This window comes from Pseudomonas sp. NY8896, assembly GCF_039634505.1.
In genome coordinates this window covers 3,442,078-3,557,420 of sequence record NZ_CP132350.1, presented here as the reverse complement: position 1 = coordinate 3,557,420, position 115,343 = coordinate 3,442,078, and the positions used below count along the sequence as shown (strand labels likewise).

Here is a 115,343-nt window from a genome sequence, read left to right as displayed (position 1 = left end):
TCGGCATCCTCGACCTGATCGGGGTGTGGTGGCTGATCCGCCGAACCCGCCTGGACAGCCACCCGCAGGAGCTTGAAGGATGACCCGCGAAACCCTGTGGCTGATCGTCGGGTTTGCCGGCCAGGCCGTTTTCACCGGGCGTTTCGTGCTGCAGTGGCTGTACAGCGAGTTCAAGCGCCGCAGCGTGATCCCGGTGGGTTTCTGGTACCTGAGCATGCTCGGCAGCGCACTTCTGCTGACGTACGCCATCTACCGCCAGGACCCGGTATTCATCATCGGCCAAAGCTTCGGCTTTCTGGTTTACCTGCGCAACCTGCAGCTGATTGCCCGCCATCAGGAACAGAAGGAATAGGCCTTTGCCAAAGTTCAAGACGCTTGCGGCCGAACGCCTGGCCCTGATCGCCCTCGCCGTGTTGTTGGTGGGCGCCGGTATCGGCTGGCGCCAGCCAATGAATGTCGATGAAGAACGCTTTCTCGGCGTGGCCCTGGAAATGCTGCAGAGCGGCACCTGGTTCATCCCGCACCGGGCCGCGGAGATCTACGGCGACAAGCCACCGTTGTTCATGTGGACCGTGGCACTGTTCAGCTACCTGACCGGCTCACCCAAGGTTGCCCTCTATCTGCCAGGGCTGCTGTCGGCGGCGACCATCACCTGGGTGCTGCATGACCTCGGGCGGCGCCTGTGGAACCGGCGCATCGGCGTAATCGCAGCTTTGCTGTTCCTGGCCACCTACCAGAGCTACAGCATCCTGCGCACCGGGCAGATCGACAGTTTTCTGTGCCTGTGGGTGGCGCTCGGCTTCTACGGCATGCTGCGCCACCTGCTGCTGGGGCCCGCCTGGGCCTGGTTCTACCTGGCCTGCGCGGCGATGGGCCTGGGCATCATCAGTAAGGGTGTGGGTTTTGTCCCGGCGCTGATGCTGCTGCCTTACGCCTGGGCAGTACGCCAGCGCTGGCACGGCGTGGTCGCGATGCCGGGCCAGGGATGGCGCTGGAGCCTGGGGCTGCTGTGGTTGCTGGCCGGTTGCGCGGTGTGGCTGCTGCCACTGTTGGTGTCGATCGCCCAGGGCGGTGGCGCGGCAGAGCTGGCCTACCTGAAAGAAATCCTGTTGCGCCAGACCGCCAGCCGCTACGCCAATGCCTGGGACCATCGCGAGCCGTTCTGGTACTTCTTCGTCAAGGTCATCCCCAAGTACTGGCTGCCCCTGATACTGGCCCTGCCCTGGCTGATACCGGCCTGGCGCCGGCAACTGCAAAAACGCGATGGCCGCTTCCTGCTGTTACTCGGCTGGGTGGCGTTGGTGCTGCTGTTTTTCAGCCTCAGCAGCGGCAAGCGCAAGCTCTACATCTTCCCGGCCCTGCCTGGCCTGGTACTGGCCATGGCGCCGCTGGTGCCTTGGCTGCTCAAGCGCTGGTGGCAGCGCCGGCCGGGTTGGCGCAGGGCCTTCACTACCGTAGCCCTGACATGGTTCGCCCTGTGGTTCGCCCGAGGCTTCGTCGAGCCGATCAAGGAAGGCCGCAACCCGCATGACACGCTGATGAGCGACGCCGCTCAAGCCACCGACGGTGCTGAACTGGTGCTGGTCAACTGGCGCGAGGGCCATTGGCTGTTTGCCCGGCAACCCATCGTGCATTTCGGCTTCACGGGCCAACCCAAAGCCGATGCGGCGGCCTACTGGCTGCGCCAGCACCCCTCTGCCTTCGCACTGGTTCCGGCCACCGAGCTGGGCGGCTGTTTCAACGCCGACAAGGCCCGCAAGCTGGGCGAGACCTCGCGGGCCGAGTGGTATGTGGTCGGTGCCGATGCCGACAACGGCCAGTGCCGCGCCACTGCCCCCGACCACGTCTACCACTTCACCTGGGCTAAGGCGCAGGAGGGCTAAGCTGCAGCACCTCGTTGGTATACGCCCACTCCTTTTGCACCTGGTCCGGGTGGTCGTTCAGGCGAATGCCATAGGACGGGATGATTTGCTTGATTTTCGCCTGCCACTCGGGCGAGGCCACCTTGTCCTTGAACACCTTGTTCAGCACATCGAGCATGATGGGCGGTGCGGTCGAAGCACCAGGCGAGGCCCCCAGCAAGCCGGCGATGCTGCCGTCCTTGGACGTCACCACCTCGGTACCGAGCTTGAGCACGCCACCGAGAGCTTCGTCTTTCTTGATGATCTGCACCCGCTGGCCCGCCTGCCACAGCCGCCAATCCTCCTTCTTCGCCTCGGGGAAGTAGGTGCGCAGTGCTTCGAAGCGATCATTGTCGGACTGCAACACCTGGCCGATCAGGTACTGCACCAGGTCGAACTCGCGGACCCCTACCCGCACCATCGGCCAAGCGTTGTGCACGCTGGTACTGGCAAGCAGGTCGAACAGCGAGCCTTGCTTGAGGAACTTGGTCGAGAATGTGGCGAACGGCCCGAACAGGATCATGCGCTTGCCATCGAGCACCCGGGTGTCCAGGTGTGGCACCGACATGGGCGGCGCACCGGTGGCGGCAATGCCGTAGGCCTTGGCCATGTGCCGCTGGGCGATGGCCGGGTTGTCGGTGACCAGGAACGAGCCGCCGACCGGGAAACCGGCATAGTCCTTGGCTTCGTCGATACCCGACTTCTGCAGCAGCGGTAACGCGGCACCGCCGGCACCAATGAACAGGAACTTGGCATCGGTGGCCGCCTTGCTGCCATCCTTGAGGTTCTTGTACTCGACGTGCCAGGAACCGTCACCGTTGCGGGTAATGTCCTGCACCTCGCTCGACAGCTTGAGGTCGAAGTTCGGTCGGGTCTGCAGATAACCCACGTACTGCCGGGTGATCTCGCCAAAGTTGACGTCGGTGCCAATCGGCGTCCAGGTCACCGCCAGCTTCTGGTTAGGGTCGCGGCCCTCCATCATCAGCGGTACCCACTTGCGAATCTGCTCATGGTCTTCGGAGTACTGCATGGGCTTGAACAGCGGGCTGGCCTGCAGGGCCTCGTAGCGCTTCTTCAAAAAGCGGATATTGTCATCGCCCCAGACAAAGCTCATGTGCGGGGTGGTGTTGATGAACGAATGCGGGTTCTTCAGCACCCCCTGCTTCACCTGCCAAGCAAGGAACTGCCGGGTGATCTGAAACGACTCGTTGATCTCCACCGCTTTGCTGATGTCGATCTTGCCGTCCTTTTCCGGGGTGTAGTTCAACTCAGCCAGGGCCGAATGGCCGGTACCCGCATTGTTCCAGCCGTTGGAGCTTTCTTCAGCCACTTTGTCCAGGCGCTCGACCATCTCCATCGACCAGCCTGGCTCCAATTCGTTGAGCCACACGGCCAAGGTAGAACTCATGATGCCGCCGCCCACCAGCAGCACATCGACCTTTCTGGTTTCCGCAGCCTGGGCATTGAGCATGCCGATTGCCAAGGCCAGCCCGGCCAGCGCCAGTTTCGGCTTGATGGTGATCTTCATAACCTCTCCCGTGCCTCGTGCCTATCCATAAGTTCAGCCACAAGCTTAGCTGACGGATTTGCTCAGGTATGGCCGGCGCACAAGCACTTGCAATCCATCACATCTCAAAATACTGTATGAATATTCAGTATTGCGAGACAGTACCATGCAACTCATTGCCAAACTCGGCATCCTCGCCGACGCCGCCAAGTACGACGCTTCCTGCGCCAGCAGCGGTGCGCCCAAGCGTAACTCGCGCGGTGCCGACAGCCTGGGGGCCACCAATGGCATGGGCATCTGTCACAGCTACACCCCCGACGGCCGCTGCGTATCGCTGCTCAAGGTGTTGCTCACCAACTTCTGCCTGTACGACTGCCAGTACTGTGTCAACCGCCGCTCCAGCAACGTGCCACGCGCGCGCTTCAGCCCCGAGGAAGTGGTACGCCTGACCCTGGACTTCTACCGGCGCAACTGCATCAGCGGCTTGTTCCTCAGCTCTGGCATCATCCGCTCGGCGGACTACACCATGGAGCAGCTGATCCGCGTGGCCCGGCTGTTGCGCGAAGAACACAACTTCCGCGGCTACATTCATCTCAAGACAATTCCCGACGCCGACCCGCTGCTGATCGAACAGGCCGGGCGCCTGGCCGACCGCCTCAGCGTCAACATCGAGCTGCCGACCGACGCCAGCCTCAAACGCCTGGCGCCGGAAAAACAGGCGCACACCATTCGCCAGGCCATGGGCGTGATTCACCAAGGCCAGCAAGCCGTGGCCAACGAGCCCAAGGCGCCACGCTTTACCCCGGCGGGGCAAAGCACCCAGGTCATCGTCGGCGCCGACAGCACCGACGACAGCACCTTGCTGCGCAATGCCGAGTCGCTTTACCAGGGCTACGGCCTCAAGCGCGTGTACTACTCCGCCTTCAGCCCGATCCCCGACAGCCCAGGCAGCGTGCCCCTCGCCGCACCTCCGCTGCTGCGCGAACACCGCCTGTATCAGGCCGACTTCCTGCTGCGTGGCTATGGCTACAAGGCTGGCGAGCTGCTGGGCCAGAGCGGTAACCTGGCCCTGGACATCGACCCCAAGCTGGCCTGGGCGCTGGCCAACCGCGAGGTCTTCCCGCTGGATGTGAACCGCGCCGAGCCAGCGTTACTGGCACGCATCCCCGGCATCGGCCTGCGCAGTGTGCAACGCCTGGTCGCCCTGCGCCGGGAACGGCGTATCCGCTATGACGACCTGATCCAGCTGCGTTGCGTGCTGGACAAGGCTCGGCCGTTCATCGTCACCAGCGACTACCGCCCGGCCCAAGCCGAACTGCGCAGCGGCCTGCTAAGGGCGCGTTTGCGTGAGCCGCAAGCACCGGTGCAGATGGGGTTATGGGGGTGATCGCGCTCGACTGCGACGACCTGTTCGCGACTTGGCGCGATCAGGCCCGGGTGTTGTTGGGGCATGGCATCGACCCGTCCGAAGTCACCTGGTCGCAAGGTCCGATGGCGGACCTGCTGGCCATGCCGACTGCGCCCCCGGAAGGCCCCGGCCCTTTTCGCGCCAAAGTCCCGGCAGCCTTGCTGAGCCAACTGGAGCAGGCCTCCCGCTACCGTGGCGAGCAACGTTGGAACCTGCTGTACGAAGTGCTTTGGCGCGTCGCCCATGGCGATCGCACAGCCATGCTGGCAGGTGATCGGTTGGGCAGTGAGCTGCAACGGCGCATCAAACAGGTGACCCGCGAAGCACATCACCTGCATGCGTTCGTGCGCTTCGTGCCGTTGCCTGATGAACTGGTCGAGCATTTGCAGTTGGACCTGGTGGCCTATCACGAGCCGGCGCATGACATTCTGCAAAGTGCCAGCCCGCATTTTGCCGACCGCCTGGGGCGTTTGCGCTGGCTTATCGCTACACCACAGGATGGCATTCGCTTTGACGGTCAAGTGTTCGATTACCAGCGCCAGTGCCCCGAAGCCTGGCGCCAGTGGGCGCGCAACGCCGACGACCCTGGCGCCGAGCTTTGGCGCACGTACTACCGCCATACCTTCAACCCGGCCCGCCTCAACCCGGACGCCTTGCGCCTGCACATGCCCGGGCGGTTCTGGCGGCATTTGCCGGAAGGCATGCTGATACCGCAGCTGGAAGGCTTGGCGCGCCAGGGCAAGCAGCGGGACGGCCAGGCCCTTGAAGTGGCCGCTCAATCCGGCAAGCAAATCAGCATGCACACGCGGTCGGTGTAGGAGCGGCCTTGTGTCGCGATGGGCCGCAAAGCGGCCCCAAGGCTTCAGCGGCACAACCAATATTGCAGTAACCCCTGAACAGCCCACTCATCAATCCAGCAACCACCCAGCGTCGCCCTCCACCAGCACACCACCGTGATCCGTCCGGTCGCCTTTTCGCGCCACAGCAGCGCCTTCGATCAGGTAATGTTCAGCCCCACTTTCGATCACTGCACCACAGGTTGTCCGGTCCCCCACCCTGGCAACCGCCCTGCCATTGAATGTATAAGCAGCACTGCCGCTCTCTACCTGGTTAACGCCATGCAGCGGGCATTTGTGTTGGTGGCCTACAAGTACAACCGGGCTCATTGGGCTTCTCCTTCAGACGGTGCGGTACGGGATTCGCGGTCAATGTCCGCTGGCCATTTAACCTTCGGCGCCAGGCAGTGCATGTGGCTCAGGCCATCGTCGTCGTTCCAGTCACGGGGCGGGTGGACGAACTTTGGCAGGGCTTCGGGGCCTTGTTGCATGAACAACCGGGCGATGGCCCAGTAGGCCTCGCCTCGGTAAAGGTTGGAAGTGAACAATACGCGATCGATGACTTCATTGGTTTCCGGGTTGCGGACAGAGAGCATGACGTTCTCTATCAGACCACCGTGGCCGGGAGCATAGACTCGGTAGACCTCGGCGGTTACGTCGTCCCAGTTGTAAGCGACAGGCTTTACACCCCAGTGTTTACGGCTAAACAGGTAGAAATAGTTGAATCGAAATTGATAGAGATAGATCTTTCGTCGCAGGCGATTGAAGCGGATAGGTTCATCTCTTGGAAGCAATAAGTCCAATTTAACAAATGGAATAATAGCCCAGAGTGAAACAACTGGAACCAAAACCGCAAGAACGATCACCGACCAATCATCCACCAAGCCATAACTGAAGAAACCCCAATACATCCACACCATTAAACCAAACAGAAACATCAGCATCGGAGCACTAATCAAAGCTATAACACCGCGCAAAATGATGGTTGACCGCGGCAACTCCAGGAACACATCATCAATATGGTTTGGCGACGGCTTTATGTCCTCCACACTAAAACGGGGGGCTGGCACTTCATCAACGTGCGGAAGATCGTAGCTCCAGCCTATCGCACGCTTCCATAACGCTTTTGTCTCATGCTCAATCATTTAGCCCCCGACTACACACCTCGACATACGCACTATCTATATTTCGATCTGGCCAATACATCAGTAACAGTGTTGCTGCAAGTATGGAATGGCTCCCGATCGTAGGCATAAGATCCACTCTTCCAGATATCTCCAAGCTAATGGCCTCAGCCTCGCCTATCGCAGCCACATGATTTCTTTTATCAACAACAAAACTGCTCTTATAGTCAGGAACCCGAGGCGGAGAAAAATTTGAAAAATTAACAGCTTCAGTAATGGGACCTACAGATAAAGCATGATACTCATCAATAAATAGGCGTTCCCCACCAGTATACTTAGGGAACTCTCCATCACCATTGCGATGCACCACCAAAATCCAACGATAAGCGGAGACCTCTTCTTTGTACCCAGGTAACAATATTTTAAACTTCAGCATCTGCTCTCTTTCCAGTCCGACCAACCCTCCTATCCGTGGCACTGCAGGATCGGTTATGAGGCTCGACTCGAAATGCAGCATTGCTTTTACGCCCAATGTAACTGCATTGAGCTCTGCAAACGCAATATCTGCATATTCGGGAGTTTTCCAGTGAACAACTGGCACCTCATCTGCCTTCCCAAAGCAGGATCGTCTTGCCCAACGCTCTAATAGGGACGACTCGTTCCATTCGGCATGCTTGCTTAGTGCATATGCTACTAATACCAATATTACAGCAACCCCTAAAGGCCCCAGCAAAGAGGTTTTAAAAACCGCCACCGCAAATACTAAAGACCCAGAGCCATAAAGCGCGGCAGCCAATATATGCTGATTTTTTGCCACACTATCTCCAGCTGCCTTAGCCCGCCTACTTGCAGCGACTGCCTGAGCCATGTCAAAGACACCAGCAACAGAACTTACAATTGCACCAAGTTTTATGAAGACCTCCCCAGAAGCTGCGACTCCCCTAGTCCACGGCATTTTTTCATGAGTAGCACCCGATCTCATGACTAATCCAACCAACTCGATTTGCCCCCCAAGCACCCCCAGTGTTGAGCCTTGCAACGCCAACTTGGCCTCATGAGCCTTCGGCCCAACCTCCGCTTCCGCTTTTTCCTGGTTCCTGACCAGGCTGTCGTATTGAAAGTACAGCCCTCCAATTGCCAGCAATACTTCCCAACTTCCCGCCACACCGCGCAACCCTCTGAAGCCAGTGCTCACCAACTGCGCCGTCTGCTGCGAAGTGATCTTCATCCCCTGCAACACCTTGCGCGCATTCGCCTCTAGCGTCCCCGCCGCCACCGAGACATCCACCAAGGCAATCTGTGCCGCGCTGCTGACTTGGGTCACCTTCATATTGGCTTCCTCAAACAACCGGCCACGCACCTCTTCAGCCGTGCCCTCGACCCACACCGTTACGCTGATCATGGTGTTGGTAAACCGCGGGTCGAGCACGGCCAGGCTCATCAACCCATGCTGGATGATCGGCCGCACCTTGCGGAACGGCTTCATCGAGCCAAATTCGAAGTCATCGATGCTGCGATGCATCCGGTCCCGTGCCTCGGCGATGGAGGCATTGGCCTTGTGCTGCAATTCGCGCAAGTGGGCACTCTGCAAGGCGTAGTACTCGCCCAGCTTCATCTTCACTTCCAGTTCGATCAGGTGCACGCCGTTGTAGAGGAACTGCGTCGCGCTGTTCAGGTGCCGCACGGCGTTTTGAATGCCAGGGAGCAAGTTGGGCGCCAGGCGCTGGCTGGCCGCATTGAGCGCACTCTGCGTTTCGGCGATGGCCTGCTTGAGCGTGTTGCGCATGCGCAGGCCTGCGTCGTCACTGGCGATGATCTTGCTCAGGATGCCGTAGAGCTTGTCGCTGTCGTTCCAGTTGATGGCTTCGGCAGCGGTAAAACTGGGCAGCAGCCCAGCCAGCAATGCACGGTCACGCATCAACAATGCGCGGTAAGGTGGGCTGTTGGGGTCTTGCAGCCATTTATGCCAGAGCGTTTCGCTGGTGCCGGCCGCAGGCAGCGTACCGGGTGCCACGGCCTCGGTGATACCGCCGCCCAGGCACAATGCCATGGTCTTGGCATACGCCACGCCAGACTCACGATGATCACTGTCGTAATCGTACTGCTCTGCCACCTTGAACATGGGCGTGTCGAACAGCGCGGCATACGCACGGGCGCCCTTGTCGATGTAGCGCTGGAACTCGGCTTCCTGCTGGTCGTACTCGGCCTGGAACGCCGCCCGTTGCGGTTCGTGATAGCGCTGCTCGAGCTTATCCTCACTGTCCTTCTGTGCTTGCTCGACCATTCGTGGTCGCTCTACCGTCGGGTCAATCGGTACAAACGGCCCTCTGTTCGCCATCGACTCAAGTGACGGCACGTTCTGTGCTGCCCTCTCCCTCTGCGTGGCGCGAATAATCTGCAAAATCTGCGAAGTCTGTAGCTGATAAGCCCGCATGGGCTCTTCGCGCCAGACCTGGCGTTTCACCACCCAGTTCAGCCGTTGATGGTTGTACTCCTGAATCAAGCCAACCGTATCGTCGAGCACCACCGCCAGCACGCCGTTTTCCAGCGTGTGCCGGTTCATCGCGTTGACCAGATACCCCTTCAGGGCGAACCGGCGTAGCCAACGGCTGTGAAAGCCATGCGCACTGTCGAACGGCGAACACCCGTGCTGCGCGTACTCAAGTACCTCCTTGTCGATTTGCAGGTTGTCAGGCGTCATGGCGATGCCCAGCAATTCAGGGTTGTTGCGCGCCTGGGTCAGGTCCAAACCCTCAAAGCGATGTGCAGGTGCCGTGCCGCGTTTGTAGGCATTCAGCACGCTCACCGGCCAAGGGTCGCTCGAAAAGGCCAGCCAGGCACTGCCATAGCGGTCGGTATCAATGTTCAGGAAAGATGAGGGAATGTCGTGATTTTCATTAACGCACTTTTCGGGGAGTGACGCGGGCAGGCCGTCGGACGGTTCATAGGGGTTGAAACGGCGCAGGTGGCCCTGTTCGCTGACTTCGTAGGCATGCCAGACCTGTTGGTCCAGCAGCACATACAGGTAGCCCATGCGCAAGGTACGCAGGCCCATCTTCGTCGAGACATGCAGGCTGCCGGCAACGGTGGTGATGCAACCTGGGCGCGCATCCGGCACCAGGGCGCGGCGCAGTGGCAGAATCGGCAGGCCTTGCCGCTCGCAGGACATGCACTGGTCGTGCGGCAGCCCAGCTTCGGCTACCGCAATGGCGATACGTTGGCTAAGGGTCATAAGCGCCTCTCGGTATTGGGCAGGGCTTCGATCAAGCGACACCACTGATCGTCGGAGTAGCGCGCGAGCATTGGGGAAAGTGGTCGGTGATCGCTGACGGCCGCGTCAACCATGCTGTGCAATGCGGCAACGCTATTTAGCCTGGGGTGAATGCACAGGTGATGCAGGGCAAACACCATGATGTCTTCCTGTGTGCTCAAGCCCAGCCTGCGTGCGTCATCGATATGGTTGGATACGCGCACAGCGGCAAACGGTGGTATCTGGCACTGGCTCGCGTCGTGTGAGCCCGCGCGCAACACTCTCCAGATATCCAGTACGCGCTCGATCAACCTCACATCCTCCTGATTACGCCGGGCCGAATCTGGCAAAGGGTGTCGCTGCCCACTCTGTCCTTTGAGGCTCAACAACCCGCCGCCACTACTCAGAAACAGCCAGTTGCTGATCGGCCACCAGGGCCCTTGCTCGACTCGTTCGAACGTTGCAGCGAGCAACTCCAGGCGAACAGGTTCGTATACCGGGTAGAAACCGAACGCCCGCTCAGCATTGGGTATTCGACACATGGCCGTGATATGGGCAGCCACAGTGGCCGATGTTGCCTCGCTGAATAGCCAACCACTCAGGTAGCGCCGACGCTGATGCAGCCCTCTGCGCGCGGCACGAGCGGTCAGCTCCAGCAACTGGCGGCTGGGCATCGCGCCAGGTGCGGCCAAACAGGCCAGTACCGGGTGCAGGTGCGGCGCATGGGCCAGATCGGCCCTGTGCACTTGGGTCAATGCAGGCTCGCCCAACGCTTCGCGCAGTTGTGCAAGCAAGGCATGGTCGCTTTTACCCGCGATCGCGAGTGGATCTATCAGTACATGGCAATGCAGGTGCGCCGCATGGTGCCCTTCGATGCTGCTGGCCAGGTGTTCGCTATTGATCACGACTTGGCCTCACAGGTGGTGCCGGCTTCCGGCCTAAGCGCTAGTGACTGGGTATTTCCATCACCTTTCGCAACCGCCTTGGTTTGTCCCAGCAGGTCGAGTGTCAGCCCATTGAGGGTGATGCCCTGCTCATCCAACACCAGGCTGCCACCTGGCGTTCTAAGCTCGATGCGCTCACTGGCCCACAGCTGGTAGACCGTGGTGCGTTGTTCCATGCCCTGCCCGACCTTGACCTTCTGGGCACCTTTGACGACAAGCTCGCTGTCCTTGCCTATGAAAGCGTGGTAATTGGCACCGGTAGATTCGCGATGATCGTTGCCCACCGTCTCGATCAGGTTGTGTTTGATGTCCACAAGGCAGTTTTGACCGATGACCTGGGTGTGGTCACGCGCTGTGTCCTGGCGGTAGTCGTTACCAATGTTCAACTGCTGATCTTGACCGACCTGCTCGATCCGATTGCGCCCGACACGCGTGGTCTCATCATTGCCGACCACATTGTTCTGGTCCCGCTGGGCATGAATGAACACTTCCTCTTTGCCCAACTCGTCTTCGAAACGCAGCTCGTTGTAGCCATCACCCTTGTGGGTCTGGCTCTTGATGGTCATGCGTGTCTTGTGTTCGGGCAGGTCATAGGGCGGCAGCTGGTTGCCGCAGTAGGTGCGCCCGGTGATCATCGGCTGGTCCGGGTCGCCGTTGACGTACTGGATGATCACGTCCTGGCCGATGCGCGGGATGGCCATCGAACCCCAGCTACCACCGGCCCAGCCCTGCGACACGCGTACCCAGCAGGAGCTGAACTCGTTGTTTTCGCTCTCCCGGTCCCAAGGAAAGCTGACCTTCACCCGGCCCCATTGGTCGCAGTAGATTTCCTCGCCCTTCGGCCCCACCACCGTGGCCATGTGCGGGCCGTCGATGCGCGGTTTGGGCAAGGGGGCCGGGCGCCATTCGGTTCTGCCGGGGACCAGCACGGCGTCCTGCTTGTAGCGGGTGCCTAGCTGCGCACCTGCTGCCTCTTCCTGCAGGCTGGTGAACTGGGTGCCCTCGTGGTGCACGCGGGTGACCCGCCAATGCAGGTTCAGGTCTTCGCGCGGGTGCTCGATCAGGGTGAAACTCAGCCCCGGTTGCAGGCGCACATCGTCGCCTTCCACCTCGGCCATGCGGGCATCATGGCGCAGGGCCGTGATGCGGGTGGCGGTGAAAGGCACGCCGACCGCCTCGCGCTTGTAGCGGCCGGGGTAGTCGAAGCGTTCGTAGGCGGTGGACTGGTGCGCCAGGTCGCCGCCCTCGGCGCGTAGCTCCAGGCGATAAGCCGGGTGGGTGAAGGTGTGGTCGCGCTGAACCTGGCGCGCGGTACGTACCTGCTCGCTGTAGCGCAGGTGGCGCAGGCAGGGTATTGCCTGATCGCCAGCACTGTTGGCGTGGTACAGCACCTGGTTGGGGTCGATGTCAGCCTGTTCGAAGAAACCTTCATCCTCGTCGTCGGCCTTGATGACGCCCTGACTGATCTGCCCCAGCGCCAGCAGCCGGTCGGTGATGATCAGCGTGTGGCCTTTCGGCGTGTGCTCGAAGCGGTAGACGAGGCCCTCTTCGGCGGCCAGGCGAGCAATGAAATCGAGGTCGGTTTCACCGGCCTGCACGCAGAATTCGCGCACCTGGTGCTGATCGATGCACTTGAGCTGGTACGCATTCACGCCCTGGCGCTTGAGCATGATTTCGAGGATTTGCGATACGGTTTTCTGCTGGAAGATGCGCCAGTTCGAGCGCAACCCCGCACGGGCCAGCACGGGCTCGACCAAGGCGTGGTAGCGGGTGCGATGGAAGCCCGTTTCACCTTGGCTAAACGTGCTGACCAGGCCGTGCACATAGCGCAGCGGGCGCTCACCGCGCCAAAGGGTGAACAACACCGGTTTGTCGAGCAGTTGGCCAAAGTCGACAGCGTCTTCGAAACTGATCAGTTCCAGCTGCAACTGGAATGGTGTGCTGATGGCTTCATCCAGCTCGAACGACACCACTTCGAACTCGCTACGGCCCACCAGCGGCTGGAAGGTGAAGCGCAAATCGGATTGGCTAGACATGTGGTGCCCCCCGCTACTGCTGCAAAATGACGTTGAGCGATTCCACGACTTCGGCGGTGAGCCGGTCGAGACGGTAGCGGTAGTAGCTGTAAGCACAGACCATGGCGATGGCGGAGATCAGCAGCGGGCTCCACCAGGGCCACTCCCAGCGTCGCGAGCGGTAGGGACAATGAACGACGTTGCTGTAGGGGTCGCACACCTCTTCCGGCGTGGGGCCACGCAGTTCGCGAATGACCTTGTGCATGCGACTGATGAGGGCGTTGATGATCTCGTCGCACTTCGGATCGAGGGCGTGCTTGCCCCTGAGCCCCAGGCAGAAGCAGTAATACAGAAACTCCAGCACATCCTGGAACTCCTTGGGCGCCTGCATGACCCGTTCGAGCAGCACGAAGACCTTCTCGCCGCCCTGGGTTTCGTCGTGGAAGATGCTCAGCAGCGGTTCATGGCTCCAGCACGAATTGTTGCCCCACGGGCGGCTCATCACGGCTTCGTCCAGGTGCAGGCACAAGGCGTAGGAGTAGACCTCCAGATGCGCGGTGGCATAGCCGTGCTGCCGCATTTCTTCGCGGATGTTGCTGACCTGGTTTTGCACGGTCTTGTGCACGTAGGCGATGTTGGTCAGCTCATCCAGCGTGCGCAGGCGAATGACCAGGCCGAACAGCGGGCTTGCTGCGTCGAGCATCAGGTTTTTGAAGCCGCCGCGCAGTTGGAAGTCCGGGTCGGCGGGGTAGCCTGCCAGGTCTGTTTGCACACCCTGCTCGGCCGGATAAGGCGAATCGCCCTCCTCCGGGACCTCGAGCATGGCGTGCAGGCTGTTTTCCGTGACGTCATGGGCATCTTTGGCCCCCCCGGTTTTCTCGGGGGGAACGGAGGGTGGGCGGGGCATGCGGCGGTCCTTGTCTTCCTGCAAACTGAAGACATGAACGCTATAGGGGAATCAATTCTGCGAGGAGTCTGGCGCGTCCTAATATGTTGTAGGAATCTTCGTCTCACCTATTTTTTTGAAACGTGGAAACACATCCCCCGACAAAATCGGCGCCACAGAAAAACGATGCAACATCGCCCGAAGATCAGTTGAAAAGCCTATCCAGGCAACCAAGCTTCTTCTTGTACGACCGCCGCGCCTCCAGCGCCTGCTCCAGGCTAACCGCCAGGAACCGTGCCTGCTGGTTAGGCTGCATCTGCCCGATCAAATCAAGGTCGGCACTGATCACCGTGCCGATCATGGCGTAACCGCCACCGGACACAGCATCGCGGTGCAGGATGATCGGTTCCAACCCCGCCGGCACCTGGATCGAGCCGATTGGGTAGCAGCTGTCGACGATGTTCGACGGGTCCGACCCAGCACCGAACGGCTGCTCCCGTGGCTGGAAGCTCAAGGCACTGCCGCCTTTGTAGCGATAGCCAATACGGTCCGCCTCGGAGCCGACTGTCCAGGCTTCGGTGAAAAAGCTTTGTGCCGCAGGTGCGGTCAGGCGGTGGAAGTACAGCCCAGGCACCACCCGCAACACCACCTCGCCACCCAGGGCCTGACGCAAGGCCATCGGCAGGCTTGCACCGGCACGGGTCTTGCCGCTGGGCACGCCGACCGGTAGCAGGTCGCCCGCCATCAACTTGCGCCCATGGAAGCCGCCCAAGGCCCCCAGCGCGTAGGTGGAACGGCTACCCAGTACTTCGGGCACGTCGATGCCGCCTGCCACAGCCAGGTAGGCCCGAGCACCTGCGGTAGGAAAACCGAAACGCAACACTTGCCCGGCGCGCACGGCAAACGCCGTATCCGGCCGCTGCTCGCGGCCATCGAGCAACGCGGGCATCTGCGCACCGCAAACGGCCACCAGTGCGTCCTGCTGAAACTCCAGCTCCGGCCCCACCAACGCACATTCCAGGCCCGCAGCGCCGGCCGGGTTGCCCACCAGGTGGTTGGCCGCGCTCAAGGCGTATTGGTCGAGTGCGCCGGACGGTGGGATGCCCAGGTGGTAGTAACCTTCGCGGCCCAGGTCCTGCACGGAAGTCGCGAGGCCGGGTTTGAGCACCTTGATCATACCAGCACCTCCTGCAACGATTTGGGGTAACCGACCGGGTCGGCGAGGAAGGCATCCAGAGAAAACGCCACCGGGCGAATGCGCAGGTCGAAGCGGCCTTCCTCCACATCCGCCACCGCCTGGTCGTAGGCCCGGCGGTCAATGGGCTTGAACTGCACGATGTCGCCCGGGCGGAAGAACACCATGTGGTCCTTCAGGTAGTTCAAGGTTTGCTGCGGGTCGTAGATCGGTGCTGGGGTAACACCGAACATCTGGTAGCCGCCTGCCCCGCGCACCGAGTAGATACAGCCAAAGCAGCCGCCATGGCCCAAGGTGAGCTTCGGCGTGTCGGTACGCGGGCGCAAATACTTGGGCACCTGCAACTGCCGCTCGCGCTCGACCATCTGGAACATGAACGGCAGGCCGGCGACGAAACCGACCATCGACACGAACCACGGCGCGCCGCTGTGCGCGGCGATGAAGGCCTCGACATCGGCCAGGCCGTTGATGCGTGCGGCGTACTCCAGGTCGGTGCTGGCCGGGTCCTGGTGGCGGTCGCGAAATCGCATCAGCGTTTCATGGGTCCAGGGGTCGTTGTACAACACCGGGATCTCGATGATCCGCGTCTGCAACGAACGCTCCGCCACCGCCTGCGCTTCGGCGCCGCGCACGGCCTCAAGCAACGCCTCGGGGGCGATGCGGTCCGGGTCGAAGCGAATCTGGAACGACGCGTTGGCCAGGCACACATCCAGCACGCCATCCAGGGCCAGCCGCTCCACCGCGCGGGTGACGGCCATACCCTTGAAAAAGGCCTCCAGTGACATGCTTTCGCTGACTTCGGCAAACAGGTGCTCGTCGGCGCCGAAGCTGTAGCGGATCGGGGTTGTAGCAAGCGGTTCGGCCATGACTGTTCCTTTTCTTGGAATCTTTATAGAAAGGCAGGCAAAAACAAAATGCACGGGCTGCGGCTTGTCTGTTTGCCGGATGCCCAACGGTTTCAGCGTGGCGCACGCACCACGATGCCGGCCGTATCCAGCGCCTTGCGCGTGGCCTCGACCAGGTCGAGCGCACCTGGGGTGTCACTGTGCAGGCAGATGGAATCGAATTCGATGGCCAGGTCCTGGCCTTCGACGGTGCGTACCACGCCTTGTTGGCAAGCGCGCAAGACGCGCTCGGCGACAGCCTTGGGCTCATACCCCCGCACATTGCGGGTGAACACGATCGACCCGCTCAGGTCGTACTCGCGGTCTGCGTAAAACTCGCGAACCACCGGCTGTCCCAGTTCCTGGGCAATACGGCAGATCACCGAACCCGGCATGCAGTACAACATCAGCTCGGGCTCGATCACTCGCAGGTTTTCCACCAGCAAGCGCGCTGCCTCCTGGTCACGCGCCAAGTGCATGTACAGCGCCCCGTGCGGCTTGATGTGCTGCAGGCGCACGCCTTGGGCGCGGGCAATTTCACGCAGCGCGCCCAGTTGATAGAGCATGTCGTCGACCAACTCCTGCGCCGGAGCATTGATGTGCCGGCGACCGAAACCGACCAGGTCACGAAAGCCTGGGTGCGCCCCTACCGCAACACCCAGGGCCTTGGCGCGCTCGACTGTGCGGCGCATCGTGCCAGGGTCACCGGCATGGAAGCCGGTGGCGATGTTGGCGCTACTGATGTAGCCCATCAGCTCGTTATCGACGCCATCACCGATCGTCCAGGGGCCAAAGCCCTCACCCATGTCCGAATTGAAATCCACTGCTTGCATGACGGCATCTCCTGGCACTTGTGACTGCATGCATGCCACGTTAGATTCTCTGTACCCCCTTGGGAAGATCTATAAACAGATAGGGTGTCTTCTGAAAAACAGATACACCGGGAGCCTACCGTGTCACTGACCCTGCGCCAGGTCCGCTACTTCGTCGCCACCGCCGAAATCGGCCAGATTTCCCAAGCGGCGATTCACTTGAACATCTCCCAATCGGCTGTGACCACGGCCATCAAGGAGCTTGAAGCGATGCTCGGCGTGCTGTTGTTCCAGCGCTCGGCCCAAGGCATGAGCCTGACCGAGGCCGGCCGGCACTTTCTGAACCGCGCCTACGTCATCCTGCGCAGTGTCGACGACGCGCTGAACAGCCCGCTACCGGACGTGCGCGCCAGCGGCCTGTTGCGCCTGGCGGCCAGTTACACAGTGATCGGCTACTTCCTGCCGCACCACCTGCAACGCCTGGAACACTGGCACCCGGACGTAACCCTGGAGCTGTACGAGCAGGAGCGCAGCGCTATCGAGCAAGGCCTGCTGGAGGGGCGTTTCGACATGGCGGTGGTACTCACCGCCAACCTCACCCACCCCGACATCGTCTCGGAAACCCTGTTCAACTCCGAACGCCGGCTGTGGCTGCCCGGGCATCACCCGTTGTGCGAACGCTCGGCAGTGAGCCTGGCCGATGTGGCCTGTGAGCCGTTCATTCTGCTGACTGTCGATGAGGCCGAGCAAAGTGCCATGCGCTACTGGGAACAGGCCGGGCAACGGCCCAGTGTACGGGTACGCACCAGCTCGGTGGAGGCCGTGCGCAGCATGGTCGCCAACGGCAGCGGCGTGGCGATCCTGTCGGACCTGGTGCACCGGCCTTGGTCGCTTGAGGGCAAGCGTATCGAGACGGTCACCATCAGTGACCCGGTCACACCAATGAGCGTGGGGCTGGCCTGGCACCGGGAGCGCGCGTTCAGCCCGGCGATGCAGGCCGTGCGCAACTACTTCCACGATGCGTTTCTGGCGCCGCAACAATTGTCGGCTCGGCGCTGATGAAGGCAAAACCGATCGCAAGCCGAACGATCAGCCGCCACAACCGTCCTAAGCTGAGCCGGTGCCGACACGCAAAGAGGACGCGCAATGACCCAGCCCGACCCGTCATACGTCAAATGGCTCGAAGACCGCGCCATGCTCAAGGCCTCTCAGGCGCGCGCCAGCCTGTATTCAGGCCAGTCACGCCTGTGGCAACAACCCTATGCCGAGGCCCAGCCCCGGCGCGCCACCGAAATCGCCTCGGTGTGGCTGACCGTCTACCCTGACGCCATCATCGCCCCCGAGGGTTGCTCGGTGCTGGGTGCCCTGGCCCACGAAGCGCTGTGGAAGCGCCTGTCGGAAATCGGCGTACAGGGCCTGCACACCGGCCCGATCAAGCGCTCCGGGGGTATCCGCGGCCGCGAACTCACCCCCAGCGTGGATGGCAACTTCGACCGCATCAGTTTCGACATCGACCCGCTGTACGGCAGCGAGCAGGAGTTGATCCAGATGAGCCGCATGGCCGCCGCGCACAATGCCGTGACCATTGACGACCTGATCCCCTCGCACACCGGCAAGGGGGCCGACTTCCGCCTCGCCGAGCTTGCCCACGGCCCCTACCCTGGGCTGTACCACATGGTCGAGGTGCGCGAAGAAGACTGGCCGCTGCTGCCCGAGGTGCCCGTCGGCCGCGACGCGGTCAACCTGCTGCCAGCTCAGTGCGACGAGCTCAAGGCCCGCCACTACATCGTCGGCCAGTTGCAACGGGTCATTTTCTTCGAGCCGGGCGTCAAGGAAACCGACTGGAGCGCCACGCCACCGGTCACAGGCGTCGACGGCAAGACCCGGCGCTGGGTGTACCTGCACTACTTCAAGGAAGGCCAACCGTCGCTGAACTGGCTGGACCCGACCTTCGCCGCCCAGCAGATGATCATTGGCGACGCGCTGCACGCCCTGGATTGCCTGGGTGCGCGCGGCTTGCGCCTGGACGCCAACGGCTTTCTCGGCGTGGAAACGCGCGCCAGCGGCACCGCCTGGTCGGAAAGCCATCCGCTGTCGATCGTCGGCAATCAGTTGATCGGCGGCATGATCCGCAAGGCCGGTGGTTTCAGCTTCCAGGAGCTCAACCTGACCCTTGATGACATTGCGCAGATGTCCAAGGGCGGTGCCGACCTGTCCTACGATTTCATTACCCGGCCGGCCTATCAGCATGCGCTGTTGACCGGCGACACCGCGTTCCTGCGCCTGATGCTCAAAGAAATGCATGCCTTCGGCATCGACCCGGCCTCGCTGATCCATGCCCTGCAGAACCACGACGAGCTGACGGTGGAACTGGTGCACTTCTGGACCCTGCATGCCCACGACATGTACCTGTACAAAGGCCAGACCCTGCCTGGCAGCATCCTGCGCGAACACATCCGCGAAGAGATCTACGAACGGCTGTCGGGCGAACATGCGCCCTACAACCTGCGCTTCGTCACCAATGGCATCGCCTGCACCACCGCCAGCCTGATCGCTGCCGCACTGGGCATTCGCGACCTCGAGCAGATTGGCACGGCTGACATCGAACTGATCCAGAAGGTGCACCTGCTGCTGGTCATGTACAACGCCATGCAGCCCGGGGTGGTCGCATTGTCTGGCTGGGACTTGGTCGGCGCCCTGCCCTTGCCCGCCGAAGCCGTGGCCGAGCGCATGCTCGATGGCGATACCCGCTGGATTCACCGGGGCGGCTATGACCTTGCCGGGCTTGACCCGCAAGCCGAGGCGTCAGTGCGTGGCATGCCGCGTGCACGGGCACTGTACGGCAGCCTCGACAGCCAGCTGGAAGCGGTTGATTCGTTTGCCTGCAAAGTGAAGAAACTGCTAGCGGTACGCCAGGCCTATGGCATTGCCACCAGCCGTCAGGTGCTGGTACCCGAGGTCATCAGCCCGGGGCTGCTGGTGATGGTGCATGAGCTGCCAGCCGGGCGCGGCATCCAGATCAGTGCGTTGAACTTTGGCCATGAAACGATTGCCGAGGAGCTGCTGTTGGACGGGTTCACGCCTGGGCCGGTGGTGGACATGATCAACGAAACGGTCGAAGGCGACTTGAGCGAAGATGGGCGGTTGATGGTGAACCTGGACCCGTACGAGGCGCTGTGCCTGCGCATCGTCAACAGTAGCGGACATGTGTAATTGGCGATGAAAACAGCCACCCGATCAATCAAATCGTAATATCGAATGGCCATATTGGGCGCCCCTGAACACTCACCCATGGTCGCCCAATGCATTTCACGCCCAACCGCCTGGCCCTGTGCATCGCCCTGGCCTGTGCTGCCTTCGCCCCCAGCGCCTTTGCCAAGGATTACCTGATCGACCGCGCCAGCACCGACACCCTGGAGCTGAAAAAGTCCGACACCTTGATAGTGACGGCCAGTGGCAGCATCGTGGCCAGTGACGACGACGGCGTGATTTTGCCCAAGCACACCAGTGGTGCAACGGTGAGCGTCGATAACGCCGGCATCATCCGCTCAACCGATGGCCGTGGCATTGACAGCAAGGGCGACGGCGAAGACCTCAGCCACTTCGTCATCACCAACCACGCCGGGGGGCTGATCCAAGGCAGCAACGACGGCTTGCGCTTGCAGACCAACCCTGCCGCCGGCGGTAGCCTGAGCATCATCAACGCGGGCACCATCGCGTCCACCGTCGACGGCCAGGCCATCGACCTCGAAACGCTGAACAATCCAGCGTTCACCACCACCCTGGAGAACCAGGCCACAGGCGTGATCCACGCCGTAGGCAACGACGCGATCAAGACCGGCTCCAACGCCACGATCACCAACTACGGGCTGATCTACACCGACACCGCGCCACAGGACAAGAACGGCCTGGACCAGAAGTGGGACGGCATCAAGATCGGCACTTCTACCGGGGTCACCGTGTACAACCACGGCACCATCAGCGCCGACCGCCACGGCGTCGACCTGAAGACCGATGCCACGCTGTACAACTACGAGGGCGCCAGCGTTACCGGGCGCAACGGTTCGGGTTTCGGCTCCGACGGCAGCGGCACGGTGTACAACTGGGGCACCATCACCGGTGCCATCGCCGACGGCAAGATCAATGGCGACGGCGATGGCGTCGATATCGACAACATCGGCCATGTATACAACGCCGGCACCATCCAGGGTTTGGGCGCCAAGGGCGTCGACAGTGGTGGCCGGCCAAATGGCAGCGAAGGCATTGCCATGGGCGGTGGCAGCATCGTCAATACCACCAGTGGGGTCATTCGCAGTGTCGACAACGGCATCCTGGTCGATGACGGCGCCGAAGGTGCCGGTGTGGCCGCGACCACTATCAGCAACGCCGGACGCATCGAGGGCGAAGGCGGCTTTGGCATCAAGCTGATCGGCGAGTACGACGACAGCGTGATCAACAGCGGGACTATCAGCGGTGGCAACGGCCTTGCGCTGAGCATGGGTGCCGGCAACGACAGCCTCACCGTGCTGACTGGTGGCACGTTCAACGGCCTGGTCGATGGCGGTGCTGGCATCGACAGCCTGACCCTGAACGGCACTGGCAACTTCGGCAACAGCGCCAACTTCGAAACCTTGAAGGTCAGCGGCGGCAGTTGGACCCTGACCAGCCTCGAAGACTTCAGCCAAGGTGGCGTGGTGAACTCGGGCGCCACGCTGATCAATCAGGGCAGCATCCTCGGCTCGATGTTGATTGAAAAAGGCGCCACGTATGCCGGTGGCGGGTCGGTCGGCGGGCTGCAAGTGAACGGCACCCTGCTCACCAACACCGGCCTGGGCGTCGCCGCCGTTGCGGGCGACCTGAGCTTTGGCCAGGGTTCAAGCCTGGTGTATGGCGTCAACGCTGACGGCAGCAGTGCACCGATCCATGTCAGCGGTACTGCCAACCTCGATGGCGCCACGTTGCATGTGCAGCCAAGCGCCGGCGAATACCCGTGGCAGAGCCACTACACCGTGCTGACCGCCGGTGCCGTGAACGGCACCTTCACCCAAGTCAGCAGCGACTATGCCTTCCTCACCCCTACCCTGCGCTACAACAACACCTCGGTAGGTCTGGACTACACCCGCAACGACGTAGCCTTCGAGCACTATGCACCGTCCGCCAACGCGGCTGGCGCTGCGCGTAGCCTGGCCAGCCTCGGGCAGAACAGCAACCTGTACAACGCCGTGCTTGGTACCACCGCAGCCGGTGCCGGCAATGCCATCGAGCAGCTGTCCGGCAGCAATACCGCCAACCTCGCGGCCGCCACCCTGGCTGGCGCGTCGCAGGTCGGCAGCAGCATGCTCGGCGCGATGCAGGCAATGGGCAGCGCTGGCGGCCTGCTGGTTGGCCTGAGCGACAGCGACGGCCCGGCGCTGGCCGCAACCGGCGTGCCGCGTGAAGCGCGCAACCTCAACGACCCGACTGCCCAGGGGCGCGTCTGGGCACAGGCGCTGGGCAGCTACGGCAAGGTCGATGGCAGCCATGGCGCCAGCACACTGGAGCAGCGTACCGGCGGTGGTGTGCTGGGCGTCGACTGGGCGTTGGCTGGTGACTGGCGCGTGGGCCTGCTGGGTGGCTACTCGCACACCCGCCTGGACGCCACTGGCCTGGATGGCACGGTGCGCAGCTGGCACGCTGGCGTCTACGCCCAGCATCAGAGCGGCCCACTGGCCGTGCGCCTGGGTGCGGCGTACAGCAGCCACGACGGCGACAGCAAGCGCGACGTGGCGTTTGCCGGTTTCAAAGAGCGCCTCGAGGGTGACTACGACGCCGACAGTCAGCAGGCCTTCATCGAGCTGGGTTACGCCATGGGCAGCGGTCGCCTGAGCGCCGAGCCGTTCACCAACCTCGGCTACCAGCGCTACCACCGCGACAATTACCGGGAACAAGGCGGCGATGCGGCGCTGGCCGTGGACGCCGATACCCAGGACAACGTCAGCAGCACCTTCGGTGTGCGCCTGGCGCACCTGGGGCAGCTGGACAACGGCATGAGCCTGACGCCACGGGCGACCCTGGGCTGGCGGCACACTTACGGCAGCATCGATACCCGCACGCGGCAGGCGTTTATCGCAGGGGGTGATGCGTTCAGTGTCGAAGGCAGTGCGATCGACCGCGACAGCTTGCTGGTCGAGGCCGGGCTGGACCTGGGGCTGAGTGCGCGGCAAAGCGTAGGCATCGGGTATAGCGGTGAACTGGGCAGCAACAGCCGTAACCATGCGGTGGTTGGGCAGTGGCAGTTGAAATTCTGATTTCAGAGTACGGTCACTGCGTACGGCAGTGGCCTTGCCCACTATTCGTACAGTCAACATTGCGCTTGAGAATTTCTGGTTTTGGTTTGTCTGCACAGTGTCCGTGACCTAATGTGATGGCAGTCGCCAGGCCATCTACCCCCTCAAAAGTCGGCATTGCTGAGCGCCCCAGTGAGAGAAAATCGGTACGCGAAGATTTTCCCCTGGCAACAAGCGCTCGATAAACCAGTAATTCGATGGAGCTGAATACAGGCACATGTACACACTGACTGCAATGTACAGCGTACCAAGCGTGACTTGGCAACAATTGCCATGCGAGCAACCCGCTTCGTGCATGAGCGGTTGCCGTACTGCGAACAACGATAATTGTGTCTGCCAGCAAATGCGCGAGGCACTCGACCGCTATGCGGGCTTGTTCGCCAAGCTGCTCACGCCGCAGGTGTCACTATGGGGCATGCGCTGGGGTGAGCCCTACCATGTGGACTTTGTTACACGGAGCAGAACGGCAAGCTATTTCACCCTGTTGCCCATCAGCAATAGATTGATAAGCGGCACGGCAGTGGTACCAAATTATGAAACCTGCACATTGGAACCGACTTACAACACGCTCACATTCAGGGACTTAGACCTCGACATCTGGGCGCAATCCTTCATGTCCGCATTCGACGATTTCCTCGCCTTGATGACCAACGGCGCACCCACCTCGTTCGACGATACCGTCTATCAGCGGCTTGTAACGTTGAAGGAAACCCTTGCCAAAGTGCTTGCCACAGGTGTCGCTCCGGTTTTCGCCATGCAGTCAGACGGCGACCTGAGCGCCGCACGGGATCAGTTTGAGCAGCATGTGCAAACGTCGTTCTCAAATGCGTATCTGCATGCCTCGATTGTACAAATACCAGCCGCTGTCAGCACGCCGGTTCCATTGCGAGCTGAATCGAGCGTCCCGCGTTTCATAGGTACACTCATGGAGTTTGGCTATACGCACTCGCATGGAAATCGTTGTGTACTGGGTCACCAGGCTGGTCCCCAGTTCACAACGATGTCCATGCTTGAAGTACCAATGCCTAGGCGGGAATTCCCTCATCAACCGTCGCTGTTGAGTCAACGAGCAAAACTGTCCCACGAGGCGCGTGTCCAGGCCTCTGCCTGCACAGCGCTGCAGTGGAGTTATGAGGCGCAAGTGGAGTTGCCCGCACACGGTGCTCAAGACCAGCTTTGGGTAAGACTGGCCTACAACAAGCCAATCGATGAGCCGCTACAGGATTGCGACTCAACTGACATAGGTGATCACCAGGAAATGTTTGCCGCGCTTGCGTCATTCAATGTTGCCTGGCCGGTCTTGTGGCCACAGATGCAGGCATTGCAACAAGAGGCATCAGAACGGCATGCCGATGGTCCCGCAAAGCAACGGGTAACTACTGCATTGCTGAATCAGTTTGAACACGTCATCCAAGCATGGGCTAACTGGCGTTGGCCCACATGCGCAACTGTGCCGAGAGCGTCAACGGCTCCTCCTCCCGCTGATCAGGCAAGCGCTCTGTATGTTTTGGATTTCGCGTGCGCCTCCAATGGGCGCAAGACGCTGCGCCTGTTCGCTCAAAGCTCACAAGTGGAGGCAGGGTGTGGCCTTTCGAAGATGGGCTGGCCAACCATCAATGGCCAACACCCCTGCGGCGTAGCGTTTGCAGGTGAAGTAGCGGCACTCAATAACGACTCATGCTGGTATGTGGCACAGTACGATGATCAAGCGCTTTCAACGATGGACGAGCCTACTTTCAAATTCGTCTGGGCGAATATCGATATCGGAACATACCAGAGTGCTTGCTCGACCTGGTGGATTGTGCGAAACGCGAATCTTGAAGGTTCTGCGGGGGCGCGGACCAACTCAGCCTTGGTCTATCAGTCGCCGGCATCTGCTTTCAGCGCTCCCGTTGTGCCAAATATCATCCTACCAAGCCGCCAGTTCGCCTGCGATGGCAACTTATTCACTGCTATCGAGCTTGCCTTGACGCCGTTCGCCAATGCAAGCCGTGCACGGCCCCGGGAATGTTGCCTCAGTATAGCCATGGGTTTGCGCTCTCAGATTACCGCCCCCAGTGCTGCTGCATTGGACGCTTGGTGCGAGGTTCCGATTCTGCTGGTAGACAATGTGAGTATTGCGAACGGTGACTCTGAAACTATCGCCGACAACGCCCACTCTTTCGCCACGCTGGTCGAGCAATTGGCGGATGGATTCATGCAGTGGTTCAATCACACGACCCCATCCTCACAAAGCGCAATGTTAAAACTAGACGTCACGCTGTATTTCAACCTGAACGAAGTGTGGTTGCCAATTGCATCCGCGCCTGAACTACTTATCAGCATTCCTGCGGATGGAACGTTGTCCCGCCGAGGGGCTGGTTCTTACGCATGACTGCACGGAGGGAAGCCAGGCGGGTGTTTTTTACGAATTGGCAGGAGCAAAGCAAGGTCGTGCAAAGCCTTGCATTTACAGCGCTACGGGCATAGCGTTCGGGTGTTTTCTTTTCCGCGCCCAGGAGCAACTCCATGTACACCGGCATCGTCCAGGCCGTCCGCCCTCTGCTTGATGTGACCACCTACCCGGGCCACAACCAGTTCACCATCGACCTCACCCCAGAACTGCTCGAAGCGCTGAAGATCGGCGCCAGCGTCAGCGTCGAAGGCACTTGCCTGTCGGTCACCGAAATCGACGGCAGCCAGGTCAGGTTCGACGCCATGACCGCTACCCTCGAACGCACCAACCTGCGTAACTTCAAGGCCGGCCAAGGGGTGAACATCGAACGTTCAGCGAAGATGAACGCCGAAGTTGGCGGCCACCTGATGGCTGGCCACATCGCCACCACTGCCGAAATCGTCGAGCTGTCGATCAAGGAAACCGGCGCCTTCATCAAGTTCCGCATGCCGCCGGAATGGGGCAAGTACGTGTTTGCGCGTGGTTTCATCGGGGTCAATGGCTGCAGCCTGACCGTCGCTGATGTGGAGGACAACATCATCACCATCAACCTGATCCCGGAAACCCTGCGTCAGACCACCTTCGCCAGCTACAAGGCCGGCGAACAGCTAAACATCGAGGTCGACCACCAGACCATGGTGCTGGTCGATGTGGTGGAGCGCACCATCAAAGGCACCCTGGCCCGCGAAAAACAGCTGCCTTGAGGCCTGCACATGCTGCCTAACGCCCTCACCGCGCGCACGGCCAAGCGTTTACGCCTGCAAGTACTGCGTGGCCGCGTCGGCCTCGGCCTGGTCGCCGCGCTGTCGGTGCTGGCCGGCATGACCGATGCCATTGGCCTGTTGGCACTGGGCGACTTTGTGTCGTTCATGAGTGGCAACACCACACGCCTGGCAGTGGCCATCAGTGAGGCAGATCTGGCCCTGGTGCTGCGCCTGAGTGGCGCAGTGCTGGGTTTTGTCGCGGGCAATGCATTGGGCGTGCTGATGGCGCGTGGCTTGGGCCGTCGGGCCTGGCCGGTGCTGCTGGTGGTTGCCGCACTGCTGGCGTTCGCGGCAGCGTGGCCATTGCCAGCCACCTTTCCGGCGCTGTTGGCCGCAACGCTGGCCATGGGCATGATCAATGCTGTGGTCGAACAGGTGAATGGCCTGCCCATCGGCCTGACCTACGTGACCGGCGCCCTGTCGCGTTTCGGCCGTGGCCTGGGGCGCTGGCTGCTGGGTGAGCGGCGCAACGGCTGGCGGGTGCAGCTGGTGCCTTGGGCCGGCATGCTGCTGGGGGCTGCGCTCGGCGCCTGGTTGCAACAACACCTGGGCCTGCAGGCCTTGGCCGGCAGTTGCGCGCTGGCCTGCATGCTGGCCCTGGTGTCGCGGTTCATCCCGCGCGCCTGGCAGCGTGGCTACATGCCGCGCTGATCATTCGATGCGCGGGTGCTGCTGGGCCAGCGTCTCGCGCTTGGCTTCCAGTTCGGCGATTTGCGCATCGATGTCCTCGATCTTCTGCTCGATGTTGTCGTGGTGCTCCTGCAGCAGCTCACGCGCTTCCTCGATGTCCGATGCCGCCGGTGCCGCGCCTCGCAGCGGCTTGTTGGCGGTTTCCTTCATGGTCAGGCCGGTCAGCAGGCCAATGGCGGCGATTACCATCAGGTAGTAGGCCGGCATGTAGAGGTCGCCGGTACTCTCCACCAGCCAGGCAGCGAGGGTCGGAGTAAGCCCGGCTATCAGCACCGAAATGTTGAATGCAGCGGCCAGGGCGCTGTAGCGGATGTGCGTAGGGAACATCGCTGGCAACGTGGAGGCCATCACGCCGATGAAAAAGTTCAGCAGCACAGCAATGATCAGCAGCCCGGCGAAAATCACCCCCAGCACGCCGCTGTTGATCAACATGAATGCCGGAATGGCCAGGGCGAACAGGCCAACACTGCCAACGATGATGAATGGCCGACGGCCAAACTTGTCGCTGAGCAGGCCGATCATCGGCTGCACGAACAGCATGCCGACCATGATCGCGATGATGATCAGCACACCATGGTCTTCGCTGTAGTGCAGGTTGTGCGACAGGTAGCTGGGCATGTAGGTGAGCAGCATGTAGTAGGTGACGTTGGTGGCGATTACCACACCAATGCAGGTCACCAGGCTGCGCCAGTGCTGGGTAGCCACCTCCTTGAACGACACCTTGGGCCCAGAAGCCAGGCCTTCACGGTCGCCCTGCTCCAGCTTGTCGACATGCTGCTGAAACGCGGGTGTCTCTTCCAGCGCATGGCGCAGGTAAAGGCCGATGATGCCCAGCGGCAGGGCCAGGAAGAACGGCAGCCGCCAGCCCCATTCAAGGAACTTCTCTTCACCGAGAATGGTGGATATCAGCACCACCACTCCAGCACCTAGCACAAACCCGGCAATCGAGCCGAAGTCCAGCCAGCTACCGAGAAAACCGCGCTTGCGGTCAGGGGCGTATTCGGCAACGAAGATCGAGGCACCGGTGTACTCGCCCCCCACTGAAAAACCCTGGGCCATCTTGGCCAGCAACAACAGTATCGGCGCCCAGATGCCGATGCTGGCGTAGGACGGTATAAGGCCGATGGCGAAGGTGCTGAGCGACATGATCACGATGGTCGCAGCGAGGATTTTCTGCCGCCCGAACTTGTCGCCCAAGGCGCCGAAGAACAACCCGCCCAATGGCCGGATCAGGAACGGCACCGAGAAGGTGGCCAGGGCCGCGATCATCTGCACGCTGGGGTCGGCATTGGGGAAGAACACCTTGCCCAGGGCGTAGGCGACGAAGCCGTACACGCCAAAGTCGAACCACTCCATGGCATTACCCAGCGCAGCGGCGGTGATCGCCTTCTTCATCTTGGCGTCGTCGACGATGGTAATGTCCTTCAGGCCGATTGGCTGGACGCTTTTCTTGCGAGGTTTCATACCCGTATCCCTGTCGATGAATGCTCTAAGGGATCAGATACAACGGGACACTAAATAATTCAGCGCTTACTGATTTTTTGTGCATTGGCATAAAAAAGCCGCTGCAATAGCAGCGGCATTTGTTTGCTGAAGGCTGGGCTTCAGATACCTTCGCGGGCCAGGTCCATGGCGAAGTAAGTCAGGATCAAGTCGGCACCGGCACGCTTGATCGCGCCGATGCTTTCACGCACCACCCGGCCTTCATCGATGGCGCCGGCCAGGCCGCCAAACTTGATCATCGCGTACTCGCCACTCACCTGGTACGCCGCCAGCGGCAGGCGCGAGGCTGCGCGAATGTCGGCAATCACGTCAAGGTAGGCACCGGCCGGCTTGACCATCAGCACATCCGCACCTTCCTGCTCGTCGAGCAGCGACTCGCGCACCGCTTCGCGGCGGTTCATCGGGTTCATCTGGTAGCTCTTGCGGTCACCTTTCAGCGCAGTGCCGCCGGCCTCGCGGAACGGGCCATACAGCGACGAGGCGAACTTGGTCGAGTAGGCCATGATCGCAGTGTCGTGGAAACCGGCACCATCCAGCGCGCTGCGGATAGCCTGTACCTGGCCGTCCATCGCCGCCGACGGGGCGATAAAGTCGGCACCCGCCGCCGCGGCGATGACCGCCTGCTTGCCCAGGTTGGCCAGGGTGGCGTCGTTGTCCACACCGTGGTCATGCAGCACACCGCAGTGGCCGTGGCTGGTGTATTCGCAAAAGCAGGTGTCGGACATCACCACCATTTCCGGCACGGTGTCCTTGCAGATGCGCGACATGCGCGCGACCAGGCCGTTTTCGTTCCAGGTGTCGCTACCAGTGGCGTCCAGGTGGTGCGAGACGCCAAAGGTCATCACCGACTTGATACCGGCACGGGCATAGCGCTCGATTTCCTGGGCCAGCAGCTTCTCGGGGATGCGGTTGACACCGGGCATGCTGGTGATCGGCACGAAATCATCGATACCCTCCTCGACGAAGATCGGCAGGATCAGGTCTTCCAGGCGGAACTCGGTTTCCTGGAAGATCGTGCGCAGGGACTCGTTCTGGCGCAGGCGGCGGGGACGAACGGACGGGAATTGGTTGGACATGACAGCTCCAGGGCATTTTGAACGGCGTATACCTTATGCCTGTCGCGCGCCAGTGAAAAGGCCAAATGACGAGATTATGTCTTGCGTCAATGGCAAGGGCTGCTTCGGTCGCGTGCGCTCATGCGCCGGCCTCTTCGCGGGCGAGCCCGCGAAGAGGCCGGTGAGTCAAGCGGTTACTGCAGCCAGGGCGGCGTCGGCTCCTCTGCCTTGGCCGGCCCATGCTCCGCCTCGGCGCGCGCCGCACGACGGCGGGCGTCATCCATCCGGGCGGCGTCGATCTCCCGCATTACCCCGGTCACGTCAGCCTCGTGCTCGTCATCCTCGAACACCCCAGTCAGCGGGCTGTCAGGGAGCAATTTGCCGGCCTCGTACAACGCCCACATTTCCTGCGCATAGCGGGTGCTTTTCAGCTCCGGGGCAAAGCGCCCGAAATAATGGGCCATGTTGTCCACGTCGCGCTGCAGCATGCTGAAGGCATGGTTGTTGGCCGCCGCATCCACTGCCTGCGGCAAGTCGATGATCACCGGCCCGTCCGGGCCAAGCAGCACGTTGAACTCGGACAGGTCGCCATGCACCAGCCCGGCACACAGCATCAGCACGATCTGACGAATAACAAAGGCATGGAATACGCGGGCATCTTCGGCTTCAAGGTGCACATCGTTCAGGCGCGGGGCCGCATCGCCATCGGCATCGGTCACCAGCTCCATCAACAGCACGCCGTCCTGGAAGTCGTAGGGCTTGGGTACCCTTACACCAGCGCCGGCCAAACGGAACAGCGCCGCCACTTCAGCGTTCTGCCAGGCATCTTCGGCTTCTTTACGGCCGAACTTGCTGCCCTTGGCCATCGCGCGTGCCTGGCGGCTGTTACGCACCTTGCGGCCTTCCTGGTACTCGGCGGCCTGGCGGAAACTGCGCTTGTTGGCTTCTTTGTAAACCTTGGCGCAGCGCACCTGGCTGCCGCAGCGCACCACATACACAGCGGCTTCCTTGCCACTCATCAACGGCCGTAGTACTTCGTCGACCAGGCCGTCTTCGATCAGGGGTTCGATTCTTTTAGGTGTCTTCATCAGGCTGCGTTCAGGGTCCTGGCTTTGTTGGCGGACATCCTCTCACAGCCTGATGCGACTTGCTCGTCTGTCTTCAGGCCGGACGCATCAGGCGCCCTGCCCTACGCCCCCCACCACCACCGCGCGCGCCCGACGCCGGGTCACCAGCAGCCCCGAACACACCACCAGCACCGCCAGCACCATGGTCGACACCACTTCCAGGCGGTGATCCGGCCGGAACAGCATCAGTACCAGTACGCCGCTGATGAACAGGATCACGCCCCAGGTCAGCCACGGGAACAACCACATGCGGTAGCCCAACGTCTTACCCTGTGCAGTCAGGCGCTGGCGCAGACGCAGCTGGGAAATGGCGATGACCAGGTACACCAGCAGGGCAATGGCGCCGGAACTTGCCATGAGGAAGCCGAACACCTTGGCCGGTACCAGGTAGTTGGCGATCACCGCCAGAAATGCAGCACCCGTGGACAACAGCACCGCCACCACCGGCGTACCACTGCGGCTGGTTACCTGGGCACAGGCCGGGGCGTCACCGCGCCGGCTCAGGGAATAAACCATGCGTGAGGCGGTGTACAGCGACGAGTTGAGGCAGCTGGTCACCGACGTCAGCACCACGAAATCGATGATGGCCTTGGCATTAGCCACGCCAAGTGTATCCAGCACCGTGACATAAGAACCTTCGGTAGCCAAGCGAGGGTCGGTCCACGGTACCAGTGCGATCACGATGAAGATCGACAGGATGTAGAACAGGGTAATCCGCCAGATCACCGAATTGGTGGCCTTGGAAATATGCTTGCCCGCCTCGTCGGATTCGGCGGCGGCAATGGTCACCACCTCGGCCCCGAGGAACGAGAACATGGTGATCAGCATCGCGCTCAGCACCGCACCAAAGCCGTTGGGCATGAAGCCGCCGGTATCCCAAAGGCGCGAAACGCCGCTGACGCCGGCCCCCGGCAACAGGCCGAAAATAGCGCAAACGCCAAGGGCAATGAAGCTGACGATGGCCACCACCTTGACCAGTGCCAGCCAGAATTCGAACTCGCCGTAGTTCTTCACGCTGAACAGGTTGGTGGCGGTCAGCAGCAAGGTGATCACCAACGACAAGACCCAGATCTCCATCTGCGGGACCCAGGAGTTGATGATGGTAGCGGCGATATTGGCCTCGATCGGGATGATCAGCACCCAGAACCACCAATACAGCCAACCGATGGTGTAGCCGGCCCATTTGCCGATGGCGAGGTCGGCGTAAGTCGAGAACGAGCCGGTATCCGGCGAGGCAACCGCCATTTCGGCCAGCATCCGCATTACCAATACCACCAGCCCGCCTGCCAGGATATAGGCCAGGATGGTGGCCGGGCCTGCTTCGGCGATGGCGCGGCCAGAACCGACAAACAGGCCGGCGCCGATCACGCCGGCAATGGACAGCATGGTCACATGCCGTGATTTCAATCCATGACTCAAATTGTTCTTGTGGGTTTGCATGGCGCTACCTTGTTGTTTTTGTCATGCCCACGCTGGGGCCGCCGGCTGCACGTCACCGACGCAGGCGCGAAAAAGCCCGCCCTGCCCTAAATGGTGAGTAGGGCAGTTCGGGTTGAGTAAAACGAAACCGCAAGAGGTGCTACGGCGGTGTCAGCTAGCCGCCCGCTGGTTGGCAGCCAGGTCTGCTTTGGGGAAGCTGCCGCCCTGGAGGCTGACCTGCTCGCAAACTTTCTCGACGATATAGGCGCCGATCGGGATAGCCGAGGTGGCAGCTGGCGACGGTGCGTTGCACACGTTGACGCTGCGCGCGGTGTTGACGAACAGGAAGTCGTCGATCAGCTTGCCATCACGCGATACTGCCTGGGCACGCACACCAGCCGGGTAAGGCGTGAGGTCGGCCTTGGTGATGCTCGGGCAGTATTTCTGTACTTGCTTGAGGTACCCACCCTTGAACAGCGAGTTCTTCATCTCGATCAGGCCCGGGCGGAAGTTCTTCGCCAGCACCTTGAGGATGCCAGGGGTGGTCAGGGTCTGGAACAAGTCACTGGGGCTGACGTCGGTCTTGCGGTAGCCCTCGCGTTTCATCGCCAGTACAGCATTGGGGCCAACGGTGACGGTGCCGTCGATCATGCGGGTCAAGTGCACACCCAGGAAAGGCATCGACGGGTCGGGGATCGGGTAGATCAGGTGGTTGACGATCTGGTTGTGCTGTTTGGGCAGCAGGTAGTACTCGCCACGGAACGGGCAGATTACGAACTCGGTGCGCAGGCCCAGCATGCTCACCACTCGGTCGGCCATCAGGCCCGAGCAAGTCACCAGGAAACGGCTGCGGAACTCGTCGCGCTGAGTGCGCACGATCACTTCACTGGCCTGCTCCTGCAGGCCGACCACCTCGGCGCCATAGCGGATTTCACCGCCGGCACGTTGGAATTCGGCGCCCATGGCAGCAGTGACTTCAGCGTAATTGACGATGCCACTGGACGGCACGAAGATGCCACCCATGCCAACGATGTTGGGCTCGCGCTCGCGCAATTCGTCAGCCGACAGCCAGTAGCGTTCCAGGCCATTGGCCGCAGTACGCTCCCACAGCGCCTTCATGCGCTGCATTTCCAGGTCGTTCGTGGCTACCAGCAGCTTGCCGCACTCATCGAAGCGGATGCCGTGCTGGGTGCAGAAGGCTTTGGTGGCCTTGTTGCCTTCCAGGCAGAAGCGCGCCTTGAGGCTGCCGGGGGTGTAATACACACCGGCGTGGATCACGCCGCTGTTGTGGCCGGTCTGGTGGCGGGCCGGGCCAGACTCTTTCTCCAGCAGGAGAATCTTTGCGTCCGGGTAGACCTTGATCAGGTGCATGGCCGTGGACATGCCCACAATGCCACCGCCAATAATGATGAAATCGTACACAGCCTTACCTCACACGCAGGCATTGCCTGGCTTGCTCACCGAGGCCCGCGCGGGCCCAGGTGGCATCGTTTTGTGCAAAGACGCGTGGGCGGGCGCCCGCCCCGCGCCCTGTCATTATTGCCCGCGCTGGTACAGCGGTTTAGGGAAAGCGACGTAACCACGCTGGCGCATCAGTTCGCGGCGCAGCCCCTCGTGCGGGGTGAAGCGGTCGCGGCCATGCAGCCAGAACAGGTTGTTGATCAGCAGGAAGCTGCCCACCCCCACCGGTACCGAAACCTTCTTCTCGCTGCCTTCCAACGAATCGGACAAGGCGTTCAGCCAGATGCCTTCCTCGTAGTTTTCCGGCTGCACGAACTGGTCAATGTAGCGCATGGTCGGGCGGCCTTCGGCATCGGTGTCGAATACCGAGTGGAACACATCTTCGGCCACCTTCTTGCTCGGCGGTGCGGTCCAACGCATTTCGCGGCGTGCCATCGGGTGACGGAAGAATTCGTCGCACTGCTCCCAGTCGTCCAGGTGCAGCAGCAGCGAGTTGCCGCCTTCCATGTTCTTTTCGTCGATTTTCAGCATCAGCACGTAGTCGGTGATCTGGTTCACGAACGTGCCGTCGTTGTGCAGTTCCATGACCCGGTGCGGCTGGCGCAGGTAGCTGTCGGAGTTATCGCTGTTGACCACCACGAAGCGCGCGTAGAACTGGCCACTCATGGCGTCGTAGTTGGAACGGCCGATCAGGTGTGCACAGGCGGTGGTGAACTTGACCATGTCCTCGGCCTGGCTCACGTCGTCCAGGCCGACTGGGGTAATCAGCATGCCGCCGCTGGCGCGGTCGAGGATGGTGTTGAGCAACACCGGGCGCAAGGTGCCCTGGCACAACTCGTCAAGGATTTCGCCTACACGAAAACGCAGGAACGACTTGTACTCCAGTGCCTGTACCGGCCATTGGGCAACCGCCTGCACGAACGCTTCGACGGTTTCCCGGGCAAAGGTCAGTTCCAGCAGGCGCGGCGACTGTTTCGAGGGGGCAATGGTGTAGCCCTGCGGTTCGAGCGGCAGCGGCATGACAAGTTCGTCGATCTGCGTAAAGGCGTTCATGGCAGTGTCCTGGCAAAAAAAGTTGTGTGGCGCCGTCCGGTAGTGACCTGGAGCAGTGCGGGCGAGGTAAAAATATCGCTACAAACTCAAAATGTCTACATTTTTATCATTCAGCGACATTAGACTTTTTTGTCCATTGTTTTTCGTCGGCAGAGGGTTTCGGTATGATCGGCAAAACGTTTTGAGGAACAGGATCTTGGAAGCGCTCGCCCCCCGACAAAACTCAGCATTCAGCGGGTATGAGAGGCTCAAGAAGGACATCATCCGCGGCGTGTTCAAACCCGGTGAAAAACTGTTGATGAGCGCCCTCAAGGAACGCTACGACCTGGGCGTGGGCCCGCTGCGCGAAGCACTGTCACAACTGGTGGCAGAGCACCTGGTCAACGCGATAAGCCAGAAAGGCTACCGGGTGGCGCCCATGTCGCTGGACGAGATGAACGACATCTATGATGCCCGCGCCAACCTGGAAGCGATGATCATCGCCCTGGCCATCGAACGCGGCGACGACGCCTGGGAGGCCTCGGTGCTGGCCCACTCGCACACCCTGGCCAAAGTGGTGGAGGTGAAAACCCGTGAACAGCGCCTGGACGTGTGGGACGAACGGCACAAGGCGTTCCATACCGCCATCGCCTCGGGCTGCGGCTCCAAGCACCTGCTGCAAGCGCGCACCTACCTGTTCGACCAGGCCGAACGCTACCGCCATCTGTGGCTGACGCAGACGGTGTTTTCCGAGCAGGCGCTGGAGCTCAAGCGCCAGGAGCATGCAGCGCTGGTCGAGGTGATTCTCGCCCGTGATGCCAAGCGCGCCAGCGCCATGATGCGCTCGCACCTGATGACCCCGGTGCCGATCATTGCGCAGATCATGCATGCTGAAGGTATCGGCGCACGCTAGATGAATTTTTCTTAAATCGCCGGTTGTCTATTCTTTGGCACAATCAAATCTCTATTAGATGCCCAGGAACCAGCATGCCTCGCGTACTGACCATCGAAGACGACGCCGTCACCGGCCAGGAAATCGTCGCCGAACTTACCAGCCACGGCCTGGAGGTGGATTGGGCCGACAACGGCCGTGAGGGCCTGGCCAAGGCCATTGCCGGCGGCTACGACCTGATCACCCTGGACCGCATGCTGCCCGAGGTCGATGGCCTGACCATCGTCACCACCCTGCGCAGCCTCAAGATCGCCACGCCGATCCTGATGATCAGCGCCCTCTCCGACGTCGATGAGCGGGTGCGCGGCCTGCGTGCCGGCGGTGACGACTACCTGACCAAACCGTTCGCCTCCGACGAGATGGCCGCGCGGGTCGAGGTGTTGCTGCGCCGCAACAGCGTGCCCATGACCCAGACCCGCCTGCAGGTCGCCGACCTGCAACTGGACCTGATCAGCCACGAAGCGCGTCGCGGTGACAACACGCTGAACCTGCTGCCCACCGAGTACAAGCTACTGGAATACCTGATGCGCCACAGCGGCCAGGTAATCACGCGGATGATGATTTTCGAGGAAGTCTGGGGCTACCACTTCGACCCGGGCACCAACCTGATCGACGTGCACATCGGCCGCCTTCGCAAGAAAATCGACTCCCCCGGCCAATCGCCGCTGATCCGTACGGTACGGGGCTCCGGCTATGCCATTGCTGAACCCGTCTAAAGGCTGGAGTTCCTCGACCAGCCGCCTGCTGGCGCTGTACAGCTTTCTGTTCGTGGCCTGGAGCAGCATCCTCATGGGGGTGCTGTACTTCGAGGTGTCCAGCTACCTGAACAAACTCACCCGCCACTCCATGCTGCAGCGTCAGCACCTGTTCGCGCACATGAGCGGCAAACAACTGGACGACGCCCTGATCGCCAGCCAGGCCTTCGAGGAGCGCAGCTTCGATGCCTATGGCTTGTTCGACACCCAGCTCAACCCGATTGGCGGCAGTGTGCGAGCCTTGCCCCCGGAGCTCAGGCTGGACGGCAAGATCCATGAATTGAAACGCTGCCTGGATGCCGACGACCCACACCTGCCCCGCGACAGCTGCGATGCGGTAGCGATCAAGGTACAGGATGGCCGCTGGTTGGTACTGTTCCGCGACAACGGCTCACTGTTCGTGGTTACCCGGATCATTCTCGATGCCCTGCTCTGGGGTATCTCCTTGACGCTGATCCCAGGCTTTGCCGGCTGGTATTTGTTGCGCCGCCGCCCGCTCAAGCGTATCCGTGCGATCCAGGCCCAGGCCGAGCTTATCGTCGCGGGAGACCTGACTCACCGCCTGCCCTTGTCGGCCAGGCGCGACGAACTGGACATGCTGGCCGCCATCGTCAATGCCATGCTCGACCGCATCGAGCGGTTGATGCACGAGGTCAAAGGCGTGTGCGACAACATTGCCCATGACCTGCGCACCCCGCTGACCCGCCTGCGCGCCCAGCTTTACCGGATTCGCCAGCAAAGCGACGTGGATTCCGCGCAAGCCGAGGCGCTGGACCAGGCCATTGGCGAAACCGACACCTTGATGGCGCGCTTTCGTGGGTTACTGCGCATCAGCGAGCTGGAAGACCGCCAGCGCCGGGCTGGTTTCGTCCAGCTGGACCCTCATGAACTGCTGGTCGAACTGCACGACTTTTACCTGCCATTGGCCGAGGATGGCGGCATTCATCTGGAATTGCACCAGCCCGCACAGCTGCCGGCTCTGCACGGTGACCGCGAACTGCTGTTCGAGGCGCTGGCCAATCTGGTAGGCAATGCGATCAAGTTTACGCCCGAGGGTGGGCAGGTGCGGATTTTCGCGACACAGGACGATACCGGCGTGCACCTGGCCATCGAGGACAGCGGGCCGGGCATTCCCGAAGAAGAGCGTACTGCGGTGCTGAAGCGGTTCTACCGCAGTGATGAAGGCCACCGCCATGCCGGGTTCGGGCTGGGGTTGTCGATCGTTGCGGCGATCGTCGACCTGCATGGGTTCGGGCTGGAGATTGGAGAGAGCGAGCTGGGTGGAGCCAGGTTAGTGCTGCACTGCCCGCTCGCGGGGCTGGCCAAGTAAAAGCGGGGCCGCTTTGCGGCCCCTATACGCCGATCAGTCAGCCAGACGCCAGGTAGTCGCGCCCTTGCTGTCTTCCAGCACTACGCCCATGGCGGTGAGCTGGTCGCGAATACGGTCCGACTCTGCCCAGTTCTTGTCCGTACGCGCCTGCAGACGCGCCTGGATCAGGCCTTCCACCTCGGCAGCATCGACCTTGCCTTCGGCACCCGCACGCAGGAAGTCATCGGCTTCCAGCTGCAGCACACCCAGCACATCACCGAGCTCGCGCAGGCGACCAGCCAGGCCGGCAGCCGCTTCCAGGTCGCTGTCGCGCAGGCGGTTGATCTCGCGCACCAGGTCGAACAGCACAGCGCAGGCTTCAGGGGTGCCGAAGTCGTCGTTCATCGCCATGCTGAAGCGCTCGACGAACGCTTCGCCACCCTTGGCCGCCACCCGTGGCAGGCCGCGCAGGGCGTGGTAGAAGCGCTCCAGCGCGCCCTTGGCATCACGCAAGCTGTCTTCCGAGTAGTTGATCGCGCTGCGGTAGTGGCTGGCCACCAGCAGGTAGCGCACCACTTCCGGGTGATACTTTTCGAGCACGTCACGGATGGTGAAGAAGTTGTTCAACGACTTGGACATCTTCTCGCCATTGATACGGATCATGCCGCAGTGCATCCAGGCGTTGGCGTACTGCTTGCCAGTGGCCGCCTCGCTCTGGGCAATCTCGTTCTCGTGGTGCGGGAACTCCAAGTCGCTGCCGCCACCGTGAATGTCGAAGCTCTCACCCAGGCAGCAGGTGGACATCACCGAGCACTCGATGTGCCAGCCCGGACGACCTGGGCCCCATGGCGACTCCCAGCTCGGCTCGCCCGGCTTGACGCCTTTCCACAGCACGAAGTCCAGCGGGTCCTGCTTGGCTTCGTCGACCTCGATGCGTGCGCCGATGCGCAGGTCTTCGATTTTCTTGCGCGACAGCTTGCCATAGCCGACGAACTTGCCGACGCGGTAGTACACGTCGCCATTGCCCGGGGCGTAGGCGTAACCCTTGTCGATCAGGGTCTGGATCATCGCGTGCATGCCGGCGATATGGTCGGTGGCACGCGGCTCCTGGTCCGGCGGCAGGATGTTCAGGCGACGCTCGTCTTCGTGCATCGCGTCGATCATGCGGGCGGTGAGCGCGTCGAAGGTTTCGCCGTTCTCGTTGGCCCGATTGATGATCTTGTCATCGATGTCGGTGATGTTGCGCACGTAGGTCAGGTCATAGCCGCTCTTGCGCAGCCAGCGGGTGACCAGGTCGAAGGCCACCATGCTGCGACCATGGCCCAGGTGGCAGTAGTCGTACACGGTCATGCCGCACACGTACATGCGCACCTTGTTGCCATCCAGCGGCTTGAAGGTTTCCTTCGCTTTGCTCAGGGTGTTGTAAATGGTAAGCACGGTGGTTCCTCAGCTGCCCCAGGAGTCACGCAGGGTGACAGTGCGGTTGAACACCGGGCGGCCCGGCTGGCTGTCTTTCAGGTCGGCGCAGAAGTAGCCTTCGCGCTCGAACTGGAAGCGGTCCTCGGGCTGCGCCTGCGCCAGCGACGGCTCGGCACGGCAACCGCTGAGCACTTGCAGCGAACCAGGGTTGATGTTGTCCAGGAAGCTGCCGCCCTCCTCGGTCTTTTCCGGGTTCGGCGAGCGGAACAGGCGGTCGTACAGGCGCACTTCGCACTCGACGCTGCCCTCGGCCGGCACCCAGTGGATCACGCCTTTGACCTTGCGGCCTTCAGGGTTCTTGCCCAGGGTGTCCGGGTCGTACGAGCAACGCAGCTCGACGATGTTGCCGTCGGCATCCTTGATGGCTTCGTCGGCGCGGATCACGTAGCTGCCACGCAGGCGCACTTCACCAGCCGGTTCCAGGCGCTTGTAGCCCTTCGGCGGCTCTTCCATGAAGTCGTCGCGGTCAATGTACAGCTCGCGGGAGAACGGCAGCACGCGCGCACCCATGTCTTCCTTCGGGTGACGTGGCAGCTCAAGCTGCTCGACCTGGCCTTCGGGGTAGTTGGTGATGACCACTTTCAGCGGGCGCAGCACGCACATGGCGCGCGGTGCGGTGCGGTCCAGGTCGTCACGAATGCTGAACTCCAGCATCGACATGTCGACCACGCCGTCGGAACGGTTGGTGCCGATCATTTCGCAGAAGTTGCGGATCGAGGCCGGGGTGTAGCCACGGCGACGGAAGCCCGACAGGGTCGACATGCGTGGGTCGTCCCAGGCGTCGACGTGTTTCTCGTCCACCAACTGCTTGAGCTTGCGCTTGGAGGTGATGGTGTAGTTCAGGTTCAGGCGGCTGAACTCGTACTGGCGCGGATGTGCCGGCACCGGCAGGTTGTCGAGGAACCAGTCGTACAGCGGACGATGCCCTTCGAATTCCAGGGTGCAGATCGAGTGGGTAATGCCCTCGATGGCGTCCGACTGGCCGTGGGTAAAGTCGTAGTTGGGGTAGATGCACCATTTGTCACCGGTCTGGTGATGGTGGGCATGGCGGATGCGGTACAGGATCGGGTCACGCAGGTTCATGTTCGGCGAGGCCATGTCGATCTTGGCCCGCAGCACGCGCTCGCCGTCCTTGAACTCGCCGGCCTTCATGCGGGCGAACAGGTCGAGGTTTTCTTCCACGCTGCGCTCGCGGAACGGGCTGTTCTTGCCCGGCTCCTTGAGGGTGCCGCGGTATTCCTTGGCTTGCTCAGGGGTCAGGTCGCAGACGTAGGCCTTGCCCTGCTTGATCAGCTCGACCGCCCAGTCGTGCAACTGGTCGAAGTAGTCGGAGGCATAACGCACGTCGCCGGCCCAGTCGAAACCCAGCCACTTGACATCATTCTGGATGGCGTCGATGTACTCCTGGTCTTCCTTGGCCGGGTTGGTATCGTCGAAACGCAGGTGGCAGACGCCGCCGAATTCCTTTGCCAGGCCAAAGTTGACGCAGATCGACTTGGCGTGGCCGATGTGCAGATAACCATTGGGCTCCGGCGGGAAACGGGTGACGATGCTGCTGTGCTTGCCCGAGTCCAGGTCGGCCTGGATGATCGGCCGCAGGAAGTTCGCAGGGACAGCGGGGGCGCCTTTGGCAGCGGCGTTGGGCGCGTTGTCGGCAGTGGGCTTGCTCATAGGATCCTTGAATGCGTGTGTCCAGCCTGGGTAGGCCGATTGAATCAAAGGGCCTATCATAGCCGAAGCAGTCAAGCTGCTGACAGTCGGGCCCAAACAAACTGATGTGATTTATCACGGCTTTTTGCCGCAGCCTGGCAAAATGGCCAGTGCGCGCCATGTGTCGAGTTCGCCTGATCCTGCGTCAGGTGATAACCCGCGCACTGCGCACCCTAATTTCTGATTGCCTTGAAAGAGCGAGTTTCAGCATGTCCAAAGTCAAACTGAGCACCAACCACGGCGACATCGTCCTGCAGCTGGACGCCGAGAAAGCGCCTCTGACTACCGAAAACTTCGTTCAGTACGTCAAGGAAGGCCACTACGATGGCACCGTATTCCACCGTGTCATCAAGGGCTTCATGATCCAGGGCGGCGGCTTCGAGGCCGGCATGAGCCAGAAGAAAACCCGCGCCAGCATCCAGAACGAAGCCGACAACGGCCTGAAGAACAAGAAGTACAGCATCGCCATGGCCCGCACCATGGAGCCGCACTCCGCCTCGGCGCAGTTCTTCATCAACGCCTCCGACAACGACTTCCTCAACCACAGCGGCAAGAACGTGCAGGGCTGGGGCTACGCCGTGTTCGGCGAAGTGATCGAAGGCCGTGAAATTGTCGACGCTATCGAAAAAGTCGCCACCGGCTCCAAAGCGGGTCACCAGGACGTACCGAAAGACGACGTGATCATCGAGAAAGCCGAGATCATTGAGTGATACTGCTGATCTCCGATCTGCATCTGCAAGAAGAACGCCCGGATATTTCCCGGGCGTTTCTTGATCTGCTCGATGGCCGTGCCCGCCACGCCAAGGCGCTGTACATTCTTGGCGACTTTTTCGAAGCGTGGATCGGTGACGATGCCATGACGCCCTTCCAGCAGTCGATCTGCCAGGCGATGCGCCGGCTGAGCGACAGCGGCACGGCCATCTACCTGATGCACGGCAACCGTGATTTCCTGATTGGCCAGGCCTTCTGCGACGCCGCAGGCTGCACGCTACTGAGCGACCCCAGCGTGATCGAGCTGGGCGGTGAACAGGTGCTGCTGATGCATGGCGACACTTTGTGCACCCGCGACCTGGGTTACATGAAAATGCGCCGTTTGCTGCGCAACCCGCTGAGCTTGTGGATTTTGCGCCACCTGCCGTTGTCGTCCCGCTACAAACTGGCGCGCAAGCTGCGCAGCGAAAGCCGCACGCAAACGCGGATGAAATCCACCGAAATTGTCGACGTCACGCCGGAGGAAGTACCGAAGGTGATGGCGGCGCATGGCGTGCGCACGCTGGTGCATGGCCATACCCACCGCCCGGCGATCCACAAGCTGATGGTCGATGGGCAGCCAGCACGGCGCATCGTGCTGGGCGACTGGGACCGCCGGGGTTGGGCCCTGCAGGTTGACGAGCAAGGGTTCCAGCTGGCGCCGTTCGAGTTTTCCTGACCCCGACACCAGCGGGTTGCCAGCACTGGCCACTTCGGGGGTGACCCGCGAAGTGGCCAGCATGCCTTACTGCTGCGCCATTGCCCCCTTGTCCCGCTCACTGATCACCGATTCCCGGTACTCAGGGTCCGCCTTGATCTGTGCCTCGGTAAACGGTATCAGCGCCAGTTGCTTGGCCGCGAAGGCCTTGGTCTGGTCACTGGCGTGCGCCGAAGCGGCCTCGCTGGACTGCGAGAACGCCAGCAGCCCACGCGCCTCTGGCCCTTTGTCGGTGAAGCTGACCAGTTGCAGGTAGCTGGTACCACTGACCACCAGCCGCTTGCCGTGCCCGTGCGGCACGCTGTAAATCGCGTTGTACACCCCCAGCGCCTGCGGGCCACCCGGTACCGGCGTGCCATCAAGCGCCTGCTGCACCTGCCCCCAACGCGCCTCCCCGGCCACGCCACTCTCACTTACCTGCTTGATCGACGCCAGTGCTGCATCGTGTACCAGCTTACGCACCGCGGCTTGCTCGACCGCAAGGCCGCGCGGGGTGTGCTGCGGGTCGGCCGGGTCGAACGCCACCCGCCAGCTTTCCGGGTGCTCGGCCAAGGCAGTGAACAGATTCTGGAAATGCACCAGGCCAATGCCACTGTCCAGGTCGGCCTTGCCGTTCCAGGCAGCCAGGCTGCTGCACACGGCCTGCACATCCGCGCTGGCACCTTTGCACCATTGCAGCAGGTCCGGCAGCACCAGGCTGGCCAGGTAGACCTCGTCATCGGTGACCATGCGCTGCAGCTCATCCACACCCAACCGGGCGGTGCCTTGCAAACGCTGCAGGGCAAAACGGCCACGCATGCCCAGCGGCTGGTCATTGCGGCTGACCAAGGGCGAGTAGCCGGTCAGCGGCTGTGCAGGGTTCACCATCCAGGCCGGGTCGTTGGAGTTTTGCACGAAGTCTTCACGCTCGAGGCTCGGCAGCAAGCGGGCCGGGAAAATGCCCGGTTGCGCCGCCTGCGCGTCCACCTTCCACTGGCAGGCGCTACGCGAACCATCCAGCACCACCACGCGCCCTTGCGCCTGCGGGTTGCTGCAGGTATCCAGCAGTTGCTGGTCGACATAGGGCACGACCGACTGGTTCAGGTACAAAGCCCGCCCACCCTGGTCCACGGCCAGCGTGTTGACCCAAGGGATGCCTTGCAACTGCTCGACCGAACCCTTCAATGCCGCGAGGCTGTCGGCACGGTTGATCTGGTACCACTGCTGCAATACACGTGTGTTCTCAAGGTTGGCGTCACGCAAGCTGTAGGCCGCATGCACATCCCAGTCCAGGCGACCTGGCCATTGCACCACCGGGCCGAACTGAGAGCTGTAGACCTGCCGCGCTACCTGGCTCAGGCTGCCATCCTCGGCCTTGACCGCCACACGGATGGTTTGCCGGGCCAGCGGTAGCGACCTGCCATCGAGCAAGTAGCGCGTCGGGTCCTTGGGGTCGAGCTGCAGGCGGTAGAGGGTGAAGTGCTTAGAGGTGTCGACGGTGTGCGTCCACGCCAGGTGCTGGTTGAAACCGATGTTGATCATCGGCAGGCCCGGTAATGCTGCGCCCATCACGTCGAGCTGGCCTGGAATGGTCAGTTGCATCTGGTAAAAGCGCATGCCGCCCATCCACGGGAAGTGGGGGTTGGCCAGCAACAGGCCGCGGCCATTGGCCGAACGCTGCGCACCTACTGCCACAGCATTGCTGCCACGCTCCGAGGCGAACCGCTCCTGCCGGGCCAGCGCAGCGGCAAAACCCGCTGAGGATGCCTGGCGGGTCAGTGCTGGAGGGTGTGCCCCCGCCAGCGCCTCGACGAACTGCCCGACACCGCCCTCGGCCAGCAACCGGCGGGTCAGTTTGACCAGGTCCTGGCTGCTGATAGGCCGCACCCACTCACCCTCGCCGCATTCGGCGGGCAGCCCTTGGCCACGGCGCTCGGCCAATGCCCGGTTGTAGCCGCTGGCATAACCCGCCAGCAGTGCCTGTACCGGCGCTGGCTGTGCCTGCAGGAACGCATCGACCGCCGCAGGGCTGTTGAGCCAGGTGAAAAACAGGTCGCTGGCCAGGTTGTCACGCTGCTCCAGGGTCTTGCCCTTGGCGCCGAAAAAGCGCGATCGCTCACCGCTCACGGTCAGCACTTCATTGGCCAGCAGGCACAGGTTGTCCTGGGCATAGGCATAGCCAACGCCATAACCCAGGCCGCGCTCATCCTTGGCCACGATATGCGGCACGCCAAAACTGGTGCGGCGGATCTGGGCACTGCTATCGGCTACGGCGGGCTGCGCCTGTACGCCGATACTGAAGGCCACCAGGGCAGCGGCCAGGCCGGCGCACGTCATGGGACGGGAAAGTGGAAACACGGGCACTCCTCGGATTCGGGGGTCATCCCGATCAGACGAATGGCCAGATGAAAATTTTACGTATTACAAGGCGATGGAACGTCTTGATGAGGAGCAGGCATTTTTTTACGAGTGGGTTGCAGTTTTTGCGTTCTCATTCGTCCTAGTAAGTGAGGCAACCACATTTCGGGTTCGTCCACGAAAAGGAGCATTCACATGTACAACCCGCAACCCTCGATCCAGGCCGGGCGCGTCCCAGGCAAAGCGCCCAATGGACAGGACGCTTTTTCTGAAGAACGCATCGGCAATGAACAGATCCGCGAGCTGCTGCGCACCTTCGGCCTGCGCACCAGCCTGATCCGCCTCAAGGTGATCGACGCTTTGCACGCCGCCGACCGCAATGGCCGCAGTATTGGCGTGCGCGGTGTGCATGCACAACTGGAACAACTGGATATCCCGTTGTCGTTCCTCAGTGTGCGCGAAGTACTCAAGCGCCTGTGCACCGAAGGCGTCATCCAGCTGGGTAGCGACAAATGTTACAGCCTCAACCCCCAGGCGCGTGCCGTACTGGAGCAAACACTCTCGCGCTGAGCGCATGGCCGGCCATGCCTGGCCGGCCCGCGCAGATCAGGGCTTGACCTTGCGCCGCAGAATGCCGTTGATCACCACGACCACCACGGCAATGGCGATGGCCAGCATCTGGAAGGTCTGTTCACTGATTGTGCCCTGTTTCTGCAGATGGGACAGGCCCAGCATCAGGCCCAGTACCACCAGGATGATCAAAAGTGAATATTTGAGGCGCTGCACGTGTGTCATCGAAGGTTCCTTGCAACATCAGGGGCAAATGGCTCGCAACGAGCGGCGGCAATGATACAACGGTCACTGCCCACAGCGCTGTATTTCCTGCTGGGTGGGGCAGCGCGGGCCTGAAAGCATGGGAGTTCCAAGCACCCATGCCGGAGGCACCATGTACAAAACGTTGCTGTTCGCATCGCTGTTTCTGTCCCCCCTCTCCCTTCATGCGCTGGACACCCAGCAGACGCCTGACGAACACCTGCTCGAACTGGGCCACCAGCTGGCTACCCATGCCGGTGCCAGCCAATGGCAACAATTGTGGCAACGTGTCCGCCAGGCCGGCTACCTGCAGGCTGGTGCTGCGCCGGTACATTTCAGCGTGCCTGCGGCCCGGTTACCCGACCTGGCTCGGCAAACCCTGGCCCAGGCCGACCAGGTACAGGCACTGCGCCAGACACAGGCACTGTACCGCCGCAGCTTTGCCGGCCCGGCCATTGGCCAGCGCAACGGGCAGCCGTTGCATGCGCTTTGCCTGTTGGTCGATTGGCGCACATTGCCCCAAGGCATGCGCGCCACCCCTCACGCCTACCTGGCTAGCGCCAGCTTGCTGAGCAGCTATCCGTGCGACTGATGGTTGCCTGACCCATTCGCATCAATGGGAGTAACCAGATGGGTCGCCTTACGGTACAGCCGGAAGTCAACGCGATTTCCTACACCGCCAGATATCGTTGCCTGCAAAACCTACTCACCGAAGCTACAACCCCCAGCCCCTATGTCGCCTAGCGACGCGCCTTGGCTGTCGCACAGAATTTGCTCACACCTTCGACATAACGCCGTGGGTGATCGGGTCGCACATCCACCCATCCCGAAGGAGCGCCATATGCAACTGCCAGATTTGAGCCAGATCGATATCAGCCAACTGCCCCACTCGTTGCAGGCCTTGATCGAGTGTATCGGTATCGAAAACGCCTACCAGCTCACCTGCGCCTACGGCGGCAGGCCCAAATACATTCCCAAGCACCGCGAGCGCACCAAGCTCGCCGACGTGCTGCCAGCCGAAGCGTTAGACGCACTGATCAAGCGCTTTGCCGGGGTCGCACTGGAAATTCCCAAGGCTGACCACTTTCTGCGCCAACTGCGCAACCAGCAGATCCAGAAGGAAAGCGCCAACGGCTTGTCACGCAGCCTGCTGGCGAACAAGTACGGCCTGAGCCTGCGCCAGATCGGCAACATCCGGCGCCAGGAGCCTTGCACGCGCTGATACCCAAGCACCGTAGCAGCCCTTATGCGGTTGCCTCAACCCACCAGAAGATGAGTTTCCTTATATGTCGATAGATAACAGCCTGATTGGCTCCGTCATCAACGCCCTGCCGATGGACCGCCTGATTGCTGGCCCCTTGCAGGCCATGGTCCAGGCGCAGGTGACTGCCAGTAAATCGTACGCCGACTTCCTGATGCAGGTGTGCGTCCAGGATGGCAAGGCCGTCGCCATCCAGTTCGACTACGACGAAACCATCGTCGACGAACAAGGCGAATACAAGGGTGTGGTCAGCAAGACCATGAAAGTGCCGCTGCTGGCGGCCATTACCCACCCGAACATTTCCATTGAAGAGGGTAATGTCGAGTTCGAGCTGGTCATCAGCCAGATGTCCGAAGATGTATCCAGCAAGGACATGAATGCAGAAACGACCGCCTCCCTGGGCTGGGGGCCGTTCAAGCTGAACGTGAAAGGCAGCGTGAGCCACAAGTCCACGCAAACCCGCAAGACAGATACCCGCGCCCGCTATGCCTTCAACACGACCTTGAAACGCCAGGAACCGCCCGAAGCGATGATGAGGGTAATCGAGTTTCTGACTGACGCCGCGACCAAGCCAACCGTTGTCAGAACGGCCGCGCTGGAAAGCCCGGACGAAATTTCCCAGGCCGATACCTTGAAAGGGCCTGAGCCTGAAAAACTACCGACCCCTTAAGACCCTTGCACTTCACCCTCGAGCCCCTCTTCCCGCAATGAGAGGGGCATAACCTGGCTTGAGGAGTCGGATCGTTGCAAAAGCCCCCTGCCCCCATGACCTCCATCGACCTGCGCGAGATCACCCGTGGCCTGCAAGAGGCCGCCAGCGCCACCAACAGTTTGATCGCCCAGCAGTACATCAACCTCTTCGACCAGTTCTTCGAATGCGACACCGAGGCGTTGGGCGCCCCTATGAAGGCCAAGATGGTCGAGGTGGCGATGGACGGCCAGCACATCATGCGCGTTCCATTGTTCGCCCTGGTATCACCCAAGGGCCTGGCCCTGGAGCGCATGCAGGTCGATTTGTCTGTAAGGGTCAAAGGTACTGAAGCGCAACAGGCGCTGCTGACGGCAGCCGAGAGCAAGGCCGCCAGCTTCAAGGTGACCATCGGCGGCCAGGGCCGTCAGGGTGAAAGCCGGGACCCAGACGAAGTGCAGATCCGCATGCAGTTCCAGGCGAGTGAGCCGCCGGAGGCGCTGAACCGGTTGATCGAGGAATACACCAGCCTGATCGTCCCGGTACGCGCTACCCAATCGCCGCCCCCAACCGACACCAATGAGTTCATCGAGGCGGCCATCGTCCGTTGACGACCGCCCCGGCGCAGGCCTAGAAGTCGCGTTTGTAGAAGATATCCAGTGAACTCGCCAGCCCGCTGGCGGCTTCAAGGTAGACCTTCTTGCTCAACTTGTAACGCAAGGCGATGGTGTTGGCGGGTTCGAACACCCCTACCCCGTAACGCAGGCTCAGCTTTTCAGTCAGGTTGCCGCTGGCGACCACGCTGGTGCTGTTGCCCGACCCTTCGGTATCCAACTGGAAGTCGTCGATACCCAGGCTCGACGCCAGGCTGCCGGTAATGCCGGCACTGCCGGCCAGCCCCAAGCCCAAGGCCGCCTCGGCGAGCATGTTGTTGTCTTCGCCGGAGGTGCCCAATGGCCGCCCCAGTACCAGGTACGACAGCGCCTGCTCCTGGCTCATGGCCGGCTCCGAGAACACCTTCGTGGTGGGCTGTTCGGCGCTGCCGCTCAGGCGGATACCAGCAATCACATCGTCAACCTTGCGGATTGCTTCGATGTCCAGGTACGGCTGGTCGATTGGGCCGGCGAACAGCAGCCGCGCTCGGCGGATGGTCAAGCGTTGACCGTAGGCACGGTAGCGGCCGTCTGCCAGGCTCAGCTCGCCACGGGTGTCGAGGTTATCACCAATGTGCACATGGCCAAGCAGGTTGGCGGTAAGGCCAAAGCCGCTGAACGACAGCTTGTCCTGGCCCACTTCGACGTCGATGTCCATGGCCATCGCCATGGGCGGTTTGCCCTCTTCGGTCTGGTGACCGACGATTACCGTGTCATCCGACACCTTGACGGTGGACGGCGGCAGCTCGCGGACGGTGATCTTGCCCTTGGGCACCTGAACCTTGCCGGTCACCGCCAGCTTGTCGTCGATCAGGCGCAAGGTAAGGTCTGGGGCCACCTCCAGTGCGGCATAGGGCTCGACCGTGACCGGCAGTTGCTGGCCTTGCAAACGCACGTCCATGCCCAACGCCTGGCCCCAGGTGAGGTTGCCGCTCAACTGCCCACGCCCAGCCTCGCCACTGCGCCAATTGCCGTTGAGCTGCACCTGCTCACCGCTGATCAGTGCCTGCAGTGACAGGTCCTGCAGGCTGGCCGGCAGCTCTGCACCACTGACTTCACCACCGCTGAGCATCAGGTTACCGTTGACCTGCGGCGCCAGCAAAGTACCTGAAAGCCGGCCACTGCCATTGAGCTGCCCAGCCAGGCGTTCGACCATCGGCACAAACGGACGGGCCACCGACAGGTCTAGCCCGGCCAGGCGGAAATCACCCGACAATGGCTTGTTCTTGCCTAGCGGATCGAGCCGGGCGTTGACGCTCAGTTCCCCCAGACGCTCACCGCGAAACGCCAGGCGCGTATCGATGCGTCGCGGTGCCAGCGTGCTGTCCAGGCGCAGGGCCTGATACGGGAAGTCGATCCAGCGGCCCTTGTCGCGTACCCGCAGGGTGCCGCCACTGGCATCGACAACGACAGTACCCTTGGGGCCGCTGGCCGGGATGTCCAAGTTGATATCGGCATTGAGCAGGCCTTGCCAGGCAAAGTCCTTCGGCAGCCACTGGGCCAGGCTGTCCAGCGGGAACTGCTTGAGGTGGTAGCGCAGGCGGGGCTCGGGGGCCAGGCGCTGGTCCTCGCCACACAGGCTGGCCTGCCCGGAGCGCCAGCAGTGGGCCCCGAAATCCAGCTGACCGCTGGCCAGCCGCTGCAGGCGTGCCGGGGCCTGCAACTGCCAATCCTGGCCGCCGGCCTGAATCCGCCCGCTGGCCAGACGACCACGCCAGTCACCCTTGTTCAACTGGCCATCCAGGCCAAGGTCGAGCTTGAGTTGCGGGCCGTCCAACGCCAGAGTCACGGCCTGTTGGCGAATGTCGCCTTTGCCGTTGGCCTGCAGCGTGCCCAAGGCCGTGTCACCCAGGTGAATACCTGTGGCCTTGAGCTCGACAACGCCGCGTTGAGCGTTGTCCAGGCGCGCCTCCAGGTCCAGCTGCTGCAGGCGGTTTTCGGCCTGGGCCAAGCGCTGACCTTGCAAGGTCAGGGTACCTTGCGGAGCCTGCAGCGTCCCGGCGACATCCAGCCGCCCCTTGACCTGCCCTTGCAGCCTCGGCCACAACTGGCCCAGGCGCGGCAAGTCGATGTCGATTCGCCCGGCCAGCCGTTGTTGCAGGCTGCCACTGCCGTTGATGCGGTTGTCACCCAGCTGGATAGCCAGTGCGCCCAGGGTCCAGTTTTGCCCTGCCCCCTGGGCTTCGGCCTTGAGTACGGCTGGCTGGCCACGCAGGCGGCCTTTAAGGTCGAGCTGGGCATCGAGGGTAAGCGCCTCGCCTTTGAGCTCGCCTTTGCTGCGCAGTGGCCCCGCCAGGGTGCCCGGTAGCTCGGCCAGCCAATAGGCCGGATCGAGCGCGGAAAGCTGCAAGTCGACATCCCAGGCCAGCGTGTTGGCAAAACGCACGGCGACACTGCCGGCGGCCTTGCCCTGGCCGGCAGTCAGCGCCAACTGTGGCAGTTTCACCTGGCTCAGGTCGCCTTCGAACGGGCTGGCCAGGCTGAACGCCCCCGCCGGGCCGTCCAGCTCACCCTTGAAGGTGCCCTGGTAATTGCCATCGCGATAATGCACCTGGGTATTGAAGCGCTTGAGGGTGACCTCAGGCGGAGTCTCCAAGGGGTACAGGCGCAACCACGGGAAATCCTGCCAGTCCAGCTGCGCATCGGCGCTCAGGCCTTGCTGCCAGTCAGCCGTCGCTTGCAACTTGACCCGTTGGTTGTCGTTGGCGGTCAGGTCCAAGGCATCGAGCCTGGCGCCTTTACTGTCCACCAACCCGGACAAGGCCAGGGCGATCGGCGATTGTTCGGCGGGCAGGCTGGCCGTGCCCGACAGGTGATAGCCCTTGAGCAAATCGCCCTGGGCGTCGAGCTTCAGCTGGTTCAGCTGCAAAGTGTCGGGCAACGTGCCAGCCGGCTTGAATGCCTCGGAGCGGATCTGCAAGGTAGCTGGCAGGTGTTCGGCCAATGCCTGCAATTGGCCGCTCAGCGTGGCATCGAGGTAACCACTGCTGCTGCCAGCCAGTTTCAGGGTTTTTTGCAATTCACCGCTGGCAGTCAGTGCCAGCTGCCAAGGCTTGCCCTCTACCGCAGGCAACTGCAGTTGCGCCTGCAGTTGCAGCGGCCAGTCACCTTCGGGCTGCAGGTCGCCTTGCAGGTTCAAATTCAGGTCGTCGCGCTGCAGCCGCAGGCTGTCGATGCGCATCCCGCTGTTGGTCCAGTGCGCCGCGAGCTGCAAGTCGCCAAGCAGTTCGCTGCCATCCAGGCGCAGCTGACCAACCTTGACCTCGCCCAGCTCGATAGCCAGTGGCAAGCGCAGGGTCGGCAATTGCAGCGGTGCGTTGTCGGTGGGTTCGGGGCTTGGCGCAAAGCCCATGTCGATGCGTTCGGCCTGCAACCGGTCGATGCACAACGTGGCGCGTAGCAAGCAAGCAGGCGACCAAGCCAGCATCGGCGCCTGCACCTCTACCTTGCTGCCGGCGTCGGCCCAGATCAGCTGGCTAGCTTGCCAACTGCCCGCAAGGCGCCCTTGGAAATCGGCCACTTCGAGCCCGGGCACCTTGCCCAGTGCCCAGCGGCTACCAGCCTCGGTACCCAGCAGCAGGCCCAGTGCCAGGCCCAAGCTCGCGACTACCCCAAGCAGGCCCAGCAGAATGTATTTGATCACGCGTTTCACAGCTCGGGCCCCATGGAAAAGTGCAGGCGAATGCCCCCTTCGTCATCCAGCGCTTTGGCCAGGTCCAGGCGCAACGGCCCCACCGGCGACACCCAGCGCACACCAAAACCAACACCGGTCTTGAGGCTGGGCAGCTCCAGGTTGTTGAACGAGTTGCCTTGGTCGACGAACGTCGCAACCCGCCACTTTTCTGTCAGCGAATATTGGTACTCGACGCTGCCAGCCACCAGGTAGCGCCCGCCAATGCGGTCGCCGTCGCTGTTCTTCGGCGACAGGGTCTGGTAGTCGTAGCCGCGCACGCTCTGGTCGCCACCGGCGAAGAAGCGCAGCGAAGGCGGAATGCTGTTCTTGAAGCCATTGGTCGCGCTGCCGCCAAACTGCACGCGACCGAGAAAGCGGTGGTTTTGGCCCAGCGTGGTCAGGCCTTTGAGCAATACGTTGCCGTGCAGAAGGTTGGTATCGGAAACCAGCCCTTCCTTGGCGCCCTGCACATCGAATTGCAGGCGATAGCCGTTGTGTGGGTCGATGCGGTTGTCGCTGCGCAGGAAGGAATAGCTCACGCCAGGCATCAGCAAGTTGCTCAGCCCGGAGTCGTCGCCCAGGCGATACTCCTCGCGCTGGTACTTGAGCGATATCACCCGCTGCCAGCCACTGGGCAGCTTGCTGTGCCACTCGGGGCCGACCGTCAACAGCTTGCTGAGCGTGTCGGTACCGGCAAGCTCTTCATTCTGGTAGCCACCGGCAAAGCGCAGCTTGTCGGTCAGCGGCGGGTCGAGGGGAATGTCGTACCACAGGCCAACGTTCTGCCGTGGTGCGGACAGCTCGGTTTCCCAACCGTAGCTGTGGCCCTGCGGGTTGACCCAGTGGCGGGTCCAGTTGGCCTTGCCGCGCGGCCCGACGTCAGTCGAAAAACCCAGGCCCAGGCCCAGGGTGCGTGGTTTACGGGTTTCCAGACGGACATCCACCGGGACTTCTTCACCTACGGCGGCAGTAGGCGCCGCGTCTACGCGCACACCTTCGAAATAGCCGCTCGATTGCAGGTCATTGTTCAGCTCGGCGACCAGTTCCGAGTCGTAGGGGGTGCCCGGTTTGAATGACACCATACGCTGCAAGAGATCGTCATCCAACGGCGTGTCGCCCCCGAAGGTGACAGCGCCCAGGCGATAGCGCGGGCCACTCTGGTAGACCAGTTCGATATCGGCCACGCCGGCCTGCGGGTCCACAGCCAGGCGCTGGCTGCTGAAGCGTCCACTGAAGAAACCGTAGCGCGACGCCTGGTTCTGGATCAGCCGTTTGGCATCCTCATAAAGGCCGTGATTGAGTTGCTCACCCGCGCGCAGCGCCTTGCTGTCAGGCACGCGGAAGGCCTTCATTTCGCTGGCCGGGCCCTCGATGCGCACAGTCACGTTGCGCAGGCGAATGGGCTCGCCAGGGTTGATGCTGATGATCAGTTGCGGGGAATGGTCAGCGTCGCTGGCGGGTTTTACCTCGGTATCGATCTGTGCCTGATAGTAGCCAAGTGCCTGCGCCGCTTTGCGCGCCTGCTCCTCGGCCCCGCGACTGAAGCGTAAAAGTGCTTCTTCATCGCGGTCACCCAAGGTGCCGATATAGCCTTCGACATTGGCCTTGAGCGCCTTGTTGGCCGGTTTTACCTTCACCAGCAACTCGCTCTGGCCCCACGCTGCGAAACTGGCGGCCCAGAAAACCAGGCCCCAGGTGAATCTTCCTGAATACGTCATGCGGCGAATGCTACCAGAGCCAGGCGCTCAAGGGAGCCGCCTGGCGGCCTGTTCAGGCAAAAGCGGAATTTGAAGAGATTGGATTAGGATGAAAGAACACCCTTTCTCGGATTGGTCCTACAGCTACCTCGCCTATCTCTTCATAACCCTGGCGCTGATAAAAAGCCAGGTAGTGCTCGTTACCGGTATCCAGCACGACCCCTTGGGTGCCTGGGTCCTCCGCGCACCAGTCGTGCACAGCTTGTAACAATTGCTCGCCGTAGTGTTTGCCCTGGAATTGCGGGTGCACCCCCAGCAATGGCAGCACATGCACCCGGTCAGTGGGCAGGCAGGTGGCCAGCGCGGCCTGGTAGTCCATGTAGCGCCGCGTGCAGCGCAGGCCTGTACCAAGCATCATGCGCAGGCGCCAGGCCCAGCTGTCGGCCACGCCCAGGCGGCGCAGTGGCGGCACGATCAGGGCCAGGGCAATCAGGCGATCCTCTACCAGCAAGCCGATGGCGGGTAGTTGCAGATAGAAGTGCTGGCGCACCCATTCGCGCACCATCACCCGCAAGCGCCGCTCATAACCGGGGCGCTGGGCCTCGAAGATGTAGGCGAAGGTAGGCTCATGGCGGTAAGCGTTGTACAGCAATGAACGCGCTTCGCGGCTGTAACCATCATCGAGCAAGCAGACACGGGCCGGAGCGGCTGTGGTTTCGGGCATTGCGGGCAGACCTCCTGGAATGGGCGTACAGTGCCTTGGAGGTGCCCCTGCGCGCTTCGTTCACCCCCTGGAGCACGTTAGCAGCAGGATGACCATGCCGCCATGCTGGTGATGATGGACGATGTCGGCTAGCATCGCGGCTTTTACCGGGATTGTCTTTCCATGAAGATCGTCTGTTTCAACATCAACGGCCTGCGGGCCCGCCCGCACCAGCTGGCGGCGCTGATCGAAAAGCACCAGCCGGACGTGATCGGCCTGCAGGAAACCAAGGTCAGCGACGATCAGTTCCCGCTGGCCGACGTGCAGGCACTGGGCTACCACGTGCACTACCATGGCCAGAAAGGCCACTACGGCGTGGCGCTGCTGTCGCGCCAGGCGCCGCTGAGCCTGCACAAAGGCTTTGCCACCGATGAAGACGACGCCCAGCGCCGCTTTATCTGGGGCACCTTCCCTGATGCCGACGGCAACCCGATCACCATCATGAACGGCTATTTCCCCCAGGGTGAAAGCCGCGACCACCCCACCAAGTTCCCGGCCAAGCAGCGCTTCTACAGCGACCTGCAGGCCCTGCTCGAAGGCCAGTTCCGCAACGACCAGCCACTGCTGGTGATGGGCGACATGAACATCTCGCCGCAGGACTGCGATATCGGCATCGGTGCGGACAACGCCAAGCGCTGGCTGAAGACCGGCAAGTGCAGCTTCCTGCCGGAAGAGCGCGAGTGGATGGAACGCTTGAAAGGCTGGGGCCTTGTCGATAGTTTCCGTCACCTGTACCCGGAGGTGACGGACCGCTTCAGCTGGTTCGACTACCGCAGCCGCGGCTTCGAGGACGACCCCAAGCGCGGGCTGCGCATCGACCTGATCATGGCCTCGCAGCATCTGGTGCCACGCATCAAGGCAGCAGGTGTGGACTATGAACTGCGCGCAATGGAAAAGCCGTCGGACCATGCGCCGATCTGGCTGGAATTGAGCTGAGTCGGAGGGTGGGCGCCAAGGTGCATGCCTTGGCCTCACTCACAACCCCAACCGCAACGCCTCCCCCACCCCCGCTCCGCGCACATCGTCCGCCGCGCTGACCAAAGCAAAGTTGTACGCCCCATGCGACCAATACCGCGCCTCCAGCTGACCGTCGACCCGCTGACCGTCCGGCATGCGCCGATATTGCTCGCCGGGTGAGCGCAGGAACAGGCTGATGCGCTGGCCCTTGCCATCTTCAAACACCAGCAACGCCGCCGGCCCTTGCTCGTTGCTGAGCAAGCGCGCACCCACCGGTTTGAAGCCATAGCCCGCCAGGTCCGGCAGCTGGCCCACGCGGCTGAAATGGCGCCCAAGCCAGTCGCGCAACTGCCCTGGGTCACTGGCCTGGATATCCAAGGCTTCACTGCCAGCAAACAAGCGATGCGCCTGCACAGCGTCGGCCATGGGCAAGTCAACGCGCGCCAAGCTTGCATCGCGCACTTGCCAACCGCCTAAACCACCCACACCCAGCGCTAACATCACCACCGCCGCAGCGGCCCAACGCCGCTGCCGGCGCTGGCGCAATTGCCGACGCAACGGGCCCAATTCCAGCTGCGCGGCACCAGGCAGGTCATCAAACCCGGCCAACGCCGCGCGTAGCCGGCGGGCATCGGCACGCCAACCTTCCACCCGTGCCGCCGCCTGCGGGTTGGCCTCCAGCCAGGCCTGCACCTGGGCCCGGCGCACAGGCTCCAGGCGCTCATCGACATAAGCATGCAGTTCGTCTTCGCTGGGGATCAGACGGGTCATTTCAGTCTCCGCAAGGCCGGTGGCTGGGGGTTGCCCTCGGTCAATTCGCGCAAGGCATTGCGCGCGCGCGACAGGCGCGACATCACAGTGCCGATTGGGATGCCCAAAGCCTGGGCGGCCTCCTTGTAACTCAGGCCTTCGATGCTGACCAGCAGCAACAAGGCACGCTGCTCCGCCGTCAGCCGGGCAAACGCCTGCAGGTCGGCCTGGGCCAGGACGATGGCTTCGAGGTTGTCACCGACAGGCTCCTCGTCGTGCCCGCTGCCGCCAAACCAGGACAACCACCGCGCATGCAGACGCTCGCGGCGTTTACCGTCGAGAAACTGTCGATAAAGAATGGTGAACAACCAAGCGCGCAGGGCATCGGCGTCACGTTGCTGGTCGCGCCGGCTCAGGGCCCGCTCGACCGTTGCCTGCACCAGGTCGTCGGCGCTGCCCGGCTCGCGGGTCAGCCACACGGCAAAGCGTCGCAGACGGGCAAGCAGTTCGCGCCACTGGTGGTCGTCCAGGTCATGCATCGCTAGGTACCGGCCTTTGGGATTGTCAGTGTAAAGGGCAGACGCCTGTGAACAAATTCTATTCCCGGCGATGGAATAAGTTTTTCCCTGCTCCGTCGTACTGGCACCTTCCCTGAACCGGACGATGACCATGAACTCACCCTTGCACGGCCCGGCCAAAGCGCTGCGCCTGGCAGCCATTGGCGCCGTGATGCTGGCCGCAGGTGCCGGCTTTGCCTATGCCGCCGGCTGGCTCGGCGAACCCCGGCTGACGCCACAGCGCATCATCGACACCTTCGAGGCCCAGGCCGGTCACTACCCGGGCTACCGCAAGAACCACGCCAAGGGCCTGTGCGTGAGCGGCTACTTCCAGCCCAGCGGGCAGGCCGCCAACCTGTCCATTGCACGCGCCTTCAGCCAGCAACGGGTGCCGGTTATCGGCCGTTTCGCCATCGGCGGTGCCAACCCGTTCGCCCCGGATACAGGCATCCCGGTGCGCAGCCTGGCAGTTCAACTCAGCACCGACGACGGCCAGGTCTGGCGTACCGGCATGAACAACCCGCCGGTGCTGGCGGTCAGTACCCCGCAAGGGTTCTATTAGCAAGTGCTCGCGGGCGCGCCCGACCCGGCCACCGGCAAACCTAACCCGGCCAAGATGCAAGCGTTCTTCGCCGCCCACCCCGAAAGCGTGGCATTTCGCCAGTGGGCGGCGAGCTACAAGCCAAGTGACAGCTTCGCCAGCACGCAGTATCACAGCATCAATGCCTTCCGCCTGATCGACTCAGCTGGCACGGCCCACCCGGTGCGTTGGCAGCTCGAGCCACAAACCGCGTTTGCCGCACTACCTGGCCAGGTTGATGACAAACAGTTCCTGCAACACGACCTGCAGCAACGCCTGGCCCAGGCCCCGTTGCGCTGGACGTTGCGTTTGGTGCTGGCCGAACCGGGCGATGCCGTGGATGACCCTGCCCGCCTCTGGCCCGCCGAGCGTCGTAGCGTGGACGCCGGCACCTTGGTGCTGGAGCACGTCGACGCTCCAGAGCAAGGGGCCTGCCGCGACCTGAACTTCGACCCGCTGATTCTGCCACGGGGTATCGAAGCGTCCGGCGACCCGATCCTCGCCGCCCGGTCCGCCGCCTATTCGGAATCCTTCAACCGCCGCAGCCGTGAATCGCTCAGCACTGGAGCCCGTCCATGAAACCCGAAGCCTTCCACCCCTTCGCCCGTCTGTTGCACTGGCTGATGGCCGTGCTGATCCTGGCCATGCTGTTCATCGGCGTGAGCATGGTCGCCGACCTGTCGCCACGCCACCCGCTGCTGATCAGCCTGCACAAGGCCACCGGCCTGGCCCTGCTGGTGCTGGTGCTGTTGCGCATCGCCGTGCGCCTGAGCGTGCCGCACCCACCGCTGCCACACGACCTGCCAGTGCTGCAGCGCTGGGCCGCCGGGGCCTCGCACCTGCTGCTCTATGGGCTGATGCTGGCCATGCCGCTGCTGGGATGGGCCATGCTATCGGCGGGCGACTACCCGCGCCCGCTCGGTTTACCCGCCATCGCCCCGCACAACCTGCAGCTGTATGCCGTGCTGCGTCAGGCCCATGGCTGGGCCGGCTACCTGCTGTTCGCCACGGTGCTGGTGCACGTGGGTGCAGCCTTGATGCATGCATGGGTGCGCCGCGACGGTGTGTTGCGTAGCATGTGGCCTGGCCCCTTGCGCCGCAGCGAATGACCTGCTGCATGCCGGGGGGTTCGACAATCAATAATCATTCTTAATAAGATCGGCTTTCTATTTGCCGTACTGCCCTGGACTGCCCTATGAACGTCGCAAAGGATCCTGCAACCCTGCTACCTGCCAGCACCCTGGACTTGCGCCCGCTGCTGCTGGCCAACATGGCCTGTACCATGTCGATGATGGCCTTCGTCGCCTTGATCGGCCCGATTGCCCGCCAACTCGGCATGGCCACCTGGCAAGCTGGCGCCGCCGTAACCGTGGCTGGCGTGGTTTGGGTGCTGCTGGCCCGGCCTTGGGGGCGACTATCGGATCGCCTCGGCCGCCGGCGCATCCTGCTGCTGGGCAGCGCCGGCTTCACCCTGGCTTACTGGCTGCTATGCCTGTTCGTTGAAGGCGCGCTGCGCTGGTTGCCGGGCGCGACCCTGGCGTTCATCGGCCTGATCGTCGCCCGCGGCTGCATCGGCGCCTTCTACGCCGCCATCCCAGTGGGCTGCAATGCGCTGATAGCCGACCATGTCGAGCCGCAACGCCGGGCCCGGGCCATGGCCTCGCTGGGCGCGGCCAACGCCGTCGGCCTGGTGGTCGGGCCAGCGCTGGCGGCGCTACTGGCACGGCACAGCCTGAGCCTGCCGTTCCACATCATGTCGCTGCTACCGGCCACGGCCTTCCTCGTGCTGCTCTTTACCCTAAAACCACAGGCGCTGCCGCACGCCCACGCCCCCAGCCCGGTGCGGCTGAACGACCCGCGCCTGCGCAGGCCGTTGCTGGTGGCATTCAGCGCCATGCTCAGCGTGACCGTGTCGCAGATCATCGTCGGTTTCTTTGCCCTCGACCGCTTGCATCTGGGCCCCGCCGAAGCGGCCCAGGCTGCCGGCATCGCGCTGACCACGGTGGGCGTAGCGCTGATGCTGGCGCAGGTATTGCTGCGCCAGCTGGAGTGGCCACCGCTGAAGATGATCCGGGTAGGTGCCACGGTATCGGCACTGGGCTTTGCCTGCGGGTCGCTGGCCACCACGGCCCCTTGGCTATGGGCTTGCTACTTTGTTGCGGCAGCCGGCATGGGCTTTGTGTTCCCAGCGTTTTCGGCACTGGCAGCCAATGCCATGCACGCCTCCGAGCAGGGCGCCACAGCCGGCTCCGTGGGAGCTGCCCAGGGCATGGGTGCGGTGATCGGGCCGCTGGCCGGCACCTTGGTATATGCCCTTGATCCGCGCCTGCCATTCTTGGCCGTAGCCGTGCTGTTGCTGCTCGTCGGACTGTGGCCGATGCCACGTGAACAGCGGGTTTGACAAGCACAGCGCGCAAGCGCGCAGAGTGTGTTTTAATGCGCATCGCTCATTATTATTGACACCTCTGATTACAAGGCGGCTATGGACACGGGGACGCGACTCAAACTGGTGCGTGAACGCAACAACCTCTCCCAACGGGAACTGGCCCGCCGCAGCGGGTTGACCAATTCGACGATCTCGCAGATCGAGCAGAATCGCGTCAGCCCTTCGGTCAGCTCCCTGAAAAAGCTGCTCGAAGGCATACCCATGAGCCTGGCGGAGTTTTTCAGCTTCGACGAGCCGGTGCGTGAAGAGCGCTACGTGTTCCGGGGTGGCGAACAACCGGATCTGGGCCGCAACGGCCTGCGCATGCTGCTGGTCGGCGCCAGCGTCGAAGGCCGGCAGATGCGCATGCTGCGCGAGCTGTATGCACCCGGCGCCGATTCGGGCGAGCCGATCGTGCATGCCGAGGGCGAAGAATGTGGCCTGGTCACCCGCGGCACCGTAGAGCTGTGGGTCGATGGGCAGGTCAGCGTGCTCAACTCGGGCGACGGCTACTACATCCCCACTACCCTGCCGCACAGTTTCAAGAACATCGGCCCGGACGAGGCCGAGATCATCAGCGCCAACACGCCGGCCAATTTCTGATCTTGGCGCGCAGCGGTGCACTGAACACTCGGGATATTTACCAGCGCCTGCGCAACGCGGCCCTTGGTGTGCAGCACCTGGAGGTGAGTGCACGCCACGATGGCGGTCTGGTCGATGTCGACATCCAGGGCTGGCGATTGACGCTGGCCCTGGATGCCGAAGGCTTGGCACATTGCATTCATTGCCAGGCCCCCGACGGTGAACAGGCCGGGCTCGAGGACTGGCAGCGCTACGGCACCAACCCCACCGACCTGCTTAGCCTGTGGGAGCGCACTCAGCTGGAGAAGCTGCTGGCGCCCTGACGCAGCGCTTCTTCGACAAAGTCCAGGCGGTCCTGGCCAAAGAACATCGCATCGCCCACAAAGCAGGTGGGCGCACCAAACACCCCGCGCGCCACAGCCGCCTCGGTTGCCTGCTTCAGCGCAGCTTTTACCTCACCGTCAGCCGTCAACCCGTGAAATACCTGCGGGTCGAAGCCTGCCTGGGTCAGCGTCTCATCCAGAACTGCGTTATCGCCCAGGTTGCGGCGTTGTGCCCATAGCCCATTGAACAGCGCCGACAACAGGGCCTCGAACCGCTCCGGTGAACGCAACTGGGTACCCAGCACGCCGCGCATCAAGGCCAGGGTATTGATCGGGAACCCTGATGGCATCCCGAACGGTACCTCGTAGCGTGCGGCAAAGCGTGCAAGGTCGGTAAACATGTAGCGCCCCTTGGCCGGGATCGTCGCCGGCGAGGCGTTGCCGGTGGCCTGGAACACCCCTCCAAGCAGAATTGGCTGGTAGCGCAGTGTGGCACCTTGGCGGGCACACAGGCTCGGCAGTTGGGTCCAGGCCAGATAGCTGGCCGGGCTGCCCAGGTCAAAATAGAAATCGACAGTCTTGTTCATGCTTAGGGTCCTTGCGGGGTGATAGGGGCTTACCAGCGTTCCATCCAGGGGCGCAGGTCCAGCTCGAACGTCCACGCATCGCGAGGCTGGGCGTGCAGGAACCAGTAGCTGTCGGCAATGTGCGCCGGATCAAGGATGCCATCCTGGTCCTTGAGGGCATAGCGCTCGGGAAAGCTGTCGCGGATGAAGGCCGTGTCGATGGCACCGTCCACCACCACATGGGCGACATGGATGTTGCGTGGCCCCAACTCGCGCGCCATGCTCTGCGCCAGGGCACGCAGGCCATGCTTGGCCCCGGCGAAGGCAGCAAAACCAGCCGCGCCGCGGGTACCGGCAGTGGCGCCGGTGAACAGAATCGTGCCGCGCTCACGCTGGACCATGCGCCTGGCCACCGCCTGGGCCGTCAGAAAGCCGGCAAAGCAGGCCATTTCCCAGATCTTGAAGTACTTGCGTGGGGTTTCTTCCAAAATGCTGCACGGCACATTGGCGCCGATATTGAAGACAAAAGCTTCGATTGGGCCAATATCGCGCTCGATGGTCTCGATCAGTGCAGCTACCTCATCTTCTTTTCGCGCATCAGAGCAAAACCCGTGGGCCTGGCCGCCAGTGGCGCGTATCTCCTCCAGCAGCGGCTGCAATTTCTCAGCCTGGCGCCGGGTTACGCAGGCGATGTAGCCCTCACGGGCAAAGCGCTTGGCAATCTCGCCCCCGGTGGCGTCCCCTGCCCCGATCACCAGCACCACTTTTTGTTGTTCTGTCATGCCCGCCTCCATTGGTGAATGATCGTTTAGTAAACGAACGCTATGTTATGATCGCGGTCTTCGTCAAGCTCGCCTGCAGAGGCATGTGAATGCGCTACTCCAACGAACACAAACAGCAAACCCGCGACCGGTTGCTGGCCAGCAGCGGCGCGCTGGCCAAACGCGGGGGGTTCGCCAGTACCGGCGTGGCAGGGCTGATGAAGGCGATTGGCCTGACCGGCGGTGCCTTCTACAACCACTTCCCGTCAAAGGACGACCTGTTCACCGAGGTAGTACGCCAGGAGCTGTGCAACAGCCCGCTGACACGCCTGACCAGCCAAGGTGCCAACCGCGAGCGCCTGGGCCGCTGCCTGCAGCAGTACCTGAGCCTGGCCCATCTGCACAATGCCGAGGGTGGCTGCCCACTGCCGCCACTGGGAGTGGAAATTGCCCGCGCCGAAGCACCAGTGCGTGAAGTGGCTGAGCACTGGCTGCTGGAACTGCACCGTGCCTGGAGCACAACCCTGGAGGATGAACAATTGGCCTGGGTGCTGATCAGCCAGTGCGTCGGCGCACTGCTGGTCGGGCGCATGTTGGCCAGTGAAAGCGTACAAGCGCAGGTACTGGACGCCAGCCGCCAATTTGTCGAACAGGCCTTGCATGAGGCGGATTAGTGCCCTGCTGGGGTTGCTGCTGGCCCTGCCAGCGTTCGCCGAACAGGCCTGCCCGCCAGGCCAGTACCAGGTGTGCCTGATGGGCTGCTTCTGCGCCCCGATCGACCCTGGCCAGGCCGGGCAGATCCTCAAGGATGTTGAGGTGATGGCCTCGTCCAGCCTGACCTACGCCTTGCGCCAGGCTCGCGACGAGGCCACGGCCAGCGGAGTGCAGCCGATTCCGTTGCATATTCGGGCGCAACTTGAACCTTGGTACGACTTTGCCGTGCTCGATGCGGCGCGCTTTCGGGTGGGGGATGAGCAACAGATGAGCGCAGCCAATGCGCTATTGCAGAACCCCGATGTGAACGCCGTGACATTGATCGACACGATTATCTTCCGCCGTGCCAACGATGCCGAGGACAACGTGGCCTTGTGGGCGCACGAACTCAAGCATGTGCAGCAGTACCAGGAACTGGGCGTGGAGGAGTTTGCCCGACGCTATACGCGCAACTATGACGACCTGGAAGGCCCCGCTTACAAGATCGAGGCCGAGGTGAGCAAGGCGCTGCGCGAGCGTACTTCCGGGCAGGCCAGATAGCAGCAGTTGCCGCTGCGCGGGTGCGGCATCTGCTGCTACGTGACAGTCAGGGCGCCGCCGAAGCCTCTTGCGCCACCTGCTCACGGCTGGCGTAACGCTGCGCCAGCACAGCACACACCATCAGCTGAATCTGGTGGAACAGCATCAGCGGCAAGATCATCGCGCCAATACCACTGCCCACGAACAACACCTGGGCCATGGGTACGCCGGTAGCCAGGCTTTTCTTGGAACCGGCGAACAGGATGGTGATGCGGTCCTCGAGGTCGAAGCCCAATGCCTTGCCAAGCAGGCGAGTACCAAACAGCACCACCGCCAGCAAAATACCGCACACCACGAACAAGCCGGCCAGGTGCTGCGGCGATACGGTGTGCCACAGGCCGGTCACCACAGCCTCGCTGAAGGCCGTGTACACCACCAGCAAGATCGACCCCTGGTCCACCACCTTGAGCCACCGCGCATTGCGCTTGACCCAGGCGCCAATCCAGCGCCGCGCAATCTGGCCAGCAACGAACGGCACCAGCAGTTGCAGGGTGATCTTCAACACCGCATCCAGCCCAGAGCCCGTATCACCACTGGCGCCCAGCAACATCATCACCAGCAACGGCGTCAGGAAGATACCCAGCAGGCTGGAAGCCGCCGCACTGCAGATCGCCGCCGGCACATTGCCACGGGCCAACGAGGTGAAGGCGATGGCCGACTGCACGGTAGCCGGCAAGGCGCACAGGTAGAGCACGCCCAGGTAAAGCTCGTTACCCACCAGTGGCACGAACAGCGGCTTGAATGCCAGGCCCAGCAGCGGGAACAGCACGAACGTACAGGCAAACACCAGCAGGTGCAGGCGCCAGTGCCCGGCACCGGCAATGATCGCTTCACGCGACAGCTTGGCGCCATGCAGGAAGAACAGCAGGCCGATGGCCAGGTTGGTCAGCCAGCCGAAATACACCGCGCCATCGCCCGAGCAAGGCAGCACGGTGGCGATAAGCACCACCCCGAGCAAGGCCAGGGTGAAATTGTCGAATAACATGCGTAGATACTTCATCACTGTGTCCATCTTGTCATTGTGCAAGGGCAGACGATAAGGTCTGCGGCTTTTCGCTGCTAACGCCGGAACCCCCAGCGGTATCGCTCAACGGACACGCGCCATAAAAGGACCCGCCATGCCCCGCCCTCGCCTGGCTGCACTTGCAGCCGCCATTACCCTCACTTTGGGTCACGCCTGCGCACAGGCCGACGACCAGTTGCAGGCCAAGGTCGACCAGATCATCCGCCCGCTGATGCAGGAACAAGGCATCAGCGGCATGGCCGTGGCCATCTATGCCCGCGACCATGCGCACTACTTCAGCTACGGCGTGGCCAGCAAGGCCGACAACGTGCCGGTAAGCCGCGACACGCTGTTCGAGATCGGCTCGCTAAGCAAGACCTACACCGCCACCCTCGCCGCACTGGCCAGTGCCGAAGGCAAGTTGGACCTCGATGCCCCGGCAAAGCGCTATCATCCAGCACTGGCCGGCGTACCCATTGGCGACGCGACCGTGCTGGAACTGGGCGCCTACAGCGCCGACTGCCTGCCGCTGCAGTTCCCGGATACGGTGCAAACACCACAGCAGGTGGTCGATTTCTTCCGCCACTGGCAACCTCGCGCCAAACCCGGCACCCAACGCTGCTATTCCAACCCCAGCCTGGGCTTGTTCGGTGACCTGGCCGCCCGCGCACAGCACCAACCGTTCGCCACGCTGATGCGCGAAGGCCTGTTGGCGAAAATGGGCCTGGAGAACACCTACTTGCAGGTTCCAGCCAGTGCCCACGGCCTTTATGCCCAAGGCTACGACGCCACCGACAAGCCAGTGCGCGTCGGCCCCGGCCCTTATGCCGACGAGGCCTACGGTATCAAGACCAGCGCCAGCGACTTGCTACGCTATGTGCGCCTGCAGATGCAGCCACAGGGCCTGCCAGCGGCGCTGGTGAAAGCCACGGCCATTACCCAGCAGGGCTACTTCCAGGTCGGCGCCATGACCCAAGGCCTGGGCTGGGAACGCTACCCCTACCCGGTTACGTTGAGCACCCTGGTCGATGGCAACAGCCCACGGCTGATCCGTGAACCGCAGGCAACCACACGCTTGCAACCGGCCCTGCCCGCGCTGTCGGCAGCCTGGTACAACAAGACAGGTTCAACCAATGGCTTCGGCGCCTATGCCGCGTTTGTCCCCTCCGAACAGCTGGCAGTAGTGCTGCTGGCCAACCGGAATTATCCGAACGAAGCGCGGGTTCGCGCGGCCTTCGAAATACTGTCCGGGCTGTAGCCGAAGCCACGATTGTCGAACAAAACGACAGGAATGTAGTGCTCGAAAATATTCACTACAAAATAGTTGACGCCGTTCATCGCGCTTGTGCATGATGAAGCCGTCTCCCCGATCGGGAGCGGTGGCAAGGGTGTTCCAGACGGCCTGCGCGGTAACGCAGGCCGTCCGTGGAGAGGGAAACTGTCCAAAAGGCAGCGTGAGAAAGCCCCTGTTGCGATGCTGCTGTAGCAGCCTTGGTAGTGCGCTACACCGTGGTAGCGCCAACTGTGAAAATCACCTACGAATGGGTAATGGGGGCTTTATGATGAACTTGAACAACAATCCGACTATCGACCAATTGGCTCAGCTGTTCGCCATCCGCAAGGACAGCCTCGACGACCACCTGCTGTGGGTTAGCCAAACCGGTGAAGTGCGCCTCGACCGCCTGCCACCGAATACCGTCGAAGATGAATTTGAAGAGCACCTGCCCAGCATGCGTGCCCGCTTCAAGGTCTACCGCCGTGGCCAAGGCTACGTCGGCAAGAAGGCCGCCGCCGACACCGAGTTCGTTGGCCGCGTGCTGCAGACCCTGCAACAAGAATGGCCCGCTGCCCGTGAGCAGCAGGCAGTCAAGGTGATCGAACCGCTTAACTGAGGGTTCGCACCCTTACCAGAGCCCGGCCAGCATAGGCCGGGCTTTTTCATGCCTGGCGCCGCTGCAGGCGGGTTTCCGGCAAGGGCAAGGCGCCCGTTGCCATCGCTCGGGCGCGGTCGACACCCCATACCAGCGCGCGGGTCATGGTCTCGCCTGGCCGGGCGGGGTAATACTCTTCCAGCAACGCCCGCCCATCCCCGGCGTACAAACCCAGAAACAGCTGCGTCGCCCCAAGGCGCGACAAGCGCACCTGTACGTCCAGTGTGGTGCCGTCGCTGAGTGCTTCGTCGTGGCAGCGGCTGTGCAGCTGGGCGTCGGCCCACTGCCAATAGGTCTGTTCCCTGACTCGCATGAGCATTCAATCCTCCGTTACTGGAATGCCGCATCAGAAAACCACAGCCTTGGCCATCCGGCGAGCGTTACCCGGCAATACCATGAGGCGTATCAACGAATGGCAAAAAAAACCCCGCCATTGGGCGGGGCTTTGCTGGAGCGGGCTTACTTCTTCAGTGGTACCCGCGGCATGAAGCGGCCTTTTTTGCTGCGCTGCAGATGTGCAGGCTGGAGCTGTTCGGAATCATCCAGCGTCATGTGGGCGAACCCCAGGCGGAATGCCGCCTGGCCGCAACGCACCTGGCTGTTGATCGGGAACGCATCGTTCAGGTCTTCGAAAAAGGATTCGCTCATGCCCTGTCTCCCTCCAGTGGCGGTCGCGCCGGCAACCAGAAAAGTTGCCCAGGAAACGCGGCCTGTGAAAGTGAGACTAGCTGGTCATTTGCAGACCGCTCGGACAAGCACCTTGCCGCCGACCAGTGGCAGACGGCTCTACTTCAGGCGCACTGCCGTACCGGTTGCAAATACCACGACCATGCCGCCCTGTACCGACGGCATGCTGATCTCGAAATCCACCCCCACTATCGCATCGGCTTGCAACTGGCGTGCCCGTGCCATGAGTTCTTCGGTGGCCTGCTCGCGGGCCTCGCGCAGCGCGCTCTCCAAGGTTTGCGAACGGCCGCCGAAGAAATCGCGAAAGCGTGTAAAGAAATCGCGCACGAAGTTGATGCCTTGCACCGATTCGGAGCTGACCACGCCCAGGTACTCGGCAATCGGGCGGCCTTCGAGTTGGCTGGTGGTGGAAATGATCATGAATGCGCTCCGCAGGTCTGGCCAAAAGAGACCGATTCTAACAGAGCGCAGCTCAATGAATTTAAGCCCTTTATGCCATGGCAGCCCGCAAACGCTGGCCGATCCGCGCACCAAACACGTTTACCAGCAAACCAGCCATCACCAGCAATGCGCCCCAGCCCTGGGTAGTGGTCAGGCGTTCGCCCAGCAGCAACGCCGACGAGCTCAAGCCGATCACCGGTACCAGTAACGAGAACGGTGCCACCTTGCCTGCCGGGTGACGCGACAGCAGTGTGCTCCACAGGCTGTAGCCAAGCATGGTGGCGACAAACGCCAGGTACGCCAGGGCCAGTACCGAACTCCAGCTGATGTTGGCCAGGGCATGGCCGATCCGTTCAGGGCCTTCCAGCCACCAGGACAGCGCCAGGAATGGCAGCGGCGGGATCAACCCACCCCAGATCACCAATGCCACCAGGTCAACCGAGCCAAAACGCCGGGTAATGATATTGCCCAGCCCCCACATGGCACCGCCACACAGGGTCAGCACCAGCGCCAGCATTGGCACGTGGCCGCCGTCCTCGCTGCCGATCAACGCCAGGCCGCTGGCCGCTACCAACAGCCCAAGCACGCTGGCCAGGCGCAGCCGCTCACCGAGGAACAGCGCAGCGAAACCAAGGGTAAAGAAGGCTTGCGACTGCAGGATCAACGAAGCCAACCCTGGCGGCATGCCGCTGTACATGGCCTGGAACAGGAACGCGAACTGGCCCAGCGAAATGGTCGCGCCGTAGGCGATCAACCAGCGCCACGGCAGTTTCGGCCGCCTGACCAGCAATACCGCCGGGAACGCCACCAACAAGAAGCGCAATGCCCCCAGCAACATCGGCGGCAAGCCATCGAGGCCAACTTTGATGACCACGAAGTTGACTCCCCAGGCGACAATCACCACCAGGGCGATGAGCAGGTCCTTGAGCGGCATTGCGACTTCCTTCTGCAATCTTTCTAGACATATTTCGTTACAGCATAAGGCTATTCCTTGAGTTGGGACCAGCACAGTTGTGGCCAAGGGTTGCGCAACAGTGACTGTTCCTACTCACCAGTATCGGCACGTTCATGCTTGATAATCGGGCGAGACCTTGCTCAGCATCCGTAGCCAGGCCGCCAGCGCCTGCCGCTGGCTTTTTTGTTGCAGTCATCATGGTTGTGCCTGTGCTGAGCGCTATTTACTGGCCCAGGCATTGAAGCGCTGCTCCAGTTCTTCGCCATGATCGACCCAGAATTCCACATTCATCGCCAGCGCCCCCTGCAGGTTTTGCGGCGACGTAGGCACCCAGCTGGCCAAGGCCGGGTCAAGCTTGGCGGCTGCCTGGGTGTTGGTCGGCCCATAGGGGATCTGTTGCACATACCGCACCTGCGTATCTGGCTGGTTGGCGTAGGCGATCAGCCGTTTCGCCTGGTCGACATGCCGCGAGCCTTTGATGATTGCCCAATAGTCCATGCCGTACAGGCTGCCAGGCCAGACCACGGCCAGCGGGCTGCCCTGCTGCGCGGCCACAGCGATACGCCCGCTGTAGGTCGACGTCATCACCACATCCCCCGCCGCCAGCCATTGCGCTGGCTGGGCGCCGGCGTCCCACCACTGGATGTAGGGTTTGAGTTCACTGAGTTTGGCGAACGCCCGCTCGACACCCGCCGGCGTGGACAGTACCTGGTAAACGTCCTCGACCTTGACCCCGTCAGCCAACAGAGCGAACTCCAGGTTGTACACCGCGCGCTTGCGCAGGCCCCGCTTGCCCGGGTACTTGTTCACGTCCCAGAAATCGGCCCACGAGGCCGGCGCCTGGGCTAGTTTGCTACGGTCATAGGCGATGGCCACGCTCCACACCAGCGCAGCCGAACCACAGTCCTGCGCCGCGTCAGGGACCAGCTCGGCGGCATGGCCCAGGCGCTGCCAGTCCAAGTGCTCGTAGACGCCCTCATCGCAGCCGCGCATCAAGTCCGGCCCCTCGATCTGCACTACGTCCCAGTCGACATTACCGGTGTCGGCCATTACCTGAATGCGCGCCATCTCGCCGTTGTACTCACTCTGGATCAGCTTGCTGCCATCCTGGGCGCTGAAGGGCTTGAAGATCGCCTCGTCCTGGGCTTTCTGGCCTGCGCCGCCGTAACCGACCACGACCATCTGCGGCGCGGCATGCGCATTGCCCAGACCAAGGGCCAGCAAGGCTGCACAAAGGCTGGTCACACGTGGAAATAGCTGCATCGTAGTTTCCCTCTGCTGGTGCCCTACGGGCCCGTTTTCTTGTTGTTGTGAGGTCACACCCTCGCTGAGAGGGTGACGAAAACCTAGTCGTGCACCAGTAAAAAAACAAGTTGATTTTTTACTGAAGCTACACTTTCATAATCAAAACAAGAACAACACCGCACCGGAGCCGCCAGAATGCAAACCGCCTTCCCTCACCTGTTCGAAGCCTTGCAGATCCGCGGCAAACGCTTGAAGAACCGCATCATGTCAACCGGGCACGACACCTGCCTGCCCACCGACAACCTGGTCAACGACAAGCTGATCGCCTACCAGCGGGACCGTGCTGCCGGTGGCGTCGGCCTGATCGTGCTGCAGGTCGCCGGGGTGCACGACAGTGCCCGCTACACCTCACACGTACTGATGGCCACCGACGATGCGTGCATTGATGGCTACCGCCAGCTCGCCGAGGCTTGTCATGCGCACGGCACCGTGGTGCTGTCGCAGCTGTTCCACCCCGGGCGGGAGATCATGGAGTCGGCGGACGGCCTGCTGGCGGTGGCCTACTCGGCCTCAGCAGTGCCCAATGAGCGCTTCCGGGTAATGCCGCGCGCGTTGGACCAGGCGATGATCGACGAAATCGTCCAGGGCTATGCCAGCGCCGCCCGCCGCCTGCACCAGGCCGGGCTGGATGGCGTCGAGGTGGTCGCCATCCATGGCTATCTGCCCGCGCAGTTCCTCAACCCGCGGGTGAACCTGCGCAGCGATGGCTACAACGGCGAACTGGCGCAGCGCTTGAGGTTCTTGCGCGAAGTGCTGGCCGCTGTGCGCGCCGCCACCGACGAACATTTCATCATCGGCCTGCGCATCAGCGCTGACGAGCGCGACACCCAGGGCCTGAGCGAAGACGAGTCACTGGCGGCCGCCGTGGCCTTGCAGGGCCAGCTCGATTACCTGCATATCGTCGCCGGCACCTCGGCATCGCTGGGCGGCGCCGTGCATATCGTGCCGCCGATGGCGATCGAGGCGGCTTACTTGGCCCGCGAGGCCGGCACCTTCAAGCAACAGCTCGATATACCGCTGTTCGTCACCGGGCGCATCAACCAGCCCCAGGAAGCCGAGCTGATCCTGGCGCGCGGCCAGGCCGATGTGTGCGGCATGACCCGAGCGTTGATTTGCGACCCGTTGATGCCGAGCAAGACCGAACGCGGCCAGGTCGAGGACGTACGTGCCTGCATCGCGTGCAACCAGGCCTGTATCGGCCATTTCCACCGTGGTTTGGCCATTTCCTGCATTCAGCGTCCAGAAACCGGTCGTGAGCTGCAATACGGGCAACTTACGCCCGCCATTTCGCCCAAGCGCATCATGGTCGCAGGTGGCGGGCCTGCCGGTATGAAGGCCGCCGCCGTGGCCGCCGCGCGCGGGCACCAGGTCACCCTGTACGAGGCCGGCCCGCAGCTGGGTGGGCAGGTGTTGCTGGCCCAGCTGCTGCCACGGCGTAGCGAGTTCGGCGGTGCCAGCACCAACCTGCAGCGGGAAATGGCCCTGGCCGGTGTAGAGGTAGTGCGCAATACCCGGGTCGACCGCGCCCTGGTCGAACGCGAGCGCCCGGACCTGGTCATCGCGGCAACCGGTGCCACCCCATACTGGCCGGCGTTCGAGCGTACCGGGGAGCTGCAGGTGGTGGACGCCTGGCAAGTCCTGCGCAATGAAGTGAAGCTGGGGCGTTCGGTGCTGGTGGTCGACTGGCGCTGCGACTGGATCGGCCCCGGTATCGCCGAACGCCTAGTACGCGAGGGCCATCAGGTGCAATTGGCGGTAAACGGCACCCATTGCGGCGAAAGCCTGCCGCTTTATGTACGCGATCAACTGGCCGGCGAGCTGCATCGCCTGGGCATCCCCATCACCCCTTATGCCCGCCTGTATGGCAGCGACGACAATACGGTGTACCTGCAGCACACCGCCAGCGGCGAACCAATGATCTTCGAAGGCATCGACACCCTGGTGCTGTGCCTGGGCCATCAACCGGAAGACCGCCTTGCCACTGAACTGGCAGGCCTGGTGGAGGTACGACGGATTGGCGACTGCCTGGCGCCGCGCACGGCCGAAGAGGCCATTCACGATGGCCTGACAGTTGCCTGGGCGCTCTGAGGCTGTACATACTGCGGCTTTTGCGATGGACCGACGTGCATGAGCCAACTCCCCCAGCCCCCCGCCAGCGAAACCGGGGGCGCCGCGCCGCAGTTTCTCGGCACACGCATCCGCGGCCTGCGCAAGCGCCGCGGCATGACCCTGGCGGAGCTGGCCGCACACAGTGAATTGACTGCGGGCTACATCAGCCAGCTGGAACGCAACCTCTCCTACCCGTCTATCCCGGCGCTGTTCAACATCGCCCGCAGCCTGGGCGTGACCATCCAGTGGTTCTTCGCCAGCGAAGCCACCACCGCGCCCGAGGACCAGGGCTATGTGGTGCGGCGCAACAGCCGCCTGAGCGTGCACTATGAAGACGGCATCGTCGATCAACTGCTCACCCCGCAGCCCAACCGCCAGCTGGAGATCCTGCACTCACGCTTCCCCCCGGGCACCTACAGCCAGCAAAGCTACAGCCATGACGGCGAAGAAGCCGGCTACCTGCTGAGCGGCACCTTCGAGCTGTGGGTGGGCGAGCGGCATTTCCAGCTGAGTGAGGGCGACAGCTTCAGTTTTTCGAGCCAGGAACCACATCGCTATGGCAACCCCGGTGAAGTGGATGCCGTGGTGATCTGGGTAATCACGCCGCCAACATTCTGAAGCACTCCTGCAGGCGCTGGTAACACCGTTGACCCGCAATTGGGTCTACCTTGTCATCCGAACTTCAAAGGAGCACAACCATGAAGCAGATCCTGATCATTGGCGCGGGTTTTGCCGGCCTGTGGAGCGCGCTCAGCGCCATCCGTCAGCTTGACCTCAACGGCAGCAAGGATGTCGAGGTCACCCTGCTTGCGCCTCAGGCCGAGCTGCATGTGCGTCCGCGTTTCTACGAACCCGACGTACACACCATGGCCGCGCCGCTGCAGGCGCTGTTCGATGCCGTCAATGTCCGCTTCGTGCAAGGCACCGCCTGCCATATTGATGAAGGGGCGCGCCGAGTCAGCTATCGCACCCCCAGCGGCACGTCGTGCGCCCTGCCCTACGACCGCCTGATCATGGCCTGTGGCAGCGAGCTGAACCGGCCTGACAGGGTCGGTATCGAACATGCCTTCGATGTCGACAAACTCGAGAGTGCCGCACGCCTGGAAACCCATCTCAAGTCGCTGGCAAGGCTGCCCGACACGCCGGCACGCAATACCGTGGTGGTGGCCGGGGGCGGCTTTACCGGCATAGAGACCGCCACCGAACTACCGGCCCGCTTGCGCGCCATACTGGGTGAAGACGCTGCGTTGCGCGTGGTGGTAATCGACCGTGGCGCAAGGATTGGCGCGGCCCTGGGTGACGGCATCCGCCCGAGCATCGAGCAGGCAAGCGAGGCGTTGGGCGTTGAATGGATCTGTGGCGCTACGGTGGCTTCGGTAGACCCTGCCGGCGTGCTGCTCGACAACGGCCAACGCATCGACGCGGGTACGGTGATCTGGACTGTGGGCTTCAAGGCCAACCCGCTCACCGAGCAGATCAGTGGCGAGCGCGACCATCAGGGGCGCCTGCACGTCGATGGCAACCTCAAGGTCAAGGGTAGTGATTCGGTGTATGCCGCTGGAGACGTGGCTTACGCCGCCTGTGACGAACTTGGCAACCATGCGGTGATGTCTTGCCAGCACGCGATTGCGCTGGGGCGTCATGCGGGCAACAATGCGGCCGCCGAACTGGTTGGCGTGGTGCCGAAGACCTATAGCCAGCCCAAGTACGTGACTTGCCTTGACCTGGGCGCCTGGGGTGCGGTGTATACCGAGGGATGGGAACGCACGGTGTCACCACCGCAGGACAAGGCCGAGGCCAAAATACTGAAATCGCAAATCAATACCGTGTGGATTTACCCGCCAGCAGCCGATCGCACAGCAGCACTGGCTGCGGCTGATCCGGCGATCCCGGTAGCGTAAGGCTGTCGCGCCCCCCGCTGTGGGGGCGCGAAAACCTTCATGTTCCGAGCAGGGCCGTTGAATCAGGCCACAGCAAACAGCTCATTGGCAATCTGCGCCTGTGCAGCATCAATCGCCTGGCTGCGCTGCTCCGGGCCATAGGCCAGGCCATGGGCGCGAACAATTTCCAGGTCGGTGACACCGATAAAGCCCAGGAACACTTTCAGGAAGTCTTCATGCCCGGCGCCAGTCGGCTGGCCAGCGTGCAGGCCACCGGCGGTGGAAACCAGCACCACTTTCTTGTCACCGCACAGGCCTTCAGGGCCAGCTTCGGTGTAGCGGAAGGTCTTGCCGGCGACAGCGACTCGGTCGATCCAGGCCTTGAGCTGGGTCGGCACGGTGAAGTTGTACATCGGCGCGCCAATCACAACAGCGTCGGCAGCCAGGAATTCTTCCAGGGTCTCGGCGCTCAGCTTGGCTTCGAAAGCCTGGGCGGCGTCACGCACGTCTTCAGGGGTGCCCGCAGCTACCAGGGTAGCGGCAGAGAAGTGGGCGATGGCATCGGCCGCCAGGTCGCGGTAAACCACCTCGACGCTTGGGTCTGCAGCCTTCCAGGCCTCGACCACTTCGCGGCTCAGCTGGCGGGAGGCGGAATTGTCGCCCAGGATGCTCGAATCGATGTGCAACAGTTTCATGGGACTCTCCTGTTATTGAAGACCGCATCAGTGGGCGATCACGATGGGGAGAATCCTACCGAGGTGAGCAATGGCTGATAAGCTGGCAAAAATGCGTTAGTTTGTCCCACAGGTGGAACAGTGAGACATTCCCATGCAAGACCTCAACGACCTCTTTTACTTCGCACGCGTGGTCGAAGCCGGCGGGTTCGCCGCCGCCGGGCGCCAGCTAGGCATCCCCAAGTCGCGCCTGTCACGGCGTATCGCCGAACTTGAAGAGCGCCTGGGCACACGCCTGCTGCAACGCACCACCCGGCAACTCAAGCTCACCGCGGTAGGTGAGCGCTACCTGCATCATTGCCAGGCCATGCTGTTGGAGGCCGAAGCTGCCGATGAAACCGTGGCCAGCATGAGCAGCGAACCACGCGGGCGTTTGCGCGTGTCATGCCCGGTAGCTCTGGCGCATGCGTTCCTGCCGGATGTGATCAGCCGCTTTCTTGAGCAGTACCCGCTGGTGCAATTGGACATGGTGCTGATCAACCGCCGGGTAGACCTGATTTCCGAAGGTATCGATGTGGCGTTGCGCGTACGCGACCTGGGCGACGAAGACCCGGCCCTGGTTACCCGCCGCCTGCGCCAGGCGCAAATGCAACTGGTGGCCGCGCCCGGTTTCGCTGACCACATTCGTGAACCAGGCGAGTTGGCGTCATTACCGGTGCTGGGCGCCGCCGAGGCAGACCGGCTGGTGCACTTCCGCCTGCTCGGCCCCGATGGCAAGCAGCAGGAAATCGCCCTGGAGCCACGCTTGGCGATCGATGATTTCGTAGTACGTAATGCTGCTGTACGAGCCGGCCTGGGTTTCACTGCGTTGCCCAGCATGTTTTGTGAAGAAGAACTGGAGCGCGGCGAACTGGTGCGCCTGCTGCCAGACTGGTCGCTACCGGGTGGCTATCTGCAGGCGGTGTATCCCCATCGGCGTGGTTTGCTGCCTGCAGTGCGGGTGTGGATCGATCACCTGGCGGCATCATTCGAAGCCTGTGGAGAGCGGTATGTCTGAGCGAAAGATGAGCCAAGCCCAGGTGGCGGCGTTTTGCCTGAGCCTGCCGGGTGCGCGGGAAGACTACAAATGGGGCGGCATCCGGGTGTTCTCGGTGGCGGGCAACAAGATGTTCGCGGTACTCGACCTGGCCGGCGCAGGCTTGTCGTTCAAGGTGGCCGACGAGCTGTTTCTCGGCTATTGCGACCGCCCGGGGGTTCGGCCGGCGCCATACCTGGCGCGGGCAAAGTGGGTCAGCATGGCACTGCCCTACCCAATGGGGCGTGATGAGCTGTGTGACTTATTGCAGCGCTCGCATCAATTGGTGGTGCGACGCCTGCCCAAGCGGTTGCAGGTGGGGCTGGTCATGTGATCGACCTGTACCCGCGTAAAGGCCGGTACAGGTAAACCTCAAGCAAAGGGCAGATAGCGCCCTTCAAAAAACAGCCAGTCGGCCCAGAACACTTGGTGCACCAGCACAATCCCCCAGCACACCAACTGGTACGAGACCTTGCGGGTCTTGTGTCGGAACAGCTGCTGCGCCAACAGCGCCCCCGGCCAGCCGCCCAGCAATTCACTGGCATGCAGCACTTTTTCCGGTGTGCGCCAGGCCTGGGTACGCGCCTGCTGTTTATCCTGCCAGTACAGCAACAGGCTGATCAGGCTCATCGCCGGGTACAGCGCCAGCGGCCACCAGGCCTGGTCGTTCCAGGCCATGCGCGCCGCACCCAGGCCTGGCAACAGGCACAGCAGGCCTAACAGCAACAGCTTCAGGCGCACATTGCGCACGCCTTCGGCTCGTTGCCCGCGCAGTGCCTCAGCCATGTGCGGTCGACCAGTCAACCCAGCCAAACTGCCAGGTCGCCAGAATCAGCAGGCCGAACACGATACGGTACCAGGCGAATGCCGCGTAGCTATGGTTGGCAATGAATTTGAGCAACGCCCGTACGGCGATCATGGCGAAGATGAACGAAGTCACGAAGCCAATCGCAAACACCGGCAGGTCAGCGGGCTGGAACAGGTCGCGGTACTTGTAGCCCGAATACACCGCTGCACCGACCATGGTTGGCATTGCCAGGAAGAACGAGAACTCGGTCGCTGCCTTGCGCGACAGGCCAAACAGCAGGCCACCGATAATGGTCGAGCCGGAGCGTGACGTGCCCGGGATCATCGCCAGGCACTGGACGAAGCCGATTTTCAACGCATGGCTCCAGCGCATGTCGTCCACATGGTCCACCTGCACACGATGCTCGCGGCGCTCGGCCCAGAGCATGATGACGCCACCGACCACCAGTGCTGTTGCCACGGTGATCGGGTTGAACAGGTACTCGTGAATCAGGTCGGCGAACAGCACGCCCAGGACCACCGCCGGCATGAACGCCAACAGCAGGTTGCCCGTGAAGCGGCGCGCCTTGGGCTGGCTGGTCAGGCCGAAGACCACTTCGAGAATCTTGCCGCGAAACTCCCACACCACCGCCAGGATCGCCGCCAGCTGGATGATGATGTTGAAAGCCATGGCCCGTTCGCCGCCAAAACCGATCAGGTCGGCGACGATGATCTGGTGGCCGGTACTGGAGATCGGCAGAAACTCCGTCAACCCCTCGACCACGCCCAAGATGATTGCCTGGAAGGCAGTCCAAAAATCCATCATTCCCCCGATGGAGCGCTGCTCGTTGCAGGCCCCTTGTTCTTGATTTGCTTGTGATTGCCGCACGCGGCCCGGCTGTTTTACAGCGACTGTTGGGCGCAACGCCAGTAGAAAAGTTCACGCTTGTTAAAGGTTTCATCTTGCGCGGCCGAAATCCTAGCAGAGCGCCTTTGCAATCGCTTTACGCGACCTGCTGCAGACTATTACGAAGATAGCACTTAGCCATTAGTCGGGTGGGGACTTGCTGCAAAGCATGCTTCGATGCACCTCAATAAAAAGAACAATGCGGGAGCTGGTGGATGAACACTCTGAGATCGATGTCGATCAGTCGTCGCCTGTGGCTGATCCTTGTAGTGGCGGTGGCCATGCTGGTGGTGCTGGGCCTGCTGATGCTGCGCCAGATCCACGGTGACCTGTACCAGGCCAAGGCAGAAAAGACCCGCCATGTGGTGCAGACCGCCGCCGGTGTGCTGGCCTATTACCAAGGCCTGGAGGCGGCCGGCACGCTCAGCCGCGAAGCCGCCCAGCAGCAAGCACTGCAAGTGGTGCGAGCGCTGCGCTACGACCACGACGACTATTTCTGGATCAACGACCTGGGGCCGACGATGATCATGCATCCGGCCAACCCCAAGCTCGACGGCCAGGACCTTTCCGCCATCCGCGACCCCGATGGCTTTGCCGTGTTCAACGAAATGGTCGCCCTGGCCCGCCAGCAGGGCGCCGGCCCGGTCAACTATCGCTGGCCCAAGCCCGGCGCCAGCGAGCCGGTCGCTAAAACCTCCTATATACAGCTGTTCAAACCGTGGGGCTGGATCATCGGTTCGGGCGTGTACGTCGATGACGTACAGGCCGAGTTCGCTCGCCAGCTACGCGACGCCTCGCTGGTCGGCGTGGGCATTGCCCTGTTGATGGCGCTGTTGGTCATGCTGATTGCCCGCAGCATCGCCCGCCCGTTGCAAGAAGCGGTGCAGGCGATGGGCAACATCGCCAGCGGCGAAAGCGACCTTACTCGACGGCTGGACACCCATGGCCGCGATGAAATCACCCACCTGGGCGAGCACTTCAACCGCTTCAACGGCAAGCTGCAAGGCGTGGTCGGCCAGCTGCAGGGGGCGGCCCATGCGCTGGCCCAGTCCGCTGGGCACGTCGGCGACAATGCGGGCGCCGCACAACAACACAGCGCCCAGCAATCGCTGCAGATGGACCAGGTGGCCACGGCGGTGAATGAGGTGACCTACGCCGTGCAGGACGTGGCCAAGACTGCCGAACAAGCCGCCGGGGAAATGCGCACCGCACAGCAGCAGGTGACGCACGGCCAGCAGGCCATTCACGGCAGCCTGGCGCAAATCGATCGGCTGTCGCTGACCATCGAGCAGGCCGTGCAGGTAATCCGCGACCTGGCCGGGCACAGTACACGCATTGGCGGCGTGCTGGAGGTGATTCGCTCCATTGCCGAGCAGACCAACCTGCTGGCGCTGAACGCGGCCATCGAGGCGGCACGGGCCGGCGAGCAAGGCCGCGGTTTTGCCGTGGTCGCCGACGAGGTGCGCCTGCTGGCCCAGCGCACGGCGCAGTCAACGGCCGAAATCCACACCATGATCGAGCACTTGCAAAGCCAGTCGGACGCTGCGGTCAAGGCCATCGACACCAGCAGCGAGGCGTCACGCCAGACCGTCGAGCAAGCCCGCGAGGCCGGAGCAAGCCTGGACGCCATCAACCAGGCACTGAACAACCTCACTGCATTGAATGCATCCATCGCCAGTGCCACCTTGCAGCAGGCGCATGTGGTCGAAGAAATCAACCGCAACGTGCTGGACACCGTAGGGCTGTCCCAGCAGACCGCTGATGCGGCGCGGCAGTCCAGCGATGCCGGGATGGCGTTGGGGCAGTTGAGCGAGGAATTGGAGCAGTTACTGCGGCAGTTTCGGGTATAGCGATAGAACGCAGCGCAGCCCTTGTGGGAGCCTTGTGCCGCGAAAGGCCGGCAATCTATGCGTTAACGCCGTAATCCTGGGGCCGCTTTGCGGCCCTTTCGCGACGCAAGGCCGCTCCCTCACGGCCCTACACCTTCCCCGGCCGACCCGTTACAATCGCGCCCCTTCCCCGATAGTCTCTCCAAGGATCGCCGATGTCCGGCCTTGAACTCATCGCCGCCGTCCTCGGCGTCACCGCTGTCTGGCTCACGGTCAAGCAGAACGCCTGGTGCTGGCCGATCGGTCTGGTCATGGTGCTGATCTACGGCTGGCTGTTCTACGAGGTAAAGCTGTACTCGGGCATGCTGCTGCAAGTGGCCTACGCCATCCTGCAACTGTACGGCTGGTGGCAGTGGAAGCGCCCCGAGCACGCAGAAGAAGCCCGCCAGGTCTCCCGCCTGCAACGCCCGGCGCTGTTCACCGGCCTGGCCGCCGGGGTGCTGCTGAGCGCCGCCCTGGGCGCGGCCATGGCCAATTGGACCGATGCTGCCCTGCCCTGGCTGGACGCCACCCTGACCGGCTTCAGCCTGGTGGCGCAACTGTGGATGGCACAGAAACGCCTGCAGTGCTGGCCATTGTGGGTGGTGGTCGACATCATCTATGTAGGCCAATACCTGCACCAGCAGCTGTATTTCACCGCAGGCTTCTTCGCCGTACTCACCCTGATTGCCCTGCGCGGCTGGCTGGAATGGCGCCGTGACCCGGCATTGGTGCAGCCATGAACGCAGAGCAGGCCATGAAGGTACTGGTGCTATGCGGCCCCGAGTCCAGCGGCAAAAGCTGGCTTGGCGGGGTGATCCAGGCGCATTTCGGTGGCGTGGTAGTGGCCGAGTACGTGCGCCATTTCATCGACCAGGAACGCCGCGATACCTGCTACGCCGACATTCCCGCCATCGCCCGCGGGCAACTGGCCTGGGAAGACCGGGCACGCGAGCAGGCACCGCCGCTGCTGATTCTGGACACCCACCTGCTCAGCAATATGCTCTGGAGCCAAGCGCTGTTCGATGACTGCCCGACCTGGCTTGAACAGGCACTGCTGGCGCGGCGTTACGACCTGCACCTGTTGCTTAGCCCGCAAGGGGTGGATTGGGTTGGCGATGGCCAGCGTTGCCAGCCCGACCTTGGCGACCGCCAACGCTTTTTCGACGACAGCCTGGCCTGGCTGAAGCGGCACAATCAGCCGCACCAGATACTTGAGGGCAATTGGCCACAGCGCCAATTGCTGGCCTTGCAAGCAGTTGCTACGCTGCTTGATAGCGATACGCCAGCCTGCCCGACCGAGTGTTAAGCCCCTGACACACTCCGTTGGGGCAAAGCCCCCGAAATTGCGGGGCTTTCCCCCGCTTCGGGCACAGTGTCAAGCTCATGAAACACCCTTGCAAAAACCCTTCCAATCAAGGCCACTGCTGGCTTGCCTAGCAACGCTTGCGGCCGGCTGTTTCATCACTGAGACAGAATACGCCGCAGTTTGTTAGCCATCCAGGCTAACCGCTTGATCTGCAAACGCTTCTCAAAAACGGCACACCTTCTGCTCTGTTGTTCGCATCGCTGAACAGGGCCAGCGCTCAAAGAAGGAGTTGCCGTCGTGAGGAAAAGAGACAAACGCCTCCATCACCTGCTGTTGGTAGGTTGCGTATTGGGGTCATTGAGCCTGACGGCCCAAGCGGACAACGGGATCATCATCATCAAGCGCGACGTGCAGGTACGCAACGCGACGATCCCTCCCCTGATCCCAGACCCAAGCCCTACCACGGTCAACGCCAACCCTTCTGCCTACGTGCTCAAGCAAACCAACGAACTGAGTGATGGCGACTTCGCCAGCATCAGCAGCGGCGCAGGCATCAGCAACATGATCACCCAGCAGACCAACAACCTGGGCGGTAACCTCGGTAACCAGAACCAATTACCCAATCTGTCGGGCGGGCGCGGCACCGGTGGCTCAGGTAACGGCATCGCCAACATGGTCAACTCAAGTGTGCAGCGTGGCCTCGCGCCGCTGCAGATCCTGACCGGCGGGGGCAAGTGAGATGAAGCACATGCTGCTGATTCTGGCCGCCCTGTGCAGCGCACCGGCCTTCGCGCAATCCTTGGTTCCAGTCATCAACAACGCCGACATCGACAGCTCCGGTAGCCGCTATCAGGGCAACCTGTCGGTCAACCAGGCCGCTGGCGACAAGCAGCAACAGGTCAATGCGCGCGCCATCGCCGTCGGCCCTGAAGCAAACGCCAGCACGCAGATCCGCCAACGCCTGAACACCCCCGCCGACCCCGCGATGGATGCCCGCTCGACCATCCAGGGCAACGCCTTCAGCAACGGCAGTGGCGCCCTGGGGGTCAACCAGAGCGCCGGCGCCAACACCCAGCAAGCCAACGCACTGAGCATCAGTATTGGTGCGCAGCCGCAAAGCATCGACGACAGCGTCCTCATGCAACAGAACGTGGCGCTGATCAACAACTCCGGAGCAACTGACATTCCAGCCGGCTATCGCCAGGTCACCACCAGTGATCAGGCCTTCACCGGTAGCCGTGGCGTGATCCAGTTGAACCAGAGTGCCGGGGTGGGAAACCGCATGGCCAACACCTTGAGCATCCGGGTCGCGGATTGACCCTTCAGTTAAGAACGACACTTAACCTAATAGAGTACGGAGAATCACCATGAAACCCTCGATGGCAATCAAGCCTCTGGTTTTCGCAATTGCTGCGGTCATGGCTGTTGCTGTACAAGCTGGGCAAAACGATCGGCGTAATGACCACCATAACGGCCACCATAACAATGGTCAGCACACGCCTCCACCCACCAAAATCCCTGTGTATGCAACGGCCAATGCCTGGGATACCCAATCCAGCACCGATAACCGCATCACCAACCAAGGCACCATCAACGAAGCCGAGATGAGTGACTCTGGCACAGGCTCCAGCGGCAACGTCGGCATCAACGTGGCGGCTGGTAACGGTAACCAGCAGGATAACGCCGCGGCCATTGCCAACGCCGGCTCCGAGTCGAGCCTGGACAACAGCTTCGTGTTCGGCATGGCCAACGCCACCGCCGACGTCGAGCAAACCAGCAGAAACAACCGGGTCGACAATTACTCGACCCAGTCTTCGGCTGTGATGAGCGGCTCGGCCAGCGGGGCTGAGGGCAACATCGGCATCAACATCGCCGGCGGCGACCTCAACCAGCAGAAAAACACCATGGCCATCGCCAACACCGGCGCCCCACTGGGTAACGCCACCGCCACCGCTTCGGCCAATCAGGACGGGCCAGGCCTGACGGTAAACAACGGCGCCGACCGCACCTACCGTGTGGATACGATCACCATCACCACCTCGGCCAGCGGCTCGAGCTCGCGTGATGGCACGTTCAACTCGACCGACGACCGCAGCTCGTCGTCGAGCTTCAGCGTGGCCGGCGCGCAAAGCGCCAGCTCCAGCGGCTCCAGTGGCTGGAATTCCAGCGGTTCGAGCAGCTCGAACGCCAGCGGCTCCAACAACTCCAGCGCCAGTGGCTCCAACAGCTGGGGCCTGAACGGCTCAGCCAGCGGCAGCAACAGCTCGTCGAGCAGCGCCAACCTCAACGCATCGCTGGATGCAGCAGCCAACGCTACCCGCACCCTCACCACCGATGATGGCCGTCGCGAGCGCACCCGCTCCAGCACCTTCGACGGTTCGTTGAACGCATCGCTGGATGTCTCGGTCGACAAGTCGCACGAAAGTGCCTACGACTCGTCGTTCGAGAAAGCCTTCGACTCCAACTACGACAAGTCGCATCAATCGTCGTACGACAAGTCCAAGGATTCTTCGTACACCAAGTCTCACGATTCTTCGTACGAGAATGCTTCGGCGTCTGACTTCTCGAAGTCTGGCGAAAAATCGAAACAATCCTCGAACGACGTGTCGAAGAGCTACAGCGAAAGCAGTGCTTACGACTTGAGCAATACCGTGTCCTTCCAAGTGCTGACCCCGACCGGCTGGGCCAACCCTGTTACCAACACTGCAACCCTTAGCGGTTCGGTGAACGGTGGCAGCGGCAACCTGGGCGTGAACGTGGCAGCCGGTGTGGGCAACCAGCAGAGCAACTCGCTGGCCATCTCCAACACCTCGTTCTGACCGTTGTGCTTGAGGCCCCCTTCGGGGGGCCTTTCTTCAACAGAACCGGAAGGCATCCGATCATGCGCATTATCGCCCTGGCGTTTCTGCTGTGCCTGGCCAGCGTGAGCGAAGCTGCACAAATGCCACTGTCCGTCCTGCCGGGCGGTGCTGTGGTGTTCAAACCGATCCAGAGCGTTCGCGAGCGCAAGTTCGCCGACCTGGTGCAACAAAAGACCGACTTCAGCTGCGGCGCCGCCGCGCTGGCGACCATCCTGCGCCAGGCCTACTGGCTGGATGTGGACGAACACCAGATCATCGAAGGCATGCTGGCCCACGCCGACCAGGACCTGGTGCGCACACAAGGCTTCTCGATGCTCGACATGAAACGCTACGTCGAGAGCCTGGGGATGCGTGCCCGCGGTTACCGGGTGGCCCCCGACACCCTGCACAGCGTGCGCATTCCGGTCGTGGTGCTGATGGATGTGCGCGGCTACAAGCACTTCGTGGTCATGCAGAAGGTCGACAAAGGCTGGGTGTACGTCGGTGACCCGGTGCTGGGCCACAGGCGCTACAAGATCGACGATTTCCTCAAAGGCTGGAACGGCATCATCTTCGCCGTGATCGGCCAAGGTTACGACAAGAACAACGTCCTGCTCGACCCGCCCCTGCCACTGACCGCCAAGGGCCGGGTGAACAACTTCACCCCAGTGAAGGACACCGAGCTACTGGACTTCGGCTTCATCAAAAGCGACTTCTTCTAACGACTGTTCTAATGACAAGGAGCATGATGCTCCAGGGAGCATTTCATGAAGACTTCATTGTGGCTGGCCATGGCCTGCCTGGCAGCCAGCTTGCCCAGCCACGCAGAGGCGTTCAAACCCATCGAACTGAAGGACCAGGAGCTGGCGAACCTGCGCGGCCGTTACGTGATGCCCGGACGAATCGTGAGCTTCGGCATCGTCATGTCCAGCACCTGGCAAAATGCCAAGGGCGATGTGATCGGGGCAACGTCAACGCTGCAGGTTCAGCAGTCGACCATCAAGCCTCAGTTCTATGTCTCGATGATTGATGAAAAAGGCACCGGCACGGCACCGAGCGGTGCTTCCGCCGCCGGGACTGGCGTGGTCACAGGTGGCAACGGCCTTGCCACCACCGAGGGTGTGACCCAGGTGGTACGCGCGGCCGGCGACAACAATGCCGCCTACAACAACGTCGACATCAACGTGACCAAGGCCAACCAGGCTCCCGCCGTACAACAGCAAGGGCAGGTACTGGCCGCCGGCCAGACCCTGGTTGGGGAGAACGGCGCTGGTGCGCTCAGTGTGTCTTCCAGCGGTGTGGGCGTGCAACTCAACATCAATGCCAGCAATAACCAAGGCAGCAGCATGCAGCGGCTGGCCCAAGGCGGCCTGATGCAGAACTCGACACTGCTCGGCAACGGCAACCTGGTCAGCAACGTCACATCATTGAATGTCGTGATGCGTGAGAGCGTGCCGACCGCGGCTTCGCTCAACGGCAGCCTTGACCAGCTCAAAGGTCTTCGCACCTTCGGATACTGATCTACGCTCAGTCTCATCAAAAGTAGTTGGAAGGGACGGCAACTCCATGTACCGATCTTTTACGCTTAGAGCTTTTGTGTGTTTCGCTACCCTGGCCCCCGCCACAGCACTTTACGCAGCCGCCGACCCTCAGGTCGAAGCGCTGAAACAGGAACTGATCGAACTCAAACGTCGGTACGAGGCACAGCAACAGGCACTGATGGTGCTGGAGCAACGCGTGCGCCAGGTTGAGGAGGCCCCTGCAGCGGCGCCGCCCAAACGCCTGGTCAAGTCCCCCGCCGAGGGGGTGAAGGGTGCGCAGACTGTCGCTTCTGGCACGCCTGGCACCACTGGTAGCTCGTACGGGCAGGCGCTGACGGCCGATTCCGAACCGGCGCAAAGCGTTTCCAACCTCTATGACGAAGCCAGCGGGTTCTTTGGCGGCGGCAAGTTCAGCTTCGAAACAGGCGTCACGTATACCCATTACGATACCCGGGCGCTTACGCTCAATGGCTTCCTGGCGCTGGACTCGATCTTTCTGGGCAGCATCAACCTTGACCGGATCAAGGCCGACAACTGGACCCTGGACATGACTGCGCGCTACAACCTGGCGCAGCGTTGGCAGTTCGATATCAACGTGCCCGTGGTGTACCGCGAGTCCACCTACTCGTCTGGCGGCGCCGGTGGCGCCGGGGCCAGTACCTCCGATGCAACCGTCACTCGCGACCCGGAAATTGGCGATGTCAACGTTGGAGTGGCCTACAAGTTCCTCGACGAGGACGAAACCTGGCCTGACGCCGTCGCCACCCTGCGGGTCAAGGCGCCGACCGGCAAGGACCCGTATGGCATCAAGCTGCGCGAGGTAGACGGCAACAGCAACCTGTCGGTGCCGGAAAGCCTGCCCACCGGCAACGGCGTATGGTCGATCACACCGGGTATCTCGCTGGTCAAGACCTTCGACCCAGCTGTGCTGTTCGGCAGCCTGTCCTACACCTACAACATGCAGGACTCGTTCAGCGACATCAGCCCGCAGGTCAACAGCAAGGTGCCGGGTGACGTCAAGCTCGGCGACTCGTGGCAGATCGGCGGCGGTATCGCCTTTGCCCTGAACGAGAAGATGAGCATGTCGTTCTCGGTGTCCGACCAGTTCGCCCGCAAGAGCAAGATCAAACCCGATGGCGGTGACTGGCAATCGATCTCCAACAGTGACTACAACGCCGCCAACTTCAACATCGGCCTGACCTTCGCCGCCACCAACAACCTGACCATCGTGCCCAACCTGTCCATTGGTCTGACCGACGATGCCCCAGACTTCTCCTTCAGCCTGAAATTCCCTTACTACTTCTGAGACTCGCCATCGGCCGAGCCCGTGCGAACGGGCCCGGCTTTTGGTTACCAGCCTTGTAACCGCCCGCCTTCCCTGCCCCGGCCTGTTATCATCAAGCACAGATGCATGACGATTTAATGGCAAAAGGGAAGTTTTTGTGAAGAACCTGTCCGACCACCCACGCACCCGGCTTGCCGCTTTGGCAGCCTTGGTGTTGGTGATCCCACTGGGTACGCGCGCCATGCTGGGTTGGTCCAACCCGCTCGGTTACCTGTCCGACCTCGCCCTCGGCAGCCTGCTGGTGCTATTGCTGCACCGCCGGCCGTGGTGGCTGGCACTGCCCGTGCTGCTGGCCTGGGCGGCCCTGTGGGTAGCCTCGGCCGAACTCGTAAGCGCGGTGGGCCGGTTGCCCACCAGCGCCGACCTGACCTACCTGCTCGACCCGCAGTTCATGGAGAACTCCACCGGTGGCGGCCTGGCCCATGCCTGGCTGCCTTGGGTGCTGGGCAGTGCTCTGCTGGCCTGGCTGGCCTGTGCCTGGCGCAGCCGCGCGCAGCGTAGCCAGCCACTGCCGCGCAAGGCCTGGGCCATCCCCGTACTGCTGTTTGGCGCCCACTGGGGCAGCCAGCAACTGGTGCCTTCCGATGCCGACCAGTGGCGGCAATACAACCTCACCCACCAGCTGATGTCTGCCGGGGCTGGCAACCTGCAACGCCAGGTCGAAGGCTGGCTTGGCCGTACGCAACCCTTCACCCCGCTGGCCAGCAGCGGCTTGACCCAATCCGACCTGCATGGGCAAAGGCTGTTTACCGGCCCGGGAACTGCCCGCAACCTGCTGGTCATCACCATGGAAGGCATCCCCGGCGCTTACCTGCGGCCCAACCGCCAGGCGCTGAACAGTCGTTTCGACGAAGACCTGATGCCCAAGCTCAGCAAGTGGGCCGAGCGCGGCATGAACACCCCGGACTACGTGCTGCACACCCACCAGACCATCCGCGGCCTGTACGCGATGCTGTGCGGCGACTACGACAAGCTGGCCAATGGCACGCCCAAGGGCGTGGAGCTGCTGACCCAGAACGAGCGCAACCAGGCTTGCCTGCCAGCACAGTTGCGCCAGGCCGGTTTCACTACCCACTACCTGCAAGGCGCGGGCCTGCGCTTCATGGCCAAGGACCGCATCATGCCGCACATCGGTTTCGATTCGGTGCATGGCTTGGAGTGGTTCCGCAACAAGAACTACCTGGACTTCCCATGGGGCAAGGATGACCGCGCCTTCTTCGAGGGTGCCCTGGGCTACGTCGGCCAGTTGCAGAAGCAGGACAAGCCATGGATGCTGACCCTGCTCACCGTGGGCACCCACCAGCCCTACTCGGCGCCGGCCGAATACCTCGAGCGCTACGACACGCCGAAACAGGCAGCGGTCGCCTACCTGGACGACGCCGTCGGGGCATTTCTCGACAACCTCGAACGCCAGGGCGTACTCAAGGACACGCTGGTGGTGCTGACGTCCGACGAGTCCCATGGCATCGATGGCGTGCGCCTGGCTTCGTCCTGGGGCTTCAACCTTACCCTGGCGCCGGAGCAGGCCCAGCTACCGACCATCAAGCGCGGCACCTACGGCCACATCGACCTGGCCACCTCGTTGCTCGACTACTTCGCACTGCCCATTCCTGTCGCGCTTGGCGGTCGCTCGCTGTACCGTGACTACGACACCGGCCGCGAGATGATCTCCTACACCAACGGCATGCTGCGCTACCACAACGGCCAGGGCGTGTTCACCGAATGTGACTTCCAGCAGCGCTGCCGGCGTTATGCCAGCGAGGGCTTCATCGCCGACCAGGCCCGCTATCTTGGGCCAGGCGACAGCCTGCTGGGCCAGCAGATCGGCGCCCTGGCCGGGGTGCTCGACCAATCCCTGCTGCAAACCCCGCTCAACCTGCGCTACCAATTCGGCGGCCCTTCGCCGATCAAGTTGCGCAAGCGCATCCACGATGACTGGGCCGACAACCTGATTGGCGCACAGTACCTGGAAATGCCGGAAGGCTCGCACACCCGTGTGCGGGTCAAGGTACGCTCGCTGGACCCTAAACGTGCGGCCTATATCCAGCTCAAGGCCAAGCAGTTGGAGCAGGACGTACCCTTGGGCCTGCCACAAGAGGTAAAGGTCACCGCCGACGAGCCGCTGGAGATGGAGTTCAGCTTCGACAACCCGACCGAGCGCAAGGCGTTTTCCTTCCATTTGCTGGGCTATGGCGGCGGCAAGGTGGAAGTCAGCGATTTCAGCGTGATCACCGCCCTGCCTGGCGAGGATGACGGCGCCGATGAGCTTGCCGAGGGGCATATCGCCCACTCGGGCTGAGCAAGGTACCGCTCATCGCCCGGCCACCGGTGCCTGTCGATTCGACCTGGGCGTGCTCGACTAAGGTGTGAATCCCCAGCGTGGAGACAGCACCATGAGCACTAGCGACAGCAGGCACCCGGTGGTTTCTCGCAGCCAGTGGCTGGCAGCTCGCCGGCAACTCTGGCTGCACGAAAAAGCCTTTACCCACCACCGCGACGCGCTGGCCGCAGCCCGTCGCGCCCTACCTTGGGTCAAAGTCGAACACGACTATCGTTTCAACGGGCCGGACGGCGAGTTGAGCCTGGCCGACCTGTTCGCGGGTCGCAGCCAATTGCTGCTTTACCATTTCATGTTCGCCGAGGGCTGGAGCGAGGGCTGCCCCGGTTGCTCGTTCCTGGCTGACCATTTTGACGGTGCCAACTTGCACCTTGCACACCACGACGTGTCCCTGGTTGCGGTATCGCGGGCACCGTATGCCGAGTTCCAGGCGTTCCGTCGACGCATGGGCTGGCAGTTCCCGTGGTACTCGTCACACGGCAGCGGTTTCAACGAAGACTTTGGCGTAAGTGTCGGCAACGAGGGTGAACGGCAGTACAACTATGAGCCGTATAACGGCAGTGAAAGCGAGCTGCCTGGCTTGAGTGCGTTCTACCGCGAAGCGGACGGCAGCGTGTACCACACCTACTCAACCTACGCCCGCGGGCTGGACATCCTGGTCAATACCTACAACTTCCTCGACATTGCGCCACTGGGACGCAATGAAGGCGGGACCATGGACTGGGTGCGGCACCATGACCGCTATGAAGGGCAGCCAGACAAGGCACACTGCTGTCACAACTGATACAGGGGCCGCACGATGTCAGCCACGCACACCCAGCATCCCGCGCTCGACGATGAAGTCGATCACCGCCTGCAGTCCTTCGCCCTTCTTCAGGTTGCTGAAGGTCCAGGGCCGCTGCGGCCGCATGCGCTGGGTGTCGCGCTCCATCACTTCCAATGAAGCCCCTACATAAGGCGCCAAGTCGGTCTTGTTGATCACCAGGAAGTCCGACTTGGTAATGCCCGGCCCGCCCTTGCGGGGGATCTTTTCGCCCTCGGCCACGTCGATCACGTAGATGGTCAAGTCAGCCAGCTCCGGGCTGAACGTAGCGCTGAGGTTGTCACCGCCGCTTTCCACGAAGATGACTTCGAGGTTACCGAACTTGCGTGCCAGCGCTTCGACCGCCGCCAGGTTCATCGAAGCGTCTTCCCGAATAGCCGTATGTGGGCAGCCGCCGGTTTCCACGCCAACGATGCGCTCAGGCTCCAGGGCGCCGGCCTCGGTGAGGATGCGCTGGTCTTCCTTGGTGTAGATATCGTTGGTCACCACGGCAATCTGGTAGTGATCACGCATGGCCTTGCACAGCGCTTCCAGCAGCGCGGTCTTGCCAGAGCCGACCGGGCCGCCGACACCGACGCGCAGGGGTTGTTGATAGCTTTGCATGCAGGCAGTCCTCAGGAACGGAACAAACGGGTGTATTGGGTTTCGTGACGCGATGAAGCAATGGCCAGCAGTGGCAGGCCACCGCCGAGCTGGTCGTCGCCCAGGCCCAGTGCCTGGTCGAGCGCAGCGGGCAATTCGTTGCCGAGGTCGCGCAGCAAGGTCTGGGCAGCCTGCTGGCCGAACGGCACCAGCTTGACCCCGGCCATGACCGCGCCCTCTAGCCAGGCAAAACCATGGCCCAATGCCAATTGGCGCAGCGGGATGGCCCAGTGCGCGGCCAGCCAGGCCATGCCGCCCAGCTGGCTTAACTCAAGGCTGGCGCGCCAGGCCGGTGCCTGGCCCAATTGCCAGCCGTCGAGCAACCGCGCCAATGCCGCACCGCGTTGCTGTTCTTCCAGCCGCAGCTCGGCCGTTTCACGGTTGGCCAGCAAGAACCGGCTCCAATGGCCGAACGCTGCGGCATCTTCGGCCTGGCATGCGTGGTACAAGCGCGCCAGAACCGGCCAGTCGAGGCAAGCCAGGGTGTCGTGAACCTGCTCGCGTTGCCAGGCAACGAAGCCGTCCACGCCACGCACCCAGCCGGCCTCGACCGCCCACTCCAGGCCTTGCGAGTAGGTGAAGCCGCCCACCGGCAAGCCGGGGCTGGCCAGCTGCAGCAGGCGCAGCAACGCCAGGTCGCTGTTCATCAACCGGCCAGTACCAACGCGGCGCCGGCCAGCAGGCCACCGCCAAAAGCCTTTTGCAGGCCGCTGTGGCGGCGCAGCAGGCAACCGACCGCGAAGCCGGCCGCCAGCAGCAGACCGCTGACGGTGACGAAGCCAGCACTGAACTGCCAGAACGCGCTTGGCGTGGCTTCTACACCGTGGGCCCAGCCATGGAACAAGGCAAACACCGGCATGGCCATTGCCAGCAGCAACTGGCGGCTCGGCAGCAGCACCGCCCCGGCAGCCACCAGCAGCGACGCGGCAATCAGGGCTTCCATGCCCAGCACATCGCCGAACAGGTGCCCGCACACAGCGCCTGCGAACATTGCAGCCAGCGTAGCCAGGGGCAACGTCAGGCTGCGCCGAGTCAACGCGGCAAGCACCCCAGTGCCCAGCAGCATCAGCAAGTGATCGAGCCCGGTAAGCGGGTGCAACAGGCCGTCCTGCAGCGGGTTGCTGTCATGACCAGGGTGGGCAAAGGCTGGCAGCGCCAGCATCAGCAGAAACAGGGCGAAAGTCTTTTTCATCGGTTGCTCCAGGGCAGTTCAGGAATGGGCAGGCAGGCGTACGAACGGGTGATCGTGGCCATGAGCATGGCTGTGGCCATGGGGTGCACTTTGGTAAGCGCCCGCTTCCGGCTCGAACGGGGCCTGTTCGGCCTCGACCGTCAGGCCCAGGCCACGCAGCATGTCGTCCAGCACATGGTCGTGCTGAAAGCGCAGCAGGCCGGGTTCGATCTGCAGCGGCACATGGCGGTTGCCCAGGTGGTAGGCGGCGCGGGCCAGCAAGTGCGGGTCGGCGCAGCGCACCGTGGACACTGCCTCGGGCGCCGCCAACACGCGGATCAGATGGGTGCCATCGGCATCGGCCAGCAGCTCACCGCCGCGCAACAGGTGGCCGCGTTCGAGCATCAAGCCGGCCTCGCGGCCATCGTCCAGGGTTAACCGCAAACGACTCTTGATGCGACTGTCCACATCGAGGGTGACGGTGCCACTCACAGCAAGCGTGCCGGGGTCGCTGATACGGCGGGTCAAGACAATCATCGGTGCTCCTTCAGAACAGAAAGTAACGCTGGGCCAGCGGCAGTTCGCTGGCCGGCTCGCACACCAGCAGCTCACCATCGGCACGCACCTGGTAGGTCTGCGCATCGACTTCTATCAGGGGCTGCAGGGTGTTGTGGACCATGTCGGGCTTGCGTACCCGACGGCAGCCGTTGACCACGCCAATCAGGCTGCGCAGGTTCAGTTCCTCGGCCAGGCCACGGTCCATGGCAGCCTGGGGCAGAAAGGTCATGCGCGTGGCATGGCGTGCCGCGCCCAACGCGCCGAACATCGGCCGGTAGTGCACCGGCTGTGGCGTTGGAATGGAGCCGTTGATGTCGCCCATCGGCGCCGTGACAATCATCCCGCCCTTGAGCACCAGGGCCGGTTTGACCGCGAAGAAAGCCGGCGACCACAGCACCAGGTCGGCCAGCTTGCCCACCTCCACCGAGCCCACTTCGTGGCCGATGCCATGGGTGAGTGCCGGGTTGATGGTGTACTTGGCGATGTAGCGTTTGACCCGGAAGTTGTCGCTGTAATAGGTGTCCGGTGCCAACGGCCCACGGCGTAGTTTCATCTGGTGCGCGACCTGCCAGGTGCGCAGCACCACTTCGCCAACCCGGCCCATGGCCTGGGAGTCGGACGAGGTCATGGCAAAGGCGCCCATGTCGTGGAGGATGTCCTCGGCGGCGATGGTCTCGCGGCGGATGCGCGATTCGGCAAAGGCCACGTCCTCGGCGATGCTCGGGTCCAGGTGATGGCAGACCATGAGCATGTCCAGGTGCTCGTCCACGGTGTTGATCGTGTACGGCAGGGTCGGGTTGGTCGAGGACGGCAGCACGTTGGCCTGCCCCGCCGCGCGGATGATGTCCGGTGCATGGCCGCCACCGGCCCCCTCGGTGTGAAAGGTGTGGATGGTGCGGTCGCCAATGGCCGCCAAGGTGTCTTCGATGCAGCCCGACTCATTGAGGGTGTCGGTGTGAATCGCGACCTGGATGTCCATTTCCTCGGCCACACCCAGGCAGCAGTCGATGGCCGCTGGCGTCGAGCCCCAGTCCTCGTGCAGCTTGAGGCCAACTGCACCGGCCGCGATCTGTTCGCGCAGCGCTTCAGGCCGCGAGGCGTTGCCCTTGCCGAGCAAACCGATGTTGATCGGCAGGCTGTCGGCGGCCTGCAGCATGCGCGCCAGGTACCAGGGGCCCGGCGTGCAAGTGGTGGCATTGGTGCCGGTGGCAGGCCCGGTGCCGCCGCCGATGAACGTGGTGACACCGCTGTTCAGGGCCTCGTCCACCTGCTGCGGGCAAATGAAGTGGATATGCGAGTCCACCCCACCGGCGGTGACGATCTTGCCCTCGGCCGCGATTACTTCGGTCCCCGGCCCGACCGGCACGTTCACCCCTGGCTGCACATCGGGGTTGCCGGCCTTGCCGATCACCGCGATGCGCCCGTGCTTGATACCGATGTCGGCTTTGACGATGCCCCAGTGGTCGATGATCAGGGCATTGGTCAGCACCAGGTCCATGGCCTCGGCAGCCAGCATCTGGCCCTGCCCCATGCCATCGCGGATGACCTTGCCGCCGCCGAACTTCACCTCTTCGCCATAAACCGTGAAGTCCTTCTCTACCTCAACCCACAGTGCGGTATCGGCCAGACGCACGCGGTCGCCCACGGTAGGGCCGAACATGTCGGCATAGGCCTGGCGGGAAATACGGCTCATGCCCTGCCCTCCAGCGCGCCCATCACCTTGCCCTGAAAGCCGTACACCTCACGTTTTCCGGCATAGGCCACCAGTTGCACGGTGCGTGCCTGGCCCGGCTCGAAGCGCACGGCCGTGCCGGCCGGTATATCCAGGCGAAAGCCCAAGGTTGGCGCACGGTCGAACACCAGCGCCTCGTTGACTTCAAAGAAGTGGTAGTGCGAGCCGACCTGCACCGGTCGGTCACCATGGTTGGCCACCGTTGCACTGACCGTTTCACGGCCACTGTTCAACTCGATGTCGCCTGCGGCGACCTGGACTTCACCTGGGATCATGCTGCCCTCATTGGTAGTTTCAGACGATGGGGTCATGTACGGTCACCAGCTTGGTGCCATCCGGGAAGGTCGCTTCGACCTGCACGTCGTGGAGCATTTCGGCGATACCGGGCATCACCTGCTCACGGGTCAGCACCTCGCGCCCCAGGCTCATCAGCTCGGCGACCGTCCGGCCATCGCGGGCACCTTCGAGCACAGCGGCACTGATCAGCGCCACCGCTTCCGGGTAGTTGAGCTTCAGGCCACGGGCCAGGCGACGCTCGGCCAGCAGCGCGGCAGTGAACAGCAGCAATTTGTCTTTCTCTCTCGGGGTAAGCTCCATGGGGCTCTCTCAGGTGGCCCAGATACGCGGTGGGCAGGCTGGCAGGCCGAGGATGGCCGGGCGCAGTACATGCCACAGGCGTTGCAGGGTGCGTTGCAGGTGTTGGTTGTCGTGGTCGAGCAGGCGGATCACCAGCAGCGACCCGAGCAGGGTCGCGCCAGCCGGGTTGCCCAGTTCGTCGAGCAATGAGCGGACCTGCTCCAGCACGGCCTGATCGGCCGGTGCGGCACAGAAGGTGGCAAGCAGCGGATGCCCGCCAAGCTTGTCCAGATGCCCGCCGGCGATACGCAGGCGCTCATGCAGGCCAACCTCGTCGGGCAGTTCGATGTGCAACAGGCTGTCCAGGGTGCCGTGGTCGAAACGCTCGTGCATGACCGGGCGGCCCAAGCACAGGGTTTCCCAGGCCAGCAGGCGGGCGCCCGGCTCAAGGCTGAAACGGCTGGCAAGGCTGGCGCGGGCGCCCGAGAAGAAGATGCTGTCCTGCGGCAACCACTCCAGGGTGCTGCCAGCGGCCAGGTGAAAGCGTTGGGTCAGCCGCGCGGTCGGGCCGATGCTGCGGTAGAACTTGCTGGCGCCGGGCATGGTCAGCAGCGCGTGGCTGCCCGGCTCCAGGTGAATGTTCAGCTCCAGGCGGTCGCCGGCGACGATGCCTCCCGGTGGGTGCAATACATAGACATGGCACGGCGAACCTTCGGGATAGAAAGGCCGCTGCACCAAAAGAGGTCCGAAATGTTTCCACGCACCAAGGCGGGTCACGTCGCCACGCTGGACAAAGCGCAGTTGCAAGTGAGCGCTCCAGCCCGCATCGCCTTGTTGTTGTTCGATCTGCTCCGCGAGCGACATCCTGCGGCCCCTGAAATACGTGGCCTGCTGGCCGTTTAGAGGGTACGGCGCGGGCGGCTGCTAGCGCGCACGGCCTGACCACTCGATCAAATTCGCAGGCTGGATATAGCAGGTTGCGGGCCAACTTCGCAGGTGAACGATGATGAAACTTTTGCCGCGACCGCTCTGGCATCGGGCATACAGGAGATGGCGCACAAAGCGGGGGCGCGCTTGGGCCCTGTTTCGGTGCTATACGTGCAGATGGGGCTGCTCTGCAGCCCAAACAATCAAAGCTCAGTAGTCGAAGCGGTCCACCGCACGCCGGCGCTCGTTGTCATCACGCCGGTCATAGATGGCCGTGGTCTGGATATTGGCATGGTGCGCCAGCTTCTGCGCGATCGACAGGTCGTGCTCTTCGATCACACGGGTAATGAACGCCCGGCGGAAGTCGTGCGGCATGATCTTCACCCCCACCTGCGCGCCGCGCTGGCGGGCGATGTAGTAGATCGCATGCTTGGTGATTCGCGCTCGGGTGATGTGGCTGCCACGACGGATGCGGTTGAACAGGAACGGGTCATCTTCCGCCCCGGCAGGCAGGTCCTGGCGGCGCAGGTCAAGCCAGGCTTGCAACTTCTCGAACGCCCACGGCGGTGCGTACTTGACCAACTGGTGGTTGCCCTTGCCCACCACCTGCAAGCTGCGCGCTTGGAAGTCGACCTGGTCGAGGTCGATGTCGACCGACTCCGACTTGCGCATGCCTGTGCCGTACAGCAAGGCAATGATCGCCGCGTCACGCACCCCCTGTGGCCTGGGGTCGGCCGCGCACACATCCATCAACTCGCGAATCAGGCTGCGCCGCAGGTTGCGCCCTGGCGGCAGGCGGGTGCCCGTGGCCGGTTTGACCTCGCGAATGCGCAACAGCAGCTCATGGTCGATCAGGCCTTGGCGCCAGGCCTCGTTCATCACCCCGCGAATCGCGTTGACATACAGCGATGAGCTGTTGGGCGCGTAACCGTCGGCCCGCAGCGCCGCCACCAGCGCGATCACATGGCCGGGCTCGAGCCGATGCCAGGGCACATCGACGATGTTGCAGTCGACAAAGCCGAGCCGATCGGCGGCGTCCTGAAGGATGTAGCGCATGGTTTGCTGGCTGGATGGGGCCAGGCGGGCCATGTACTGCAGCAGCGGATTTTTCGAGAGGTCGGACAAAGCGTGAATCCTGTAGCGAAGCGTCAGCCGGGAGCAAACCGGCAAACCCTGAAGCAAGTCAAAACGACATACAAGCAAGTCCCAATGACCGCGAAACGCGCATGTCATTCGGACCCTGAGCAGTGCCATCACCTTGATATTCAAGGGCTTTGCAATTGGCACGGATCGTGATCTTACCCCAATTGAAGCCTACTGAACGAACCAAGGACCGCCCATGCTCGTGCAACCGATCGCTTCACGCCCACGCCAGGCCGTCTGGGGCCTGGGTTTTCGCCCGTTCTTCCTGGGGGGCAGTTTAGTTGCGCTGGTCGCCTTGTTGTTGTGGGTCGGTGTACTGACCGGGGCGCTGGCCCCTGACCCGCCGGGCGGCATGCTCGCCTGGCACCGCCACGAAATGCTTTACGGCTTCGCCGCTGCCGTTATCGCGGGTTTCCTGCTGACCGCCGTGCAGAACTGGAGTGGCATCCCTGGCTTGAGCGGGCGGGCGCTGCAGGGTGTGTTCCTGCTTTGGCTGCTGGGCCGGGCAAGTTGGTTCCTGCCGTTACCGGGTGGCTTGCTTGTGCTGATCGAAGGCAGCTTCCTTCCGCTGGTGGCGCTTAGCCTGGCGCGACCGATCGTGCAACGGCGCCTGCGCAACAATTACCCGATCGTCGGCCTGGTAATGTTGATCGCCGCCTGCCAGTGGCTAACCTTGGCCGGCTGGCTGCGCCAGGACGAACTGTGGCAACGCCGGGGCGTGTTTGCCGGGTTGTGGCTGGTGGCGGCGATGATGACCGTGCTCGGCGGCCGGGTCATTCCGTTCTTTACCCGCCGAGGCCTGGGCAACATGAGCGCGGCCCCTGCCCGCCCATGGCTGGACCGGGCCTGCTTGGTGTTCAGCGTGGCCGTACCTTTGGCGTTTGCCAGTGGCCTTGCCGATACACCGCGTGCCAGCCTGGCGGTGCTGTTCTTTGCACTGTTCACGCTGCACTCGGCCCGCCTGGTGCTGTGGCACGACCGTGGCCTGTGGCACGTACCGCTGCTGTGGTCGCTGCACCTGGCCTACGCCTGGATCGCCCTCGCCTGCCTGGGCATGGCACTGTGGCACGCCGGGGTGGCACTGAACCCTAGCCTGGTGACCCATGCCCTGACGGTCGGGGCCATGACCGGGCTGATCCTGGCCATGATGGCGCGGGTCAGCCTGGGCCACACCGGCAGGCCATTGCAGGTGCCAACCAGCATGGCGTGGGCTTTTGCCCTGATGCAACTGGCGACCTTGGCGCGGGTGGTTCTGCCGCTGTTCTCATCGCTGGGGGTTAGCCTTTCGGCACTGTGCTGGTGCCTGGCACTGCTGCTATTCCTGCGCCATTATCTCCCCATCCTGTTGCAGCCGAGGACAGACGGCATGCCGGGCTAACGGGCTCGCCGAAATGGGCCAGTCATTAACGTCAATCGCTTGCAACCGCGTAGATGAATTCACCTACCTTCTCACCAAGCACTTCCCTCTCGAGGCCGCCAACAGCCCCTTCAGCTCCGACCCGTAGAATCCCACACACTGGAACGCTGATGCCGCCAGCCCCAACCGCAAAAGCCGCGCATAACGTACCGGCGGCCAATCCAGCGCCAGTGGAAACGAGCGCACTTAACCCAAGGCTTCCGGCAAAACTAACTGCCTCTGTCATTCGGATTTTTTTGCACACCTGCGTCTCACCGGCCCGGCAAACCTTCTGAATGTTCATGCAAGACGAAGTACCTCCGAGCCCAATTGCAGCATGCCCACCCTCTTTAAGGTACTTACCGAGCCGCGCCACCTTATCCAAATGCGTCGCATACCCCGCAATCTGCCCCGGGCCTCCCGCTTTCGACCAATGGTGCACCAGGCACTTGGTCGAAATATTCAAACGATTCTTCAGCCGTTCATAGCGCCCCAGATTCAACTGCTTGTTAAGGAATGCCGCCTTCAGCTAATCATCCAACTGCTGGAGTAACTGCCGGCGTTCGGCAAAGAAAGCCGGGCTGGAGTTGATGTGCAATTGCTCGATACGCATCAATGTATGACTGACCCGCTCCAAGCCTTGATCCAGCTTGTCCCTCCCCACGCCCATGGACAGGCTGGCGTTGCCGAGCAAACCGGCGATATCGGCCTGGTGCTGCATCATGAAGTCCGCTTCAGCGAAATCGAGCACCTTCAGCGCGCACCGCGCGTGCTGTGCAGCTGCCATCAGTTCTCGCTCCTCGCGCCCCCAGGCATGTTCGTTGTCAGGGTCACCCATGACGAAGATTTCACCTGCCTTGAACCCTTGCTCGAACGTCGGGTTGAGCCGCTGTAACAGGGAAATCGGCAACGTGGCAGCGTGCTCGGCCAGTTGCAGCAGCACCTGGGGGAACGACATGCGTCGAGGAACCACGTAAAAGCCAGGCTCCAGCGTACCAGGCAATGCGTCGACTGCCTGACCTTGTCCTTCCAGATTGGCTCGCATAAACAAACTCCCTGTGCATGGTCCAGGTTGGAAAACCTAACATCAGCAAGGGAGTTGTAATCGTCACCCGTTGAAATTCAGATACGTCCTACAAGTCAGTCGGATTGCGAGTGATCGCCCAAGGCAAGAAACCGCTAGACGATAACCGCCGGCCACCACCCAGGGAACATCTGCTGAACCCTGGGCTCAGCGAAACGTTCGTCAATAAGCACCAACACCCCGCGGTCCTGGTCGCCACGGATAACCCGGCCAGCCGCCTGGATCACCTTGCGCACGCCCGGGTAGAGATAGGCATAGTCGAACCCCGCGCCAAACTGCCGCCCAAGGCGCTGCTTGAACTGTTCGTTGACCGGGTTGACCTGGGGCAACCCCAAGGTGGCGACAAACGCGCCGATCAACCGCGTGCCTGGCAAGTCCACCCCTTCGCCGAAAGCACCGCCCAATACGGCGAAGCCCACACCTCGGCCATCGGCGACAAAGCGATCGAGGAATGCCTGGCGGGCCGCCTCGTCCATGCCCGGTTCCTGAGCCCACAGTGGAATCTGGCCATGCTGCTCGGCCAACAGCTGGGCCACCTGTTGCAGGTACTCGAAACTGCTGAAGAACGCCAGGTAGTTGCCCGGCATGCGCTCATACTGTCGGGCAATCAGCTCGACGATAGGTGCCAGGGAGGCTTGGCGCTGCTGGTAGCGGGTGGACACCTGGCTGGCAATGCGTACTTCCAGCTGTTCGGCGCGAAACGGCGCGGACACTTCGAGCCAGGCGGTGTCAGCGGGCATCCCTAGCAGGTCGCTGTAGAAGTGCCGTGGGCTCAACGTGGCGGAAAACAGCGTCACACTGCGCGCCGCCTGCATACGTGGGGCCAGCAGGCGCGCCGGGGTGACGTTGCGCAGGCACAGTGTGGCCAGCCGCCGTTTGCGCGGGCCCTGGCGCTGGCTGATGTCGAACAGGAAGTGCTCATCGAACAGTTCGGCAACCCGGCTGAACTGCAAGGCCTGATAGAAGAACTGCAATACCTGCGGGTCCACGTGTGCCGGCGCTTGGTTCATTTGCTCCTGAATCAGCCCGATGCACTGCTGCAAAGCACGCAACAGCCCGTCGGGCAGCGACTCGCTGGCGTGGTACGGCGCACGCTGCTCTTTATACAGCGCGTTCCAGTACCGGTTTAGGCGGTCCAGCGCACTGACCAGCCCGGGCGGTTTGCTCTGGCGCAAGGCCAGCAGTTGCCCTTGGTCAAGGCTGGCGCTGTACATGCCGCGCCCACGCTCGACCAGGTTGTGCGCTTCGTCCACCAGCACCGCTACGCGCCACTGGTTGAGCTGGGTCAGCCCAAACAGCAAGGCATGCGCGTCGAAGTAGTAGTTGTAGTCGGCAACCAGCACGTCGGCCCAGCGCGCCATCTCCTGGCCCAGGTAGTACGGGCATACCTGGTGTGCCAACGCCACTTCGCGCAGGTTGGCGCGGTCGAGCAACGGCTGTGCGGCCGCAGCCTCGCGTGCTGCCGCCAAACGGTCGTAGAAACCCGCAGCCAATGGGCAGGATTCGCCATGGCAAGCCTTGTCCGGGTACTCACAGGCTTTGTCGCGGGCGATCAACTCCAGTGTGCGCAAGGCAGGTTGCGGCGTGGCATCGGTGATCTGACGGATGGCGTCCAGGGCCAACGCCCGGCCTGGGGTCTTGGCGGTGAGGAAGAACAGTTTGTCCAGCTGTTGCGGCACCATTGCCTTCAGTAGCGGGAACAAGGTGCCTAGGGTCTTGCCAATGCCAGTGCTGGCCTGGGCCATCAGGCAACGGCCGGTGCTCACCGCCTTGTACAAGGTTTCAGCCAGCTGCCGTTGGCCCTGGCGGAATTGTGGATAGGGGAAGCTCAGTGCCTGCAGGCCTTGATCACGATCACCTAGGCGTCGATGCTGATAGTGGGCCCAGCCGAGAAAGCGCTGGCATTGGATTTCGAAGAACTCCCGCAACTCGGCAGCCGTATAGTGCTCGCTGAACAACGTTTGGCCATCGCTGTCCACGTCCAGGTACACCAGCGCCACCTCGATGCTCGGCAGTTGGCGTGCCTGGCACATCAGCCAGCCATAGACCTTGGCCTGTGCCCAGTGCAACTGGCGGTGATTGGCCGGCTGACGCGCCAGGTCGCCTCGGTGCGTCTTGATTTCTTCCAGGCGATTGCTGCCAGGGTCATAACCGTCTGCGCGGCCCCGCACCTTGAGGGTTTCGAATTGGCCTTCGAGGGTGATTTCGGACTCGTAGCCCGCAGCTCGCCGGGCCACTACCCGCTGATGCCCTTCAATGCCTTCCTGGGCGGTGGGCGACGGCGTGAAACGCAGGTCCAGGTCACCGACCTTGGCGCTGAACTCGCACAAGGCACGCACTGCCACGCTGTAGCTCAAGGCGTTTCGCTCCAGCGCACATGGCACACCGCGACGGGCAGGCCGTGTTGCCTGCAGAACTCCAGCCAGCGCAGTTGGTTGTCCTGCAGACGGTCACCGGGCCCCTTGACCTCGACCATGCGATAAAGGCCCTGCTCGGGCCAGAACTGGATCAGGTCCGGCATGCCGGCACGGTTGCTGCGAATGTCCTGCAGCAGGCGCAGAAAGCACTGCTTCAGTTGGGCGGCCGGCAGGCAAGCCAAAGCCTGTTGCAGCAGGTCTTCGCTGAGCATGGACCAGAACACGAACGGCGACTGCAGGCCCTGCTTGCCCTTGTAGCAGTCGAGAATCGCCTGGTGATGGCTGCCGTCATCGAGCCGCCCGAGGCAGCGCTGGAACAGTGCACTGCGCCGTTGCTGGAAGTCGCTGTCGTGCAGGTCCTGTGGCGCAGCCTGGAACGGGTTGAAGAATGCGCCGGGCACCGGGGCGAAGATGGCCTCCCAGCACAACAGGCCAAACAGGCTGTTGAACAACGTGTTCTCCACATAATGTGCCTGCCCCCCCTCTAGCGCCAGGTGCTGACGCACGGCTTCTTCCACGCCCAGTGCCGCGTGCTCGCGGGGCAGTTCAAGTTCGATCAGCTCCAGCGGCGCGACACGCTGGCGCCGCTGTGGCGGGCCGCCAAGCTTGCGCGCCAGGCGTGGCAGCATGCGTTCCAGGGCCTGCACTTCCAGCGCATTGGCCGGTGCCGCAGCCAGCTGTAGCGCCAGTGCATGGGCCTGGGGCCACTGTTCGCTGCGCTCCAGTACCCGCACCTGGCGAATGCGTGCCTGGGCATGGTCGCACTGCGCGTACACGGCCATGGCCAGATCCCAGTCACCCTGGCGCTCGCATTGTTGGCCCAAGGCGAATTGCAGCCGCGCATGGCGCCGGGCCAGCCAAGGGTTTTCACTGTGCAGCCCTTGCAGGGTCGCGAGGATCGACACTGGGTCGCCACCCTGCTCCAGGCGCTCGGCGCACTGGTGCAACGCCATGGCCAGGTCGAGCTCGTCACGCCGTTGCAAGGCTCGGGAATCGCTGCTGAACGGCACCTGCTCGTAGCGCAGCAGGCCAAGGTCGGCGAGGACGAAGTCTGACCAGTCCTGGTACAGGTTGCCGAAGAACAACAAACGCACCCGGTCGCACAGAGGCTGCAAGCACCACTGAAGGATGCGCACCTCGCTGTCGGGAAACCATTCGGCCAAAGGCCGGGCCCGTAGCTCCAGTGGCTTCAGCTGTGCCAACAGCTCATGCTTGGCGGCACGCGGGCGGCTCAGTTGTCGGGCGAAACAACGGGCCAGTTCGTCCTTGCGTAGCAAGGCGAACAGCTGCTCCAGTTCCAGTTGCTCGGGTTCCCGCACCCAGCCCAGGGCCTGCAATGGCTGCAGCGCCAGCGCAGTGTCGCCGATTTCGGCGTAGTCGAGCCGGTCGCTGCGAAACAACTCGCCTTTGCGCATGACCATACGCACCATCAAGGCTTGGGCTGGTGCTTGCAGTTGGCTGAATGCGCGGATGAAAGCCAGTTCCTGGTCATCGAGCAGGTCCTGGTAGCGCTGTTCGACCCACAGCACAACCTGGCGGAAGTTGTACAGGTAGTAGAACGGGTCGTCGACGGAATGGGCGATCACGGGCTAAGGTCAGTTTGCGGTAACAGGCACTGGTTATACATACAGACAAGCATGCCTGACAAGCGCCGTGGGTCAGCTCGATGGTGCTTTGTGTAGGAGCGGCCTTGTGTCGCGATGGGCTGCGCAGCAGCCCCCGGATATCGAGAACAACGCCAATATCACTGGGGCCGCTTGGCGGCCCTTTCGCGACACAAGGCCGCTCCTACAGGGGTTGCGTGACGTATCAAACTACTTGGTTGCTGGAACCATCCCCTCTGCCTCGACCTTGGCACTGCCGATCGGCGCCTGCAGCAGCAGGAAGTACGCCACTGCCGAGCACAACGCCACCACCGCGCTGATCATGAACGCCGTGGTGAACGAGCCCGAATACTGGATGCTGAACCCGGTCACGATCGGTGCCACGGAACCGGCGATGTAACCGCCAAAGTTCTGGATCGAACCAAACGACGCCACGCGCTGGCTGTCGACAATGGTGTTGACGATCATCCAGGCGGTGGCACTGGCCATGTTGATGCTGAACAGCGCCAGGCACAGCAGGATGATGCAGCCGGTCAGGCCGGTGACGAAGGACAGGGGCAAGGTGAACAGCGCGGCCAGCACCAGGCCGGTGATGACACTGAACTTGCGGCCACCCAGCACGCTCATGCCACGCTTTACCAGCCAGTCACAGAAGCGCCCGGCAACGATGGTACCTGCGGCACCAAAACCGTAGGCCAGCGACACGACCCAGGCGGTCTTGTACAGGTCCAGCCCATGTTCACGCTCGAAGTAGCCTGGCAGCCAGGTCAGGTGCAACCAGAGCATGTAGATCACCCCCATGAAACCCAGCACCGCGCCCCAGGTACTGCGGTGCTTGAACAGGTCGAGCCAGCCGGCGAAGTAGGATGCCTTCGGCGTGGCTGCAGCGGTTACCGGCGCCTGGTGCTCGCCCGGCAATGGCTTGCCTTCGGCCGCAAGCTCTGCCAGGTAACGGGCCTTGCTCTTGTAGAAGGTCAGCCAGCACACCGCCAGTACCACGCCGATCACACCGGTAATGATGAACATGCCGCGCCAGCCGAAGTTGACCATGAACAGCGTCAGCAAGGGTGGCGCCAGGCATGGGCCCAGGCACGTCGACGACCAGACCACGCCGGTCGGGGTGCCGCGTTCGTTGGCGTCGAACCACTCCGACAAGGCTTTGGCCGCCGATGGGAACATCGGCGCCTCGCCAATCCCCAGCAATACCCGCAGGCCCATGAATCCGGCAAAACTGTTGACCATGCCAAACGCTGCCTGGGCTACCGACCAACCCAGCAACGAGGCACCCAAGGCGATCTTGCTGCCCAGGCGGTCGATGATCATGCCCATGGGCAATTGGGCAAAGGCATAGGCAATGGAAAACGCCGACAACAGAATGCCCATCTGCGACGGGCTGATCATCATGTCTTTCTGGATGGAGGTGTTGGCAATCGACAGCGCACTACGGTCCAGGTAGTTGACGATGCCGATCAGCAGCAGGAACACGACGGTGATGCGCTGGTACTTCTTCATAGGGTTCATGTGATGACCTTTCTTATTATTGTTGCCGCGCTATCAGCGCCTTGACGATCCCTCGATGCTGCTGCGCCCCTCCCTGACGCAGCGTGTCGTTCAAAACTGGCGCGCGGTGGCTGCAACCTCCAACAGGCCACGTTGGCCAAGGTTGTCGATCAGCGCGCGCAGGCCAAAGGCCCACTGCGGTGCCAGATCGCTGGTGGTCACGCGGTTGCACAGAGTACCCAGTTGCGGGTTGCTGATGCTCACCACGTCACCCGGTTTGTGGGTAAAGCCGTTACCCGGCTGATCGCGGTCCTGCTTGGGAGCGAACAGGGTACCGAGGAACAGCACCAGGCCGTCGGGGTATTGGTGATTCTCGTTGAGGGTTTGCTGCACCAGGTCTTGCGGGTCACGGCTGATCTGCCGCATTGAGCTACGCCCGGACAGGATGAAACCGTCCATGCCTTCGACCCGCAGGTCCACCTCGGCGGCGCGCACATCGTCCAGACCAAAGCTTTCGTCAAACAGCCGCAGCAGCGGGCCCAGTGCAGTGGACGCGTTGTTGTCCTTGGCCTTGGACAGCAGCAAGGCGCTGCGCCCTTCGAAGTCACGCAGGTTGACGTCGTTGCCGAGCATGGCGCCCTTGATGCTGCCATCGCTCGACACCGCCAGTACCACTTCGGGCTCTGGGTTGTTCCAGCTGGACTTGGGGTGGATGCCAATGTCGGCGCCGTGACCAACGGCCGACAGCGGCTGGGCCTTGGTGAACACTTCGGCATCCGGGCCGATGCCCACCTCCAGGTACTGCGACCACAGGCCCTGCTCTACCAGCACCTTGCGTAGCGCTTCGGCCTGGGCCGAGCCAGGTACGATCTGCGACAAATCGGCCCCGATGCGGCTGGCCAGGGTGTCACGGATAGCGTCAGCCTTGGCCGGGTCGCCCTTGGCCTGTTCTTCCACCACACGCTCCAGCAGGCTGGTGGCGAAGGTCACGCCTGCGGCCTTTACCGCTTGCAGGTCGATCGGCGCCAGCAGCCAGGGTTGGCGTGGGTCGCGCTGAGCGGGGTCGCTGTTGCCCAGCAATGCCGGCAACGCAATCAAGGGTTCGGCCAACGGCAAGGCACGCAGGTAGGCCACCGGGTCGGCCACTTCCAGCAGGGCCGATACAGTCGCCACGTGGGTGCTGATATCGTAGACGGCACCGCCTTTCACTAGCACCACCGCCGGCCCTTGGTCCGGCAACCAGACCCGCCCTACCCAGCTGCCGTTATCGAACACGCTGGCATCATGTTTTAGCGTCAGCGGTTGATTGGCGTTCGATCGTTCAGTCATCGGTGTACCCTTAATGTGCATCAATGGGAAAGTGCCGGCAGTTGCAACTGCCCGGCCAGGCGGTCAAGGTCGGCCACCACCTGAGGCGAAAGATTCACGCCCTGCTCCAGGGCCTGGCGACGCAGGGCAAGGCCAGCTTGCCCAGGCAAACGCACCGGGCGCTCGGGGTCGAGCGGGCGGCTGGCAAGTACCAGTCGGCCCAGGAAGCTGGTTTCATCGGTGAACGCTTCCAGGCCGCCAAAGAAGCGCGGGTCGATGACCACGGCAGTAGCCGAGGCACCCCACTGCTCTGGTGCATCCTTGCGCCCGTGGCCGCCCAAACCCGACGTCAGGGCTTCAACCAGCAGCGCCAGGGCGAAGCCTTTGTGGCCAAAGGCCTGGCCACCCAAGGGCAGGATGCTGCCTTGCGGGCGAGTGAAGAAATCACCTGGGTCGTCGCTCAGTTGCCCGTCATTGCTCACCACTACCGGGTGCGGCAGGCGGCTGCCGGCATCGCGGCATTGGCCGACCAGGCCGAGGGTGACGGTGGACATGCTGACATCGAGCAGAATCGGTTCGCCCTGGGTCGGGATACCGGCAGCAATCGGGTTGGGGGTGTACACCGGGTCAATGCCGCCATGGGCGCAAACCAGCCCCAACGAAGGGTCCGAAGAGTAAACCATGGCCACCAAGCCCTGGTCGGTGTAGGGCTTGAGGTAGGCAGCCAGGCAGCCGATATGCGCCGCACGGCGCACCACTGCAATACCGATGCCCTGTGCGGTCGCGCCCTTGGCCGCACAGTCCAGGGCCCGGCTGACGCAATACGGCCCCAACACATAATGGCCGTCGAACAAGCTGGAAATGCCACTGTCCGCGACCTGTTCCAGCGCCTGCGCGCGGGCCTTGACGTGCCCGCTGAGCATACCGTCGATGTAGCGGCTGACCAGGTTCAGGCCATGGGTACGATGGCCGAGCAATTCGCCTTCGAGCAGCACCCGGGTCACCGCCTGGGCGACATCGGCATCGGCACCGGCTTTGGTGAACAGTCGCTCGACAAACGTGGTCAGTGCTTGCGCGTCGTACTGCGTGTTTTGAGTCATGGCAGTTACCTCGAAAAGGGGACGGGAGCGGTCGATCAGGTCACTGCCCCAATCTGCCAGGGCACGAATTCGTTCTGTCCATAGCCGTGCTGTTCGCTCTTGCTGCGTGCTCCGGAGGCAATGCGCAGCATCTGTTCGAAGATGAATGCGCCGCGCTCCTCGATACTGGTAGAGCCGTCGGCGATGCCACCGCAATTGACGTCCATGTCCTCTTGCTGGTGCTCGAACACCCGGTTGTTGGTCGCCAGCTTGATCGACGGTGCCGGGGCACAGCCGTAGGCCGAACCACGGCCGGTGGTGAAGGCGATCAGGTTGGCCCCCCCGGCCACCTGACCGGTGGCCGATACCGGGTCGTAGCCAGGGGTGTCCATGAACACCAGGCCCTGGGCACGCACGGCTTCCGCGTACTGGTACACATCGACCAGGTTGCTGGAGCCAGCCTTGGCCACCGCACCCAGGGACTTCTCGAGGATGGTGGTCAGCCCCCCTGCCTTGTTGCCGGCCGAGGGGTTGTTGTTCAGTTCGGCGTTCATGCGCTGGCAGTAGTCTTCCCACCAGCGGATGCGCGCCACCAGCTTTTCGCCCACCTCACGGCTTACCGCGCGGCGCGTCAGCAAGTGCTCGGCACCGTAGATTTCCGGGGTCTCGGAGAGGATCGCGGTGCCACCGGCTGCCACCAGGCGGTCGACAGCATTGCCCAATGCCGGGTTGGCGGTAATCCCCGAGTAACCATCGGAGCCGCCACACTGCAGGCCGACCACCAGGTGCCGGGCGCTGACCGGCTGACGCCGCACCTGATTGGCCTCGGCCAGCAGCGTCTTGACCTGTGCGATACCGGCTGCGATGGTTTTCGACGTGCCACCAATCCCCTGGATGGTGAATGCGCGCAGTTGCGCGCTGGCCTGCAGGCCCTGGGTTTCCAGCAGGCTTTCGATCTGGTTGGTTTCGCAGCCCAAACCAATGATCAGCACGGCAGCGAAGTTGGGGTGAACGGCATACCCGGCCAAGGTGCGGCGCAGCAGGCCAAGGGCTTCGCCGCTGGGGTCCACTGCGCAACCGGCACCGTGGGTCAGGGCCACCACGCCGTCGATGTTCGGATAGTCGGCCAGCACCTCGGGATGGATGTCACGGCGAAAATGGTCGGCCACGGCGCGGGCCACGGTCGCCGAGCAGTTCACCGAGGTAAGAATGCCGATGTAGTTGCGGGTAGCGACCCGGCCATCGGCGCGCACGATGCCCTGAAACTGTGCGGTGCTGCCCGGCTGAGTGCGGGTATCGACACCAAAGGCATAGTCACGGGCAAAATCGCCCATCTGCACGTTGTGCACATGGACATGGTCGCCAGCGTCGATAGCCTGCGAAGCGAAGCCGATGATCTGCCCATAACGGCGCAGCGGCTGGCCCTGCTCCACACGCTCGGTGGCGAGCTTGTGGCCCGAGGGAATTGGCTGGCGCACGGTGATCGCCTCGGCATCCAGGCGCAGCCCTTGCGGCAGGGCCTGGCGAGCAATGAGCACATTGTCCAGCGGGTTGAGGCGGATGACGGCTGGGTCACCGGATTTGGCAATCAGTTGCATGGGACCTCTCAGGGCGGTGCGGCTGACTTCTTGTTATGGCTGTCGCCACTGTAAGAAGCCTTGCGCAACATTCCCAATGAGATGATCCGATCGAACGATAACCTGGCGTTATCGCAACAAGATATCGGTGCGAAATCTTCAATCGACTATGGGGGCCATTGGGTCGTGCAGCAGCCCCCCGCTTCCTATGCTAGCGCTGCCCTGCGACGTTGTGCGCCCTCCAGCAAGATCTCGACAAACGCGCGGGCCGAAGCACTCAGCGGTTCATCCTTGCGGGTGACCACACCATACTCCAGCGCCGGCACATGCAAGGGGCTGTGCAGCTCCTTGAACTGCCCGCTGGCCAACTGCGCAGCAACCATCGAGCGCGGTAACATGGCGATCATCGGGGCTGATTGCAGCAGTTGCAGGAACATCGGCATGGAGATGGTCTCCACGCTGTCGGCGGGCGTTGCGATACCGGCCACCCGAAACGCCTGCTCCAGGCGGTTGCGGATCGGCGTGCCCACCGGGTACAGCACCCACGGCCAGTCGCCGAGTGCTTCCAGTGGCGTGCTGTCGAGCTGGTTGAGCGGGTGCTCGCTGTTCACTACCAGGCTGAAGGGCTCGGGCTCCAGCGGCTGGAAGTCGAACAGTTGGCTGAAACGCTCTTCGGTGAAACGGCCAATCATGATGTCCAGCTTGTTCTGCTCAAGCATGGTCAGCAGGTGATCACTGGAATGCTCCACCACTTCAATCGACAGCAATGGGCTGCGTGCCTTGATGGCGGCGATGGCCTGCGGCAGCACCAAGGCGGTTGCGGCAAAGATCCCACCAACGCGGATAAAGCCATGCCCGCCGTTACGCAGGCGGTTGACCTGGTCGACAAACTGTTGCGACTCGGCCAGCGCACCCTGGGCGTAACGCACCACGTATTCACCCAGCTCGGTGGGCGGCATGCTGCGTGGCAGGCGCTCGAACAGGGCAAAGCCGAACTGCTCCTCAAGGTCACGCAGCATCTTGCTGAGTGCTGGTTGGCTGAGGTTCATGCGCGTGGCAGTAGCGTGCATGTTGCGCGTGCGCGCCAGGGTATCGATCAGCACCAGGTGCTTGTAGCGGATCCAGTTGCAAAAACTGGAATGGGTCATGTCCGGCGGCATAGACGCAGGGCCTCGTGCGGGTGAAAGTTATTGAGCGCGCAAATAGCCCAGCAAGGTATCGAGGGCAACCGAGTTGGGCCGCGAACGCAGGGTCAGCACGCCAAGGTTGGCCATGGCCAGAGGAAGTTCCACGGGCAGGATGGCGACCATGCCATAGCGGGCATAGTGCTGGGCCACGTCATTGGGCACCACCGCGATCATTTCAGACGCTTCGAGCATGGCAGTGGTCGCCAGGATCGAGGCGGTTTCGACGATATCCAGCGACTGCACCATGCCCCCGGCCTGCAATGCGCTTTCGACGCGGCGGCGCATCGGGCTGCCGATGGGGTGCAGAATCCAGGTCAAGTGCACCAGATCGGCTAGCTGCAGGCAGGCGACTGTAGCCAAGGGATGGCCTGCGCGGGCAATCACGCGCATTTGTTCACCGCCTTCGAACAGCTCGATGTTCAACGCCTGGCTGTCGCTCTGGTCCGGCAGGCGCCCCACCACCATGTCGAAGTCGCCACGCAGCAAGGCGGGCAGCAAAGTATCGCTGGTGCCTACTTCCAAGGCGATGCGCACGTTGGGGTGGTCGCGTTTGTAGGCCAGCACCGCCTTGGTCAGCACACCCGGTACCGGGCCCATGACGCTGCCCACCCGCACCAGGCCGGAAGCCCCGCGCGCCAGTTCGGCAATTTGCGCCTGGGCATGCTCGAACTCATGCAACGCGTTCTGCGCATAGCGGATCATCACCTCGCCATACAGCGTCGCTTGCATACCCCGTGGCAGGCGTTCGAACAAACGCACCCCCAGGCGCTCCTCGAGCTGCTGCAGCAACAGGCTGGCAGCCGGTTGCGTGGTGTGCATCGCGGCCGCCGCACGGCGCAGGTTGCCGAATTCGCCCAAGGCATTGAGCAACGTGATCTGCCGGCTGGAGATCTTCAGTGCGCCGAGGCTGGCAGGCACCTGGGTATTGTCGGTTGACGAGCGAGACATATCGAATCCGGTATCGCTGGTTAAGATTTGGCGATTATGCCTGTATCGCTCGACAACCTACAGTCAGCGCTCCCAGTGCTTGAACAGAACAAGAGCCGACCATGAGCATACGTATTACCCACCTGAGCGTTCGTGACATCCGTTTCCCCACTTCGCTGTCGCTGGATGGCTCCGACGCCATGAACAGCGCCCCCGACTATTCGGCGGCCTACGTGGTGCTGCACACTGACGCAGCAGCCCTTGAAGGCCACGGCCTGACCTTCACCATCGGCCGTGGCAACGAGATTTGCGCGGCAGCGGTGCAGTCGCTGGCCCCCCTTATCGTCGGCCTTACCCTTGAAGAAATCACCGCCGACATGGGCGCTTTCTGGCATCGCTTTACCGTCAGCGACAGCCAGCTGCGCTGGCTGGGCCCGGAAAAGGGCGTGATCCACCTGGCCACTGCCGCCATCATCAATGCCGTATGGGACCTGTGGGCCAAGCACGAGGGCAAGCCCGTCTGGAAGCTGCTGGCCGACATGACACCCGAACAGCTGGTGCACTGCCTGGACTTCAGCTACGTCACCGATGTGCTCACACCCGAAGAAGCCATCGCCCTGCTGCGCCGTCAGGCACCTGGCAAAGCCCAGCGCGAGGCGCAGATGCTGCGTGAAGGCTACCCAGGCTACACCACTGCACCGGGCTGGCTGGGCTACAGCGAAGAGAAAATGCGCACGCTGGCCCGCGAGGCCGTGGCAGACGGTTGGACCCATATCAAGCAGAAGATCGGTGCCGACCTGGAAGAGGACATCCGCCGCGCCAGCATCCTGCGCGAAGAAATTGGCTGGGACCGCACCTTGATGATGGACGCCAACCAGGTGTGGAGCGTGGAGCAGTCTATTGCCAACATGCGCCGCCTGGCTGCCTTCGAACCACTGTGGATCGAAGAGCCGACCAGCCCCGACGACATCCTCGGCCACGCCACCATACGCCAGCGCATCGCGCCGATTGGCGTGGCCACCGGTGAGCATTGCCATAACCGGGTGATGTTCAAGCAGATGTTCCAGGCCGGTGCGCTGGACTTCTGCCAGCTGGACGCAGCCCGCCTGGGTGGCCTGAACGAAGTGCTGATCGTACTGCTGATGGCGGCCAAGTACGACGTGCCGGTGTGCCCGCACGGCGGTGGCGTCGGGCTGTGCGAATATGTGCAGAACATTGCCTTGTTCGACTACATCGCGGTGTCGGCCTCGTTGCACAACCGGGTGCTGGAGTATGTCGACCACCTGCACGAGCACTTCATCGACCCGGTGGTGATCCGACGCGGGCGCTACATGCCGCCACAACGCCCCGGTTACAGCATTGAAATGCACGCCGAGACCCTGGAGCGCTACCAGTACCCCAATGGCGCAGTGTGGCTCGACATCAACCGCTCCTGACCCACAGACCTGGGTGTGCCGTGGCCACACGGCACGCCACCAGCACTTTTCATGGGGAAAAAAACAATGACAACCCTCACCCGCGCAGCGGCTTCGGCCCCTGCCGCCACGAACGAACAGCGCCTGAACAGTTTGCTGCTACGCAGATTGATGCCACTGCTCATCGTCGTCTACGTGATGAGCTTTCTTGACCGCACCAACATCGCCCTGGCGAAAGCCAGCATGGGCATCGACCTGGGCCTTTCGGCAGCAGCCTATGGCCTGGGCGCTGGCTTGTTCTTTCTCACCTATGCCCTGGCCGAAGTGCCCAGCAACCTGATCATGCACCGGGTGGGCGCGCGCTTCTGGATCACCCGCATCATGATTACCTGGGGCCTGCTCTCGGCGGGCATGGCCTTCGTCCAGGGTGAAACGTCGTTCTACATCATGCGCCTGTTGCTGGGGGTGGCCGAAGCGGGCCTGTTCCCCGGTGTAATGTTGTACCTGACCTACTGGTTCGACCGCGAACAGCGCGCCCGCGCCACCGGTTACTTCCTGCTGGGCGTGTGCCTGGCCAACATCCTCAGTGGCCCGCTGGGCGGTGCCCTGCTGGAAATGGATGGTGTGCTGGGCTGGCACGGCTGGCAGTGGCTGTTCGTGCTCGAGGGCCTGCCTGCCGTGGCCTTGGCCTTCGTGGTGTGGAAAAAGCTGCCGGACGGCCCGGCCTCGGCGCCCTGGCTGTCGGCCGCCGACGCCCAGGACATCGAACGCCGCCTGGCCGCCGAACGGGCTGCCGCACCGCAGCAGAGCAAGCTGGGGCAGATGTTCCGCGACCGGCAGATCTGGCTGGCGATCGGGGTGTACTTCGTGCACCAGATCACCATCTACACGGTGATTTTCTTCCTGCCCGGCATCATCAGCACCTACGCTGCCCTATCACCCTTCCAGGTCGGCCTGCTGACAGCAGTGCCCTGGATTGCCGCTGCCATAGGCGCCGCCACCTTCCCACGCCTGGCCACCTCACCGCGCCGCTGCCGCACGCTGCTGTTCTTCGGCCTGTTGACCATGGCCACCGGGTTGCTGCTGGCATCGCTGAGCAGCTCCTTCATTGGCCTGATCGGTTTTTCCCTTACCGCACTGATGTTGTTCGTGGTGCAGTCGATCATCTTTGTCTTCCCCTCCAGCCGTCTGAGCGGTAACGCACTGGCGGCGGGCCTGGCCTTCGTCACCACCTGTGGCCTGTTGGGTGGCTTCGTCGGGCCGTCGGTGATGGGGTTGATCGAGCAGACCACCGGTAGCACCCGCCACGGTCTATGGATCATTGCAGCATTGCTCGTATTGGCGGCACTGGTCAGTACCCGTTTGCGCCAAGGGCAGGAACAACACTAAGTAGTACGCAATTTCACGCCCCTGCCAGGAGCAGCCTTGTGTTACGAAAAAGCCATGAATGCCTCATGCAGTTATTTGGCATGCCGAACCTTTCGCAGCACAAGGCTACTGCTACAGGTTGCGAGTACGACGCCCGCAACGCGGCTCCAACGCCTGTGCCAAGCGCGTTACCGCCTGTTGCAGATCATCCGGGTGCCCCCCCAACCACATCAATGCCAGGTATTGCGTGTAGCGCCCCTGCAGGCTGAACTGCTCGCCGGACAGCACATGCAACGGTGAGCCTGCCAACGCTGCGTTAATACCCTCCCACACCAGCGGCTGACGGAAGCGCACCCACAGCATCTGCCCGCCTTGCGGCATCTCCAGCACCACCCGCTGGCCGAATTGCAACGCCAGCACACGCGCCAGGCATTGCGTGCGCCTTTGCAGGTCCAGGCGTAACTGTACCCATTGCGTCTCGATTTCCCCCTTGCCCAGCATGTGCGCAAGCGCCTGCAAGCGTAGCGGCGCCAGCCGAAATGCTCGCTCGGCGAACGCCTTGGCCAACTCGGCGTCACGGCTCAGTAAATAGGCATACGGCGCTTCGGGCCCCACCGCAGCCTCGAACGTGCCCATCACCAACAGCCAACGCGGGTCCACCCAGTCGCGCAAGCGTTTGTTCGGTGGCCCGCTGTAACAGAGTTCGCTGTCCAGGTCGTTTTCCAGCAACCACACAGGGTACTGGCCAAGCAATAGACCAAGCTGCTGCTGATAGTACGGTGAAAGCAGCCGCCCTTGTGGCATGCCCAGGCACGATGGCATGACCAGCATGTTTACCGGCTCGCTCCCCAGCAACCTGGCCAAGGCAGGCAGGTCTGGGTTGCCCTGAGCATCCAGTGGCACCTCCAATACGCGCATGCCAGCACGCGCCAAGGCGCGTAAAACCTGCCAGCAACAGGGCGAATGTACCAGCACAGTACCGCCATGCAAGGCCAGCGCCGCGAGCAGTGTCTCGATCAACGCCAGCACATCGGGGGCCAGTTGCACATCATCGGCACGCCAGTACTGGCTGGAGGAGCGGGTATAGCGTTCAGCAATGGCATTGCGCAATCGGGTGCTGCCAAGCGCATCCCAGGGTGCAACGCTGCAGTCACGTTGGCGGGCCAGGCGCCGCTCGTGGCCTAGCAGAATGCGCTCCAACAGCGGCTGCGCCGGCAAGGGAGGCTGCCTGTGCGTAGCCACGGCCTGTTCTTTGCCAGCGTTATCCACGTAATAGCCCGACCTCGGCCGGCAGTGCACGCGGCCCTCTTCTTCCAGCAGGCTATAGGCATTCTGTACCGTGGCCAACGACACCCGCAGCCGCCGGGACAGCGCACGCAATGACGGTAACCGGCATGGGCCATCGCCAGCAGCCTGATCGATCAATGCTTCCAGGTAGCGATACACCTTGCGATACGCGAACTCGCCGGCGGTCGCTCGCCCCATCAAGGCAGCCCCACAAAGCCGCGCCGCCGCCCCGACGCCTGCCGCGGCAACAACCTCAGGTGCACATCGCGGCGGGCCAGATAGTTAAGCAGACGCCAGGCAGTCAGCGGCAACTGCCCGGCATAAATCGCCCGCAATTGGCCCAGCGGCATGCCACTTGTGTTCACCAACCAGGCTTTTACCGCATCGGGGCAGGGTTTGCCTTGCAAGGCCCTGTGCAGGTACGGCAACGCTACCAGCATGTCGGCATGCCGACACTGCAAGAACCGCTCGAGGTTTTTCCCCTGCCTGGCAAAGGGGCTGAACAGCAAGCACACCAATTGGGTCTGATTGATGCCGTAGGCTTTGCCGAGTTGCAACTGATGTGCCTCGCGCTGTTTGCTACCGGCCACCTGCCCTGCCAGCCGCAGCGCTGGACGACCAGCCTGTGGCTCCAGACTGCGCGCACGCAGTTGGTGCAACTGTGCCATGGTTAGCGAGTCGACGAATTCCGACAGTGGCAAAGCATCCGGGACGGCCTCGAAACCACACCCCAGCATGGCATCAAGCGGCTGCTCTTCAAGCAAGTGCGGCAGCAAGTCATCAAGGGCTAACAGCCGCACCGTCGCCCCTTCCGGTGCAGCACCCAATGCCGGCTCTGCCAGGCTACCCTGCGCGCCACCGGCAGCGCCATGTAACCGGCCCAAGCCATTCACCAGCGCCGCCAGGCACTGGTGTACCGCATACGGACCGCGCTCCCCGGCAAAGCGCAGGCTACGCCTCGCCCACGCCAGGTATCGACGGCGCTGAAAGGCGGGTATAGCCGTGACCAATGCATCGGCGGGCGCCTCTGCCAGCAGCGCAAAACCAACGGCACCCGCCAGTTCCAGGTGCAAGCGGCTACCCAGCAGGGCTTCGGGCCTGGCATCGATCAGGTGGCCGAACATCAACATGGCGTCCTTTGCCAGTATCCAATGCTCGGGCGTTGCCGAGGGCCGACGGCTGAACGGCACAACCGTGCACCCCTCGATCATCTGCAATTGCACCCGCGGGTCATCCTGCATGAACAAGGCGCTGAAACTGCGCTCGTGAGCCTCCAGCGTGGCACCATCGACAACCGGCAGGCTGACCACCAGCACCCGCAACTGGAAGGTTTCCGGGGCACGCAGGGCAATACTCAGTTGCGCGGCACGCAGCATGGCCAGCAGCCGGATGCCCTGGGGATCACTGCCTTGCAATACCTGCAAACGGAAGGTACCGATGTATTCGGGCCCGCCGGCAGCAACCAGCAGCCGTTGTATCAGCAACTGCAGGGAAGCACGTTGTGCCTGGGACATGTGGCTCAGCAAGCGTTCGAGCACTTGCTGGTAGATATAATGCATTGCCTGGTCGTGAATAGCAGTCACGAAATCACCTCATCAACTTCATGCAGCCAGCGAATGCCGAGCCAAACACTGGCGCGTCGACATACCCTGAACTTTTCCAGAAGAAATTTCCTACAACAAAATGAAAGTAATGACGTAACC

The 115,343-nt window shown here is 62.5% G+C and carries 104 protein-coding genes and 2 pseudogenes (1 of these 106 running past the window's edge); 50 read left to right on the top strand and 56 right to left on the bottom strand.

Annotated elements, in window-relative coordinates:
* The 3 genes in view from Q9451_RS15915 to Q9451_RS15905 are tightly spaced (at most 4 nt apart) and all read left to right on the top strand, a layout consistent with a single transcriptional unit that may run on beyond the window.
* Nucleotides 1-83 carry the final stretch of a glycosyltransferase family 2 protein gene (locus tag Q9451_RS15915; protein ID WP_012272479.1) on the top strand. It extends 661 nt beyond the left edge of the window, so 83 of the gene's 744 nt are visible here — the last part of the coding sequence; its start codon lies beyond the left edge, outside the window; its stop codon occupies nt 81-83.
* Nucleotides 80-352: a lipid-A-disaccharide synthase N-terminal domain-containing protein gene (locus tag Q9451_RS15910; RefSeq protein ID WP_012272480.1), complete on the top strand. Its 273-nt coding sequence runs from the start codon at nt 80-82 to the stop codon at nt 350-352. The genes Q9451_RS15915 and Q9451_RS15910 overlap by 4 nt, the downstream gene beginning before the upstream one ends.
* A 4-nt stretch (nt 353-356) precedes the next feature.
* Complete coding sequence (locus Q9451_RS15905) at nt 357-1,883, top strand: glycosyltransferase family 39 protein (protein WP_012272481.1); 1,527 nt, start codon at nt 357-359, stop codon at nt 1,881-1,883.
* Here Q9451_RS15905 and mqo read toward each other — a convergent pair.
* Nucleotides 1,864-3,429 carry a malate dehydrogenase (quinone) gene (gene mqo, locus Q9451_RS15900; protein ID WP_012272482.1) on the bottom strand — a complete coding sequence of 522 codons (1,566 nt, stop codon included), beginning with the start codon at nt 3,427-3,429 and terminating at the stop codon, nt 1,864-1,866. The genes Q9451_RS15905 and mqo overlap by 20 nt on opposite strands.
* Nucleotides 3,430-3,574: 145 nt before the next feature.
* Here mqo and Q9451_RS15895 point away from each other — a divergent pair, with 145 nt between their 5' ends.
* Nucleotides 3,575-4,795 (top strand): putative DNA modification/repair radical SAM protein, encoded by a 1,221-nt coding sequence (locus Q9451_RS15895; RefSeq protein ID WP_012272483.1) that lies wholly within the window; start codon nt 3,575-3,577, stop codon nt 4,793-4,795.
* Nucleotides 4,786-5,634, top strand: a complete 849-nt coding sequence (locus Q9451_RS15890) for a TIGR03915 family putative DNA repair protein (protein WP_012272484.1) — start codon at nt 4,786-4,788, stop codon at nt 5,632-5,634. The genes Q9451_RS15895 and Q9451_RS15890 overlap by 10 nt, the downstream gene beginning before the upstream one ends.
* A gap of 90 nt (nt 5,635-5,724) precedes the next feature.
* Here Q9451_RS15890 and Q9451_RS15885 read toward each other — a convergent pair whose 3' ends face one another.
* The 9 genes from Q9451_RS15885 to Q9451_RS15845 form a co-directional block, all read right to left on the bottom strand.
* Entirely contained in the window at nt 5,725-5,982 is a 258-nt protein-coding gene (locus Q9451_RS15885) for a PAAR domain-containing protein (protein WP_012272485.1), read from the bottom strand.
* Entirely contained in the window at nt 5,979-6,797 is an 819-nt protein-coding gene (locus Q9451_RS15880; protein ID WP_012272486.1) for a DUF6708 domain-containing protein, read from the bottom strand. Before Q9451_RS15880 ends, Q9451_RS15885 begins: the two co-directional genes overlap by 4 nt.
* A complete protein-coding gene (locus Q9451_RS15875; RefSeq protein ID WP_012272487.1) occupies nt 6,790-10,008 on the bottom strand; it encodes a T6SS effector BTH_I2691 family protein in 3,219 nt (1,072 codons plus the stop codon). Before Q9451_RS15875 ends, Q9451_RS15880 begins: the two co-directional genes overlap by 8 nt.
* On the bottom strand, nt 10,005-10,931 hold the full coding sequence (locus tag Q9451_RS15870) for a hypothetical protein (protein ID WP_012272488.1): 927 nt from the start codon (nt 10,929-10,931) through the stop codon (nt 10,005-10,007). Before Q9451_RS15870 ends, Q9451_RS15875 begins: the two co-directional genes overlap by 4 nt.
* Nucleotides 10,928-13,006: a type VI secretion system tip protein TssI/VgrG gene (gene tssI / locus Q9451_RS15865; RefSeq protein WP_012272489.1), complete on the bottom strand. Its 2,079-nt coding sequence runs from the start codon at nt 13,004-13,006 to the stop codon at nt 10,928-10,930. Before tssI ends, Q9451_RS15870 begins: the two co-directional genes overlap by 4 nt.
* 13 nt (nt 13,007-13,019) lie before the next feature.
* Nucleotides 13,020-13,892, bottom strand: coding sequence for a type IVB secretion system protein IcmH/DotU (gene icmH / locus Q9451_RS15860; protein ID WP_012272490.1), 873 nt, complete (start codon nt 13,890-13,892; stop codon nt 13,020-13,022).
* A gap of 184 nt (nt 13,893-14,076) precedes the next feature.
* Nucleotides 14,077-15,048 (bottom strand): biotin-dependent carboxyltransferase family protein, encoded by a 972-nt coding sequence (locus Q9451_RS15855; RefSeq protein ID WP_012272491.1) that lies wholly within the window; start codon nt 15,046-15,048, stop codon nt 14,077-14,079.
* Entirely contained in the window at nt 15,045-15,932 is an 888-nt protein-coding gene (locus Q9451_RS15850) for an allophanate hydrolase subunit 1 (RefSeq protein ID WP_012272492.1), read from the bottom strand. Before Q9451_RS15850 ends, Q9451_RS15855 begins: the two co-directional genes overlap by 4 nt.
* Nucleotides 15,933-16,024: 92 nt before the next feature.
* A complete protein-coding gene (locus tag Q9451_RS15845; RefSeq protein WP_012272493.1) occupies nt 16,025-16,783 on the bottom strand; it encodes a 5-oxoprolinase subunit PxpA in 759 nt (252 codons plus the stop codon).
* Nucleotides 16,784-16,903: 120 nt separating this feature from the next.
* Here Q9451_RS15845 and Q9451_RS15840 point away from each other — a divergent pair, with 120 nt between their 5' ends.
* The 6 genes from Q9451_RS15840 (at nt 16,904) to Q9451_RS15815 (ending at nt 26,937) form a co-directional block, all read left to right on the top strand.
* Entirely contained in the window at nt 16,904-17,821 is a 918-nt protein-coding gene (locus Q9451_RS15840) for a LysR family transcriptional regulator (RefSeq protein ID WP_012272494.1), read from the top strand.
* 87 nt (nt 17,822-17,908) lie between these two features.
* Nucleotides 17,909-19,975, top strand: coding sequence for a maltose alpha-D-glucosyltransferase (treS, locus tag Q9451_RS15835; RefSeq protein ID WP_012272495.1), 2,067 nt, complete (start codon nt 17,909-17,911; stop codon nt 19,973-19,975).
* Nucleotides 19,976-20,064: 89 nt separating this feature from the next.
* The gene (locus Q9451_RS15830) at nt 20,065-23,049 is read left to right on the top strand and encodes an autotransporter domain-containing protein (RefSeq protein ID WP_345960618.1); all 2,985 of its coding nucleotides are present in this window, start codon (nt 20,065-20,067) and stop codon (nt 23,047-23,049) included.
* A gap of 256 nt (nt 23,050-23,305) precedes the next feature.
* Nucleotides 23,306-25,462, top strand: coding sequence for a hypothetical protein (locus Q9451_RS15825; RefSeq protein WP_150104953.1), 2,157 nt, complete (start codon nt 23,306-23,308; stop codon nt 25,460-25,462).
* A 134-nt stretch (nt 25,463-25,596) separates the two neighbouring features.
* Nucleotides 25,597-26,226: a riboflavin synthase gene (locus Q9451_RS15820; protein ID WP_012272498.1), complete on the top strand. Its 630-nt coding sequence runs from the start codon at nt 25,597-25,599 to the stop codon at nt 26,224-26,226.
* Nucleotides 26,227-26,235: 9 nt separating this feature from the next.
* Nucleotides 26,236-26,937, top strand: a complete 702-nt coding sequence (locus tag Q9451_RS15815) for a YoaK family protein (protein WP_012272499.1) — start codon at nt 26,236-26,238, stop codon at nt 26,935-26,937.
* Here Q9451_RS15815 and proP read toward each other — a convergent pair whose 3' ends face one another.
* From proP to glaH, 6 genes are all read right to left on the bottom strand, one after another.
* Nucleotides 26,938-28,440 (bottom strand): glycine betaine/L-proline transporter ProP, encoded by a 1,503-nt coding sequence (gene proP, locus Q9451_RS15810; RefSeq protein ID WP_012272500.1) that lies wholly within the window; start codon nt 28,438-28,440, stop codon nt 26,938-26,940.
* 140 nt (nt 28,441-28,580) lie between these two features.
* Nucleotides 28,581-29,555: a porphobilinogen synthase gene (hemB, locus tag Q9451_RS15805; protein WP_012272501.1), complete on the bottom strand. Its 975-nt coding sequence runs from the start codon at nt 29,553-29,555 to the stop codon at nt 28,581-28,583.
* Between the two features lie 173 nt (nt 29,556-29,728).
* On the bottom strand, nt 29,729-30,622 hold the full coding sequence (locus Q9451_RS15800) for a PA4780 family RIO1-like protein kinase (RefSeq protein ID WP_012272502.1): 894 nt from the start codon (nt 30,620-30,622) through the stop codon (nt 29,729-29,731).
* Between the two features lie 87 nt (nt 30,623-30,709).
* Entirely contained in the window at nt 30,710-32,101 is a 1,392-nt protein-coding gene (gene gabP, locus Q9451_RS15795; protein ID WP_012272503.1) for a GABA permease, read from the bottom strand.
* A 150-nt stretch (nt 32,102-32,251) separates the two neighbouring features.
* Nucleotides 32,252-33,502 carry an L-2-hydroxyglutarate oxidase gene (gene lhgO / locus Q9451_RS15790; RefSeq protein WP_012272504.1) on the bottom strand — a complete coding sequence of 417 codons (1,251 nt, stop codon included), beginning with the start codon at nt 33,500-33,502 and terminating at the stop codon, nt 32,252-32,254.
* A gap of 114 nt (nt 33,503-33,616) precedes the next feature.
* Complete coding sequence (gene glaH / locus Q9451_RS15785) at nt 33,617-34,594, bottom strand: glutarate dioxygenase GlaH (RefSeq protein WP_012272505.1); 978 nt, start codon at nt 34,592-34,594, stop codon at nt 33,617-33,619.
* A 196-nt stretch (nt 34,595-34,790) separates the two neighbouring features.
* Between glaH and csiR the strand changes: the two genes are divergently transcribed.
* The 3 genes from csiR (at nt 34,791) to Q9451_RS15770 (ending at nt 37,610) form a co-directional block, all read left to right on the top strand.
* On the top strand, nt 34,791-35,486 hold the full coding sequence (csiR, locus tag Q9451_RS15780) for a DNA-binding transcriptional regulator CsiR (RefSeq protein ID WP_012272506.1): 696 nt from the start codon (nt 34,791-34,793) through the stop codon (nt 35,484-35,486).
* A 74-nt stretch (nt 35,487-35,560) separates the two neighbouring features.
* Complete coding sequence (locus tag Q9451_RS15775; RefSeq protein WP_012272507.1) at nt 35,561-36,241, top strand: response regulator transcription factor; 681 nt, start codon at nt 35,561-35,563, stop codon at nt 36,239-36,241.
* Nucleotides 36,219-37,610 carry a HAMP domain-containing sensor histidine kinase gene (locus Q9451_RS15770; RefSeq protein ID WP_012272508.1) on the top strand — a complete coding sequence of 464 codons (1,392 nt, stop codon included), beginning with the start codon at nt 36,219-36,221 and terminating at the stop codon, nt 37,608-37,610. The genes Q9451_RS15775 and Q9451_RS15770 overlap by 23 nt, the downstream gene beginning before the upstream one ends.
* A 33-nt stretch (nt 37,611-37,643) precedes the next feature.
* On the opposite strand, the gene cysS is transcribed toward Q9451_RS15770, so the two are convergent.
* Nucleotides 37,644-39,026 carry a cysteine--tRNA ligase gene (gene cysS, locus Q9451_RS15765; RefSeq protein WP_012272509.1) on the bottom strand — a complete coding sequence of 461 codons (1,383 nt, stop codon included), beginning with the start codon at nt 39,024-39,026 and terminating at the stop codon, nt 37,644-37,646.
* A 9-nt stretch (nt 39,027-39,035) separates the two neighbouring features.
* Entirely contained in the window at nt 39,036-40,739 is a 1,704-nt protein-coding gene (locus Q9451_RS15760; protein ID WP_012272510.1) for a glutamine--tRNA ligase/YqeY domain fusion protein, read from the bottom strand.
* Nucleotides 40,740-40,987: 248 nt separating this feature from the next.
* Here Q9451_RS15760 and Q9451_RS15755 point away from each other — a divergent pair, with 248 nt between their 5' ends.
* Both Q9451_RS15755 and Q9451_RS15750 read left to right on the top strand, forming a co-directional pair.
* A complete protein-coding gene (locus Q9451_RS15755) occupies nt 40,988-41,488 on the top strand; it encodes a peptidylprolyl isomerase (RefSeq protein ID WP_012272511.1) in 501 nt (166 codons plus the stop codon).
* Nucleotides 41,485-42,207 (top strand): UDP-2,3-diacylglucosamine diphosphatase, encoded by a 723-nt coding sequence (locus tag Q9451_RS15750; RefSeq protein WP_012272512.1) that lies wholly within the window; start codon nt 41,485-41,487, stop codon nt 42,205-42,207. The genes Q9451_RS15755 and Q9451_RS15750 overlap by 4 nt, the downstream gene beginning before the upstream one ends.
* Before the next feature lie 66 nt (nt 42,208-42,273).
* Here Q9451_RS15750 and Q9451_RS15745 read toward each other — a convergent pair whose 3' ends face one another.
* Nucleotides 42,274-44,583, bottom strand: coding sequence for an acylase (locus tag Q9451_RS15745; protein ID WP_012272513.1), 2,310 nt, complete (start codon nt 44,581-44,583; stop codon nt 42,274-42,276).
* A gap of 195 nt (nt 44,584-44,778) precedes the next feature.
* Between Q9451_RS15745 and Q9451_RS15740 the strand changes: the two genes are divergently transcribed.
* The gene (locus tag Q9451_RS15740; protein WP_012272514.1) at nt 44,779-45,153 is read left to right on the top strand and encodes a hypothetical protein; all 375 of its coding nucleotides are present in this window, start codon (nt 44,779-44,781) and stop codon (nt 45,151-45,153) included.
* Between the two features lie 36 nt (nt 45,154-45,189).
* On the opposite strand, the gene Q9451_RS15735 is transcribed toward Q9451_RS15740, so the two are convergent.
* Nucleotides 45,190-45,378: a hypothetical protein gene (locus Q9451_RS15735; protein WP_003248064.1), complete on the bottom strand. Its 189-nt coding sequence runs from the start codon at nt 45,376-45,378 to the stop codon at nt 45,190-45,192.
* Nucleotides 45,379-45,529: 151 nt separating this feature from the next.
* Between Q9451_RS15735 and Q9451_RS15730 the strand changes: the two genes are divergently transcribed.
* From Q9451_RS15730 to Q9451_RS15715, 4 genes are all read left to right on the top strand, one after another.
* A complete protein-coding gene (locus tag Q9451_RS15730) occupies nt 45,530-45,988 on the top strand; it encodes a hypothetical protein (protein WP_012272515.1) in 459 nt (152 codons plus the stop codon).
* A gap of 249 nt (nt 45,989-46,237) precedes the next feature.
* Nucleotides 46,238-46,618: a Mor transcription activator family protein gene (locus Q9451_RS15725; protein ID WP_012272516.1), complete on the top strand. Its 381-nt coding sequence runs from the start codon at nt 46,238-46,240 to the stop codon at nt 46,616-46,618.
* Nucleotides 46,619-46,682: 64 nt separating this feature from the next.
* Nucleotides 46,683-47,327: a DUF2589 domain-containing protein gene (locus Q9451_RS15720; RefSeq protein ID WP_012272517.1), complete on the top strand. Its 645-nt coding sequence runs from the start codon at nt 46,683-46,685 to the stop codon at nt 47,325-47,327.
* A gap of 74 nt (nt 47,328-47,401) precedes the next feature.
* Nucleotides 47,402-47,956, top strand: a complete 555-nt coding sequence (locus Q9451_RS15715; RefSeq protein WP_012272518.1) for a DUF2589 domain-containing protein — start codon at nt 47,402-47,404, stop codon at nt 47,954-47,956.
* Between the two features lie 19 nt (nt 47,957-47,975).
* Here Q9451_RS15715 and Q9451_RS15710 read toward each other — a convergent pair whose 3' ends face one another.
* Genes Q9451_RS15710 through Q9451_RS15700 form a run of 3 tightly spaced genes read right to left on the bottom strand, consistent with a single transcriptional unit; the run spans nt 47,976 to nt 54,092 of the window.
* Entirely contained in the window at nt 47,976-51,650 is a 3,675-nt protein-coding gene (locus Q9451_RS15710; RefSeq protein WP_012272519.1) for a translocation/assembly module TamB domain-containing protein, read from the bottom strand.
* Complete coding sequence (locus Q9451_RS15705; protein ID WP_012272520.1) at nt 51,647-53,389, bottom strand: autotransporter assembly complex family protein; 1,743 nt, start codon at nt 53,387-53,389, stop codon at nt 51,647-51,649. The genes Q9451_RS15710 and Q9451_RS15705 overlap by 4 nt, the downstream gene beginning before the upstream one ends.
* A gap of 52 nt (nt 53,390-53,441) precedes the next feature.
* Nucleotides 53,442-54,092 (bottom strand): GNAT family N-acetyltransferase, encoded by a 651-nt coding sequence (locus tag Q9451_RS15700; protein ID WP_012272521.1) that lies wholly within the window; start codon nt 54,090-54,092, stop codon nt 53,442-53,444.
* Between the two features lie 162 nt (nt 54,093-54,254).
* On the opposite strand from Q9451_RS15700, the gene xthA reads away from it, so the two are divergent.
* Complete coding sequence (xthA, locus tag Q9451_RS15695) at nt 54,255-55,067, top strand: exodeoxyribonuclease III (protein ID WP_012272522.1); 813 nt, start codon at nt 54,255-54,257, stop codon at nt 55,065-55,067.
* 39 nt (nt 55,068-55,106) lie between these two features.
* On the opposite strand, the gene Q9451_RS15690 is transcribed toward xthA, so the two are convergent.
* Complete coding sequence (locus tag Q9451_RS15690; RefSeq protein ID WP_012272523.1) at nt 55,107-55,859, bottom strand: anti-sigma factor; 753 nt, start codon at nt 55,857-55,859, stop codon at nt 55,107-55,109.
* Entirely contained in the window at nt 55,856-56,377 is a 522-nt protein-coding gene (locus Q9451_RS15685) for a sigma-70 family RNA polymerase sigma factor (RefSeq protein ID WP_012272524.1), read from the bottom strand. Before Q9451_RS15685 ends, Q9451_RS15690 begins: the two co-directional genes overlap by 4 nt.
* Nucleotides 56,378-56,501: 124 nt before the next feature.
* On the opposite strand from Q9451_RS15685, the pseudogene Q9451_RS15680 reads away from it, so the two are divergent.
* The 5 genes and pseudogenes from Q9451_RS15680 (at nt 56,502) to Q9451_RS15660 (ending at nt 60,305) form a co-directional block, all read left to right on the top strand.
* Nucleotides 56,502-57,554 (top strand): annotated as a pseudogene (locus tag Q9451_RS15680) (catalase family peroxidase).
* On the top strand, nt 57,551-58,084 hold the full coding sequence (locus Q9451_RS15675) for a cytochrome b/b6 domain-containing protein (RefSeq protein WP_012272526.1): 534 nt from the start codon (nt 57,551-57,553) through the stop codon (nt 58,082-58,084). The pseudogene Q9451_RS15680 and the gene Q9451_RS15675 overlap by 4 nt, the downstream one beginning before the upstream one ends.
* An 86-nt stretch (nt 58,085-58,170) precedes the next feature.
* The gene (locus Q9451_RS15670; protein ID WP_012272527.1) at nt 58,171-59,376 is read left to right on the top strand and encodes an MFS transporter; all 1,206 of its coding nucleotides are present in this window, start codon (nt 58,171-58,173) and stop codon (nt 59,374-59,376) included.
* An 81-nt stretch (nt 59,377-59,457) separates the two neighbouring features.
* Nucleotides 59,458-60,003, top strand: coding sequence for a cupin domain-containing protein (locus tag Q9451_RS15665; RefSeq protein WP_003248033.1), 546 nt, complete (start codon nt 59,458-59,460; stop codon nt 60,001-60,003).
* Nucleotides 60,004-60,005: 2 nt separating this feature from the next.
* Nucleotides 60,006-60,305: a hypothetical protein gene (locus Q9451_RS15660; protein WP_012272528.1), complete on the top strand. Its 300-nt coding sequence runs from the start codon at nt 60,006-60,008 to the stop codon at nt 60,303-60,305.
* Here Q9451_RS15660 and Q9451_RS15655 read toward each other — a convergent pair.
* Together Q9451_RS15655 and Q9451_RS15650 are read right to left on the bottom strand one after the other, a co-directional pair.
* A complete protein-coding gene (locus Q9451_RS15655; RefSeq protein ID WP_012272529.1) occupies nt 60,278-60,892 on the bottom strand; it encodes a 2-hydroxychromene-2-carboxylate isomerase in 615 nt (204 codons plus the stop codon). The two genes, Q9451_RS15660 and Q9451_RS15655, sit on opposite strands and share 28 nt — an antisense overlap.
* 29 nt (nt 60,893-60,921) lie before the next feature.
* Complete coding sequence (locus Q9451_RS15650; RefSeq protein ID WP_012272530.1) at nt 60,922-61,653, bottom strand: SDR family oxidoreductase; 732 nt, start codon at nt 61,651-61,653, stop codon at nt 60,922-60,924.
* Between the two features lie 89 nt (nt 61,654-61,742).
* Here Q9451_RS15650 and Q9451_RS15645 point away from each other — a divergent pair, with 89 nt between their 5' ends.
* Together Q9451_RS15645 and Q9451_RS15640 are read left to right on the top strand one after the other, a co-directional pair.
* Nucleotides 61,743-62,306 (top strand): TetR/AcrR family transcriptional regulator, encoded by a 564-nt coding sequence (locus Q9451_RS15645; RefSeq protein WP_012272531.1) that lies wholly within the window; start codon nt 61,743-61,745, stop codon nt 62,304-62,306.
* Entirely contained in the window at nt 62,293-62,886 is a 594-nt protein-coding gene (locus Q9451_RS15640) for a DUF4157 domain-containing protein (protein ID WP_012272532.1), read from the top strand. Before Q9451_RS15645 ends, Q9451_RS15640 begins: the two co-directional genes overlap by 14 nt.
* Nucleotides 62,887-62,932: 46 nt before the next feature.
* Here Q9451_RS15640 and Q9451_RS15635 read toward each other — a convergent pair whose 3' ends face one another.
* Nucleotides 62,933-63,925, bottom strand: coding sequence for a bile acid:sodium symporter family protein (locus Q9451_RS15635; RefSeq protein WP_223296380.1), 993 nt, complete (start codon nt 63,923-63,925; stop codon nt 62,933-62,935).
* Nucleotides 63,926-64,043: 118 nt separating this feature from the next.
* Here Q9451_RS15635 and ampC point away from each other — a divergent pair, with 118 nt between their 5' ends.
* Both ampC and Q9451_RS15625 read left to right on the top strand, forming a co-directional pair.
* On the top strand, nt 64,044-65,186 hold the full coding sequence (gene ampC, locus Q9451_RS15630; RefSeq protein ID WP_012272534.1) for a class C beta-lactamase: 1,143 nt from the start codon (nt 64,044-64,046) through the stop codon (nt 65,184-65,186).
* 301 nt (nt 65,187-65,487) lie between these two features.
* Nucleotides 65,488-65,820 carry a hypothetical protein gene (locus Q9451_RS15625; protein ID WP_012272535.1) on the top strand — a complete coding sequence of 111 codons (333 nt, stop codon included), beginning with the start codon at nt 65,488-65,490 and terminating at the stop codon, nt 65,818-65,820.
* A 46-nt stretch (nt 65,821-65,866) separates the two neighbouring features.
* Here the strand turns inward: Q9451_RS15625 and Q9451_RS15620 are convergent, their stop codons facing one another.
* The 5 genes from Q9451_RS15620 to Q9451_RS15600 all read right to left on the bottom strand — a co-directional run bounded on the left by Q9451_RS15620 (nt 65,867) and on the right by Q9451_RS15600 (nt 69,205).
* Nucleotides 65,867-66,178: a hypothetical protein gene (locus Q9451_RS15620; RefSeq protein ID WP_012272536.1), complete on the bottom strand. Its 312-nt coding sequence runs from the start codon at nt 66,176-66,178 to the stop codon at nt 65,867-65,869.
* 140 nt (nt 66,179-66,318) lie between these two features.
* Nucleotides 66,319-66,507 carry a hypothetical protein gene (locus Q9451_RS15615; RefSeq protein ID WP_003253897.1) on the bottom strand — a complete coding sequence of 63 codons (189 nt, stop codon included), beginning with the start codon at nt 66,505-66,507 and terminating at the stop codon, nt 66,319-66,321.
* A 138-nt stretch (nt 66,508-66,645) separates the two neighbouring features.
* Nucleotides 66,646-66,966 (bottom strand): YbjQ family protein, encoded by a 321-nt coding sequence (locus tag Q9451_RS15610; RefSeq protein WP_012272537.1) that lies wholly within the window; start codon nt 66,964-66,966, stop codon nt 66,646-66,648.
* A gap of 70 nt (nt 66,967-67,036) precedes the next feature.
* Entirely contained in the window at nt 67,037-67,921 is an 885-nt protein-coding gene (locus tag Q9451_RS15605; RefSeq protein ID WP_012272538.1) for an O-acetylserine/cysteine exporter, read from the bottom strand.
* A 240-nt stretch (nt 67,922-68,161) separates the two neighbouring features.
* Nucleotides 68,162-69,205, bottom strand: a complete 1,044-nt coding sequence (locus tag Q9451_RS15600) for an ABC transporter substrate-binding protein (RefSeq protein ID WP_012272539.1) — start codon at nt 69,203-69,205, stop codon at nt 68,162-68,164.
* 177 nt (nt 69,206-69,382) lie between these two features.
* Between Q9451_RS15600 and Q9451_RS15595 the strand changes: the two genes are divergently transcribed.
* From Q9451_RS15595 to Q9451_RS15585, 3 genes are all read left to right on the top strand, one after another.
* Entirely contained in the window at nt 69,383-71,335 is a 1,953-nt protein-coding gene (locus tag Q9451_RS15595; protein ID WP_345960584.1) for an FAD-dependent oxidoreductase, read from the top strand.
* Between the two features lie 39 nt (nt 71,336-71,374).
* The gene (locus Q9451_RS15590) at nt 71,375-71,974 is read left to right on the top strand and encodes a cupin domain-containing protein (RefSeq protein WP_012272541.1); all 600 of its coding nucleotides are present in this window, start codon (nt 71,375-71,377) and stop codon (nt 71,972-71,974) included.
* Nucleotides 71,975-72,054: 80 nt separating this feature from the next.
* Entirely contained in the window at nt 72,055-73,257 is a 1,203-nt protein-coding gene (locus tag Q9451_RS15585; RefSeq protein WP_012272542.1) for an NAD(P)/FAD-dependent oxidoreductase, read from the top strand.
* Between the two features lie 62 nt (nt 73,258-73,319).
* On the opposite strand, the gene Q9451_RS15580 is transcribed toward Q9451_RS15585, so the two are convergent.
* Nucleotides 73,320-73,931: an FMN-dependent NADH-azoreductase gene (locus tag Q9451_RS15580; protein WP_012272543.1), complete on the bottom strand. Its 612-nt coding sequence runs from the start codon at nt 73,929-73,931 to the stop codon at nt 73,320-73,322.
* A 133-nt stretch (nt 73,932-74,064) separates the two neighbouring features.
* Here Q9451_RS15580 and Q9451_RS15575 point away from each other — a divergent pair, with 133 nt between their 5' ends.
* Both Q9451_RS15575 and Q9451_RS15570 read left to right on the top strand, forming a co-directional pair.
* Entirely contained in the window at nt 74,065-74,967 is a 903-nt protein-coding gene (locus tag Q9451_RS15575) for a LysR substrate-binding domain-containing protein (RefSeq protein WP_012272544.1), read from the top strand.
* Nucleotides 74,960-75,319: an MmcQ/YjbR family DNA-binding protein gene (locus tag Q9451_RS15570; protein ID WP_012272545.1), complete on the top strand. Its 360-nt coding sequence runs from the start codon at nt 74,960-74,962 to the stop codon at nt 75,317-75,319. The genes Q9451_RS15575 and Q9451_RS15570 overlap by 8 nt, the downstream gene beginning before the upstream one ends.
* 38 nt (nt 75,320-75,357) lie before the next feature.
* On the opposite strand, the gene Q9451_RS15565 is transcribed toward Q9451_RS15570, so the two are convergent.
* Nucleotides 75,358-75,771: a DUF1294 domain-containing protein gene (locus Q9451_RS15565; protein ID WP_012272546.1), complete on the bottom strand. Its 414-nt coding sequence runs from the start codon at nt 75,769-75,771 to the stop codon at nt 75,358-75,360.
* Complete coding sequence (locus Q9451_RS15560; protein ID WP_012272547.1) at nt 75,764-76,594, bottom strand: undecaprenyl-diphosphate phosphatase; 831 nt, start codon at nt 76,592-76,594, stop codon at nt 75,764-75,766. Before Q9451_RS15560 ends, Q9451_RS15565 begins: the two co-directional genes overlap by 8 nt.
* A gap of 299 nt (nt 76,595-76,893) precedes the next feature.
* On the opposite strand from Q9451_RS15560, the gene mcpP reads away from it, so the two are divergent.
* The 11 genes from mcpP to Q9451_RS15505 all read left to right on the top strand — a co-directional run bounded on the left by mcpP (nt 76,894) and on the right by Q9451_RS15505 (nt 88,703).
* Complete coding sequence (gene mcpP, locus Q9451_RS15555) at nt 76,894-78,528, top strand: methyl-accepting chemotaxis protein McpP (RefSeq protein ID WP_012272548.1); 1,635 nt, start codon at nt 76,894-76,896, stop codon at nt 78,526-78,528.
* A 194-nt stretch (nt 78,529-78,722) separates the two neighbouring features.
* The gene (gene pnuC, locus Q9451_RS15550; RefSeq protein WP_012272549.1) at nt 78,723-79,289 is read left to right on the top strand and encodes a nicotinamide riboside transporter PnuC; all 567 of its coding nucleotides are present in this window, start codon (nt 78,723-78,725) and stop codon (nt 79,287-79,289) included.
* A complete protein-coding gene (locus Q9451_RS15545) occupies nt 79,286-79,855 on the top strand; it encodes an AAA family ATPase (RefSeq protein ID WP_012272550.1) in 570 nt (189 codons plus the stop codon). The genes pnuC and Q9451_RS15545 overlap by 4 nt, the downstream gene beginning before the upstream one ends.
* 297 nt (nt 79,856-80,152) lie before the next feature.
* Entirely contained in the window at nt 80,153-80,593 is a 441-nt protein-coding gene (locus Q9451_RS15540) for a hypothetical protein (protein WP_012272551.1), read from the top strand.
* Nucleotide 80,594: 1 nt separating this feature from the next.
* Nucleotides 80,595-81,173: a hypothetical protein gene (locus tag Q9451_RS15535; RefSeq protein ID WP_012272552.1), complete on the top strand. Its 579-nt coding sequence runs from the start codon at nt 80,595-80,597 to the stop codon at nt 81,171-81,173.
* A 49-nt stretch (nt 81,174-81,222) separates the two neighbouring features.
* Entirely contained in the window at nt 81,223-82,674 is a 1,452-nt protein-coding gene (locus Q9451_RS15530; protein WP_012272553.1) for a hypothetical protein, read from the top strand.
* Nucleotides 82,675-82,736: 62 nt separating this feature from the next.
* The gene (locus Q9451_RS15525; protein ID WP_012272554.1) at nt 82,737-83,417 is read left to right on the top strand and encodes a C39 family peptidase; all 681 of its coding nucleotides are present in this window, start codon (nt 82,737-82,739) and stop codon (nt 83,415-83,417) included.
* Nucleotides 83,418-83,462: 45 nt separating this feature from the next.
* Entirely contained in the window at nt 83,463-84,215 is a 753-nt protein-coding gene (locus Q9451_RS15520) for a hypothetical protein (RefSeq protein ID WP_012272555.1), read from the top strand.
* 46 nt (nt 84,216-84,261) lie between these two features.
* A complete protein-coding gene (locus Q9451_RS15515) occupies nt 84,262-85,542 on the top strand; it encodes a hypothetical protein (protein ID WP_012272556.1) in 1,281 nt (426 codons plus the stop codon).
* Nucleotides 85,543-85,678: 136 nt separating this feature from the next.
* A complete protein-coding gene (locus tag Q9451_RS15510) occupies nt 85,679-87,880 on the top strand; it encodes an LTA synthase family protein (RefSeq protein ID WP_012272557.1) in 2,202 nt (733 codons plus the stop codon).
* Nucleotides 87,881-87,974: 94 nt separating this feature from the next.
* Nucleotides 87,975-88,703 (top strand): thioredoxin family protein, encoded by a 729-nt coding sequence (locus Q9451_RS15505; protein WP_012272558.1) that lies wholly within the window; start codon nt 87,975-87,977, stop codon nt 88,701-88,703.
* A gap of 18 nt (nt 88,704-88,721) precedes the next feature.
* Here the strand turns inward: Q9451_RS15505 and ureG are convergent, their stop codons facing one another.
* From ureG to Q9451_RS15460, 9 genes are all read right to left on the bottom strand, one after another.
* On the bottom strand, nt 88,722-89,345 hold the full coding sequence (gene ureG / locus Q9451_RS15500; RefSeq protein ID WP_010953755.1) for an urease accessory protein UreG: 624 nt from the start codon (nt 89,343-89,345) through the stop codon (nt 88,722-88,724).
* A gap of 11 nt (nt 89,346-89,356) precedes the next feature.
* The gene (locus Q9451_RS15495; RefSeq protein WP_012272559.1) at nt 89,357-90,031 is read right to left on the bottom strand and encodes an urease accessory protein UreF; all 675 of its coding nucleotides are present in this window, start codon (nt 90,029-90,031) and stop codon (nt 89,357-89,359) included.
* Nucleotides 90,031-90,576, bottom strand: coding sequence for a HupE/UreJ family protein (locus tag Q9451_RS15490; protein WP_012272560.1), 546 nt, complete (start codon nt 90,574-90,576; stop codon nt 90,031-90,033). The genes Q9451_RS15495 and Q9451_RS15490 overlap by 1 nt, the downstream gene beginning before the upstream one ends.
* Before the next feature lie 18 nt (nt 90,577-90,594).
* Nucleotides 90,595-91,092 (bottom strand): urease accessory protein UreE, encoded by a 498-nt coding sequence (ureE, locus tag Q9451_RS15485; RefSeq protein ID WP_012272561.1) that lies wholly within the window; start codon nt 91,090-91,092, stop codon nt 90,595-90,597.
* A 10-nt stretch (nt 91,093-91,102) separates the two neighbouring features.
* The gene (gene ureC, locus Q9451_RS15480; protein ID WP_012272562.1) at nt 91,103-92,806 is read right to left on the bottom strand and encodes an urease subunit alpha; all 1,704 of its coding nucleotides are present in this window, start codon (nt 92,804-92,806) and stop codon (nt 91,103-91,105) included.
* Nucleotides 92,803-93,120 (bottom strand): urease subunit beta, encoded by a 318-nt coding sequence (locus Q9451_RS15475; RefSeq protein ID WP_012272563.1) that lies wholly within the window; start codon nt 93,118-93,120, stop codon nt 92,803-92,805. Before Q9451_RS15475 ends, ureC begins: the two co-directional genes overlap by 4 nt.
* 19 nt (nt 93,121-93,139) lie before the next feature.
* Nucleotides 93,140-93,442: an urease subunit gamma gene (locus tag Q9451_RS15470; RefSeq protein WP_003253929.1), complete on the bottom strand. Its 303-nt coding sequence runs from the start codon at nt 93,440-93,442 to the stop codon at nt 93,140-93,142.
* A 9-nt stretch (nt 93,443-93,451) separates the two neighbouring features.
* On the bottom strand, nt 93,452-94,285 hold the full coding sequence (locus Q9451_RS15465) for an urease accessory protein UreD (RefSeq protein ID WP_012272564.1): 834 nt from the start codon (nt 94,283-94,285) through the stop codon (nt 93,452-93,454).
* A 273-nt stretch (nt 94,286-94,558) separates the two neighbouring features.
* Nucleotides 94,559-95,473: a tyrosine-type recombinase/integrase gene (locus Q9451_RS15460; protein WP_012272565.1), complete on the bottom strand. Its 915-nt coding sequence runs from the start codon at nt 95,471-95,473 to the stop codon at nt 94,559-94,561.
* 214 nt (nt 95,474-95,687) lie between these two features.
* Here Q9451_RS15460 and Q9451_RS15455 point away from each other — a divergent pair, with 214 nt between their 5' ends.
* Nucleotides 95,688-96,869: an NnrS family protein gene (locus tag Q9451_RS15455; protein WP_345960964.1), complete on the top strand. Its 1,182-nt coding sequence runs from the start codon at nt 95,688-95,690 to the stop codon at nt 96,867-96,869.
* Nucleotides 96,870-96,900: 31 nt separating this feature from the next.
* On the opposite strand, the pseudogene Q9451_RS15450 reads toward Q9451_RS15455, so the two are convergent.
* From Q9451_RS15450 to Q9451_RS15410, 9 genes and pseudogenes are all read right to left on the bottom strand, one after another.
* Nucleotides 96,901-97,890 (bottom strand): annotated as a pseudogene (locus tag Q9451_RS15450) (PAAR domain-containing protein); the annotation flags it as partial.
* Between the two features lie 176 nt (nt 97,891-98,066).
* Nucleotides 98,067-100,328: an ATP-dependent DNA helicase gene (locus Q9451_RS15445; protein WP_012272567.1), complete on the bottom strand. Its 2,262-nt coding sequence runs from the start codon at nt 100,326-100,328 to the stop codon at nt 98,067-98,069.
* Nucleotides 100,325-101,974, bottom strand: a complete 1,650-nt coding sequence (locus Q9451_RS15440; protein WP_012272568.1) for a VRR-NUC domain-containing protein — start codon at nt 101,972-101,974, stop codon at nt 100,325-100,327. Before Q9451_RS15440 ends, Q9451_RS15445 begins: the two co-directional genes overlap by 4 nt.
* Before the next feature lie 228 nt (nt 101,975-102,202).
* Nucleotides 102,203-103,504, bottom strand: coding sequence for an MFS transporter (locus tag Q9451_RS15435; RefSeq protein ID WP_049773234.1), 1,302 nt, complete (start codon nt 103,502-103,504; stop codon nt 102,203-102,205).
* Between the two features lie 99 nt (nt 103,505-103,603).
* Nucleotides 103,604-104,821, bottom strand: coding sequence for a fumarylacetoacetate hydrolase family protein (locus tag Q9451_RS15430; RefSeq protein WP_012272570.1), 1,218 nt, complete (start codon nt 104,819-104,821; stop codon nt 103,604-103,606).
* 20 nt (nt 104,822-104,841) lie between these two features.
* Nucleotides 104,842-105,900 (bottom strand): Ldh family oxidoreductase, encoded by a 1,059-nt coding sequence (locus tag Q9451_RS15425; protein ID WP_012272571.1) that lies wholly within the window; start codon nt 105,898-105,900, stop codon nt 104,842-104,844.
* Between the two features lie 35 nt (nt 105,901-105,935).
* Nucleotides 105,936-107,477, bottom strand: coding sequence for an altronate dehydratase family protein (locus Q9451_RS15420; protein ID WP_012272572.1), 1,542 nt, complete (start codon nt 107,475-107,477; stop codon nt 105,936-105,938).
* Nucleotides 107,478-107,662: 185 nt separating this feature from the next.
* Nucleotides 107,663-108,616, bottom strand: coding sequence for a LysR family transcriptional regulator (locus tag Q9451_RS15415; protein ID WP_012272573.1), 954 nt, complete (start codon nt 108,614-108,616; stop codon nt 107,663-107,665).
* Between the two features lie 27 nt (nt 108,617-108,643).
* Nucleotides 108,644-109,591, bottom strand: coding sequence for a LysR family transcriptional regulator (locus tag Q9451_RS15410; RefSeq protein ID WP_012272574.1), 948 nt, complete (start codon nt 109,589-109,591; stop codon nt 108,644-108,646).
* Between the two features lie 101 nt (nt 109,592-109,692).
* Here Q9451_RS15410 and Q9451_RS15405 point away from each other — a divergent pair, with 101 nt between their 5' ends.
* Nucleotides 109,693-111,006 carry an L-fuconate dehydratase gene (locus Q9451_RS15405; RefSeq protein ID WP_012272575.1) on the top strand — a complete coding sequence of 438 codons (1,314 nt, stop codon included), beginning with the start codon at nt 109,693-109,695 and terminating at the stop codon, nt 111,004-111,006.
* Between the two features lie 66 nt (nt 111,007-111,072).
* Nucleotides 111,073-112,374 (top strand): MFS transporter, encoded by a 1,302-nt coding sequence (locus tag Q9451_RS15400; RefSeq protein WP_012272576.1) that lies wholly within the window; start codon nt 111,073-111,075, stop codon nt 112,372-112,374.
* A gap of 111 nt (nt 112,375-112,485) precedes the next feature.
* Here the strand turns inward: Q9451_RS15400 and Q9451_RS15395 are convergent, their stop codons facing one another.
* Both Q9451_RS15395 and Q9451_RS15390 read right to left on the bottom strand, forming a co-directional pair.
* Entirely contained in the window at nt 112,486-113,838 is a 1,353-nt protein-coding gene (locus Q9451_RS15395; RefSeq protein ID WP_012272577.1) for a GntR family transcriptional regulator, read from the bottom strand.
* Nucleotides 113,838-115,223: a hypothetical protein gene (locus Q9451_RS15390; protein WP_345960963.1), complete on the bottom strand. Its 1,386-nt coding sequence runs from the start codon at nt 115,221-115,223 to the stop codon at nt 113,838-113,840. The genes Q9451_RS15395 and Q9451_RS15390 overlap by 1 nt, the downstream gene beginning before the upstream one ends.
* Nucleotides 115,224-115,343 lie beyond the last annotated feature (120 nt).

Coding starts and splice junctions, on each gene's coding strand:
- Q9451_RS15890 (WP_012272484.1), top strand. CDS start 4,786: ATGGGGGTGATCGCGCTCGACTGCGACGACCTGTTCGCGACTTGGCGC.
- Q9451_RS15600 (WP_012272539.1), bottom strand. CDS start 69,205: ATGCAGCTATTTCCACGTGTGACCAGCCTTTGTGCAGCCTTGCTGGCC.
- Q9451_RS15875 (WP_012272487.1), bottom strand. CDS start 10,008: ATGACCCTTAGCCAACGTATCGCCATTGCGGTAGCCGAAGCTGGGCTG.
- Q9451_RS15690 (WP_012272523.1), bottom strand. CDS start 55,859: ATGACCCGTCTGATCCCCAGCGAAGACGAACTGCATGCTTATGTCGAT.
- Q9451_RS15560 (WP_012272547.1), bottom strand. CDS start 76,594: ATGGATTTTTGGACTGCCTTCCAGGCAATCATCTTGGGCGTGGTCGAG.
- Q9451_RS15885 (WP_012272485.1), bottom strand. CDS start 5,982: ATGAGCCCGGTTGTACTTGTAGGCCACCAACACAAATGCCCGCTGCAT.
- Q9451_RS15895 (WP_012272483.1), top strand. CDS start 3,575: ATGCAACTCATTGCCAAACTCGGCATCCTCGCCGACGCCGCCAAGTAC.
- Q9451_RS15775 (WP_012272507.1), top strand. CDS start 35,561: ATGCCTCGCGTACTGACCATCGAAGACGACGCCGTCACCGGCCAGGAA.
- Q9451_RS15400 (WP_012272576.1), top strand. CDS start 111,073: ATGACAACCCTCACCCGCGCAGCGGCTTCGGCCCCTGCCGCCACGAAC.
- Q9451_RS15605 (WP_012272538.1), bottom strand. CDS start 67,921: ATGCCGCTCAAGGACCTGCTCATCGCCCTGGTGGTGATTGTCGCCTGG.
- gabP (WP_012272503.1), bottom strand. CDS start 32,101: ATGCAAACCCACAAGAACAATTTGAGTCATGGATTGAAATCACGGCAT.
- glaH (WP_012272505.1), bottom strand. CDS start 34,594: ATGAACGCCTTTACGCAGATCGACGAACTTGTCATGCCGCTGCCGCTC.
- Q9451_RS15565 (WP_012272546.1), bottom strand. CDS start 75,771: ATGGCTGAGGCACTGCGCGGGCAACGAGCCGAAGGCGTGCGCAATGTG.
- Q9451_RS15650 (WP_012272530.1), bottom strand. CDS start 61,653: ATGACAGAACAACAAAAAGTGGTGCTGGTGATCGGGGCAGGGGACGCC.
- Q9451_RS15415 (WP_012272573.1), bottom strand. CDS start 108,616: ATGCCGCCGGACATGACCCATTCCAGTTTTTGCAACTGGATCCGCTAC.
- Q9451_RS15830 (WP_345960618.1), top strand. CDS start 20,065: ATGCATTTCACGCCCAACCGCCTGGCCCTGTGCATCGCCCTGGCCTGT.
- Q9451_RS15635 (WP_223296380.1), bottom strand. CDS start 63,925: ATGAAGTATCTACGCATGTTATTCGACAATTTCACCCTGGCCTTGCTC.
- Q9451_RS15405 (WP_012272575.1), top strand. CDS start 109,693: ATGAGCATACGTATTACCCACCTGAGCGTTCGTGACATCCGTTTCCCC.
- Q9451_RS15475 (WP_012272563.1), bottom strand. CDS start 93,120: ATGATCCCAGGTGAAGTCCAGGTCGCCGCAGGCGACATCGAGTTGAAC.
- treS (WP_012272495.1), top strand. CDS start 17,909: ATGACCCAGCCCGACCCGTCATACGTCAAATGGCTCGAAGACCGCGCC.
- Q9451_RS15740 (WP_012272514.1), top strand. CDS start 44,779: ATGTACAACCCGCAACCCTCGATCCAGGCCGGGCGCGTCCCAGGCAAA.
- Q9451_RS15530 (WP_012272553.1), top strand. CDS start 81,223: ATGAAACCCTCGATGGCAATCAAGCCTCTGGTTTTCGCAATTGCTGCG.
- Q9451_RS15665 (WP_003248033.1), top strand. CDS start 59,458: ATGGACACGGGGACGCGACTCAAACTGGTGCGTGAACGCAACAACCTC.
- Q9451_RS15590 (WP_012272541.1), top strand. CDS start 71,375: ATGAGCCAACTCCCCCAGCCCCCCGCCAGCGAAACCGGGGGCGCCGCG.
- Q9451_RS15410 (WP_012272574.1), bottom strand. CDS start 109,591: ATGTCTCGCTCGTCAACCGACAATACCCAGGTGCCTGCCAGCCTCGGC.
- Q9451_RS15515 (WP_012272556.1), top strand. CDS start 84,262: ATGTACCGATCTTTTACGCTTAGAGCTTTTGTGTGTTTCGCTACCCTG.
- hemB (WP_012272501.1), bottom strand. CDS start 29,555: ATGTCCAACCAATTCCCGTCCGTTCGTCCCCGCCGCCTGCGCCAGAAC.
- Q9451_RS15425 (WP_012272571.1), bottom strand. CDS start 105,900: ATGACTCAAAACACGCAGTACGACGCGCAAGCACTGACCACGTTTGTC.
- Q9451_RS15670 (WP_012272527.1), top strand. CDS start 58,171: ATGAACGTCGCAAAGGATCCTGCAACCCTGCTACCTGCCAGCACCCTG.
- Q9451_RS15525 (WP_012272554.1), top strand. CDS start 82,737: ATGCGCATTATCGCCCTGGCGTTTCTGCTGTGCCTGGCCAGCGTGAGC.
- Q9451_RS15880 (WP_012272486.1), bottom strand. CDS start 6,797: ATGATTGAGCATGAGACAAAAGCGTTATGGAAGCGTGCGATAGGCTGG.
- Q9451_RS15645 (WP_012272531.1), top strand. CDS start 61,743: ATGCGCTACTCCAACGAACACAAACAGCAAACCCGCGACCGGTTGCTG.
- mcpP (WP_012272548.1), top strand. CDS start 76,894: ATGAACACTCTGAGATCGATGTCGATCAGTCGTCGCCTGTGGCTGATC.
- Q9451_RS15490 (WP_012272560.1), bottom strand. CDS start 90,576: ATGAAAAAGACTTTCGCCCTGTTTCTGCTGATGCTGGCGCTGCCAGCC.
- ureC (WP_012272562.1), bottom strand. CDS start 92,806: ATGAGCCGTATTTCCCGCCAGGCCTATGCCGACATGTTCGGCCCTACC.
- Q9451_RS15615 (WP_003253897.1), bottom strand. CDS start 66,507: ATGAGCGAATCCTTTTTCGAAGACCTGAACGATGCGTTCCCGATCAAC.
- Q9451_RS15815 (WP_012272499.1), top strand. CDS start 26,236: ATGCTGCCTAACGCCCTCACCGCGCGCACGGCCAAGCGTTTACGCCTG.
- Q9451_RS15855 (WP_012272491.1), bottom strand. CDS start 15,048: ATGATCAAGGTGCTCAAACCCGGCCTCGCGACTTCCGTGCAGGACCTG.
- Q9451_RS15735 (WP_003248064.1), bottom strand. CDS start 45,378: ATGACACACGTGCAGCGCCTCAAATATTCACTTTTGATCATCCTGGTG.
- Q9451_RS15595 (WP_345960584.1), top strand. CDS start 69,383: ATGCAAACCGCCTTCCCTCACCTGTTCGAAGCCTTGCAGATCCGCGGC.
- Q9451_RS15610 (WP_012272537.1), bottom strand. CDS start 66,966: ATGATCATTTCCACCACCAGCCAACTCGAAGGCCGCCCGATTGCCGAG.
- mqo (WP_012272482.1), bottom strand. CDS start 3,429: ATGAAGATCACCATCAAGCCGAAACTGGCGCTGGCCGGGCTGGCCTTG.
- Q9451_RS15465 (WP_012272564.1), bottom strand. CDS start 94,285: ATGTCGCTCGCGGAGCAGATCGAACAACAACAAGGCGATGCGGGCTGG.
- Q9451_RS15770 (WP_012272508.1), top strand. CDS start 36,219: ATGCCATTGCTGAACCCGTCTAAAGGCTGGAGTTCCTCGACCAGCCGC.
- Q9451_RS15495 (WP_012272559.1), bottom strand. CDS start 90,031: ATGAACAGCGACCTGGCGTTGCTGCGCCTGCTGCAGCTGGCCAGCCCC.
- Q9451_RS15910 (WP_012272480.1), top strand. CDS start 80: ATGACCCGCGAAACCCTGTGGCTGATCGTCGGGTTTGCCGGCCAGGCC.
- Q9451_RS15725 (WP_012272516.1), top strand. CDS start 46,238: ATGCAACTGCCAGATTTGAGCCAGATCGATATCAGCCAACTGCCCCAC.
- Q9451_RS15395 (WP_012272577.1), bottom strand. CDS start 113,838: ATGGGGCGAGCGACCGCCGGCGAGTTCGCGTATCGCAAGGTGTATCGC.
- Q9451_RS15850 (WP_012272492.1), bottom strand. CDS start 15,932: ATGGCCGAACCGCTTGCTACAACCCCGATCCGCTACAGCTTCGGCGCC.
- Q9451_RS15535 (WP_012272552.1), top strand. CDS start 80,595: ATGAAGCACATGCTGCTGATTCTGGCCGCCCTGTGCAGCGCACCGGCC.
- Q9451_RS15845 (WP_012272493.1), bottom strand. CDS start 16,783: ATGCAAGCAGTGGATTTCAATTCGGACATGGGTGAGGGCTTTGGCCCC.
- Q9451_RS15455 (WP_345960964.1), top strand. CDS start 95,688: ATGCTCGTGCAACCGATCGCTTCACGCCCACGCCAGGCCGTCTGGGGC.
- Q9451_RS15825 (WP_150104953.1), top strand. CDS start 23,306: ATGTACACACTGACTGCAATGTACAGCGTACCAAGCGTGACTTGGCAA.
- Q9451_RS15520 (WP_012272555.1), top strand. CDS start 83,463: ATGAAGACTTCATTGTGGCTGGCCATGGCCTGCCTGGCAGCCAGCTTG.
- icmH (WP_012272490.1), bottom strand. CDS start 13,892: ATGCCCCGCCCACCCTCCGTTCCCCCCGAGAAAACCGGGGGGGCCAAA.
- pnuC (WP_012272549.1), top strand. CDS start 78,723: ATGTCCGGCCTTGAACTCATCGCCGCCGTCCTCGGCGTCACCGCTGTC.
- Q9451_RS15580 (WP_012272543.1), bottom strand. CDS start 73,931: ATGAAACTGTTGCACATCGATTCGAGCATCCTGGGCGACAATTCCGCC.
- ureE (WP_012272561.1), bottom strand. CDS start 91,092: ATGATTGTCTTGACCCGCCGTATCAGCGACCCCGGCACGCTTGCTGTG.
- Q9451_RS15755 (WP_012272511.1), top strand. CDS start 40,988: ATGTCCAAAGTCAAACTGAGCACCAACCACGGCGACATCGTCCTGCAG.
- Q9451_RS15585 (WP_012272542.1), top strand. CDS start 72,055: ATGAAGCAGATCCTGATCATTGGCGCGGGTTTTGCCGGCCTGTGGAGC.
- Q9451_RS15470 (WP_003253929.1), bottom strand. CDS start 93,442: ATGGAGCTTACCCCGAGAGAGAAAGACAAATTGCTGCTGTTCACTGCC.
- Q9451_RS15720 (WP_012272517.1), top strand. CDS start 46,683: ATGTCGATAGATAACAGCCTGATTGGCTCCGTCATCAACGCCCTGCCG.
- Q9451_RS15655 (WP_012272529.1), bottom strand. CDS start 60,892: ATGAACAAGACTGTCGATTTCTATTTTGACCTGGGCAGCCCGGCCAGC.
- Q9451_RS15420 (WP_012272572.1), bottom strand. CDS start 107,477: ATGCAACTGATTGCCAAATCCGGTGACCCAGCCGTCATCCGCCTCAAC.
- Q9451_RS15575 (WP_012272544.1), top strand. CDS start 74,065: ATGCAAGACCTCAACGACCTCTTTTACTTCGCACGCGTGGTCGAAGCC.
- Q9451_RS15800 (WP_012272502.1), bottom strand. CDS start 30,622: ATGAAGACACCTAAAAGAATCGAACCCCTGATCGAAGACGGCCTGGTC.
- Q9451_RS15430 (WP_012272570.1), bottom strand. CDS start 104,821: ATGACTGAACGATCGAACGCCAATCAACCGCTGACGCTAAAACATGAT.
- ureG (WP_010953755.1), bottom strand. CDS start 89,345: ATGCAAAGCTATCAACAACCCCTGCGCGTCGGTGTCGGCGGCCCGGTC.
- Q9451_RS15730 (WP_012272515.1), top strand. CDS start 45,530: ATGTACAAAACGTTGCTGTTCGCATCGCTGTTTCTGTCCCCCCTCTCC.
- tssI (WP_012272489.1), bottom strand. CDS start 13,006: ATGTCTAGCCAATCCGATTTGCGCTTCACCTTCCAGCCGCTGGTGGGC.
- Q9451_RS15685 (WP_012272524.1), bottom strand. CDS start 56,377: ATGCATGACCTGGACGACCACCAGTGGCGCGAACTGCTTGCCCGTCTG.
- Q9451_RS15545 (WP_012272550.1), top strand. CDS start 79,286: ATGAACGCAGAGCAGGCCATGAAGGTACTGGTGCTATGCGGCCCCGAG.
- Q9451_RS15435 (WP_049773234.1), bottom strand. CDS start 103,504: ATGAAGAAGTACCAGCGCATCACCGTCGTGTTCCTGCTGCTGATCGGC.
- Q9451_RS15570 (WP_012272545.1), top strand. CDS start 74,960: ATGTCTGAGCGAAAGATGAGCCAAGCCCAGGTGGCGGCGTTTTGCCTG.
- Q9451_RS15625 (WP_012272535.1), top strand. CDS start 65,488: ATGATGAACTTGAACAACAATCCGACTATCGACCAATTGGCTCAGCTG.
- Q9451_RS15760 (WP_012272510.1), bottom strand. CDS start 40,739: ATGAGCAAGCCCACTGCCGACAACGCGCCCAACGCCGCTGCCAAAGGC.
- Q9451_RS15700 (WP_012272521.1), bottom strand. CDS start 54,092: ATGCCCGAAACCACAGCCGCTCCGGCCCGTGTCTGCTTGCTCGATGAT.
- ampC (WP_012272534.1), top strand. CDS start 64,044: ATGCCCCGCCCTCGCCTGGCTGCACTTGCAGCCGCCATTACCCTCACT.
- Q9451_RS15820 (WP_012272498.1), top strand. CDS start 25,597: ATGTACACCGGCATCGTCCAGGCCGTCCGCCCTCTGCTTGATGTGACC.
- Q9451_RS15620 (WP_012272536.1), bottom strand. CDS start 66,178: ATGCTCATGCGAGTCAGGGAACAGACCTATTGGCAGTGGGCCGACGCC.
- Q9451_RS15675 (WP_012272526.1), top strand. CDS start 57,551: ATGAAACCCGAAGCCTTCCACCCCTTCGCCCGTCTGTTGCACTGGCTG.
- Q9451_RS15640 (WP_012272532.1), top strand. CDS start 62,293: ATGAGGCGGATTAGTGCCCTGCTGGGGTTGCTGCTGGCCCTGCCAGCG.
- Q9451_RS15505 (WP_012272558.1), top strand. CDS start 87,975: ATGAGCACTAGCGACAGCAGGCACCCGGTGGTTTCTCGCAGCCAGTGG.
- xthA (WP_012272522.1), top strand. CDS start 54,255: ATGAAGATCGTCTGTTTCAACATCAACGGCCTGCGGGCCCGCCCGCAC.
- Q9451_RS15705 (WP_012272520.1), bottom strand. CDS start 53,389: ATGACGTATTCAGGAAGATTCACCTGGGGCCTGGTTTTCTGGGCCGCC.
- proP (WP_012272500.1), bottom strand. CDS start 28,440: ATGAAACCTCGCAAGAAAAGCGTCCAGCCAATCGGCCTGAAGGACATT.